The 113,811-nt window shown below is 64.3% G+C and carries 102 protein-coding genes, 1 other RNA gene and 2 pseudogenes (1 of these 105 only partly in view); 46 read left to right on the top strand and 59 right to left on the bottom strand.

Translation table 11 applies throughout. The features are described from left to right. On the top strand, positions 1–1,312 hold the 3' portion of the coding sequence (locus XcodCFBP4690_RS10205) for a glycoside hydrolase family 99-like domain-containing protein (RefSeq protein ID WP_104540842.1). 776 nt of this gene lie to the left of the window's left edge; only the last 1,312 of its 2,088 coding nucleotides appear in the window; its start codon lies beyond the left edge, outside the window; the stop codon is at positions 1,310–1,312. Between the two features lie 37 nt (positions 1,313–1,349). Here the strand turns inward: XcodCFBP4690_RS10205 and XcodCFBP4690_RS10200 are convergent, their stop codons facing one another. Further along, positions 1,350–1,979 carry a CoA transferase subunit B gene (locus XcodCFBP4690_RS10200; RefSeq protein WP_104540841.1) on the bottom strand — a complete coding sequence of 210 codons (630 nt, stop codon included), beginning with the start codon at positions 1,977–1,979 and terminating at the stop codon, positions 1,350–1,352. After that, positions 1,979–2,710 (bottom strand): CoA transferase subunit A, encoded by a 732-nt coding sequence (locus tag XcodCFBP4690_RS10195; protein ID WP_104540840.1) that lies wholly within the window; start codon positions 2,708–2,710, stop codon positions 1,979–1,981. The genes XcodCFBP4690_RS10200 and XcodCFBP4690_RS10195 overlap by 1 nt, the downstream gene beginning before the upstream one ends. Before the next feature lie 134 nt (positions 2,711–2,844). Here XcodCFBP4690_RS10195 and XcodCFBP4690_RS10190 point away from each other — a divergent pair, with 134 nt between their 5' ends. Both XcodCFBP4690_RS10190 and XcodCFBP4690_RS10185 read left to right on the top strand, forming a co-directional pair. After that, positions 2,845–4,191: a phosphohexomutase domain-containing protein gene (locus XcodCFBP4690_RS10190; RefSeq protein WP_104540839.1), complete on the top strand. Its 1,347-nt coding sequence runs from the start codon at positions 2,845–2,847 to the stop codon at positions 4,189–4,191. A gap of 46 nt (positions 4,192–4,237) precedes the next feature. Then, positions 4,238–5,641, top strand: a complete 1,404-nt coding sequence (locus XcodCFBP4690_RS10185) for a mannose-1-phosphate guanylyltransferase/mannose-6-phosphate isomerase (protein ID WP_104540838.1) — start codon at positions 4,238–4,240, stop codon at positions 5,639–5,641. A 288-nt stretch (positions 5,642–5,929) separates the two neighbouring features. Here the strand turns inward: XcodCFBP4690_RS10185 and XcodCFBP4690_RS10180 are convergent, their stop codons facing one another. The 5 genes from XcodCFBP4690_RS10180 to rfbB all read right to left on the bottom strand — a co-directional run bounded on the left by XcodCFBP4690_RS10180 (position 5,930) and on the right by rfbB (position 10,878). Continuing rightward, entirely contained in the window at positions 5,930–7,096 is a 1,167-nt protein-coding gene (locus XcodCFBP4690_RS10180; protein WP_104540837.1) for a nucleotide sugar dehydrogenase, read from the bottom strand. Between the two features lie 333 nt (positions 7,097–7,429). Continuing rightward, the gene (rfbD, locus tag XcodCFBP4690_RS10175) at positions 7,430–8,329 is read right to left on the bottom strand and encodes a dTDP-4-dehydrorhamnose reductase (RefSeq protein WP_104540836.1); all 900 of its coding nucleotides are present in this window, start codon (positions 8,327–8,329) and stop codon (positions 7,430–7,432) included. After that, positions 8,326–8,883: a dTDP-4-dehydrorhamnose 3,5-epimerase gene (rfbC, locus tag XcodCFBP4690_RS10170; protein WP_104540835.1), complete on the bottom strand. Its 558-nt coding sequence runs from the start codon at positions 8,881–8,883 to the stop codon at positions 8,326–8,328. Before rfbC ends, rfbD begins: the two co-directional genes overlap by 4 nt. Continuing rightward, positions 8,880–9,767 carry a glucose-1-phosphate thymidylyltransferase RfbA gene (rfbA, locus tag XcodCFBP4690_RS10165; protein WP_104540834.1) on the bottom strand — a complete coding sequence of 296 codons (888 nt, stop codon included), beginning with the start codon at positions 9,765–9,767 and terminating at the stop codon, positions 8,880–8,882. Before rfbA ends, rfbC begins: the two co-directional genes overlap by 4 nt. A 55-nt stretch (positions 9,768–9,822) precedes the next feature. Next, positions 9,823–10,878 carry a dTDP-glucose 4,6-dehydratase gene (gene rfbB, locus XcodCFBP4690_RS10160; protein WP_104540863.1) on the bottom strand — a complete coding sequence of 352 codons (1,056 nt, stop codon included), beginning with the start codon at positions 10,876–10,878 and terminating at the stop codon, positions 9,823–9,825. A gap of 232 nt (positions 10,879–11,110) precedes the next feature. Here rfbB and XcodCFBP4690_RS10155 point away from each other — a divergent pair, with 232 nt between their 5' ends. The 9 genes from XcodCFBP4690_RS10155 to XcodCFBP4690_RS10115 all read left to right on the top strand — a co-directional run bounded on the left by XcodCFBP4690_RS10155 (position 11,111) and on the right by XcodCFBP4690_RS10115 (position 19,981). After that, complete coding sequence (locus tag XcodCFBP4690_RS10155; RefSeq protein ID WP_104540833.1) at positions 11,111–11,857, top strand: electron transfer flavoprotein subunit beta/FixA family protein; 747 nt, start codon at positions 11,111–11,113, stop codon at positions 11,855–11,857. Continuing rightward, positions 11,857–12,801, top strand: coding sequence for an electron transfer flavoprotein subunit alpha/FixB family protein (locus tag XcodCFBP4690_RS10150; RefSeq protein WP_104540832.1), 945 nt, complete (start codon positions 11,857–11,859; stop codon positions 12,799–12,801). Before XcodCFBP4690_RS10155 ends, XcodCFBP4690_RS10150 begins: the two co-directional genes overlap by 1 nt. Positions 12,802–12,816: 15 nt before the next feature. Further along, complete coding sequence (locus XcodCFBP4690_RS10145) at positions 12,817–13,803, top strand: lysylphosphatidylglycerol synthase transmembrane domain-containing protein (RefSeq protein WP_104540831.1); 987 nt, start codon at positions 12,817–12,819, stop codon at positions 13,801–13,803. Between the two features lie 103 nt (positions 13,804–13,906). After that, entirely contained in the window at positions 13,907–15,295 is a 1,389-nt protein-coding gene (locus tag XcodCFBP4690_RS10140) for a UbiA family prenyltransferase (protein ID WP_104540830.1), read from the top strand. After that, the gene (locus XcodCFBP4690_RS10135; RefSeq protein ID WP_104540829.1) at positions 15,295–16,596 is read left to right on the top strand and encodes an FAD-binding oxidoreductase; all 1,302 of its coding nucleotides are present in this window, start codon (positions 15,295–15,297) and stop codon (positions 16,594–16,596) included. Before XcodCFBP4690_RS10140 ends, XcodCFBP4690_RS10135 begins: the two co-directional genes overlap by 1 nt. A 2-nt stretch (positions 16,597–16,598) precedes the next feature. After that, on the top strand, positions 16,599–17,327 hold the full coding sequence (locus XcodCFBP4690_RS10130) for an SDR family oxidoreductase (RefSeq protein ID WP_104540828.1): 729 nt from the start codon (positions 16,599–16,601) through the stop codon (positions 17,325–17,327). A 1-nt stretch (position 17,328) separates the two neighbouring features. Continuing rightward, on the top strand, positions 17,329–18,273 hold the full coding sequence (locus XcodCFBP4690_RS10125; RefSeq protein WP_104540827.1) for an NAD-dependent epimerase/dehydratase family protein: 945 nt from the start codon (positions 17,329–17,331) through the stop codon (positions 18,271–18,273). Positions 18,274–18,296: 23 nt separating this feature from the next. Next, entirely contained in the window at positions 18,297–19,592 is a 1,296-nt protein-coding gene (locus XcodCFBP4690_RS10120; protein WP_104540826.1) for an NAD(P)/FAD-dependent oxidoreductase, read from the top strand. Further along, positions 19,589–19,981, top strand: coding sequence for a GtrA family protein (locus XcodCFBP4690_RS10115; RefSeq protein WP_104540825.1), 393 nt, complete (start codon positions 19,589–19,591; stop codon positions 19,979–19,981). The genes XcodCFBP4690_RS10120 and XcodCFBP4690_RS10115 overlap by 4 nt, the downstream gene beginning before the upstream one ends. A gap of 69 nt (positions 19,982–20,050) precedes the next feature. Here the strand turns inward: XcodCFBP4690_RS10115 and XcodCFBP4690_RS10110 are convergent, their stop codons facing one another. The 17 genes from XcodCFBP4690_RS10110 to XcodCFBP4690_RS10030 all read right to left on the bottom strand — a co-directional run bounded on the left by XcodCFBP4690_RS10110 (position 20,051) and on the right by XcodCFBP4690_RS10030 (position 39,210). Further along, positions 20,051–22,075 (bottom strand): hypothetical protein, encoded by a 2,025-nt coding sequence (locus tag XcodCFBP4690_RS10110; protein WP_146091873.1) that lies wholly within the window; start codon positions 22,073–22,075, stop codon positions 20,051–20,053. Positions 22,076–22,217: 142 nt separating this feature from the next. Then, positions 22,218–23,117, bottom strand: a complete 900-nt coding sequence (locus tag XcodCFBP4690_RS10105) for an NAD-dependent epimerase/dehydratase family protein (RefSeq protein ID WP_104540823.1) — start codon at positions 23,115–23,117, stop codon at positions 22,218–22,220. Between the two features lie 81 nt (positions 23,118–23,198). Next, a complete protein-coding gene (gene gmd, locus XcodCFBP4690_RS10100) occupies positions 23,199–24,233 on the bottom strand; it encodes a GDP-mannose 4,6-dehydratase (RefSeq protein ID WP_104540822.1) in 1,035 nt (344 codons plus the stop codon). Between the two features lie 45 nt (positions 24,234–24,278). After that, complete coding sequence (locus tag XcodCFBP4690_RS10095) at positions 24,279–25,571, bottom strand: glycosyltransferase (protein ID WP_104540821.1); 1,293 nt, start codon at positions 25,569–25,571, stop codon at positions 24,279–24,281. After that, complete coding sequence (locus XcodCFBP4690_RS10090; RefSeq protein WP_104540820.1) at positions 25,568–26,605, bottom strand: glycosyltransferase family 4 protein; 1,038 nt, start codon at positions 26,603–26,605, stop codon at positions 25,568–25,570. The genes XcodCFBP4690_RS10095 and XcodCFBP4690_RS10090 overlap by 4 nt, the downstream gene beginning before the upstream one ends. Continuing rightward, positions 26,602–27,636: a glycosyltransferase family 4 protein gene (locus XcodCFBP4690_RS10085; RefSeq protein WP_104540819.1), complete on the bottom strand. Its 1,035-nt coding sequence runs from the start codon at positions 27,634–27,636 to the stop codon at positions 26,602–26,604. The genes XcodCFBP4690_RS10090 and XcodCFBP4690_RS10085 overlap by 4 nt, the downstream gene beginning before the upstream one ends. A gap of 3 nt (positions 27,637–27,639) precedes the next feature. Next, positions 27,640–28,764, bottom strand: coding sequence for a DegT/DnrJ/EryC1/StrS family aminotransferase (locus XcodCFBP4690_RS10080; protein WP_104540818.1), 1,125 nt, complete (start codon positions 28,762–28,764; stop codon positions 27,640–27,642). A gap of 5 nt (positions 28,765–28,769) precedes the next feature. Further along, positions 28,770–29,402, bottom strand: a complete 633-nt coding sequence (locus tag XcodCFBP4690_RS10075; RefSeq protein ID WP_104540817.1) for an acetyltransferase — start codon at positions 29,400–29,402, stop codon at positions 28,770–28,772. After that, positions 29,399–31,495, bottom strand: coding sequence for an FkbM family methyltransferase (locus XcodCFBP4690_RS10070; RefSeq protein WP_167394555.1), 2,097 nt, complete (start codon positions 31,493–31,495; stop codon positions 29,399–29,401). Before XcodCFBP4690_RS10070 ends, XcodCFBP4690_RS10075 begins: the two co-directional genes overlap by 4 nt. After that, positions 31,485–32,228: an ABC transporter ATP-binding protein gene (locus XcodCFBP4690_RS10065; RefSeq protein WP_104540815.1), complete on the bottom strand. Its 744-nt coding sequence runs from the start codon at positions 32,226–32,228 to the stop codon at positions 31,485–31,487. The genes XcodCFBP4690_RS10070 and XcodCFBP4690_RS10065 overlap by 11 nt, the downstream gene beginning before the upstream one ends. Positions 32,229–32,230: 2 nt before the next feature. Continuing rightward, entirely contained in the window at positions 32,231–33,019 is a 789-nt protein-coding gene (locus XcodCFBP4690_RS10060) for an ABC transporter permease (RefSeq protein WP_104540814.1), read from the bottom strand. Next, positions 33,012–34,238 carry a glycosyltransferase family 4 protein gene (locus tag XcodCFBP4690_RS10055; RefSeq protein WP_244183617.1) on the bottom strand — a complete coding sequence of 409 codons (1,227 nt, stop codon included), beginning with the start codon at positions 34,236–34,238 and terminating at the stop codon, positions 33,012–33,014. Before XcodCFBP4690_RS10055 ends, XcodCFBP4690_RS10060 begins: the two co-directional genes overlap by 8 nt. Positions 34,239–34,490: 252 nt before the next feature. Then, a complete protein-coding gene (locus tag XcodCFBP4690_RS10050; RefSeq protein ID WP_104540812.1) occupies positions 34,491–35,678 on the bottom strand; it encodes a cystathionine gamma-synthase in 1,188 nt (395 codons plus the stop codon). 88 nt (positions 35,679–35,766) lie between these two features. Continuing rightward, entirely contained in the window at positions 35,767–37,137 is a 1,371-nt protein-coding gene (locus XcodCFBP4690_RS10045) for a pyridoxal-phosphate dependent enzyme (protein WP_104540811.1), read from the bottom strand. 241 nt (positions 37,138–37,378) lie between these two features. Then, a complete protein-coding gene (locus tag XcodCFBP4690_RS10040; RefSeq protein ID WP_019237985.1) occupies positions 37,379–37,597 on the bottom strand; it encodes an HP1242/YdcH family protein in 219 nt (72 codons plus the stop codon). A gap of 342 nt (positions 37,598–37,939) precedes the next feature. Further along, positions 37,940–38,830, bottom strand: coding sequence for a coiled-coil domain-containing protein (locus XcodCFBP4690_RS10035; protein ID WP_104540809.1), 891 nt, complete (start codon positions 38,828–38,830; stop codon positions 37,940–37,942). After that, complete coding sequence (locus tag XcodCFBP4690_RS10030) at positions 38,827–39,210, bottom strand: DUF4398 domain-containing protein (protein ID WP_104540808.1); 384 nt, start codon at positions 39,208–39,210, stop codon at positions 38,827–38,829. The genes XcodCFBP4690_RS10035 and XcodCFBP4690_RS10030 overlap by 4 nt, the downstream gene beginning before the upstream one ends. Positions 39,211–39,308: 98 nt before the next feature. On the opposite strand from XcodCFBP4690_RS10030, the gene XcodCFBP4690_RS10025 reads away from it, so the two are divergent. Continuing rightward, positions 39,309–40,442 (top strand): PilT/PilU family type 4a pilus ATPase, encoded by a 1,134-nt coding sequence (locus XcodCFBP4690_RS10025; protein WP_104540807.1) that lies wholly within the window; start codon positions 39,309–39,311, stop codon positions 40,440–40,442. A gap of 933 nt (positions 40,443–41,375) precedes the next feature. Here the strand turns inward: XcodCFBP4690_RS10025 and maiA are convergent. Both maiA and XcodCFBP4690_RS10015 read right to left on the bottom strand, forming a co-directional pair. Further along, complete coding sequence (gene maiA / locus XcodCFBP4690_RS10020; protein ID WP_104540806.1) at positions 41,376–42,038, bottom strand: maleylacetoacetate isomerase; 663 nt, start codon at positions 42,036–42,038, stop codon at positions 41,376–41,378. Positions 42,039–42,081: 43 nt separating this feature from the next. Beyond that, positions 42,082–43,071: a fumarylacetoacetate hydrolase family protein gene (locus tag XcodCFBP4690_RS10015; protein ID WP_104540805.1), complete on the bottom strand. Its 990-nt coding sequence runs from the start codon at positions 43,069–43,071 to the stop codon at positions 42,082–42,084. Positions 43,072–43,447: 376 nt separating this feature from the next. On the opposite strand from XcodCFBP4690_RS10015, the gene XcodCFBP4690_RS10005 reads away from it, so the two are divergent. The 3 genes from XcodCFBP4690_RS10005 to XcodCFBP4690_RS09995 all read left to right on the top strand — a co-directional run bounded on the left by XcodCFBP4690_RS10005 (position 43,448) and on the right by XcodCFBP4690_RS09995 (position 45,851). Further along, positions 43,448–44,836 carry a DEAD/DEAH box helicase gene (locus XcodCFBP4690_RS10005; RefSeq protein WP_104540804.1) on the top strand — a complete coding sequence of 463 codons (1,389 nt, stop codon included), beginning with the start codon at positions 43,448–43,450 and terminating at the stop codon, positions 44,834–44,836. Positions 44,837–44,970: 134 nt separating this feature from the next. Next, positions 44,971–45,324 carry a 6-carboxytetrahydropterin synthase QueD gene (gene queD / locus XcodCFBP4690_RS10000; protein WP_039529685.1) on the top strand — a complete coding sequence of 118 codons (354 nt, stop codon included), beginning with the start codon at positions 44,971–44,973 and terminating at the stop codon, positions 45,322–45,324. Between the two features lie 191 nt (positions 45,325–45,515). Next, entirely contained in the window at positions 45,516–45,851 is a 336-nt protein-coding gene (locus tag XcodCFBP4690_RS09995; RefSeq protein ID WP_104540803.1) for a phasin family protein, read from the top strand. A 446-nt stretch (positions 45,852–46,297) separates the two neighbouring features. Here the strand turns inward: XcodCFBP4690_RS09995 and bioD are convergent, their stop codons facing one another. Continuing rightward, entirely contained in the window at positions 46,298–46,972 is a 675-nt protein-coding gene (gene bioD / locus XcodCFBP4690_RS09990) for a dethiobiotin synthase (RefSeq protein WP_104540802.1), read from the bottom strand. 304 nt (positions 46,973–47,276) lie between these two features. On the opposite strand from bioD, the gene XcodCFBP4690_RS09980 reads away from it, so the two are divergent. Continuing rightward, a complete protein-coding gene (locus XcodCFBP4690_RS09980) occupies positions 47,277–47,759 on the top strand; it encodes a GAF domain-containing protein (protein ID WP_104540800.1) in 483 nt (160 codons plus the stop codon). Continuing rightward, positions 47,756–48,148, top strand: a complete 393-nt coding sequence (locus tag XcodCFBP4690_RS09975) for a TfoX/Sxy family protein (RefSeq protein ID WP_104540799.1) — start codon at positions 47,756–47,758, stop codon at positions 48,146–48,148. The genes XcodCFBP4690_RS09980 and XcodCFBP4690_RS09975 overlap by 4 nt, the downstream gene beginning before the upstream one ends. A 251-nt stretch (positions 48,149–48,399) precedes the next feature. Here XcodCFBP4690_RS09975 and gph read toward each other — a convergent pair whose 3' ends face one another. Both gph and dinB read right to left on the bottom strand, forming a co-directional pair. Then, positions 48,400–49,059: a phosphoglycolate phosphatase gene (gph, locus tag XcodCFBP4690_RS09970; RefSeq protein ID WP_104540798.1), complete on the bottom strand. Its 660-nt coding sequence runs from the start codon at positions 49,057–49,059 to the stop codon at positions 48,400–48,402. A gap of 129 nt (positions 49,060–49,188) precedes the next feature. Beyond that, positions 49,189–50,265 (bottom strand): DNA polymerase IV, encoded by a 1,077-nt coding sequence (gene dinB, locus XcodCFBP4690_RS09965; protein ID WP_104540797.1) that lies wholly within the window; start codon positions 50,263–50,265, stop codon positions 49,189–49,191. A gap of 308 nt (positions 50,266–50,573) precedes the next feature. Between dinB and fabA the strand changes: the two genes are divergently transcribed. Together fabA and fabB are read left to right on the top strand one after the other, a co-directional pair. Beyond that, positions 50,574–51,089: a 3-hydroxyacyl-[acyl-carrier-protein] dehydratase FabA gene (fabA, locus tag XcodCFBP4690_RS09960; RefSeq protein ID WP_104540796.1), complete on the top strand. Its 516-nt coding sequence runs from the start codon at positions 50,574–50,576 to the stop codon at positions 51,087–51,089. Continuing rightward, the gene (fabB, locus tag XcodCFBP4690_RS09955) at positions 51,089–52,297 is read left to right on the top strand and encodes a beta-ketoacyl-ACP synthase I (RefSeq protein WP_104540795.1); all 1,209 of its coding nucleotides are present in this window, start codon (positions 51,089–51,091) and stop codon (positions 52,295–52,297) included. Before fabA ends, fabB begins: the two co-directional genes overlap by 1 nt. Positions 52,298–52,535: 238 nt before the next feature. Here the strand turns inward: fabB and XcodCFBP4690_RS09950 are convergent, their stop codons facing one another. The 3 genes from XcodCFBP4690_RS09950 to XcodCFBP4690_RS09940 all read right to left on the bottom strand — a co-directional run bounded on the left by XcodCFBP4690_RS09950 (position 52,536) and on the right by XcodCFBP4690_RS09940 (position 56,574). After that, a complete protein-coding gene (locus tag XcodCFBP4690_RS09950; RefSeq protein ID WP_104540862.1) occupies positions 52,536–53,207 on the bottom strand; it encodes an SH3 domain-containing protein in 672 nt (223 codons plus the stop codon). 153 nt (positions 53,208–53,360) lie between these two features. Then, positions 53,361–55,385, bottom strand: coding sequence for a M3 family metallopeptidase (locus XcodCFBP4690_RS09945; RefSeq protein WP_104540794.1), 2,025 nt, complete (start codon positions 55,383–55,385; stop codon positions 53,361–53,363). 85 nt (positions 55,386–55,470) lie between these two features. After that, complete coding sequence (locus XcodCFBP4690_RS09940) at positions 55,471–56,574, bottom strand: PLP-dependent cysteine synthase family protein (RefSeq protein ID WP_104540793.1); 1,104 nt, start codon at positions 56,572–56,574, stop codon at positions 55,471–55,473. 91 nt (positions 56,575–56,665) lie between these two features. Between XcodCFBP4690_RS09940 and XcodCFBP4690_RS09935 the strand changes: the two genes are divergently transcribed. From XcodCFBP4690_RS09935 to XcodCFBP4690_RS09905, 7 genes are all read left to right on the top strand, one after another. Beyond that, positions 56,666–57,115, top strand: coding sequence for a CopL family metal-binding regulatory protein (locus XcodCFBP4690_RS09935; protein WP_167394558.1), 450 nt, complete (start codon positions 56,666–56,668; stop codon positions 57,113–57,115). A gap of 222 nt (positions 57,116–57,337) precedes the next feature. After that, positions 57,338–59,119, top strand: a complete 1,782-nt coding sequence (locus XcodCFBP4690_RS09930; RefSeq protein WP_104540791.1) for a copper resistance system multicopper oxidase — start codon at positions 57,338–57,340, stop codon at positions 59,117–59,119. Positions 59,120–59,325: 206 nt separating this feature from the next. After that, a complete protein-coding gene (locus tag XcodCFBP4690_RS09925) occupies positions 59,326–60,546 on the top strand; it encodes a copper resistance protein B (protein ID WP_410049714.1) in 1,221 nt (406 codons plus the stop codon). A 239-nt stretch (positions 60,547–60,785) separates the two neighbouring features. Further along, positions 60,786–61,310 carry a lactoylglutathione lyase gene (gene gloA, locus XcodCFBP4690_RS09920; protein ID WP_104540790.1) on the top strand — a complete coding sequence of 175 codons (525 nt, stop codon included), beginning with the start codon at positions 60,786–60,788 and terminating at the stop codon, positions 61,308–61,310. 348 nt (positions 61,311–61,658) lie between these two features. Then, positions 61,659–62,417 carry a hypothetical protein gene (locus tag XcodCFBP4690_RS09915; RefSeq protein ID WP_104540789.1) on the top strand — a complete coding sequence of 253 codons (759 nt, stop codon included), beginning with the start codon at positions 61,659–61,661 and terminating at the stop codon, positions 62,415–62,417. Positions 62,418–62,523: 106 nt separating this feature from the next. Then, entirely contained in the window at positions 62,524–64,395 is a 1,872-nt protein-coding gene (locus XcodCFBP4690_RS09910) for an XVIPCD domain-containing protein (RefSeq protein WP_104540788.1), read from the top strand. Between the two features lie 126 nt (positions 64,396–64,521). Then, a non-coding RNA gene (locus XcodCFBP4690_RS09905) (sX9 sRNA) lies at positions 64,522–64,597 on the top strand. Positions 64,598–64,674: 77 nt separating this feature from the next. Here XcodCFBP4690_RS09905 and XcodCFBP4690_RS09900 read toward each other — a convergent pair. The 3 genes from XcodCFBP4690_RS09900 to glmS all read right to left on the bottom strand — a co-directional run bounded on the left by XcodCFBP4690_RS09900 (position 64,675) and on the right by glmS (position 68,773). Continuing rightward, on the bottom strand, positions 64,675–65,820 hold the full coding sequence (locus tag XcodCFBP4690_RS09900; protein ID WP_104540787.1) for a hypothetical protein: 1,146 nt from the start codon (positions 65,818–65,820) through the stop codon (positions 64,675–64,677). A 217-nt stretch (positions 65,821–66,037) separates the two neighbouring features. After that, positions 66,038–66,511 carry a hypothetical protein gene (locus XcodCFBP4690_RS09895; protein ID WP_104540786.1) on the bottom strand — a complete coding sequence of 158 codons (474 nt, stop codon included), beginning with the start codon at positions 66,509–66,511 and terminating at the stop codon, positions 66,038–66,040. A gap of 432 nt (positions 66,512–66,943) precedes the next feature. Next, complete coding sequence (gene glmS / locus XcodCFBP4690_RS09890) at positions 66,944–68,773, bottom strand: glutamine--fructose-6-phosphate transaminase (isomerizing) (protein ID WP_104540785.1); 1,830 nt, start codon at positions 68,771–68,773, stop codon at positions 66,944–66,946. Between the two features lie 206 nt (positions 68,774–68,979). Between glmS and XcodCFBP4690_RS09885 the strand changes: the two genes are divergently transcribed. The 7 genes and pseudogenes from XcodCFBP4690_RS09885 (at position 68,980) to XcodCFBP4690_RS09855 (ending at position 76,999) form a co-directional block, all read left to right on the top strand. Then, positions 68,980–70,251, top strand: a complete 1,272-nt coding sequence (locus tag XcodCFBP4690_RS09885; protein WP_104540784.1) for an efflux RND transporter periplasmic adaptor subunit — start codon at positions 68,980–68,982, stop codon at positions 70,249–70,251. Between the two features lie 37 nt (positions 70,252–70,288). After that, complete coding sequence (locus XcodCFBP4690_RS09880; RefSeq protein ID WP_104540783.1) at positions 70,289–71,008, top strand: ABC transporter ATP-binding protein; 720 nt, start codon at positions 70,289–70,291, stop codon at positions 71,006–71,008. A gap of 11 nt (positions 71,009–71,019) precedes the next feature. Next, positions 71,020–72,321 carry an ABC transporter permease gene (locus XcodCFBP4690_RS09875; RefSeq protein ID WP_104540782.1) on the top strand — a complete coding sequence of 434 codons (1,302 nt, stop codon included), beginning with the start codon at positions 71,020–71,022 and terminating at the stop codon, positions 72,319–72,321. Between the two features lie 55 nt (positions 72,322–72,376). Then, positions 72,377–73,603, top strand: a complete 1,227-nt coding sequence (locus XcodCFBP4690_RS09870; protein ID WP_104540781.1) for an ABC transporter permease — start codon at positions 72,377–72,379, stop codon at positions 73,601–73,603. A gap of 233 nt (positions 73,604–73,836) precedes the next feature. Then, positions 73,837–74,151, top strand: a pseudogene (locus XcodCFBP4690_RS09865) (hypothetical protein); the annotation flags it as partial. A gap of 149 nt (positions 74,152–74,300) precedes the next feature. Next, positions 74,301–75,644 carry a sigma-54-dependent transcriptional regulator gene (locus XcodCFBP4690_RS09860; RefSeq protein WP_104540860.1) on the top strand — a complete coding sequence of 448 codons (1,344 nt, stop codon included), beginning with the start codon at positions 74,301–74,303 and terminating at the stop codon, positions 75,642–75,644. An 8-nt stretch (positions 75,645–75,652) separates the two neighbouring features. Then, entirely contained in the window at positions 75,653–76,999 is a 1,347-nt protein-coding gene (locus XcodCFBP4690_RS09855; protein WP_104540779.1) for a sensor histidine kinase, read from the top strand. Between the two features lie 209 nt (positions 77,000–77,208). Here the strand turns inward: XcodCFBP4690_RS09855 and glmU are convergent, their stop codons facing one another. Next, a complete protein-coding gene (gene glmU / locus XcodCFBP4690_RS09850; RefSeq protein WP_104540778.1) occupies positions 77,209–78,573 on the bottom strand; it encodes a bifunctional UDP-N-acetylglucosamine diphosphorylase/glucosamine-1-phosphate N-acetyltransferase GlmU in 1,365 nt (454 codons plus the stop codon). 146 nt (positions 78,574–78,719) lie between these two features. Here glmU and XcodCFBP4690_RS09845 point away from each other — a divergent pair, with 146 nt between their 5' ends. Continuing rightward, the gene (locus XcodCFBP4690_RS09845; RefSeq protein WP_104540777.1) at positions 78,720–79,103 is read left to right on the top strand and encodes a GtrA family protein; all 384 of its coding nucleotides are present in this window, start codon (positions 78,720–78,722) and stop codon (positions 79,101–79,103) included. 219 nt (positions 79,104–79,322) lie between these two features. On the opposite strand, the gene XcodCFBP4690_RS09840 is transcribed toward XcodCFBP4690_RS09845, so the two are convergent. From XcodCFBP4690_RS09840 to XcodCFBP4690_RS09790, 10 genes are all read right to left on the bottom strand, one after another. Then, complete coding sequence (locus tag XcodCFBP4690_RS09840) at positions 79,323–79,910, bottom strand: chorismate mutase (RefSeq protein WP_104540776.1); 588 nt, start codon at positions 79,908–79,910, stop codon at positions 79,323–79,325. A 226-nt stretch (positions 79,911–80,136) separates the two neighbouring features. Continuing rightward, positions 80,137–80,559, bottom strand: a complete 423-nt coding sequence (locus tag XcodCFBP4690_RS09830; protein ID WP_104540774.1) for a F0F1 ATP synthase subunit epsilon — start codon at positions 80,557–80,559, stop codon at positions 80,137–80,139. Between the two features lie 146 nt (positions 80,560–80,705). Beyond that, positions 80,706–82,112 (bottom strand): F0F1 ATP synthase subunit beta, encoded by a 1,407-nt coding sequence (gene atpD / locus XcodCFBP4690_RS09825; RefSeq protein WP_017155237.1) that lies wholly within the window; start codon positions 82,110–82,112, stop codon positions 80,706–80,708. A gap of 144 nt (positions 82,113–82,256) precedes the next feature. Beyond that, positions 82,257–83,120 carry a F0F1 ATP synthase subunit gamma gene (atpG, locus tag XcodCFBP4690_RS09820; RefSeq protein ID WP_104540773.1) on the bottom strand — a complete coding sequence of 288 codons (864 nt, stop codon included), beginning with the start codon at positions 83,118–83,120 and terminating at the stop codon, positions 82,257–82,259. A gap of 194 nt (positions 83,121–83,314) precedes the next feature. After that, complete coding sequence (gene atpA / locus XcodCFBP4690_RS09815; RefSeq protein WP_104540772.1) at positions 83,315–84,862, bottom strand: F0F1 ATP synthase subunit alpha; 1,548 nt, start codon at positions 84,860–84,862, stop codon at positions 83,315–83,317. Between the two features lie 47 nt (positions 84,863–84,909). Further along, positions 84,910–85,437, bottom strand: a complete 528-nt coding sequence (locus XcodCFBP4690_RS09810) for a F0F1 ATP synthase subunit delta (RefSeq protein ID WP_104540771.1) — start codon at positions 85,435–85,437, stop codon at positions 84,910–84,912. A 3-nt stretch (positions 85,438–85,440) separates the two neighbouring features. After that, on the bottom strand, positions 85,441–85,911 hold the full coding sequence (locus XcodCFBP4690_RS09805; protein ID WP_053502091.1) for a F0F1 ATP synthase subunit B: 471 nt from the start codon (positions 85,909–85,911) through the stop codon (positions 85,441–85,443). Positions 85,912–86,024: 113 nt separating this feature from the next. Further along, a complete protein-coding gene (atpE, locus tag XcodCFBP4690_RS09800; protein ID WP_002814105.1) occupies positions 86,025–86,327 on the bottom strand; it encodes a F0F1 ATP synthase subunit C in 303 nt (100 codons plus the stop codon). Between the two features lie 73 nt (positions 86,328–86,400). Further along, on the bottom strand, positions 86,401–87,201 hold the full coding sequence (atpB, locus tag XcodCFBP4690_RS09795) for a F0F1 ATP synthase subunit A (RefSeq protein ID WP_104540770.1): 801 nt from the start codon (positions 87,199–87,201) through the stop codon (positions 86,401–86,403). Between the two features lie 25 nt (positions 87,202–87,226). After that, positions 87,227–87,592, bottom strand: coding sequence for a hypothetical protein (locus XcodCFBP4690_RS09790; RefSeq protein ID WP_104535274.1), 366 nt, complete (start codon positions 87,590–87,592; stop codon positions 87,227–87,229). A 631-nt stretch (positions 87,593–88,223) separates the two neighbouring features. On the opposite strand from XcodCFBP4690_RS09790, the gene XcodCFBP4690_RS09785 reads away from it, so the two are divergent. Continuing rightward, complete coding sequence (locus tag XcodCFBP4690_RS09785) at positions 88,224–89,036, top strand: hypothetical protein (RefSeq protein ID WP_167394554.1); 813 nt, start codon at positions 88,224–88,226, stop codon at positions 89,034–89,036. A 230-nt stretch (positions 89,037–89,266) separates the two neighbouring features. Here XcodCFBP4690_RS09785 and XcodCFBP4690_RS09780 read toward each other — a convergent pair whose 3' ends face one another. The 6 genes from XcodCFBP4690_RS09780 to XcodCFBP4690_RS09755 all read right to left on the bottom strand — a co-directional run bounded on the left by XcodCFBP4690_RS09780 (position 89,267) and on the right by XcodCFBP4690_RS09755 (position 96,741). Beyond that, positions 89,267–90,544 (bottom strand): Xaa-Pro dipeptidase, encoded by a 1,278-nt coding sequence (locus XcodCFBP4690_RS09780; RefSeq protein ID WP_208622719.1) that lies wholly within the window; start codon positions 90,542–90,544, stop codon positions 89,267–89,269. Positions 90,545–90,989: 445 nt separating this feature from the next. Further along, positions 90,990–92,822 carry a dihydrolipoyl dehydrogenase gene (lpdA, locus tag XcodCFBP4690_RS09775; protein WP_104540769.1) on the bottom strand — a complete coding sequence of 611 codons (1,833 nt, stop codon included), beginning with the start codon at positions 92,820–92,822 and terminating at the stop codon, positions 90,990–90,992. A 16-nt stretch (positions 92,823–92,838) separates the two neighbouring features. Continuing rightward, entirely contained in the window at positions 92,839–93,486 is a 648-nt protein-coding gene (locus XcodCFBP4690_RS09770; protein ID WP_104540768.1) for a hypothetical protein, read from the bottom strand. Continuing rightward, on the bottom strand, positions 93,483–95,219 hold the full coding sequence (aceF, locus tag XcodCFBP4690_RS09765; RefSeq protein WP_104540767.1) for a dihydrolipoyllysine-residue acetyltransferase: 1,737 nt from the start codon (positions 95,217–95,219) through the stop codon (positions 93,483–93,485). The genes XcodCFBP4690_RS09770 and aceF overlap by 4 nt, the downstream gene beginning before the upstream one ends. Before the next feature lie 127 nt (positions 95,220–95,346). Continuing rightward, positions 95,347–96,105, bottom strand: a complete 759-nt coding sequence (locus XcodCFBP4690_RS09760) for a DUF2884 family protein (RefSeq protein WP_244183613.1) — start codon at positions 96,103–96,105, stop codon at positions 95,347–95,349. A 168-nt stretch (positions 96,106–96,273) separates the two neighbouring features. Further along, positions 96,274–96,741, bottom strand: a complete 468-nt coding sequence (locus XcodCFBP4690_RS09755; protein WP_244183611.1) for a DNA-deoxyinosine glycosylase — start codon at positions 96,739–96,741, stop codon at positions 96,274–96,276. Between XcodCFBP4690_RS09755 and XcodCFBP4690_RS23065 the strand changes: the two genes are divergently transcribed. The 4 genes and pseudogenes from XcodCFBP4690_RS23065 (at position 96,679) to XcodCFBP4690_RS09740 (ending at position 98,986) form a co-directional block, all read left to right on the top strand. After that, entirely contained in the window at positions 96,679–96,927 is a 249-nt protein-coding gene (locus XcodCFBP4690_RS23065; RefSeq protein ID WP_244183620.1) for a hypothetical protein, read from the top strand. The genes XcodCFBP4690_RS09755 and XcodCFBP4690_RS23065 overlap by 63 nt on opposite strands. 50 nt (positions 96,928–96,977) lie before the next feature. Next, a complete protein-coding gene (locus XcodCFBP4690_RS09750) occupies positions 96,978–97,652 on the top strand; it encodes an OmpW/AlkL family protein (protein ID WP_104540765.1) in 675 nt (224 codons plus the stop codon). A gap of 160 nt (positions 97,653–97,812) precedes the next feature. Then, positions 97,813–98,418, top strand: a pseudogene (locus XcodCFBP4690_RS23420) (hypothetical protein). Beyond that, the gene (locus XcodCFBP4690_RS09740; protein ID WP_244183609.1) at positions 98,402–98,986 is read left to right on the top strand and encodes a hypothetical protein; all 585 of its coding nucleotides are present in this window, start codon (positions 98,402–98,404) and stop codon (positions 98,984–98,986) included. Before XcodCFBP4690_RS23420 ends, XcodCFBP4690_RS09740 begins: the two are co-directional and overlap by 17 nt. Before the next feature lie 194 nt (positions 98,987–99,180). Here XcodCFBP4690_RS09740 and XcodCFBP4690_RS09735 read toward each other — a convergent pair whose 3' ends face one another. The 5 genes from XcodCFBP4690_RS09735 to XcodCFBP4690_RS09715 all read right to left on the bottom strand — a co-directional run bounded on the left by XcodCFBP4690_RS09735 (position 99,181) and on the right by XcodCFBP4690_RS09715 (position 103,775). Next, positions 99,181–99,738: a CcdC protein domain-containing protein gene (locus tag XcodCFBP4690_RS09735; protein WP_104540856.1), complete on the bottom strand. Its 558-nt coding sequence runs from the start codon at positions 99,736–99,738 to the stop codon at positions 99,181–99,183. Positions 99,739–99,966: 228 nt separating this feature from the next. Then, positions 99,967–100,770 (bottom strand): MetQ/NlpA family ABC transporter substrate-binding protein, encoded by an 804-nt coding sequence (locus XcodCFBP4690_RS09730; protein WP_104540763.1) that lies wholly within the window; start codon positions 100,768–100,770, stop codon positions 99,967–99,969. 205 nt (positions 100,771–100,975) lie between these two features. Beyond that, complete coding sequence (locus tag XcodCFBP4690_RS09725; protein WP_104540762.1) at positions 100,976–101,671, bottom strand: methionine ABC transporter permease; 696 nt, start codon at positions 101,669–101,671, stop codon at positions 100,976–100,978. Next, positions 101,668–102,675, bottom strand: a complete 1,008-nt coding sequence (locus XcodCFBP4690_RS09720; RefSeq protein ID WP_104540761.1) for a methionine ABC transporter ATP-binding protein — start codon at positions 102,673–102,675, stop codon at positions 101,668–101,670. Before XcodCFBP4690_RS09720 ends, XcodCFBP4690_RS09725 begins: the two co-directional genes overlap by 4 nt. 203 nt (positions 102,676–102,878) lie before the next feature. Then, the gene (locus XcodCFBP4690_RS09715) at positions 102,879–103,775 is read right to left on the bottom strand and encodes a DMT family transporter (protein WP_104540760.1); all 897 of its coding nucleotides are present in this window, start codon (positions 103,773–103,775) and stop codon (positions 102,879–102,881) included. Between the two features lie 105 nt (positions 103,776–103,880). Here XcodCFBP4690_RS09715 and XcodCFBP4690_RS09710 point away from each other — a divergent pair, with 105 nt between their 5' ends. The 5 genes from XcodCFBP4690_RS09710 (at position 103,881) to XcodCFBP4690_RS09690 (ending at position 108,232) form a co-directional block, all read left to right on the top strand. Further along, complete coding sequence (locus XcodCFBP4690_RS09710; protein ID WP_104540759.1) at positions 103,881–104,366, top strand: YajQ family cyclic di-GMP-binding protein; 486 nt, start codon at positions 103,881–103,883, stop codon at positions 104,364–104,366. A 154-nt stretch (positions 104,367–104,520) separates the two neighbouring features. Beyond that, complete coding sequence (locus XcodCFBP4690_RS09705) at positions 104,521–104,985, top strand: hypothetical protein (protein ID WP_104540758.1); 465 nt, start codon at positions 104,521–104,523, stop codon at positions 104,983–104,985. Then, positions 104,978–106,708, top strand: a complete 1,731-nt coding sequence (locus XcodCFBP4690_RS09700; RefSeq protein ID WP_104540757.1) for an ATP-binding response regulator — start codon at positions 104,978–104,980, stop codon at positions 106,706–106,708. The genes XcodCFBP4690_RS09705 and XcodCFBP4690_RS09700 overlap by 8 nt, the downstream gene beginning before the upstream one ends. After that, positions 106,692–107,549 carry an alpha/beta hydrolase gene (locus tag XcodCFBP4690_RS09695; RefSeq protein WP_104540756.1) on the top strand — a complete coding sequence of 286 codons (858 nt, stop codon included), beginning with the start codon at positions 106,692–106,694 and terminating at the stop codon, positions 107,547–107,549. The genes XcodCFBP4690_RS09700 and XcodCFBP4690_RS09695 overlap by 17 nt, the downstream gene beginning before the upstream one ends. 122 nt (positions 107,550–107,671) lie before the next feature. Then, positions 107,672–108,232: a DUF1415 domain-containing protein gene (locus tag XcodCFBP4690_RS09690; RefSeq protein WP_104540755.1), complete on the top strand. Its 561-nt coding sequence runs from the start codon at positions 107,672–107,674 to the stop codon at positions 108,230–108,232. Positions 108,233–108,346: 114 nt separating this feature from the next. Here XcodCFBP4690_RS09690 and XcodCFBP4690_RS09685 read toward each other — a convergent pair whose 3' ends face one another. Continuing rightward, positions 108,347–109,756, bottom strand: coding sequence for a CehA/McbA family metallohydrolase domain-containing protein (locus tag XcodCFBP4690_RS09685; RefSeq protein ID WP_104540754.1), 1,410 nt, complete (start codon positions 109,754–109,756; stop codon positions 108,347–108,349). Next, positions 109,756–112,359, bottom strand: coding sequence for a TonB-dependent receptor (locus tag XcodCFBP4690_RS09680; RefSeq protein WP_104540753.1), 2,604 nt, complete (start codon positions 112,357–112,359; stop codon positions 109,756–109,758). The genes XcodCFBP4690_RS09685 and XcodCFBP4690_RS09680 overlap by 1 nt, the downstream gene beginning before the upstream one ends. A 243-nt stretch (positions 112,360–112,602) precedes the next feature. Between XcodCFBP4690_RS09680 and XcodCFBP4690_RS09675 the strand changes: the two genes are divergently transcribed. Beyond that, a complete protein-coding gene (locus XcodCFBP4690_RS09675) occupies positions 112,603–113,409 on the top strand; it encodes an SDR family oxidoreductase (protein WP_104540752.1) in 807 nt (268 codons plus the stop codon). Positions 113,410–113,811: the final 402 nt, after the last annotated feature.

The raw sequence follows: 113,811 nt of genomic DNA, 5'->3' as shown, positions 1-113,811 counted from the left end.
TCCCGAGCCCGCACAGACCGCCGCACGCTGGCGCACCTGGTGTCGCGATAACGGCATTGGCGAGATCCATCTTGCTTACGTGCAGGGTTTCGAACGTCCGGATCCGCGGGATATCGGGTTCGATGCGGCAGTCGAGTTTCCTCCCAACATGAGCACTCCGCCATCGATAACGGCCGGGCAGCGCCTACTGAATCCTGATTTCAGCGGCGACGTACTGGATTGGCGTGCGCTTGCGAGCGATATCGAGCAGCGTCCCTTACGGGAATACACGCTATATCCCGGAGTGAATCCGGGTTGGGACAACGAGCCGCGACGTTCCGGCAAGGGGCGTGTCTATCTGCACGCCTCCCCTCGCCGTTACCGGGACTGGCTGTCGAAGACAGTGCATCGCCGTCTTGCAAATGTACCGTCGGCCAATCGCCTGGTATTCATCAATGCATGGAACGAGTGGGCCGAAGGCGCCGTCCTCGAGCCGGACATGCGCCTGGGGTATGCATGGCTTGAAGCAACGCGCCAGGCAATGACGCGCTCGGCCGATTACGTACCCGCCCCACGCACACACCGCGCCTGCGTGGTCGTGCACGCATGGTATCTGGATGTCCTGGACGAGATCCTCGACGCGCTTGCGCCCTCTGCAGCCACTGTACGGATGATCGTCACTACCGATCTGACACTGGTCGGGCAGGTTCGTGGGCTGCTGCAGCAGCATGGCATCGAGGCGGAGGTGGAAGGCTTCGAGAATCGCGGCCGGGACATCCTGCCGTTCCTGCACGTTGCCAATCGGTTGCTGGACGAGGGCGAGCAGCTGGTGTTGAAACTGCATACGAAGAAATCGACGCATCGTCACGATGGCGATGCGTGGCGGCGCGAGATGCTGGCCGCGTTGCTGGGCGGCGGGCGCATGGATGCAATCGTCAACGCCTTCGTCGCCGACCCAGGGCTCGGGCTTGCCGCACCAGCGCAACATCTATTGGGAGTTACCGACTTCATCGGTGGCAACGCAGATGCGCTGGATTATCTCGCCGTCCGCACCGGCGCCGGCACGGTGACCGAGCATGACCGGTTCGCCTCTGGCAGCATGTTCTGGGCAAAGCTCGACGCACTGCGTCCATTGCTCGACGCGCATCTGCAACCTGGCGATTTCGAGGGCGAGCAAGGGCAGATCGACGGCACGCTGGCACATGCGATCGAACGTTTCCTGGGACATACAGTCCTGCAATCAGGTCACCGCCTCGCCACGATCGAAGGACTCATAGGCCAAGGCGAGCCGGCGGCATCCACACCCTACCGCTATGCACGCAAGGCGCCGTAACGGCGCCTTGCTGCTGGTGGAACACATCGCCTCGCTCTCAGCTCCGAAAATCCGTGCCGGTCTTGCTGCGCAATTCTGAAATCTCCACTCCGTCTGCAGCCTCCACCAGCACCAAGCCGTCGGCAGCGACATCGAACACCGCCAGATCGGTGATGATGCGATCCACCACACCGACGCCGGTCAGCGGCAGGTCGCATTCGCGCAGGATCTTGTGGCTGCCGTCCTTGGCGACGTGCTCCATCAGCACCACCACGCGCTTGACCCCGGCCACTAGGTCCATCGCCCCGCCCATGCCCTTGACCATCTTGCCGGGCACCATCCAGTTGGCCAGATCGCCGCGGTCGGTGACCTGCATCGCACCCAGAATCGCCAGGTCGATATGGCCACCCCGGATCATCGCGAACGAATCATGGCTGCCGAAGTAACTGGCACCGTCGCGCGCGGTCACTGTCTGTTTGCCGGCATTGATCAGGTCCGCATCGACTTCGTCTTCAGTCGGAAACGGGCCGATACCGAGCAGGCCATTTTCCGATTGCAGCCACACATCCACACCCTCGGGGATGTGATTGGCCACCAGCGTGGGAAGACCGATCCCCAGGTTGACGTAGGCGCCATCGGTAAGCTCGCGTGCGGCACGCGCGGCCATCTGATCGCGGGTCCAGGCCATCAGTTGTCTCCCTTGCGCACGGTGCGCTGTTCGATGCGTTTTTCCGGTGCGGGGTTGAGCACCAGCCGATCGACATAGATGCCCGGCAGATGCACCTGATCCGGATCGATCGCGCCCAGCTCCACGATCTGCTCGACCTCGGCAATGCAGATGCGCCCGGCCATCGCGCAGGCCGGGTTGAAATTGCGCGCGGTCTTGCGGAACACCAGGTTGCCGGCGGTGTCGGCACGCCACGCCTTGACCAGGGCGACGTCGGCCTGCAATGCGGTCTCCAGCACGTAGTGCTTGCCGGCGAACTCGCGGGTTTCCTTACCCTGCGCCACGATGGTGCCGTAGCCGGTGGCCGTGTAGAACGCGGGAATTCCCGCACCGCCGGCGCGCAGGCGCTCGGCCAGGGTGCCTTGCGGGTTGAATTCCAGCTCCAGTTCGCCCGCCAGATACTGGCGCTCGAATTCCTTGTTCTCGCCGACATAGGACGAAATCATCTTGCGGATCTGGCGGGTGGCCAATAGCTGGCCCAGCCCGAATCCATCCACTCCGGCGTTGTTGGAGATCACCGTCAACCCACTCACCCCGCTATCGCGTACGGCCGCAATCAGCGCCTCGGGGATTCCGCACAATCCAAAGCCGCCCACCGCCAGGGTCTGGCCATCGGCCAACACCCCGTCCAGCGCCGCCTTGGCATCGGCATGGCGTTTGCCGCCTGCCGCACCACGTCCATCGTCGCGCATCACCGCCCTCACCTCGCTGATGTGAAGCGGCCATTCTAGCCGCTGACTGTTCCCTGTCCCCGGTCGCAATTCCGCCACACCCAAGACACGGCGCACCCGCTAAACTCGGGTGTTCCCCACACCAGGATTTGCCCATGACGCTACCCGCCTTCAAGGCCTACGATATTCGCGGCCGCGTGCCGGATGAACTGAACGAGGACTTGGCCCGCCGCATCGGCGTGGCGCTGGCGGCGCAGCTGGATCAGGGGCCTGTGGTCCTGGGCCACGACGTGCGCCTGGCGAGCCCGGCGTTGCAGGAAGCGCTTTCAGCCGGCCTGCGTGCCAGCGGCCGCGAGGTCATCGACATCGGCCTGTGCGGCACCGAAGAGGTGTATTTCCAGACCGATTACCTCAAGGCCGCCGGTGGCGTGATGGTGACCGCCAGCCACAATCCCATGGACTACAACGGCATGAAGCTGGTGCGCGAGCAGGCGCGTCCGATCAGTTCGGACACCGGCCTGTTCGCGATCCGCGACACGGTCGCGTCCGATACCGCCGCACCCGGCGAGCCCACCGCAAACGAGCACAGCCGCACCGACAAGACCGCGTACCTGGAGCACCTGCTCAGCTATGTGGACCGCAGCGCGCTCAAGCCGCTCAAGCTGGTGGTGAACGCCGGCAACGGTGGCGCCGGCCTGATCGTGGACCTGCTCGCCCCGCACCTGCCGTTCGAGTTCGTGCGCGTTTTCCACGAGCCCGATGGCAATTTCCCCAATGGCATCCCCAACCCGCTGCTGCCGGAGAACCGCGATGCCACCGCCAAGGCGGTCAAGGATCACGGTGCGGACTTCGGCATTGCCTGGGATGGCGACTTCGATCGCTGCTTCTTCTTCGACCATACCGGTCGCTTTATCGAGGGCTATTACCTGGTCGGCCTGCTGGCGCAGGCGATCCTGGCCAAGCAGCCGGGCGGCAAGGTTGTGCACGACCCGCGCCTGACCTGGAACACGGTCGAGCAGGTCGAAGAGGCCGGCGGCATCCCGGTGCTGTGCAAGAGCGGCCACGCCTTCATCAAGGAAAAGATGCGCAGCGAGAACGCCGTGTATGGCGGCGAGATGAGCGCGCACCACTATTTCCGCGAGTTTGCCTACGCCGACTCCGGCATGATCCCGTGGTTGCTGATCGCCGAGCTGGTGTCGCAGTCCGGCCGCTCGCTGGCCGATCTGGTCGAAGCGCGCATGCAGAAATTCCCCTGCAGCGGCGAGATCAACTTCAAGGTCGCCGATGCCAAGGCCTCTGTTGCCCGCGTGATGGCGCATTACGCCGACCTGTCGCCGGAGCTGGATTACACCGACGGCATCAGTGCCGATTTCGGTCAATGGCGTTTCAACCTGCGCAGCTCCAACACCGAGCCGCTGCTGCGTCTGAACGTGGAAACGCGCGGCGATGCCGCACTGCTGGAAAGCCGCACGCGAGAGATTTCCGACTTGCTGCGCGACTGATCTACCATTCTCCCCCACCTTTGACGCACTGGAGTTTCCCCCGCTCATGAGCGACGTCCTTCCGATTATCTTGTCCGGCGGCTCCGGCACGCGCCTGTGGCCGCTGTCCCGCGAGTCCTACCCCAAGCAGTTCCTGCCGCTGGTCGGCGACAAGAGCATGCTGCAGGCCACCTGGCTGCGTGCGGCGCCCGTCGCAGGGCACGCACCCATCGTCGTGGCCAACGAGGAGCATCGCTTCATGGCCGCCGAGCAGCTGCAGCAGTTGGGCGTCAAGCCCTCTGCCATCCTGCTGGAGCCCAAGGGCCGTAATACCGCGCCGGCGATTGCAGTTGCTGCGCTGGAGGCCACGCGCGATGGCGCCGACCCGCTACTGCTGGTGCTGCCGTCGGACCATGTGATCGGTGACGAGGCTGCATTCCAAGCTGGGGTGAAAGTTGCAGCTGAAGCGGCATCACAGGGCAAGCTGGTCACCTTCGGCATCAAGCCAACCGCACCTGAAACCGGCTACGGCTACATCAAGGCCGGCGCTGACAATGGGGTCAGCGCGGTGGAGCGCTTCGTCGAAAAACCCGATCTCGCCACTGCACAGAGCTATCTCGCCAGCGGCGAGTACTACTGGAACAGCGGCATGTTCCTGTTCCGCGCCTCGCGTTACCTGGAAGAACTGCGCAAGTTCCATCCCGCCATCGCCGATGCGTGCCAGACCGCATGGCAGAACGGCAAGCGCGATGCCGACTTCACCCGCCTGGACAAGGACGCGTTCGCGGCCAGCCCGTCGGATTCGATCGACTACGCGGTGATGGAAAAAACCGCCGATGCGGTCGTCGTGCCGCTGGATGCTGGCTGGAACGATGTCGGATCGTGGTCGTCGCTGCTGGATGTGTCCGAGCAGGATGGCCAGGGCAACGCGCATCATGGCGACGTGATCCAGCTGGATTGTCGCAATACCTATGCCTACGGCTCGCGCCTGATCGCCATGGTCGGCCTGGAAGACGTGGTGGTCGTCGAGACGCCGGATGCCGTGCTGGTCGGACACCGCGATCGCATCCAGGAAGTAAAGGAGGTGGTCGGCCGGATCAAGACCGACGGCCGTTCGGAGGCGACCTGGCATCGCAAGGTGTATCGCCCGTGGGGCGCGTACGACTCGATCGACATGGGCCAGCGTCACCAGGTCAAGCGCATCACCGTCAAGCCCGGTGCCGTGCTCAGCCTGCAGATGCATCACCACCGCGCCGAACACTGGATCGTGGTCAGTGGCACTGCAGAAGTGACGCGTGGCGAAGAAGTTCTACTGCTGACCGAAAACCAGAGCACCTACATCCCGCTCGGCGTGACCCATCGCCTGCGCAATCCGGGCAAGCTGCCGCTGGAACTGATCGAAGTGCAGTCCGGCAGCTATCTGGGCGAGGACGACATCGTGCGCTTCGAGGATACCTACGGCCGGGCCTGATCACGCGCTCGACGTAGACGGCAAGATCGACGGCGGCCCATGGCCGCCGTCTTGCGTTATCTGCGATTCACTTTCGATTGCACCGCGCTACGCGTGGCAGATCAAAGGTCGCAGGCTGCATTGCACACCCGTGCGTGCGGGCGACGCAACTGCATCGCCCGCACTTGGGTACCGTCAGGAAAGCCAAGCGGCGCCTGCCTGCGAGGCGGCAAGCAGCGCCGCATCGCGTGAACCTCTTGGACGGCATGGACGAGTGGCGTTTCCAGCAGAACCTGGCGCCTGCCCTGCTCAGTTGTCGCCGAACAGATCGCGCGTGTAGACCTTGTCCTGCACGTCATGCAGCGCGTCGGCCATGCGGTTGCTGATGATGACGTCGGCCTCGCGCTTGAAGGTCTCCAGATCGTTGACCACGCGCGAGCGGAAGAATTCCGGATCGCTCAGCGTCGGTTCGTACACGATGATCTCCACGCCCTTGGCCTTGAGGCGCTTCATCACTCCCTGGATGCTGGACGAACGGAAGTTGTCCGAGCCGGCTTTCATGATCAGGCGATAGATCCCGACCACCTTGGGATTGCGCCGCAGCACGTCGGCGGCAATGAAGTCCTTGCGGGTGGTGTTGGAATCGACGATCGCCCGGATGATGTTCTGCGGAACGCTCTGGTAGTTGGCCAGCAACTGCTTGGTATCCTTGGGCAGGCAATACCCGCCATAGCCGAAGGATGGATTGTTGTAGTGGCTGCCGATGCGCGGATCCAGGCAGATGCCCTCGATGATCTGACGACTGTCCAGCCCATGGGTGAGCGCGTAGGTGTCCAGTTCGTTGAAGTAGGACACCCGCATCGCCAGGTAGGTGTTGGCGAACAGCTTGATCGCCTCGGCCTCGGTAGGCTCGGTGAACAACACCGGCACGTCGGGCTTGAGCGCGCCTTCCTGCAGCAGCCGCGCGAAGGTTTCCGCGCGCGCCGAGCGTTCGCCGACGATGATGCGGGATGGGTACAGGTTGTCGTACAACGCCCGGCCTTCGCGCAGGAACTCGGGCGAGAAGATGATGTTGTCGGTGCCGAACTGCGCGCGCAGCTTGGCCACATAGCCGACCGGAATGGTCGACTTGATCACCATCGTCGCCTGCGGATTGATCTCCAGCACCTTGGCGATCACCACCTCGATCGAGCTGGTGTTGAAGTAATTGGTGTCCGGATCGTAGTCGGTGGGCGTGGCGATGATCACGAACTCGGCGCCGGCAAACGCCTCGTTGGCGTCCAGCGTGGCCTCGAAGTTCAGGCCACCCTCGGCCAACGCGGCCTCGAGTTCCTTGTCGACGATCGGCGAGCGGCCTTCGTTGATCAGCTTGACCTTGGCCTCGACGATGTCCAGCGCCACCACTTCATGGCGCTTGGCGAGCAACACGCCATTGGACAGACCGACATAGCCGGTACCCGCGACAGCGATCTTCATTGGAATTCCTTGCGATTTTGGATGGGGGAGGATGCAGCGCGCTGCACGCAGGCCATGGCGTGATGACGGTGCGGCCGCGCCCGCCTGGGGCCGGCGCGCCCGCTGGGGGACACGCGAAAACCTGCACGGTGCCGACCGATGCGATGCAGCGCGCGCGCGTCAAGCCCGTGCATCGCGCGTCGCACCCGCTCCAGCGGCACATCCACGCCAGCCGCGACCTGCACGGAGCAGCTCGTCGGCATGGCGCGAACCAGTCCCAGATGGTAGCCGAAGCGAGGTGCAAGCTATGAGTCAGTGCTGAAGCCGCACCGGCCAATCACGCACTGAAGAGGCTCAATCGTTGGCGAGCGTGTCCAGCACCCGGCTCAGTCCGTCCTGCCAGGCGGGCAGGTGCACACCGAAGGTGTCCTGCAGGCTGTGGGTATCCAGCCGCGAATAAGCAGGCCGCATGGCCGGCGTTGGATAGTCGGCGGTACTGATCGCTTCCACGTGCGGGGCGCGGGCGAGCAAGCCGCGCGCATGCGCCTGGGCAAAGATGGCTTCGGCGAATCCGTGCCAGGTGGTCTGCCCCGCAGCGGTCAGATGCCACAGGCCGGAGGGTTCACCGGGCTGGCGTAGCGCGTGCGCGGTGATATCGGCGATCAGCGCGGCCGGCGTCGGCGTGCCGATCTGGTCGGCGACCACGCGCAGCACGTCGCGCTCGGCTCCCACGCGCAGCATCGTGCGCAGGAAATTGTGCCCGTGCGCCGCATAGACCCAGGCGGTGCGGAAGATCAGATGACGGCCGCCGGCCGCCTGCACCGCCTGTTCGCCGGCCAGCTTGCTCTGCCCGTACACGCCGAGCGGCGCAGTGGCGTCGTCGGGCCGATAGGGGCGAGCGCCCTGCCCATCGAAGACATAGTCGGTCGAATAATGGACCAGCGGCACGCCGGCACGCGCACACCATTGCGCAATGACCGCCGGCGCCTCGGCGTTTGCGCGGAAAGCCGCATCGCGCTCCTGCTCGGCACGATCGACGGCGGTGTAGGCGGCTGCGTTGACGACGGTCGTGGGCGCAAGCCGGTCCAGCAACGCCGCCAGACTTTGCGGCGCATCGAAGTCGGCCATTTCACATACTGCACCATCGGGCAACCGGCCACTGCGAGTGCTGGCCAGGATCGGGCCATCGCCCGCCAACGCCCGCAGCAATTCCGTACCCACCTGTCCATTGGCCCCCAGGACCAACGTGGTCATGGCGTAAACACCGGCAAACGCTCGCTCGGCACATCGGCCAGGAACGGCGCCGCGGCGTCCTTGGCCGAGAGCACCGGATCGCTGATCGGCCAGTCGATCCCGATTGCCGCATCGTCCCAGCGCACACCTGCGTCAGCTTCCTTGACATACACGTCCGTGCAGAGATAGCTGAAGAGCACGCTCTCGGACAACACAGCGAAGCCATGTGCAAAACCCTCCGGAATCCAGAACTGACGCTTATTCTCTGCGCTCAATAGCGCGGCCACCCATTGCCCGAAATGCGGAGAGCCGCGCCTGATGTCGACGGCGACATCATAGACCTCGCCTTCCAGCACGCTGACTAGCTTCCCTTGTGGACGTGGCCACTGATAATGCAGGCCGCGGAGAACTCCTTTCGATGAACTTGAAACGTTGCTTTGAACGAAACTCGCAGGCAGCCCGTGCTTGGCAAAGCGCTCGGCATTCCAGCTCTCGAAAAAGTATCCGCGCCCATCGTCGAACACCGCCGGCTCGATCAGCATGCAGCCCGGCAACCCTGTATTTATCACTTTCAAGAAACAACTCCGCGTTTAGCGAGTGAATGAAGATATTGCCCGTACCCATTCTTCAACAGCGGCGCAGCAAGACGTTCCAGCTGACCGGCATCGATCCATCCTTGTCCAAAAGCCACTTCCTCTGGGCAGCAGACCTGTAGGCCCTGCCGTGCCTGTATCGTCTCAATGAAATTGGAGGCCTCGTGCAATGATTGGTGCGTTCCCGTATCCAGCCAGGCATAGCCTCGGCCCAATTGTTCCAGGTGCAGATTGCCCGAGTCCAAGTAGCATCGATTGAGATCGGTGATCTCAAGTTCGCCACGCGGTGACGGCTGCAGCGAGGCCGCATAGTCACTGGCCATCCCATCGTAAAAATACAATCCGGTGACTGCGTAGTTGGAACGTGGATTTGCAGGCTTTTCGGCAATGTTGACCACCTTGCCATGCTTGTCGAATTCGGCAACGCCATAGCGCTGCGGATCGTTCACCCAGTAACCGAAGACAGTTGCACCCCGCTCACGCGAATCCGCGCGGCGCAAGGTCTCGGTCAGGCCGTGCCCATGGAAGATATTGTCGCCCAACACCAGGCAACTCGGCTTGCCGTTGACGAACTCGCGACCGATCAGATAGGCCTGCGCCAGGCCGTCAGGATTGGGCTGCACGGCGTACTGGATATTGACACCCCACTGGGAACCATCGCCCAGCAGCGACTGGAACAGCGGCTGCTCGTGCGGAGTATTGATGATCAGAATGTCGCGGATACACGCGAGCATCAGCAAACTCAATGGGTAGTAGATCATCGGCTTGTCGTACACCGGCAATAGCTGCTTACTGACGCCCTTGGTGATCGGGTACAAGCGTGTACCGGATCCGCCTGCCAGGATGATGCCTTTACGTTGCGTCACGAAGTCGTTTCCTTTGCTTGTTACGAATACACGCGCTGAGCGCCAGGGGCGCCCATCAGTTTGTTGCGCCGATGCGCTCCAAGCGATAGCTGCCATCCAGCACGCCCTGCACCCAGGCCTCATGGCTCAAATACCATTCCACCGTCAGTCCGATGCCTTGCTCGAAGGTATAAGCAGGCTCCCACCCCAACTCATCCTTCAGCTTGGACGCATCGATCGCATAGCGGCGATCGTGCCCAGGACGGTCGGTGACATAGGTGATCTGGCTTGAGCGGGGGCGGCCGTCTTCGCGCGGACGCTGCTGGTCGAGCAGCATGCAGATGGTCCGCACCACTTCGATATTCTGGCGTTCGGAGTTGCCGCCGACATTGTAGGTCTCACCAACCCGGCCCTTCGCCAGCACCGTACGGATCGCCTCGCAGTGGTCGCTCACAAACAACCAGTCGCGCACTTGCTTGCCGTCTCCGTAGACAGGCAAAGACTCGCCGGCCAGAGCTCTGGCAATCACCAACGGGATGAGTTTTTCCGGAAAGTGATACGGACCGTAGTTGTTCGAACAGTTGGTGGTGAGTACCGGCAGACTGTAGGTATGATGGAACGCTCTCACGAGATGGTCCGACGCCGCCTTGGATGCCGAGTACGGCGAATTCGGCGCATAGGGCGTGGTTTCGGTGAACTTGCCTGTTTCACCCAGCGAGCCATAGACCTCGTCGGTGGAAACGTGCAGGAACCGGAAGGCGGCACGGAGCCCATCAGGTAGCGCCTTCCAGTAGTCACGCACTGCCTCGAGCAAGGCGAGCGTGCCTACCACGTTGGTCTGGATGAACGCACCGGGACCGTCGATCGAGCGATCCACATGGCTTTCAGCGGCGAAGTTCAGCACCGCGTCGGGACGGTGCTCAGCCAGTATCCTCGTCACCAGCGCGCGGTCGCCGATGTCGCCCCGGATGAAAACATGGTCCGGATTGTTCTCGATCGATGCCAAAGTGTTCAGGTTGCCAGCGTAAGTGAGAGCATCCAGATTAATCACCCGGACACCGCGGGCAACCGCCTCCAGAACGAAATTGCCGCCGATGAAGCCGGCACCGCCGGTTACAAGCCAAGTTGCCACTGCCACATTCTCCTGATTGCGTGCCGCGCTCGGCTCGATAACCACACAGGATATATGCTGGATGCCGCGCAAGCCTTAAGGAACATCCGCGCACGCCAAGCGGAAGGACGTTCAAGTACCCAACCATCCATACGCCATCGCATGGTGAGCTCTCCCCGGGTAGAATGGCCCCACTCCCGAGCCTGCCGCCGCGGCCGGGCCTTCCCGCAATAGCTGAAGGATCTCGTACACGATGAAAATCCTCGTCGCCTACAAGCGCGTGGTGGACTACAACGTCCGCATTCAGGTCAAGCCGGATGGCTCCGGCGTGGTCACCGAGGGCGTCAAGCTCTCGCCCAACCCGTTCGACGAAATCGCCCTGGAAGAAGCGCTGCGCTTGCGCGACGCCGGCATCGCCAGCGAGGTCGTGGTCGCCACGCTAGCCCCGGCCGATGCCGCGGCACATCTGCGCAACGGCCTGGCCATGGGCGCCAACCGCGCCATCCATGTGGTCACCGATGCCGCCATCCAGCCACTGACCGCCGCGCGCACCCTGCTCAAGTTGGTCGAGAAGGAGCAGCCGGATCTGGTCATTCTGGGCAAGCAGGCCATCGACGACGATGCCAACCAGACCGGCCAGATGCTGGCCACGCTGTGGGGCCGGCCGCAGGCGACCTTCGCCGGCAAGCTGGTGGTCGCCGATGGCAAGGCCACCGTCACGCGGGAAGTGGATGCCGGCCTGGAGACGCTGGAAGTCGACCTGCCCGCCGTGATCACCACCGATCTGCGCCTGAACGAGCCACGCTTCATCAAGCTGCCAGACATCATGAAGGCCAAGAGCAAGCCGCTGGAAACGTTGGCATTTGCCGACCTGGGCGTCGATGCGCACGACAGCCTGACCACTACCCACTATGCGGCGCCATCCAAGCGCAGCCGTGGCGTCATGGTCAAGGACGCCGCCGAACTGGTGGCCGCACTCAAGCAGAAGGGGTTGCTGTAATGACCAAGGTTCTAGTCGTCGCCGAACATCTCAACGGCCAGCTCAATGCGGCCACTGCCAAGACCCTGAGCGCCGCGCAGGCGATCTCTGCTGAGTCCATTGATGTGGTCGTACTGGCAGCCGACCCGGCCGCCGTTGCAGCGCAGGCCGCGCAGCTGGCCGGTGTCTCCCGCGTGCTGACCGTGGCCAACGCCGCCAACGAACACGCCATCGCCCAGGTGCTGGGCCCACAGATCGCCCAGCTGGCCGGTCAGGGTTATACCCATGTCTTCGGCCCGTCCACCACCTTCGGCAAGGATCTGATGCCGGTGGTTGCGGCGCTGCTTGGCGTCAACCAGATCTCCGACCTGATGGCAGTCGAGGACGCCCATACCTTCAAGCGCCCGATCTACGCCGGCAACGCCATCATCACCGTCAAGGCACCGGCCGAACAGATCGTGGTCGCTACGGTTCGCAGCGCTTCCTGGCCGGAAGCGGCCAAGGGTGGCAGTGCGACGGTCGAGGCCGTTACGGTCGACGCCGCCCTGCCGACGCATAGCCGCTTCATCGGCCTGGCGGCCGGCAGCTCCGATCGTCCTGACCTGCAGAGCGCCAAGCGCGTGGTCTCCGGCGGCCGCGGCGTCGGCTCGGCAGAGAACTTCAAGCACATCTATAGCCTGGCCGACAAACTCGGCGCCGCCGTGGGCGCCTCGCGTGCTGCCGTCGATGCCGGCTATGTGCCCAACGAGCTGCAGGTGGGCCAGACCGGCAAGATCATCGCCCCTGAACTGTATGTGGCCATCGGCATCAGCGGCGCGATCCAGCATCTGACCGGCATCAAGGACGCGGGGACCATCGTGGCGATCAACAAGGACCCGGAGTCGCCGATCTTCGAGATCGCCGATATCGGGTTGGTGGGGGATTTGTTCGCACTGCTCCCGGAGCTGGAGGCTGCACTGGGCTGAGGCCCGTCTGCTGCAATGGCTTCACCTTCGCCTCCCAGCATCGACGGTGCCGCAAGACTGCGGCACCGCTTGGATTATCTGGCAGCCTTCGTTTTCCTGCTGTGTGCCGGGTACGTCGCCGTATTGGTCTGGGTGGACCACGGAAACGGGACCTTTTCACGGCTGAAGGGCGCCTGGCCTTTGATGTCATTTGCAATTGTGCCGGTCTCCATCACGTATCTGTTCCGGTATTGGCGCTGGCGCTGGCTCCTCCTTCGCAAGGGAAATCACGTACCGGTTTTACCTGGCTTGGCTGGCTATCTGGCGGGCTTTGCACTGACCGCAACGCCCGGCAAGGCCGGCGAACTGATGCGGATTCGCTATTTCGCGCGCATGGGCATCCCGGCCGAGCGCACATTGGGCGTCTTCGTCTTCGAGCGCGCATCCGATCTGCTGGTCATCCTGTCTTTGTCGTTACTGGCTGCGTCGGTGTTCCCGACCTTGGGCGCCCTGGTCGCCGTGGTGCTGGGATTTGTTTGCGTGTTGTTCGGGGCGGCGGCGTGGCCTGCGCTGCTGAATGCTCTGACACGCGTGACCGAGCGCCTTCCCGGTCGCTGGTTGCGATGCATGGTCCGCTTCTGCCTAGCGGCAGCCTTGGAGCTGCGCAGTTGCCTGGATCTGCGCGCATTCGGGCAAAGCATGCTCGCAGGATGCGTCGCATGGGGGCTGACATCGGCGGTCTTTGTAAGCCTGTGCGCTGGCATGGACTTGCAGCTGGACCTCATGGTCGCGCTTGGTATTTATCCGCTCGCGATGCTCATTGGTGCGCTGTCGTTCGTCCCCGGTGGCGTGGGCACGACCGAGCTGGCCATCGTGTTGATGCTCAATCGGCTTGGGATCTCCACCCCGGACGCGATTGCGGTCGCCGTCGCAGCCCGCCTGGTCACGCTCTGGTACGCCATTGTCGTCGGCGCAGCGGCCATGCTGATCGCAGAATTTGCATCACGGGCAGAAGCCGGTTGATCGACTGGGTATAATCGCGACCCCGCAATGGATCGCCAGGCAGTCGATGTCCGCCCCTACCAGCAGCTCCACCCGTCCGGCGGTTTCGGGGCGCGCCCTTTGCGTGGACCTGGATGGCACGCTTTTGAATTCCGACATCCTCTACGAATCGGTGCTGGCTCTGCTGGCGCGAAATCCGCTGTACCTGTTCTTGCTGCCGCTGTGGCTCTTGCGTGGTAAAGCGGCGTTGAAGCGGGAACTTGCCTCCCGCGTCGCCCTGCCTGCGGAGACCCTGCCCTATAACCACCAGGTGCTGGAGCTGCTGCGCACTACGACGCAACGCCCGCGCGTGCTGTGCACGGCGTCCGACGCACTCCTGGTGAAGCCTATTGCAGACCATCTGGGCCTCTTCGAGCAGGTGATCGCCAGTGATGGCAGACGCAACCTGTCTGGTCGCAACAAGGCAGATGTGCTAGTCGACGCGTTTGGTCAGGGCAATTTCGATTACGCAGGCAACGGCAGTGTGGATTTACACGTGTGGGAAAGGGCCGGTGGCGCCTGGGTCGTCAACAATGGCGTCGCACTTGCCAAGGCCGCTGCGCAGCGGACGACCGTGCATGCGCATTGGCCGGCGCCGCCGCGCGCCCGTGCATGGCTGAAGGCGTTACGCCTGCATCAGTGGCTGAAGAATCTGCTGGTGTTCGTTCCCTTGCTGACCGCGCACCGCTTCCTGAATCTGGAATCGGTGGTGCAATCCACAATTGCGCTGGTGGCGTTCGGGCTATGCGCCTCCGGCGTCTATGTGCTCAACGATCTGCTGGACCTGACGCCTGACCGCCAGCACCCCCGCAAGCGCAAGCGCCCGTTCGCGGCAGGTCGACTTCCTCTTTTGCAGGGTCTGCTGGTTGCCCCCGCGCTGACCGTAGCCGGCCTCCTGCTGTCGCTGGCATGCAGCATCGAGTTCACCCTGGTACTGATCGCCTACTACGTCATGACATTGGCGTATTCACTGCGGTTGAAACGCATCGTGATGATCGACGTCGTACTGCTCGCAGCGCTCTACACCGTACGCATCATCGGCGGCGCCATGGCGATCAGCGTCGAACTCTCGTTCTGGCTATTGGCATTTTCGATGTTCATGTTCCTGTCGCTGGCCCTCCTTAAGCGGTACACCGAACTGCATGCCATGTTGAGCAGCGGCAAGACCAAGGCCAGTGGCCGCGCCTATTCGGTCGAGGACCTCTCGTTACTGCAGTCGATGGGTGCAGCGGCTGGCTACATCGCGGTGATGGTGATGGCGCTGTACATCAATAGCCCCGAGAGCGTGGCGCTGTACCGCAATCCCAAGCTGCTATGGCTGGTGTGTCCGGTGCTGCTGTACTGGGTGAGCCGGGTCTGGATCATCGCCCATCGGGGGGAGATGCATGATGACCCTATCGTATTCGCTGCCACCGATCGCGTAAGCCAGATTGTTGTCGTGTTGTGCGGGTTGTTTGCCTTGAGCGCCATCTGATGGCAGCGGGGCAGTCCTGGGGGCGCTATCCCAGAGCACACCAGACGCTGCTACCGGTCCATGATCGCGCGGCAAGCCTGCCGGCATTCGACGGCCATGCCCTGCCTCGTGGCAATGGACGCAGTTATGGCGACAGTTGCCTGAACCCGGATGGTGCACTGCTGTGCGCACGTGGGCTTGATCGATTCATCGCTTTTGATCCAGGTAATGGTGTCTTGCGTTGTGAGGCGGGAGTCACCCTTGCAGAGATCATCGAGCTGGTATTGCCGCAAGGCTGGTTTCTGCCAGTGACGCCCGGCACGCGCTACGTCACCGTCGCCGGTGCGATCGCCAACGACGTGCACGGCAAGAACCATCATCGTACTGGCAATTTTGGCCATCATGTGCGCGCATTCGAGCTGTTGCGCAGCGACGGCGAGCGGCGGCTATGCACCCCGGACGACGCCGATCTCTGGTTTGCGGCCACGGTGGGAGGGCTGGGCCTGACCGGCCTGATCACCTGGGCGGAAATTCAGTTGCGCCGTGTCGGCAGTCCCGCGCTGGAAGCAGAGAACATCCGCTTCGGCTCACTCGATGAATTCTTCGAGTTGTCGGCGTCATCTGCCGAAAGCCACGAGTACAGCGTGGCTTGGATCGATTGTCTGGCAAGTGGCAAGGCGCGCGGACGCGGGCACTTTACTCGCGCTGATCATTGCACCGGACTTGCCCAAGAGCGACCGACAACGCCAGGCGCAGGCTTGTCTATGCCTGTTACGCCACCGGTTTCGTTGGTAAACAAGTTATCTCTGCGGCCTTTCAATGCGCTTTATTACTGGCGCCAGCCCGCTCCGCGCAAACGCTTCGTCAGCCACCTGTTGCCCTTTTTCTACCCGCTGGACGGCATCCGTGACTGGAACCGCATGTACGGCCCGTCCGGCTTTCTGCAATATCAATGTGTATTACCGCCTGCAGCCGCACGGGACGGGGTCGACGCGCTACTTGCCGAGATCGCGCGTAGCGGCAGCGGCTCTTTCCTGGCAGTGCTGAAAGAGTTCGGCAACACGCACTCCATCGGCATGCTGTCTTTCCCGAGGCCGGGAACGACGTTGGCACTGGACTTTCCCAATACCGGTCCTGACGTCTTCCGCCTGCTTGAGCGACTGGACCGCATCGTCGACGAGGCCGGTGGTGCTCTGTACCCTGCCAAGGACGCACGTATGACAGCGCAGTCGTTTCAGCGTGCCTATGGCCGCTGGCGCGAGTTCGGCAGCTATCTCGACCCACGTTTTTCTTCCGGCTTCTGGCGCCGGGTCACGGAGTAGACATGCAACGCGTCCTCATCATCGGGGCCACCTCGGCCATTGCCGAAGCAACCGCCCGACGCTACGCCGCACGCGGGGCGGCCATCCACCTGCTCGGCCGGCAGGCCGCGCGCCTGGAAACAATTGCGGCTGACCTCACCATCCGCGGCGCGCGAAGCAGCATCGGCATGCTGGATGTCAACGACAATGCGCATCATGGCGAAGTTCTGGATGCAGCCTGGGCTGCTTTGGGCGGTGTCGATGTCGTTTTGATCGCACACGGCACGCTGCCGGATCAGGCTGCGTGTGACGCATCGGTCGAACTGTCGCTACGCGAATTCGCCACCAACGGCACCTCCACGATTGCGCTGTGCGCAGCGATTGTGCCGCGACTGACGTCGGGTGCCACGCTGGCCGTCATTTCTTCTGTGGCGGGAGATCGCGGCCGAGCCAGCAACTACCTTTATGGCAGTGCCAAGGCCGCCGTGAGCGCCTACTTGAGCGGCCTGGGACAACGCCTGTGCCCGCAAGGCATCAACGTCCTCACGATCAAGCCGGGCTTCGTCGACACCCCCATGACTGCGGCCTTCAAAAAGGGCGCACTGTGGGCAAAGCCGGACCAGATTGCCAAGGGGATACTCAGCGCAGTGGACAGCCGTCGCGCTGTGGCTTACCTGCCTGGTTTCTGGTGGGGAATCATGCTGGTAATCAAGAATATCCCGGAATTCATTTTTCGCAGGATCAAGCTCTGACATGACGGACAAACACGCCAAGATCGTCATCACCGGCGCCGCGGGCCTGGTCGGCCAGAACCTAATCGTCGAACTCGAACAGCAGGGCTACACCCAGTTGGTAGCGATCGACAAACACGCGCATAACCTGCAGATCCTGCGCGAGCTGCACCCGGCAGTGCGCGTGGTGCAGGCGGACCTTGCCGAGCCCGGCGACTGGGCACGCGAGTTCGAGGGTGCAGCCTGCGTCGCCCAGTTGCACGCGCAGATCACCGGCAAGACCACTGACCTATTCACCCGCAACAATCTGACTGCGACCGCGCACGTACTCGATGCCTGCCGCGCGGCGAAGGTGCCGTATCTGGTGCACATCAGCTCCTCGGTGGTGAACTCGGTGGCCAAGGACGACTACACCAACACCAAGCGCGCACAGGAAGAGATGGTGGTCGCCAGCGGCCTACGCCACTGCGTGCTACGCCCAACCCTGATGTTCGGCTGGTTCGATCCTAAACACCTCGGCTGGCTGTCGCGCTTCATGGCCAGGACGCCGGTGTTCCCGATTCCGGGCGATGGCCGCTTCATGCGCCAGCCGCTGTACGAGCGCGATTTCTGCCGTTGCATCGCCAAGTGCATCGAACGCGAGCCCGACGGCGATGTCTACGATATCGTTGGCGATACGCGCGTGGACTACGTCGACATCATCAAGACGATCAAGCGGGTTAAAAAACTGCATACCCTGATCTTGCATATCCCGATCGGCTTCTTCGCCTTTCTGCTGCGGGTGTATTCGCTTTTCAGTTCTAAGCCACCATTCACCGCCGACCAGCTCAAGGCGCTCAGCGCCGGCGACGACTTCAAGGGCGTCGATACCGAAGCGGTGTTCGGAGTGCGACAAACGCCGTTCGAGGACGCGATCCGCGAAAGCTATACCGACCCGCGCTACAGCCATATTGTGCTCAAGCGCTGAACCGTCATACGAGACTTAAAACTATGAGTACATTCGCGATCGTCGGCAGCGGCCCAATGGGCCTGATGGCCGCCATGGAACTGCTGAAGAAGGGCCACCAGGTCGACGTGTACGAACGCGACGACCGCATCGGCGGCATGTCAGCGGACTTCGATTTCGACGGCCTGCGCATCGAGCGCTACTACCACTTCATCTGCAAGACCGATTTCCCGCTGTTCAAGCTGCTCAAGGACCTGAAGCTGTCCGACCGCCTGCATTGGACCGACACCAAGATGGGTTACTACTATCAGGGCAAGCTGCACAAATGGGGGACGCCGTTCGCTCTGCTGGGTTTCCCGCATCTGGGTCTGGTCGACAAGATCCGCTACGCCCTGCACGTCATGCATACCAAGGGCATCAGCGACTGGACTGCGCTGGACAAGGAGAACGCGCGCGACTGGATCACCCACTGGATCGGCCCCAAAGCCTACAAGGTAATGTGGGAGAAGGCGTTCGCTCTGAAGTTCTTCGAGTACCAGAACGACCTGTCCGCCTCGTGGATCGGCACCCGCATTAAGCGCGTGGCGTTGTCGCGGCGCAATCTTCTTAACGAAAGCATGGGCTATCTTGAGGGCGGCTCGGCCGTTTTGCTGGAACGCATGGCGGCAGAAGTTGCACGTCTCGGCGGCCGAATCCTGCTGTCACGACCGATCGACGAGGTCGCCTCGACCGACGGCAAGGTCACCGGCATCCGCACCCGCGACGGCCACCAAGCCTACGACGGCGTGGTGTCCACCGCGCCGATCCAGTACGTACCCAGGATGGTGCCCGGCCTGCCGAAGGCTTTCGCCGACCAGATCGGCGCAATCGAGAATATTCCGGTTGCCTGCGTGATCCTCAAGCTGTCCCAACCAATCAGCGAAAATTTCTGGATGAACATCAGCGACGACCGGATCGCCATCCCAGGCCTGATCGAGTACAGCAATCTCAACCCCGGCAATGGCCCTGGCGAGCACATAGTGTATGCGCCCTACTACATGCCCAAGACCCACCCGAAGTGGCAGTGGAGCAACCAGCGGTTGATCGACGAAGTCATCAGTTACTTGCCGATGATCAATCCAGACTTCAAGCGGGAGTGGATCCGCGCAACCCATTGCCATCGCTACGAATATGCGCAAACCATCTGTCCGCCCGGATTCCAGGGCATGCTGCCGCCGATGAAGACACCGCTGCGCGGCTTCTACATGGCGGATACGGCCTACTACTATCCGGAAGACCGCTCGATCAACGAGAGCATCGCCACCGCGCAGCAACTCGCGGCCGAGGCGATGAACGGATGAAGCGGCAGGTCGTGTTGTTTCTCGCCGCTGGCGGCATCGCCGCCGCGGCGAATTTCGGTTCGCGTATCGTACTGAGCCATGTGCTGGCTTACGTCCCAGCGATCGTGATCGCCTACATCATCGGCATGATCACCGCTTTCTTACTCAACCGTGCATTTGTTTTCAAAAACCCCACCAATTCAGTGGGTGCGCAAGTGGCGTGGTTCGTGCTGATCAATCTGTTTGCCGTGGCACAGACGGTGGTGATCAGCCTTCTGCTCTCTCGCTGGTTGACCCTCTGGCTGCCAGGCCGCGACACGGCCGAAACCTTGGCGCACGCCATTGGTGTCGTGTTCCCGGTGTTCACCAGCTTCGTCGGTCACAAGTATCTTTCGTTTCGGGCGCAGTGAAGGCACCGATTGCCGGATCCACACATCGCGTCACGCGCTGTTTTTTCTTAAAGCAGAAGGGCGCCGGCCCTACCGAACCAGCACCGCTCCTTCGCACAGGCGCTCGGGCTGATCCTTGCACGTCTGCAATGGACCAATATCCAGCGGCGGCAAACCGTAGTCGTAGGTGAACCAGGCCACGCCTTCCTGCACCAACTCCAGTCGGACCACCGCACCTTTCGCGAAGCGGGACAGCGGCACCGTCAGCGGCATCTCCACCGCGGCTCCCGGTGCTACTCCCGGCAAAGGAATGCGCTGCACTTCAACGCGCGGCATCGCATCAGTACCGCCCCTGCCATTCGGCAACTGCACGACAGCGAGGTTGACAGGATACTGGCCGCGGCCCGCCAATGATGTCCCGCCGCGATTGTCGATGCGTATACGCATCGACACCGTTCCGGTTCCCTTCTCCAAGAGCGGCTCCCCTTGCAGCGTCATCGCGATGGCCACGTCCATCGCGCTCAATTTCAGATCCGACCTCAGTGACTCGTCACCCGCTCTGCCCGATCCAGGCTCCCTGACCAGCGCGTGGCTACCATCGCCGACGTAGTAGCGCGCATTGGTGGTTGCGACGATCTGCTTGCGCTCGGGATAGAATTTGCCGCTAACCAACACCTGAGCGCGCCGACCTGCCTCGGGACACCGGTACTGTGTATGGAACAGGAGATGCCAGGACTCTGGAGCGATACACATCTGCGCCTTGCCATGCCCCACGCGGTTAGCGTATGCCAGTAGCGACACAGTATCCGACCAGCCCACATCCCAGCCGCCCTCTCGATCGATTGACAGTTCGACGACCTTGCCACCTGCGCTGGCGGTGATGGCCTGCAAGGCATTCCGATATGGAGCTTCGCTCACCGACGCGGGATTCTGCAGCAATTCCTCGGACTGGGATCCCAGATACACGACACCACCGATCGCGAAGACGGCGATGACGGCACTGGCAGCGCGATGCGCCCGTTGCGACCACTCGATCATGCAAGCGGCGGTAATCGCCACCAGGATAGCGTAGAACGGCACGAACCAGTATTCCAGATAACGATACTGAAGATCGTCCACGCCTTTGCGTCCATACAACAGTGCCGCGACCAGACCAGCTGCCAGCACCAGCAGCCCGACGAGAACCGCACGCGCGTTCTCCGTACCACGCATCAACCAGGCGCCCAGCGCAACCAGTGGGAGCACGATGCCCCAGAGCGGCATGAAATCGAATACATAGCGCACCACGGCAAATGCTGGATTGGGCGCGCGGTGCCCGGCGAAAGCGAAATACTTGGGAAACTCTCCCGGCCAATAATTGAATGTCTGCAGCGAAACAGGCAACAGGAACAGCACGATCAGCGCCAGGCTGACCACGACCGTCGATGTGGGCGGAATTGTGACAGATGGTCTCGGCAGCCAGCGCAAGCGCATAGCAAGGGCGGCACCCAGGACCGTAACGACGCAGATGACCGGAACCAGCCCGACAAAGCTGGCATGGCCATGTACCATTGCACCGGCGCCGAGAATCAACCATGGCAGCCAGCGCCAGCCTCTGAGCAGCAAACCGCACAATCCAACGCTCAGGACGGTGGATGCTGTCACGTAGAGAAACGGAGGCCACGGCGCGCTCAAACTGTAGGCTTTGGCCAGCAGCAGCACGATTGCGTAAGCGGCCGTACCGACCAGCGCAGTGGACACATGGCCCGTCAGCTTATGCAGCAGTGCAGACACCAACGCGATCGCGCATGCGCAGATGCACAAAGTCGCAAAGACCTGCGCGGCAAACGGTGTGTGGAAGATCGGCAACGTGTCATGAAACGCGATCTCCGACAACGCCATGAGCTGAAAGAAGAACGGACCGGGGTGGTAGAAACCCACCCGACTGTAGTTACCGTGCCACAGTAGCCAGTCCTTGGCCCAGGTCACCAGGATGTCGTTAGACGCGTAGTCGGTGAATGGCAGTACATCGTCGTGAAAGAAGAACGACGCCTTGGCGAACAGAGCAGCAGCAACGATCGCCGCGAAAACGGCGACGGACAGCAGAGCTGTGGTGGAGGGGCGTTTGCGAATCATGGTGCTCCTGGCATTTCCGCCGCGCGCTATCGTTATGATTTCAATGTCTGTTACAGAGTCTGCGCGCTCGCGGCCACCGACCATGTGGCACCGCTGGCCACGAGCGAGTGGCCGATGGCGCCACCCTTCCTTTCGGCTCGGACTACCACCCCGATCGTGGCGTCCGTAGCATCCAGTCCAGCGTTTCCCGAAGCGGCCGGAACGCGAACCCACCAACTTGTGCAATGAAGTGAGCGTTCGAACCGGCCAAGCGATTGACTTCCTTGTCACGCACCAGCTCAGCGTCACTGTGGATGTCGAACGAGATTCCAGCCAGTTCTTCGATAAGCTCGATGACGCTGCGCAGACTGACCGAGCGCCCACTGCACACATTCACCGCCCCGCCACGCAGACCGCTTTCAATAAGCAATCCGTAGCATCGGACCAGATCGCGAACATCAGTGAAATCGCGCTCCACATCCAGATTCCCCAAACGCAGCACGCGTTCTCCGCGGTGCGCATGGTCAACGACCTTGGAGACAAAGAACGACGGCGACTGACCGATACCGATGTAATTGAACGGCCGGGCCAGCACGATGGGCAATCGATCCATGTACAGGCGTGCGACGTACTCGGCCGCCACCTTGCTAACCGCGTAATCGTTGAACGGCGCCATCGGCGACTGCTCAGTCAATAATGCATGCGACGACGGGCCATAGACGTGTGCGCTGCTGGCTATTAGCACGCACGCGGGGGTCTGCTTCAGGTGAGCTAGCGCGTCCAGCAAGTGACGCGTACCGACCACGTTGGCCTGGTATATCGCCGACACGTCGCTGTGCGCGACGTGCGAGATCCCTGCCAGATGAACGACCACCTGCGGCCTGACGCGCTCCACCACGTCACCAAGGCCTCCGCGGTCCAGTAGATCAACCGCGCTGAAATCCTCTCCGGACTCTCCGTGACGGCGCAGGCCATGAACGCGATAGCCCATGGCCTGCAGTTCCTGCGCCATGTAAGGCCCTGTGAAGCCTTCGATTCCGGTGACCAATGCAGTCGGCGTCATCGACTCAATTTCCTCGCATGTGGGGCATTCCTGATTTACCTTCCCACGGCGCCGACGCCACGGGAGAGGACCGCAGGCTCGTCAGAACGAGGTGCCGCTGGCATTACGCCGCAGATCGGCCTGAACCATCATCTCGCACAACTCTTCCAGTGTAGTCTTCGGTTCCCAGCCAAGCTCGCTGCGGGCACGAGCAGCATCGCCGATTAGTAGGTCGACTTCGGCTGGGCGGTGAAACTTCGGGTTGATCTTCACCATCACCTTGCCCGACTTACTGCAAGTTCCGGTCTCATCCAACCCGCTACCTGCCCACAACAACTCTACATCGATTGCCTTAAAAGCCATTGTCACGAAGTCACGCACGGTTTCAGTGCGATTCGTCGCCAACACGTAGGTATCGGGCTTGTCGACCTGCAGCATCCGCCACATGCCTTCCACATACTCCTTGGCAAAGCCCCAGTCACGCTTTGCATCGAGGTTGCCCAGCTCGATCGCGTCGAGCTTGCCCAATTTGATTTTGGCGACCGAGTCGGTGATCTTGCGCGTCACGAACTCCCGGCCACGCAACGGCGATTCGTGATTGAACAAGATGCCGCTGGAACCGAAGATTCCGTAAGACTCACGGTAGTTGACCGTGATCCAGTGCGCGTAGAGCTTTGCTACACCATACGGACTACGCGGATAGAACGGCGTCCGCTCGGTCTGCGGCACTTCTTGTACAAGCCCGAACATCTCCGAGGTCGATGCTTGGTAAAAGCGAATCTTGGGATTGACCGCACGAATGGCTTCCAGCAAGTTCAACGCACCCACTGCGGTGATCTGGGCGGTCAGCACAGGTTGATCGAACGAAACTCCTACGAAACTTTGCGCCGCGAGGTTGTAGACCTCGGTTGCCTCGCTGTTCTGCAAAAGACGAACCGTCGAACCGATGTCCTGCAAGTCGTGCTCGACCAAGTGCAGATTGGGATGGCTCGCAATACCCAGTTCCTCGATGCGCCAGAAGTTGACCGAGCTCGTGCGGCGGTAGGTGCCAAACACCCGATAGCCCTTTTCGAGAAGCAATTGGGCGAGGTAGGCGCCGTCCTGGCCGGAGATACCGGTAATTACTGCAGATTTCATCGTAGTCATCCTGAGAGGTGCAAGGTGGCTTGGCAGCCCGTTCAATTACAGCGAAAACATTGCGTTGAGCGTCCGCGAGAGGCTCTGGACGGCATTACTGTCGCCGGAGAGGTTCATTCTACCCAGCTGGCGCCCCAATACCTGGGCCGTGCGGATGTATGGCTCTGCCTCGATGTAATCGGGAACGATCTGCTCTAGGTCGTCGACGTAACGCCGCGCGGAAAATTCGTTGGCGGCCCATTGTCCAGCGCGGCTAGCGATTTCGCGCGCAGCGTGGCGGTTTTCATGGACGAAACGCAACTGATCGCGCAATGCGGTTCCCTCCGACGTGGCCGGTATCTTGAGCACCATTTCGTCAGGCAACTCTGCATAGAAACCTGCATTACTGACGATGACCGGAGCGCCGGACTGCATGCCCTCAATCGCCGATGCCGACGCGCCTTCCAGCGCAGGGTCGCGTAAGCAAGTCACCACGTCGGCCTCAGCCAATCCTTCGCGCAGACGTTCCTGGGTGACGCGGCCCTCAAGCACGAGGCCATTGAATCCCACCTCACGGCAGATCGCCTCCAGCCTTTCGCGCTCGTCGTCGGGACAGTGGCCGAGCACACGATAGTCTGCAACTCGGGCCAAGACCGTGTCGGAAGCCAGTGCACGGATGACCCAGTCCACGCGCTTGTTGCGGTTGACCATGCCGAACGTGCGTACAGCCAATCGCTGCCTGTCGTCGACGTGCACTGGCGTGCGTTGGATCGGTTCGACAGGATAGGCCAGCGAAAGCTTGTGCACCGGGCCGGGGGACGCGGCACGTACGCGATCGCCGTAGAAGCGCGAATGAATGACGCAACCCAGCGTATTGCCCGACACCCATTCGGTCAGCGGAAATTGACGGACCGCGCTTTCGTATAGATTCTCCGGCTTTGCATTCGCATATTGCTCGCCTGCTTCGCGGCCGTACATGCGCGAGATGATTGCAGTGGCTTCGTTTACACGCTCCGTAGCCTGCAGCCACCCCAAAAACAGACTCAATACGCACCAGTCGTGAAGCACAGCAACATAGGGCCGGATAGAGGCCAACTCGATCAGCCTGCCATGATAGGCGAAATAGTCACCGACGTTACCAAAAACCAGGTCACATTGCGCCAGCCAATCGCGCTCTTCGCGCGACCCCGGTTCCAACACACCCACTACGTCGCGCGGCGGCAGTTCGCTTTCGGCTCCGACTTCTGTCCGGTACACCGCCACATGATGGCCGCGCGCGCGAAGCTCGACGATCACCGCTTGGCTGTAGCGCGCGATGGCGGACGCTTCACAGTAAGGAGTTGCCCAGACGATCTTCATCGCGTCAACGCCTCCACGGTCGAGGTCCAGTTGATACCCATGCCGATCCAGCGCGCATGCGCCGCCTGCCCAAGTACACGTGTGCGTCCGCGATCGGCGAATACGGCAGAGATCGCCGCGGCGAGTTGCTCGGTGTCATCTTCGCAGACCCAACCCTGCTGACCATCATGAATCAATTCGGTGAGATCGCCTGAATCGTTGACCGTGATGACCGCTTTGCGCGCCTGGCACGCTTCCATGGTCACGTAACCATACGAGTCTTCGTTGAACGGCAAGTACGCGCAGGCCAAGGCACCATTCACATAGTCGGCAATTGTCTGCCGAGGCAGGAAGCCGATGTCGAGCTTCACACGCTGCTCCAGCCCATGGCGTTCCACCAACTCGCGCAACCGCTGCGCATCGGCGGGACTATCGGCAGGACCGGCGATGACCAGACGCGCATTGCCAGGCACGTGCGCCAGGGCCTCCACCAAGCGATGTTGGCGCTTGCTTGCGTTGATGCGGCCGCCAGCGAAAATATAGTCCCCGTAATTGCCGCCCGTGAACAGGTCTTCGTCGTTCAAGGGAGCGCGCAGGATTTCCGAATGGAGGTCATTGTAATGCAGCAGACGTTGCTGCACCGTGCGCCCAACCGCGTAGATATTCTTTACCGTTTCCAGGCCCTGATTGTCAGCCTCCTTGATCGCGAGACGGATCTGCCTGCCCTCTGGGGTGTCCGGGATATTGGACTGGCCCGCGTCCCACAAGTCGTAGGCCTGCCGATATTGGTGCGCCAGCCACATGACCTTCTCGTCAAAAGGCACCAGATAGGCCGGAAATTTCATGGCAATCACGCGATCAACGTTGAAAATCCGGAAATTCTTGCACATCAGCATTTCACCGATCAGACGCTCCGGGGGATCCCACGTAAAGGGGATCCGCATCAACTCCGACTCATGCCCGTGACGGCGCAGGTTGGACACCAGCTGATCGGCCAGCTCTTCAGCGCCGCCGCGGATCCCCGGCACCATGTTGTTGACAACAAGAATCTTCACGACAGTACCCGCGCAATGACGTGGTCCCAGTCGATACGCAACTCGCGCACCCGCTCGCGCGATGCCGCGCCCATGCGCCTGGCTAACGTACGATCGCTCCACAGTCGATCGATGGCTTCTGCCAATGCGACCGGATCGGGCTCTGTGATAAAACCGTTGCGGCCATCCTCGACGAACTCGACGACGCCGCCGGAATCGTTGGTGGTCAAGACCGCCTTGCACGCATGCGCAGCCTCAAGCGAAGGATAACCGTAGGAATCCTCGTCTTCTGGCAGATAAGCAGCTGCTAACGCGGTCGACAGCCATTCGACCTTCTCTTCCTCGCTGATCCAGCGATCTACCAGCACCACACGGTCGCCGATACCGTACTCGCCGATTTGCGCTTTTAACTGGGCGGCGTAGTGCAGGCTACCAGAGCCGCACAAGCGCAGTTTTACCGGAGTGCGCACATGTTTAAACGCTTCAAGCAACAGATGCTGACGTTTGTGTGGCTCAGTACGACAGATATAGACGATCTCATCGCCATAACCCGCATCGTGGAAGCGCGATACATCCTGCAACGGCGGGTACAGCACCTCGGCATCGATGCCGTTAAAGCGCTGCAACCGATCGGCAACCACCTTCGAGTTGGCGAATACGTACCGCGCCTCCTTAAGCGCAGTGGTGTCGGCACGCACAAGCGCGTTACGGAGCGCGCGGTGCCGCGCGTCGTCGGGGAAGCCGCGGTACGGTGAGTCCCACATGTCGTAGAACAGCCGGAAATGATGGATGAACCACACGATCTTGTTGGGGTGCTGGATCAGATGCGACGGCGGGCGCGTCGTGATGATGCGATCCACGGACTGGCTTAGATCCATCAGGCGATAGCTTGCCAACTGCGGGAGAATCGCATCGGGAGCCTCCCACATCGGCAGGTACACGACCTCGACGGTATGGCCGTGCTCGCGCAAACGCTCGCCCAGCCATTCGACGATGAAACGTGCGCCGCCGTTGATAAACGGAACGAAAGAAGAACAGATCGCGATGCGCAAGACTCAGCGCCCCAACTGACGCAGTGCGGAGACGAGTGAATGAACGATGCGCTCCACGTCCGTGGCGTCGAGCTGAGCATGCGTGGGCAGATTCATGCCACGCGCGGCCTGATCGTTTGCTACCGGAAATTCCGCGCCATCTTGCAGATAAGGCGGCAGCACATGCATCGGATAGAACAGCGGCCGGGTCTCAATGCCGTCCTTGTCCATCAGCGCCATGACCTGGTCGCGCTGGCTTTCGCTAACGCCTTTCAACAGCACCGTGTACATCCAGTAGACATGCTTGGCATATGGCGCAACGAACGGACGCTCGACCAGATCGTCATGCGCGGCGAAAGCTGCTTCGTACCAGCTCGCCACGCGCTGCCGCGCCGCCAGCGCCTCGTCCACGCGCTCCATCTGCGCCAGGCCGATTGCCGCCGCCACGTTTGTCATACGGTAATTGAAACCGACGACGGGAAACCAATAGCGACGCTTCGGGTCCATGCCCTGCCCACGATACAGACGCAGGCGCGCGGCGAGTTCATCGTCGTTCGTGGTGACCATGCCCCCCTCTCCGGTAGTCACGATCTTGTTGCCGAAGAAACTGAAAGTGGCGCAATCACCCAGGCCACCGACTCGCACGCCTTTGTACTCGGCGCCATGCGCCTCGGCGGCATCCTCGATCACCTTGAGATTATGTCTACGCGCGATTGCGAGGATGGGATCCATGTCGACCGGGTGACCGTACAGGTGCACCACGATGATCGCCCTGGTGCGCGGCGTGATCTTCGCCTCGAGCCGTGCCGCGTCAAGATTCATCGTGCCCGGCTCAGATTCGACCAAGATGGGGGTCGCGTTGCAGTACGCCACAGCGTTGGCCGTGGCAATATAGGTCAAGGTGGGGATCAGCACCTCATCGCCAGCACCGATACCCAACGCGACCAGAGCCAGATGAATGGCCGTTGTTCCGTTGTTGATCGCGACTGCGTGGCGAACCCCGCAGAATTCCGCGAAGTTGGCCTCGAACTTCCCGATGAATTCGCCTGCCGACGATATCCAGGTCGAATCCAAGCACTGATTGACGTAGGTTTTTTCATTGCCCGCCAGGCTCGGCACCGCCACGGGGATGCGCTTGTTCGCCAACATTTGCTTCAATCCTTTTTTTTAATTTGTCGCACAGGCACCCCGACCCACACCCCGGCTTCGTCGATGTCTCTGACGACCGCGGCGCCTGCGCCCACGATGACGTCGGAAGCGATATCGATGCCGGGGATGACTCGGGCTCCCGCCCCCAGAAACACACCTTCGCCCAATCGCACGCAGCCGGCGAGCACGCTGCCCGGCGCTATGTGGCAGAAACTTCCCACCACGCAGTCGTGATCTACCGATGCATTTGTGTTAATTATAGCAAAATCGCCGATAAACGCGTCGGCATTGACGATGGCGCCTTCCATGACCGCGCAGCCGGCGCCGATCTTCGCGGACGGGGAAAGTACCGCAGATCCACCGATCGCGGAGACGAAGCTCATGCCTAGATGCTGAATGCGTGCGACCACCTTGCGGCGCAGCCGATTCTCGCCAAGTGCCACGAATACATCATTGATGCCGTCGGCCTGCAATCTGGGCAGGTACTCGTCTTCACCACCCAGTACCGGCACGCCGCTGACCTGCTGTCCGGTCAGGGCCGCATCCAGACATGCCACCACCTCATGCCCGCCGGCACGCAGCAAGTCGATCACCACCTTGGCGTGACCACCACCACCCACCACCGCCACTCGACTCATGCCAGTACCTCTCTGTGTAGTGCCGCGAGTACCGGACTATCGGCACGGCACATCAGAATATTGGAACTTGGCCGTGCCTCGATGGCGGCAAGGCCTTCTATCGGATTGCATTGGCCGGTCAGATCGTCGACCACATGTAGCACGAAAGCATTGTCCTGGCACATGCGCTCCCACTGCGCGCGATCGGTACCCACCCGCTGCAGGTGCGACGCTGCGTATTCGGCGACGATCGCGATACCTGGATTGCGTGCGATCAACTGCTTCATGCCAGCAATGACCTCAAGCTCGGCGCCTTCAACATCGATCTTCACCAACGCGACCCGCTCAACATCGATCAATGCATCCAGCGGCCGGATATCGACCGGAACGCTGGCCACTTCTTCTGGCAGCGCGTACAGCGAGCTATGGCCGGACACGACACCAATATGGAACACGCGGCCATCCTCAACCTGTGCGCCCGCAGCCACGGGGAATATCGTGACGCTCTCTTCAACCATACTCAGCCGCACGCTGGCGCGCAGGTGTTCGAGCGTCCGCGGCATTGCCTCGATCGCGAATACCCGTCCCTCCGGACCGACTGCACGAGCGCCGACGACGGTGTGCAAGCCAATGTTGGCGCCGGCATCGACGAACACGTCGCCGGGCTGCAGGACACGCTCTAGAAATAACCGCAAACCCCGCTCTACGTCGCCGTATTCGGCAAGGCACACGGCAAGCAAATCGTCACGCTCGTCGCAGGAGAAGTGTCCGAAACCAGTGTTGATGATCCATCCGCTGGAGGTGCGCAATACGCGGCGCGAGGCGCCTTGCATCAACGCCTGCACATCGCCAAGTACTGCCTGCAGATGCGCCAGCAACTCGGGATGCGTTACCGAGTCGCGCCGCGCCTGCGCGGCGATGGCCAAGCCAACCTGATCGAGCTTCCCGTGAGCAGAGGTGATCAGGTCCTCCAGGTGCTGGAAACGCGCGACTTCCTGCTCGCCACCTGCCGAGCTCCGTATGACATCCAGCATGGCAGCGCTCTCACCACGCAGCTGGATTACATCACGCGCAGAATCACGGAGCGCAGCGTAGATCTCCTCCTGAGTTGAGCGGATCGTTTCAAACGCGTTGCGCATTTCACTTTGTAGCTCACGCTGCATGCGGCGCACTGCGACTTCAACCTCATCCAATGGCGGCCGCGTATCGGCGCGCAGCAATTCATGCTCGGCTGCACCCAGTCCAGTCTCGGAAGCCCGCGAACGCTGACTATCCACTGCGTGAAATTCGGTCTCTGACTGATCTATCAGCCGCGAGAGTTCGTAAGCCTGACGCGCAGAATCCAGCCGGATCAAATCTAGCTGCTCTTGCATGGAGACCATGCCGCGCGAGACACGCCGCATCCAACGCACGACACGCACCAGCGGATTTTTGTCAAGCAACAACTTACGCAACAGCGGGCCACGATTGACTAGCTGATGAATCAATTGATAAGGCTTTGGCAGCGTATCGAGGCCCGAAGACGCTGCAGGCACATTGGCATCAGAATCGATCGGAACAGCGACCACCTCTTCCACGGCTTCCGTGGCACCGTCAACTTCCTCGATGCGTAACATGCCGAGCTTCAAACCCAGCGCGCGATCATCGTTGCCGATGCTCAACGCGCTGGGCGACATCGGATTGGCAATCTGAAATTCAATCAGCAGCGAGCCCTTCGCTCCCTTTGCCTTGATCGGGCAATCCGCCTTTAACCTCTGCCAACCCTGCCCCTGGCGCAGAATATGATGCGAAGGACCACCGTTGATACTCATGCCGATTAGGGCGCGATGCCCTTCGGCTTCAAACGGGAGCACGTTCAATATCAATCGGTGGCGCGCCCCCAGGGCCACGCCACGCAACCGTACCTCCACTTGCGCCGCGGCGCCAACGGTCCAGACCCCGTCCGATTCGAACGCGCCAAAACCTCGCAAAGTCAACGCCGAAGTGCCGGGGTCCGCTAAACTAGACAGCATCACCTGTTCTCCAGGCAGGAGCGTACCGTCGCTTCCCCGGTCCTGCGCGGCGGTGTCCGCCGCTGCACGCACCGCATTGTCCAGCCTGAGCTTAAGAGCCATAGCCTTCCGATTTGAGTTGGGACACCGAAATTTCGCGAAGCGTGCCATGACTCAGCACGAACACTCGGTTGCAATACTCAGCGATGGCGTCCATGGAGTGCGACGCCAGACAAAAGATTTGCGAAGACTTGATGAAATCGCGCATGCGAATCGCCGCGCGCTCCTTGAAGGCTTCGTCACCCACGTCGAATACCTCGTCCACGAGCAGAATTTCCGGTTTGGTACACGTGGCCACAGCGAACATCAGACGCATTGTCATGCCTGCAGAATAGGTTCGCACTGCCAGTTGCAGGAAATCGCCCAAGTCGGTGAATTCCTCGATCTCGGGAATCCGGGACTGGATCTCCTGCCGCGATAATCCGAGCATCATGCCCATGCGAGTGATGTTCTCGTAACCGGACAATTCGGGGTCCATGCCGGCGCCGACCTCGAACATCGTCGCCACCCTGCCAATGCGCTCTATACGGCCTTCCAATGGAGTATAGATGCCCGCCATTGTACGCAAGAGCGAACTTTTGCCTGCGCCATTGTGCCCTACGATGCCGATCGCATCGCCCTGCTTGAGCGCGAACGAGACCTTTTCCAGCGCGGTGACCTGGGTTACCTGGCCAGAGTTCGCCAATAGTTTCCCGCCAGTGGCAATCCCCACAAGGTTGCGGCGTAGCGAAAGACTGTGGTTGTTGTAGATAGGGTAGCGCAACGTGACATCATGGAATTCGAGCTTGGCTGTCATCGTTAGATCCAGAAGGGAAGGCGCAGCTTGGCCTTGTGAAGAAACCAGAACGCCGAGATCCAACCCAGCACCGCCATCGCCGTCAATACCACATATGTTTCCATGCTGGGCGCATGGCCCAGCATTGGTGCACGAATCCCCTCAATGAGATAGGTGAACGGATTGAATTCCAGGATCACCGAAGAAAATGGCAGCGCTTCCAGTCGGTACATCACCGGACTGACCAGGAAGAGCATCGGCATCACCGACGACACGCCGTACTCCAGATCGCGATAGCGTGCTCCAAGCACACCAAACACAAAACAGATCCACAGCAGATTGAGCGTTACCAGCAAAAGACCCGGAATGAAAAGCAACGTATACCAGGTTACCGGGATATGAAAGAACACTGCCACGATCAGGAACACGATCAAGCTATGGACGAAGTTGACCAGGTAACGAGTGACGACGCTCGTCGGATGGACCGAAAGCGGCATCACGACGTTGCGGATGAGGGACGCCTGTCGGACGAACAGCCCGCAACTCTCGACCAGAACGCCGGACAGCATTTGCCAGATGATCAAACCCGCAGTCAGTGTCGGAATGAATGTCTGACGATCGATGTTGAGCAACTGGCTCCATAGCAAGCCAAGGCCGAGTACACCGACTGCAGTAGCCAGGGACTGCCAAAAGGGTCCCAGCACACTACGCCGGTAGCGTGCGCGGATATCGCCCTGCGCTATGTAGAAAGAGACTCGCGCAGCCTTCATGCCTTCGACCAGGTCACTGAAGGTGGATGAATAACTATGCATTGAAATTGTCGACCTGCGAAGAAGAAGAAAAAGAAGGGACAGTGGATACGGAGAAAGGAACGGCGACCGCTCGCTGGCGGCGCTGCATATGGATACGCTCGAACCAGTCAATGAGCGCGCTGGCCGCGCGTTCGGCAGATAGGGTTTCCAGAACGGATGTCTGCGCCCGCGCACCCAGCTGCTGCGCAAGCACCGGATCATCCGCCAACCGGCGCATCCACGCGGCGGCATCGTCGATATCTGCGCGCGCCCAGCGCTGGCCTTCGTGGTGGGCGTACTCACCCTCCTGCACAGGTACGATTGTGTAATTCACCAACGCACTGTTGTGGGAATCCATGAAGGCGAGATTGCCTGACCAGCCGGTACCTATCACAGGCTTTCCTTGTGCCATGCACTCGGCAAGTCCAAGACCGAACCCCTCGGCATGATGCAGAGAAACATAGACGTCGGCGCACCGTTGCAGGGCATGGACATCCGCACGACCCAGTATTTGATCGCGCACGACGATGCGCGGGTCGGCGCTGGCTTTTTCCAGCAATTCGCGAAGACTTTGCGGATTGCGATGACCATTGCTCGTCTTGACCAGCAGCAACACATCCTTCCTCGTCTCGGGAAACGCTTGCGCGAAGGCCTCGATGACTGCGAAGGGATTCTTGCGATAGACATACGAATTGAAATCGAAACTGGTCAAAAACACGAAGGATTTGGCGTCAATATCGAAATCGACACGCTGCAGGCCGCTGTCTCCCACCTCGCTCAGTGGAAGAGGAACGCACACCACCGGCTTGTCGGTTACGCGCGCGAAAGCTTCGCGCACGAACTCGGATGCAACGAGAATCTCATCGACCGATTCGATCGCGGGCAGCCAACTTTCCGGGATGATCTCCAGTTCCCAGAACCAGCAGGCAATAATGTGTTTCCCACGGAGACGCGCCTCGCCAATGCTCTCGAACGCGGGCACCAGATAATCCGGATTAATGAAGACTAGGTGGATGTCGTAAGGCGCTTCGTCACGAATGTAGCTATCCAGACTCCGGTCATCCAGACCGTGCGGGAGATTCAAGTCGATATCCACCAGCGCAGTGGGATATCCCGCCCCCAGCAGAGCACGCGCATACAGGCGGGCACATTCGGCCAATCCGAACTGGCCGCGCAGATAAGCAAATATGTTGACTCCCCGCCCATTCTCGACACTTTGCGGCAATGCAAAAAAGCGCACAGGCGCGTCCGTCACTGGGTACCTTTTCGCAGCCCAACTCTCTCGACGTGGGAACATGATCACCGGAGCGGGCGGCTCGGCCATCATTCGTTTAGCCACTCGCGTGCGCAATGACGCAGGAATCCAAGCATAGAACGTCCGCAACCAGCGGTTGCGCAAGATCCATTGCGCCAATCGGCGCTGGATCGGAAGACTGCTAGCGGAATCTTGCAATGCCTTGTTCCTCAAATGAACGTCTACACCCACGGCGATTCAGCACTCCAGCGCTGCCGCCAGATCCACCCGTAAGTCTCCAGCATCCTCAACCCCCACACTCAACCGCACCAGCGCATCGCTGATACCAAGCTGGTCGCGGCGGGCCACCGGGATGGAGGCGTGGGTCATGACGGCGGGATGGTTGAGCAGGCTCTCCACGCCGCCGAGCGATTCGGCCAGGGTGAACAGTTCGGTCCTTTCGCAGAACCGCTTGGCTGCCTCGAAGCCGCCCTTGAGGACGATCGAGACGATGCCGCCGAAGCCGGACATCTGGCGCTGGGCCAGTGCGTGTTGCGGGTGCGAGGCCAGGCCGGGGTAGATCACCTTTTCGATTGCGGGGTGGGTTTCCAGCCACTGCGCCAGCGCCAGGGCGTTGTCGCAATGGGCGCGCATGCGTAGCGGCAAGGTCTTGAGACCGCGCAAGGCGAGGAAACTGTCGAACGGGCCCTGGACGCCGCCTATGGAGTTCTGCAGAAACGCCAGTTGTTCGGCCAGTTCGGCGTTGTCGCCAACCACAGCGATGCCGCCGACCATGTCCGAGTGGCCGTTGAGGTACTTGGTGGCCGAATGCACGACGATGTCGGCGCCTAGGCTCAGCGGGCGCTGCAGCATCGGCGAGGCGAAGGTGTTGTCGACCACGATCAGCAAGCCATGCTTGCGCGCGATCGTCGCAAGGGCGGCGATGTCGACCAGCTTGAGCATCGGGTTGGTCGGGGTTTCGATCCACACCATCTTGGTGTCGGGGCGGATCGCCGCTTCGAACGCGGCCGGGTCGGTCAGGTCGACGAAGCTGAAATCCAGGCCGGCGGTGCGGCGGCGCACGCGTTCAAACAGGCGGAAGGTGCCGCCGTACAGGTCGTCCATCGCCACCACGTGGCTACCGGCATCCAGCAGTTCCATCACGGTGGAGGTGGCGGCCATGCCGGAGGCGAAGGCGAATGCACGCGTGCCGCCTTCCAGCGCGGCCACGCAGCGCTCATAGGCGAACCGCGTCGGGTTGTGCGTGCGCGAATACTCAAAGCCCTGGTGTTCGCCGGGGCTGGATTGCGCATACGTGGACGTGGCGTAGATCGGTGGCATCACCGCACCGGTACTGGGATCTGGCGACTGGCCTCCATGGATCGCCAGCGTCGCAAGCGACAGCGCGCGCTCGCCATCATGGCTATTGGTGGTGCGATTGGACATGGAGGTTCCCGGAAAAAGTGGGCGATTGTAACAAGCGGGTCTGAATGGCCCGTGCCGCACGTCTCATCGAACGCGCGGCGTCACGGGGTCACTGCACGCGGCGGCGCAGGTAGTTGAGCAGGTCGATGCGGGTGATCAGGCCCAGGAACTGCTTGCCGTCCATGACGATGGCGACCTGGCCGCGGTCGAATACCGGCAGCAGCGCCTCGATCGGCGAGGCCACATCCAGGCGATCGAGCTTGCTGACCATGGCGGTGGAGATCGGGTCGCGAAAGCGCGCCTCGTCGCCATACACATGCAGCAGCACGTCGCTCTCGTCGACGATGCCCACCAGCTCGCCGTCATCGATGACCGGCAGCTGCGAGACGTCGTACAGCTTCATGCGCTGGTACGCGGTAGTCAGCAGGTCCTTAGGGCCCACCACCACGGTGTCGCGCTTGTTGTACGGGCGCAGGATCAGGTCGCGCAGGTCCCCGTGTTGCGGGCGCTCCAGGAAGCCGTTGTCGAGCATCCAGTAGTCGTTGTACATCTTGGACAGGTACTTGTTGCCGGTATCGCAGACGAACACCAGCACGCGCTTGGGCGTGGTCTGCTCGCGGCAATACTTCAGCGCCGCGGCCAGCAAGGTGCCGGTGGACGAGCCGCCGAGGATGCCCTCCTTGGCCAGCAGCTCGCGGGCGGTGTGGAAGCTCTCCGCGTCGCTGATGGAATACGCCTTCTTGACGCGGGTGAAGTCGGAGATATCCGGCAGGAAATCCTCGCCGATGCCTTCGACCAGCCAGCTGCCGGACTTTTCGCTGACCGTGCCCTCCTCGATGTACTGAGTGAGGATCGAGCCGACCGGGTCGGCCAGCACCAGTTCGGTGTGCGGCGAAGCGCTGGCGAAGGCGCGCGACAGGCCGGTCATGGTGCCGGAGCTGCCGCAGCCGAACACGATGGCGTCCAGCTGGCCGTCCATCTGGGCCAGGATCTCCGGACCGGTGCCGAATTCGTGCGCGGCCGGGTTGTCCGGGTTGCCGAACTGGTTGATGAAGTAGGCCCCAGGCGTTTCCGCAGCGATCCTGGCGGCCAGGTCCTGGTAGTACTCCGGGTGGCCCTTGGCCACGTCCGAGCGGGTCAGCACCACGTTGGCGCCCATGGCCTTGAGATTGAAGATCTTCTCGCGGCTCATCTTGTCCGGCACCACCAGGATCAGCTGGTAGCCCTTCTGCTGCGCCACCAGGGCCAGGCCCAGGCCGGTATTGCCGGCGGTGCCCTCCACCAGGGTGGCACCGGGCTTCAGGTCGCCGCGCTGCTCGGCCGCTTCGATCATCGACAGGCCGATGCGGTCCTTGATCGATCCGCCAGGATTGTTCGCCTCCAGCTTGAGGAACAGCTCGCAGACGCCGGTGTCCAGGCGCTGGGCCTTGACGATCGGCGTGTTGCCAATCAGTTCGAGTACGGAGGAATGGATCGCCATCGGGATATCGTCGCTGCGCCACGCGGGCTAGACCGGGCATTATCCGACGAACGGCCGGGGAATGCTCATTCAGGCGTGAAGCGGTGTGGTGCACCGATGAACAAGCGTGCTCAACCGCCCTGACTGGAGCCGCGCGCCCGCCAGGCAGCCGCCGCTACAACGAAAGACGCGGACGGTGGCAAGCCGACGAGGAGGCCGCCACCGCCCGCGACGGTGAACTTGTTCTAACGATGGGGAAGGATCAGTGCGTCAGCTGGTCGTACATCCGGGTGAGCTTTTCTTTGGCCTGCAACTTCTCGCGCTTCATCTGGCCCAAGGTCACGTCGTCGATCGGGAGCACCCCGAGTTCGGCATCCATGCATTTCTTGTTCAATAGCTTGTGGCGTTGGTAGAGCTGCTTGAACTCGGGATCGGACTTCATCAATGCGTCGATTTCGGTCTGCGGTTGCCCTTCGAACATGGCGTTACCTCCTTCACTTAAAACAAGAACGCCCCGGCCAGCAACGGCACGGGGCGCAGCTTGGGGATGGAAGACCAACGCGTTGCACAGGCCGACACACGGGCGAAACCACCACCAACCCTGCGACCCATTTGCGTCGTTGCGTGCCTCTGCGTCACTGGCCCGGCCCTCCGTACTTCCCGGGCGGCGGAGTTGCTGCCCGGAGGTACGACCCTACGCCGGTCGCGGAGGGGGTTCAAGGCCGAAACGACCGCTTTGGGCGTTCCCCGCATCAATCAGTGACCGCGGTTCAACCGGGCGTCATGCCCGGGTTAAAAGACCTTAACTTCCAACCACTTGCCATCAGGGCGCGACAACGACCTCAGCCGCACGTGCCTTGCTGGCAGCGCCCTTGGTGCCGGTGACCTGCAGCCGCGAGGCCGCCACGCCGCCCGCCACCAGGGCGTCGCGCAGCGCTTCGGCACGCTTCTTGGCGGTGGCCGCATCGCTGTCGAAGCCGACGATGCTGACCCGGCCCTTCTTGCCGATGTTCAGGTACTCGGCCAGCGCCTTAGCCTGCCCGGCCGCATCGCCGGACAACGCCGCCTTGCCACCGAAGGCAGCACTGCCCAGCGAGAAGACCTCGCCCCGGGCGTCGAACTTGGCGGGCGGCAGCTTGGCCCCGGCGACCAGTTCGGCCTCCTCGTGCGCCAGCTGCACGGCTTTCTGTTGGGCGGCGTTGAGCTTGGCGGTCTGCTTGCCGGCCACGCTGGTCAGGGCCAGCTCGGCATCCTGGCGGGCCAGCGCTTCCTGTTCCGCCGCCAGGCGGGCCTGCTCGGCGGCCTCGGCCTGGATCTGCGCCTGCACGCGCAGGCGCTCGGCTTCCTGGCGCGCGCGCGAGGCGTCGCGGCGGCTGGCTTCGATCAGCAGATCGTTGCGGGTGCCTTCCAGCCGGTCCAGCTCGCGCCGGGCCAGCGCGGTGCGCGCGGTGAGCTCGGCGATCTCGACCCGGCGGTCGGCCAGGAACAGCAGTTCGTCGCGGTCGCGGCGCTTGGCCTCGGCCAGCGCGGCCACGGTCTGCTGCGCCTGCAGGCGTTCGTAGCGGGCCAGATCGCTGGTCTGCGGATCGCTCTGCAGCACGGCCAGGCGCCGGTTCAGCGCGTCGGCCTGCGGGTCGTCCTTGGCCGCGAAGGCCAGCGGCGGCAGCGTCGCCAGGCTCAACACACCCAGGTACAGCAAGGGGCGCAGGTTCATCGGGCACCCTCCCCGGTGTTGAGGGTGGTCTGCAGTTGCGCCACTTCCTTGCGGCGTTGCTCCAGCTGGGCACTGACCACGGCCTCCTCGCTGCGGGCCTTGGCCAGGTCGGCATCGGCGGCGGCGCGCAGGGCCAGCTGCGGCACCTGCTTGCGCTGGCGCTTGTCCAGTTGCGCCTGCTGGGCCTGCATCAGCTCCTGGCGGGCCAGGTTGACCAGATCGGGTGCGTACTGGTCGGCATCGGCCTGGGTGGCGCGTTGCACGGCCTGTTCGGCGGCGGTGAGCTCCGGTGCCACTTGGGCGGCGGCCGGAGAGGAAAGAACCATGAAACAGGCGATGCCATACAGGGATCGCCGCAAGTATGCGAAGCTAGCCGTCATTAGGGGAGCCGTAGCGAGAAGTCTCGAGCACGGTCATTGTCGGAAGCCTGCGGCGGACTTGCAACGAGACGCTGCTGTTTGTTGGGGAACCATTGCGCATGGATATCGGCTACTTCCTGAAGCTGATGACCGAAAAGAATGCCTCGGACATGTTCTTGACCACCGGCGCACCGGTGTACATCAAGATCGAAGGCAAGCTCTACCCGCTCGGCAATACGGGGTTGCCGCCGGGAATGGTCAAGAAAATCGCTTACTCATTGATGGACGAAGGCCAGGTGCCGCAGTTCGAGCGCGAGCTCGAGCTCAACATGGCCATCGCCCTGCCCGACGCCGGCCGCTTCCGCGTGAACGTGTTCAAACAGCGCGGCGAAGTGGGCATGGTGATCCGCGCCATTCGCAGCCGGATCCCGAGCATCGAGGAGCTGAACCTGCCGCAGGTGCTCAAGGACGTCATCATGACCCCGCGCGGGCTGGTGCTGGTAGTGGGCTCGACCGGCTCGGGCAAGTCGACCTCGCTGGCCTCGATGATCGACCACCGCAACAGCACCACCACCGGGCACATCCTCACCATCGAGGACCCGATCGAATACCTGCACAAGCACAAGATGTCGATCGTGAACCAGCGCGAGGTGGGCCTGGACACGCATGCCTTCCAGAGCGCGCTGAAGAACGCGATGCGCGAGGCGCCGGACGTGATCCTGATCGGCGAGATCCTGGATGCCGAGACCATGGAGGCCGCCATCGCCTTCGCCGAGACCGGCCATCTGTGCCTGGCGACGCTGCACTCCAACAACGCCGACCAGACCATCGAGCGCATCCTCAACTTCTTCCCGGAAAGCGCGCACAAGAACGTACTGATGAACCTGGCGCTGAACCTGCGCGCGGTGATCTCCCAGCGCCTGGTCAAGGGAATGGACGGGCGCCGCCGGCCGGCGACCGAAGTGCTGCTCAACACGCCGATGATCCGCGACCTGCTGCGCCGCGGCCAGGTACACGAGGTTAAGGCAGCGATGGAAGAGTCGCTGGAAGAAGGCATGCAGACCTTCGATCAATGCCTGTTCCGGATGGTCAAGACCGGCGAGATCGAGCAGGAAGAAGCGCTGCGTGCTGCCGATTCGCGCGACGGCCTGGCGCTGAAGTTCCGGCTGTCCGAAGGCGGTTCCGGCGAACACGACCCCTATGCCGACTATGAGGCGGCATCGGCACCGAAGATCAGCCACGGGTTTATCTGAGCGGTCTGGATGGCGACGAGCGGCCATCTTGTGGTGCTCAGGGCTGCTGACTCCTGAGCACTTTGGCGGCGCGGGCCGCTGCGGAAAGACTTTCATCGCGACGTCATTGCGGCAAGCCCCCTCATCCGGCGCTGCGCGCCACCTTCTCCCGCTTGCGGGAGAAGGGACGGCGGTGTGTGGCGCTTTGGGCTGCCTCCTGAGTGGCTGGCTGCGGGGCTCTGTGGCAACAGCCTCATCGCGAGGCCGTTGCGGCAAGCCCCCTCATCCGGCGCTGCGCGCCACCTTCTCCCGCTTGCGGGAGAAGGGACGGCGGTGTGCGACGCTTGGGGCTGCCTCCTGGGTGCCTGGCTGCGGGGGCTCTGTGGCAACAGCCTCATCGCGAGGCCGTTGCGGCAAGCTCCCTCATCCGGCGCTGCGCGCCACCTTCTCCCGCTTGCGGGAGAAGGGACGGCGGTGTGCGTCGCTTTGGGGCTGCCTCCTGAAAGCCTAGCTACTGGGCTCTGTGGCAAGACCCTCGGCGCGACGCCGTTGCGGCAAGCCCCCTCATCCGGCGCTGCGCGCCACCTTCTCCCGCTTGCGGGAGAAGGGACAGCAGTGAGCGGGCGGTGGCTTGGGGATGGTGCCTTCGAAACGTCCGGCGTTGCATCGCAGCATCAGCCAGCACCGCAACGGCCCGGATCGGGTCAGATGCCTGGCTTGCCCTTCTCCCGTGCTAGGGGAGAAGGTGCCCGCAGGGCGGATGAGGGCCGAAGCTCCGCGCACATACACCATGCCTCGCCTGCGGGGAAGGCAATTGCGGCCATGCATAGCTTGGGGCAGCGTGCCCTTTCCGCACGGGGACTGGCTTGCCAGGCAGACCCGGTTCCATTTTTCCCTTCTCCCGCTCCGCGGGAGAAGGTGCCCGAAGGGCGGATGAGGGCCACAGCACCGTCCTCACACCACCGCATCCACCTGCATTTCGGGCCGGGCCGCATCGAAGGCCGGCAGTGCCAGACAAGCCTGCTCGATACGTTGCAAGGTGGGATACGGCTCCAGGTCGACGTCGAAGCGGTGCGCGTTGTAGAGCTGCGGAACCAGCACGCAATCGGCCAGGCCCGGTGTATCGCCGTGGCAGAAGCGCCCGGTATGCGCGTCGCGCGCCAGCTGAGTCTCTAACGCAGCGAACCCGCGCTGCATCCAGTGCCGGGTCCACTGCAGGCGTTGCGCAGCGTCCAGCGCGAACTCGCGCTCCAGCAGCTGGGTGACACGCAGGTTATTGAGCGGATGCACGTCGCAGGCGACGAGCTGGGCCAGCGCGCGCACGCGAGCCCGCTCGGCGGGCGCAGATGGCAGTAGGGCGGCAGTGTCTGCGAACGCTTCTTCCAGATACTCCAGAATCGCCAGCGATTGCGCGATCACCACGCTGCCATGGCGCAACGTGGGCACCAGCTCCTGCGGATTGAGCTGCGCATAGGCCGGCGCATGCTGCTCGCCGCCATCGCGCACCAGATGCACCGGATGGATGACATGATCCAGCGCCTTCAGCTGCAGGCCGATGCGCACGCGGTAGGCCGCGCTGGAGCGCCAGTACGAAAACAGCTCCAGTCCGGCGCTCATGCGGCACCGCCGCCAGTGCAGCCCGGGAGGGCGGTGCCTCTCATCACGGCAGCGGCTGCCGTTCGACGCGCTGTTCGATCGCGCCGAAGATGCTGCTGCCGTCGGCGGCGAACATCTCGATGCGCACCTCGTCGCCGAAGGACATGAACGGCGTGCTCGGCGCGCCGTCGCGCAAGGTCTCCACCACGCGCTGCTCGGCAAAACACGAAGCGCCCAGCGTGATGTCCTGGTTGGCGATGGTGCCCGAGCCCACGATGGTGCCGGCCGACAGCGGCCGGGTCTTGGCCGCATGCGCCACCAGCTGGGCGAAGTCGAACTGCATGTCGTTGCCGGCTTCCGGCGCACCGAACCAGGCGCCGTTGACGTGCGTCACCAGCGGCAGGTGCACCTTGTTGCCGCGCCAGGCATCGCCCAGCTCGTCGGGGGTGACGAACACCGGCGACAACGCCGAGCGCGGCTTGGACTGCACAAAGCCGAAGCCCTTGGCGAGCTCGGCAGGGATCAGGTTGCGCAGCGAGACATCGTTGACCAGGCCGATCAGCTGGATGTGCGCGGCCGCCTGCTCGGCCGAGGCGCCCATCGGCACGTCGTCGGTGATGACCACCAGCTCGGCCTCTAGATCGATGCCGTAGTCTTCGCTGATGACCTTGATGGCATCGCGCGGGCCGTAGAATCCGGCACTGGTGGCCTGGTACATCAGTGGGTCGGTGTAGAAGCTTTCCGGCACCTCGGCATTGCGGGCGCGGCGCACGCGCTCCACATGCGGCAGGTAGGCGCTGCCGTCGACGAATTCGTAGGCGCGCGGCAGCGGTGCGGCCAGCGCCTGCATGTCGAGATCGAATACGCCATCGGCACTGCCATCTTCCAGCGCGTCGGCCAGCGCGTTCAGACGCGGCGCGCTATTGCTCCAGTCCTCCAGCGCGCGCTGCAGGGTGGGCGCGATGCCGGTGGCACGGACAGCCTTGCCCAGGTCGCGGGAGACCACGATCAGGCTGCCGTCGCGGCCGCCTTCCTTCAGGGAACCTAGCTTCATGACCTTCCTGCGCAGTGACGAATCGGTCGATTGTACGACCTGCCGCAACATCCGTTACACCTGAAACAACTGACCCGCCCCCCAACTGCTGGCAGGAACTTTTGTGCAGCGCGCCAATCGCGCGTACACTTGCCCGGTCTGCATGCGGCCGTCCGTTTCCCTTTGGGACCGCCGGCGAGGCCAGGATCGATCGATCCGCTCGCCCGCCCCACCCGACGCCTTTCGTGGTGCCGACAAACCCATCGCGTCTTGATTGGGTTGATCCACCATCTCGCAGCGCGGTTCACGGGAACGCTCCGAGCCTCACCTTCTGCATCTGCAATGCGTTTGCGCTCCGGGCCCAGCCTGGTGGCGGCGCTTTACTTGGAGCTTCCTGATGTCTTTCGAATCCCTGGGCCTGGCGCCCTTCCTGCTGCGCGCGTTGGCCGAGCAGGGCTATGAAACCCCCACTCCGATCCAGCAGCAGGCGATCCCGCTGGTGCTGGAAGGCCACGACCTGCTGGCCGGCGCACAGACCGGCACCGGCAAGACCGCCGCGTTCGGCCTGCCGCTGCTGCAGCACCTGGGCACCTCGCCGCAGCCGGTCAATGGCCCGCGCAAGCCGCGCGCGCTGATCCTGACCCCCACCCGCGAGCTGGCCACCCAGGTCCACGACAGTCTGCGCGGCTACAGCAAGTACCTGCGCATTCCCAGCGCGGTGATCTACGGCGGCGTGGGCATGGGCAACCAGCTCGATGCGCTGCGCCGTGGCGTTGATCTGCTGATCGCCTGCCCGGGCCGGCTGATCGACCATATCGAGCGCCGCAGCGTGGACCTGTCCGGTATCGAGGTGCTGGTCCTGGACGAAGCCGACCGCATGCTCGACATGGGCTTTCTGCCGTCGATCAAGCGCATCCTGACCAAGCTGCCGCGCCAGAACCGCCAGACCCTGCTGTTCTCGGCGACCTTCGAGGAGAACATCAAGCAGTTGGCTCTGGAGTTCATGCGCAACCCGATGCAGATCCAGGTTACCCCGAGCAACACCGTGGCCGAGAGCATCACCCACCGCGTGCACCCGGTCGATGGCGCGCGCAAGCGCGACCTGCTGCTGCACCTGCTGGCGCAGGACAGCCGCGAGCAGACCCTGGTGTTTGCGCGCACCAAGCACGGCAGCGACAAGCTGGCGCTGTTCCTGGAGAAGTCCGGCATCAAGACCGCCGCGATCCACGGCAACAAGAGCCAGGGCCAGCGCATGCGCGCCCTGAGCGACTTCAAGGCCGGCCGCGTGACCGTGCTGGTGGCCACCGACATCGCCGCGCGCGGTATCGATATCGACCAGCTGCCCAAGGTCATCAACTACGACCTGCCGATGGTGGCCGAGGACTACGTGCACCGCATCGGCCGCACCGGCCGTAACGGTTCCACCGGCGAGGCGATCTCGCTGGTGGCACAGGACGAAGCCAAGCTGCTGCGCCAGATCGTGCGCATGCTGGGCCGCGACGTGGAAATCCGCGACGTGCCGGGCTACGAGCCGCAGACCCCGATCCGCTGGGGCAACAGCGCCCCGGGTCGTGCCGAGCAGCCGGGTGGCGATCGCGCGCCGCGCAAGAGCCACGCACGTCGTCCGCACGGCGATGCACCGCGCCAGGCGCACGCACATGCCGGCCCGAAGAAGCCGGGTGGCCAGCGCAGCAACGGGCCGCGTCAGGCCAATGCCGGTGCGGGCGCCGGCCGTCGCGATGGTGGACGTGGCGGCAACGGTCGCCCGGCCAACCGCGGCGCCTGAGCGATGAGCCTTGGTTGAGCACAGGGGCCGCGATGCGGCCCTTGTGCTGTCCGCCACGGCCCGCCCGCGCCTTTGCGTGATCGGCCTCGCGCCGGCACGCGCCCTTCCTTCCCACTGCTTGCCGAATCATCGTCATGGACATCTTCAAGGTCTTCACCCTGGAAGCCGCGCACCGGCTTCCCAACGTGCCGCCCGGCCACAAATGCGCCCGCCTGCATGGACATTCGTTCCGGGTCGAGCTGCATGTCAGCGGCGAACCGGGCGCCGAGACCGGCTGGATCATGGACTTCGGCGATATCAAGGCCGCCTTCCAGCCGATCTACGACCGCCTAGACCATCACTACCTCAACGACATCGAGGGGCTGGAGAACCCGACCAGCGAGCGGCTGGCGATCTGGATCTGGAACCAGCTCAAGCCGGCCCTGCCGCAGCTGAGCGAGATCGTCGTGCACGAGACCTGCACCTCCGGCTGCCGCTACCGCGGTTGATCCCTGCGCACTGATACGACCCGAAGCCGCCTTCCAGGCGGCTTCGGCGTTTCTGGATTCTCTCCAAATCATTGAATCAGAGGGATTCCGACAGGCGTTTGGAAAAACTTCAGGAAACGTGTTGCATCGCAGCAATATCGGCGTATGCTGCAACGCAACAAACGGTCACGGCTTTCCCCAAGGGGTTCGCAATGTCGGCGCAGTTCGAAAACAGCTTCACCAGCCAGTTCGCCTCTGCTGCAGCACGTGCCAACCAGTTGGCATTGGACACGCTGGAACAGAACGTCAGCGCGACCACCAGCTTCTTCGGTGAGTGCGCGCAGGCCCGCGACCTGGGTGCCTACCAGACGCTCTGGCCCAAGGGCCTGCAGCTGGCCCGCGACAACCTGGAACGGCTGGCATCGGTCAACCAGGAAGTGGTCGGGATGGGATTGAAGATGTCCAGCGAGCTTGGGCAGTTTGCCAAGCAGCAGTTCGACGCCGGCAGTGATTCGACCGGCGCAACAGGCAAGACCCGGCGCAAGTAACGGCCACCAAAAATTCAGCGTCTTTGCATGGGTCCCTCCCCCCGTGCAATCCGGCCCGACAGATCCCTCCCTCTGTCGGGCTTTTTTATTGTCGCCTTGCCAAGCGTTTCTCGGCGTGGCCAATGCCACGGCGATGCACCTCCTGCCCACATGGGCCGCCGGGACGATGACCCCAGCCTGGCGCACAGAAGCGGCGGCGCACACGCTCGCTGCATGCGTAGTGCAGCGGCGACGTGACGTTGGCCGCGATGCCAGCATGCCGAGCGCAGACGACCCGGAGAGAACCGCCCCCCTGGGAGCAGCGGGCTGCACGCCATCCCGGCCCTGACCCGGAGCGGTCGACACAACCTGGCGACTGTGGACGGCGCAGAGCAGCCGCAGTGTACGAAGGGGGACATGCCCGGCCGCGCCCGTGTGGCGGCTGCGCGGCAGTCTTGTGAGCTGCCCTAGCCCGGCAGCTGCAGCCCGTGCGCCTGACTGGCGGCATCGGCGCCCGGCCGCCAGGGGATTCGTCCCCAGCACGGCATCGCCAGCCGCTGGCCCAGCATGGCGATGTTCTCTTCGACCCGCTTCATCTGCGGATCCACCTCGTTGGCGATCCAGCCCACGCACTCCAGCCCGTCGGCCGCGATAGCCGCCGCGGTCAGACGCGCGTGGTTGATGCAGCCCAGCCGCACCCCCACCACCAGCACCACCGGCAGCTGCAGCGTGCGCACCAGATCGGCCTGATCCAGCTCGGCGCTCAGCGGCGCGGCCCAGCCGCCGACGCCTTCGACCACCACCGCCTGCGCCTGCGCGCGCAACTGCGCGAATGCGCGAACGATCGGCTCCAGCGATAAGGTCACGCCCACATCGGCGGCGGCCAGTTCCGGCGCCAGTGGCGCGGGCAAGGCATAGGGATTGAGCGTGGCGTAGTCCGGCTGCGGATCGCTGGCGGCCTGCAATGCCAGCGCGTCTTCGTTGCGCCAGCCCTGCGGCGTGTTCTCGCAGCCGCTGGCGACCGGCTTCATTCCCACTGCGGTATGGCCGCGTACGCGCAGGGCATGCAGCAGGGCGGTGCTGCCCATGGTCTTGCCGATGCCGGTATCGGTGCCGGTGACGTAGAACGCCGGGTACTGCATGTGCCTGGTCCTGCGGCCGCGCCGCGTTGCCGTGAGGGCGCGCAGGATAGCGCGGGCGGCTGATTGGGGATTGGGGATTGGGGATTGGGGATTGGGGAGTGGGGAGTGGGGAGTGGGGAGTGGGGAGTGGGGAGTGGGGAGTGGGGAGTGGGGAGTGGGGAGTCGGGAGTAGGATCTGGATCATCGGCCTGCGACAGGCATGTTCGGGTGGCGATGTTGCTGGAAAACAGTGTCCGCCGCTGCCGCGCAGAGCCGCCGTACCTGTCGCAATGCCGCGGCAGACCGCCGCTGCTAAACTTCGCGCATGTTCGCCACCTCATCGCTGACCGGCAGCAAGCCGGAACAATATGCCCAGCTCACTGCCCAGGCCCAGGCCCTGGTGCACGGCGAGCCGGACCGGATCGCCAATGCCGCCAACCTGGCAGCGCTGATCTTCCACGCGCTGCCGTCGCTGAACTGGGCCGGCTTCTATTTCTACGACGGACGCGAGCTTGTGGTGGGGCCGTTCCAGGGTTTGCCGGCATGCGTGCGCATCCCGCTGGACAAGGGCGTGTGCGGCGCGGCCGCCAGCACCCGGCAGACCCAGCGCATTGCCGACGTGGACGCGTTCCCCGGGCATATCGCCTGCGATTCGGCCTCGCGTTCGGAGCTGGTGATTCCGCTGGTCAAGGGCGATGCGCTGATCGGCGTGCTGGATCTGGACAGCCCGGAGCTGGACCGCTTCGATGCGGACGACCAGCGCGGCCTGGAAGCGATTGCGCAGGTCTTCGTCGGCGCATTGAGGTGACCACCGAGCGACTGCGCAATATCGGCCCCAAGAGCGCCGCCTGGCTGCGCCAGGTCGGTTTGCGCACGCAGCAGGATCTGCAGGCGGTCGGTGCGGTGGCTGCCTTCGTCAAGGTGCGCCGCGCCGGCTTCAAGCCCAGCCTCAACCTGCTCTATTCGCTGGAGGGCGCCTTGGCGGATTGTCATTGGCAAGAGGTCCCGGAAGCGCGCCGGCATGCCTTGCTGGCCGAATACGAAGCGGCCAGCGCGCTGTTGCCGGTGCGCGGACGCGCCGTCGGTGGGCCGGTGGAAACCGTGCACTACACGCGCGCCGACAACGGCGCGTCGCACGCCGATGCCGACGACACGCCCGATGACGATGCGCGCATGGACGCAACGCACGAGGAGTGAGTTGCCGGCATGTGGCGCCCGGCGAGGGACATACCGTCACGCACCGCCTGCCAGCTGCAGAACGTAGCCGGGTGACGCTGCTCTCAGGGTCTGGCCGTCCGCCCCTGATGTCGAGCTGATACCGTCACTGACGTCGCTAGGGATTCGATGCACGGGTACTGATGCAGGCACGGCACGGCGACAGCGCGTTGGAGCAGTCAGTACTTGCCCAAGAGCGCCCGCCTCCTGCGGCACGGGATTGCGCAGTGACGTCAGCCCGCACTGCGCAATGCAAGCAGTTCGCGCATATCGTCGATCAGGACAACCGCACCGGACGTCTGCGGATCGAAGCCGCGCAGGTAGCCGTAACGCACCATCGCCAGCGGCATGCCGGCGGCGTTTGCCGCTGCCGCGTCGGTACCAGAATCGCCGACCATCAGGCAGTGCTGCGGGGTGAGCTGGAACTGCCTGGCCAGATGCAGCAAGGGTGCCGGATCGGGCTTGCGCTGCGGCAAGGAATCGCCGCCGAGCACGGCACCGAACAGCGTGGCGATGTCCAGGTGCTCCAGCAGGGGCGCGATGAAGCGCGAGGGCTTGTTGGTGCACAGCGCCAATGTTGCACCGGCATCGCGCAGGCCATGCAATGCCTCGGCAACACCGGGATACAGCTGCGGATCGTGCAGCAGGCTGGCGGCGTAGTGCCGCATCATCACCGGCATTTCCGTCTCGGCATCGTGGGTTCCGCCGGCTTCGCGCAGTGCGGTGGCGAGCAGCACCTGCACGCCCTCGCCGATCCAGCTGCGAATGGTGGATTCACTGAACTGTTGCAATCCCAGTTCCTGCAAGGTGGCGTTGAGCGCCTCGGCGATGTTGGGCGCACTGTCCACCAGGGTGCCGTCCAGATCGAAAATCACCAGCGGGTACGCAAACATGCAGAAGGCCTCGTGCGGGGAGCGTGTCAGTGTACGCAGTGCAGGATTTAGGCCACGTAAGTGCAGGGGTGGCTGTGCTGGCCGAACAAAAAGCATGAGCCTGATGCAACGTCCACACGTTCCATCGGCCTATGCCTGCGGCACCTCGCCAAACAACTGGCCCTGTACCGCGCCTTCCTGGACATCGCTGAAACCGCTCAATCCCACGCCGACCAGGCGGAAACGCGTCTCGGCCGGCAGTTCCACGCGCCGCGTCAGCGCCAAGGCGATCTGCGCCAACGCATCGAGTGAAGCAGGTGGTTGCTCCGGTGTGTGCGAGCGCGTGAGGATGCGAAAGTTCGAAGTCTTCAACTTCAACACCACCGTGCGGCCGATGCGTTCGGTGCGACGCGTCGCCAGCCAGGTTTTCTCGGCCAGCCGCAGGATGTGCGGATCCAGCGCCTCCAACGCCAGGTCTTCGCTGAAGGTGTCTTCCGAAGACACCGACTGCACTTCCTGGTCCGGCTCTACCGGACGTTCGTCGATGCCGCGCGCGCGGCGATACAGGCTGTGCCCGAAGCTGCCGAAATGCGCCTGCAATTCCTCCAGCGGCCGCAGGCGCAGATCGGCGACGGTCACGATGCCCAGTGCCGCCAGCTTGGCATCCATCACCTTGCCCACGCCGGGAATGCGGTTGACCTTGAGCGGCAGCAGGAAGGCATCCACCCGGCTAGGCGCGATGACGAACTGGCCATCGGGCTTGCGCCAGTCCGATGCGATCTTGGCCAGGAACTTGTTGGGCGCGATGCCGGCCGACGCGGTGAGCTGGGTTTCCTCGCGGATCTGGCTGCGGATCAGCTGCGCGATCTCGGTGGCCAGCTGCATGCCGGTCTTGGCTTCGGTGACGTCCAGATACGCCTCGTCCAATGACAGTGGTTCGACCAGATCGGTATGCCGATGGAAGATCTCGCGCACCTGTCGCGACACCGCCTTGTAGCGCGCAAAATCCGGCGGCACGAACACCGCATCCGGGCAGAGACGCTCGGCGCGCAGGGCCGGCATGGCCGAGCGGATGCCGAAGATGCGCGCTTCGTAGGACGCTGCGCACACCACCGAACGCGCGCCGCGCCAGGCCACCACCACCGGCTTGCCACGCAGGCCCGGATCGTCACGCTGCTCCACGGACGCGTAGAACGCATCCATGTCCACGTGCACGATCTTGCGCATCAAGCTGGCGTCTCTCCACAGGTAGTGGCCCATGATAGATCAGCTGCGTCTCACGCCTTGCGCATGCGCAGGCTGCGGCTGCGCTTGCGAAACGAACGCTACCGCCAACGATCGGGCAGGTTTGGGCCGCGCGAGTCCCTTGCGACGCTGGCCGATCGTGACTTTCCGGTCAGTCCTTTGCGGCGCGCCGCGCGGCGCAATCGCCTGAAAACAGCACGCATGCGTACGGATAAAACGTTTGATTGAACCGTATGGCCTCATGCACCCTTGCCGCCCTTGCCTTTCGCTTCTTGCAGGAAACGTTCGTCATGACTCGTCAAAGTGCGTACTCGCGCGACCAATTGTTGGCCAGCGCGCGTGGGGAATTGTTTGGACCCGACAGCGGCCGGTTGCCGAACGACCCGATGCTGATGTTCGACCGCATCACCGAGATCAGCGACACCGGCGGCGCGCATGGCAAGGGCGTGATCCGCGCAGAACTCGACGTACGCCCGGACCTGTGGTTCTTCGGCTGCCACTTCATCGGCGACCCGGTGATGCCCGGCTGCCTGGGGCTGGATGCGATGTGGCAGCTGACCGGCTTCTTCCTGACCTGGATCGGTGCGCCCGGCCGTGGCCGCGCCCTGGGCTGCGGAGAGGTCAAGTTCACCGGCCAGGTGCTGCCCAGCGCCAAACTGGTGAGCTACGAGATCGATGTCAGCCGCGTGATCAACCGCAAGCTGGTGATGGCGCAGACCGATGCACGCATGCTGGTGGATGGGCGCGAGATCTACACCGCCAAGGATCTGCGCGTAGGCATGTTCACTTCGACGGAGAGCTTCTGATGCGCCGCGTTGTCGTCACCGGAATGGGCATCAATTCGTGCCTGGGCAATGACCTGGACACCGTTTCCACCGCACTGCGCGAGAGCCGCTCCGGCATCACCGCCCTGCCCGATCATGCCGAGGCGGGTCTGCGCAGCCAGGTTGGCGGCGCGGTGGCGCTGGATCTGGAGGCATTGATCGACCGCAAGCTCAAACGCTTCATGGGCGACGCCTCTGCGTATGCGTATCTGGCCATGCGCGATGCGATCGCCGATGCCGGCCTGAGCGCCGAACAGGTCAGCGACCTGCGCACCGGCGTGATCGCCGGTTCCGGCGGCGGGTCCAGCCAATGGCAGGTGGAAACGGCAGATCTGCTGCGCGCGCGCGGCGTGCGCAAGGTCGGCCCGTATATGGTGCCGCGCACGATGTGCTCTGCGGTGTCTGCCTCGCTGGCCACTGCATTCAAGATCCGTGGCCTGAGCTACTCGTTGTCGGCCGCCTGCGCGACCTCGGCGCATTGCATCGGCGCGGCCGCCGACCTGATCCGCCACGGCGCGCAGGATGTGATGTTCGCCGGTGCCGGCGAAGAACTGCACTGGACCATGAGCGTGATGTTCGACGCGATGGGCGCGCTGTCCACCGGCTTCAATGACCGCCCGGCGGTAGCCTCGCGCCCGTATGACGCGCAGCGCGATGGGTTCGTGATCGGCAGCGGCGGCGGCATGCTGGTGCTGGAGGAGTACGACCATGCCATCGCGCGCGGCGCGCGCATCCATGCCGAGTTGCTAGGTTACGGCGTGACATCCGATGGCGCGGACATGGTCGCGCCCAGTGGCGAAGGCGCGGTGCGCTGCATGCGCATGGCCATGCAGGGTCTGGATCGCCCGATCGATTACCTCAACACCCACGGCACCTCCACGCCGCTGGGCGATGTCACCGAACTGGGCGCAGTGCGCGAGGTATTCGGCGACACCGTGCCGCCGCTGTCCTCGACCAAGGCGCTGTCGGGCCATTCGCTGGGATCGGCCAGCGTGCACGAGGCGATCTTCTGCCTGCTGATGCTGCGCGACGGCTTCATGGCCGGCTCGGCGCATATCGACGAACTCGACCCGCGCGCCGAAGGCTTCCCCATCCTGCGACAGACGCAGCAAGCGAACTTGAACACGGTGATGTCCAACAGCTTCGGCTTCGGCGGCACCAACGGCACGTTGGTGTTCGGGCGGGTGTGATGGCTGCATGCGAACGCGTGTGATCGCGTTGTGCTGCGCGCAGCCCCGGATGCGACCCGTGTCGGCGCCACGCAAGAGATCGCCCGAATTCCACCATTGAACGACGGGCGGTGCAGGTTCAAACAACTGCGATGCGACAGAACAGCGTTGCCAGCCCCATACTGACGACACAAGGACGTGTGAGCAGCGAGATGCAATCACTCTTTACCGCCCTGCGCCAGGGCGCAGGAACGGTGCCTCATTCGTCCTGCAAGCGGTCACAATCCTCCATCGAGGTCCCAGTGCTGGCAGGCTGGCTATTCCCCTCCCTGCCGGCTCTCTGCTCTTCCGCGCGCTGCCTGCTGCGGCACGCCGTCCGAGCCTGATCGCGCTTGAACTGCAAGCTCCTGGCCGCATCGATCTCGGCCCGCTCGCGGTTGGTCCGTTCGGTGTTTGCGCGTGTCTCCTGCTTGACGCGTCTTGCGATGGAAGGGGCGCTGGTTGGCGGCACGCCCTCCCCGGGCGCAAGCACTTCCAGGTCCGGCGCGCTCTCCGGTGCATGGTCACGCCACAGCGCGCGTTCGCTCTCCACGGTCCATTCGCGGCCGCGGTAATGCGCGTCCCAATAGGGATCCAGCGAAAACGCGATCTTCGGGACCACGCGCGCAAGATCGCCGCGCTCCAGCGTGATCGCTTGCGCAGGCATCCAGCCGCGCGCATCGGGCGCACGCACATCGCACCATCTGCCGTTCTTCAGGCACCCGTAAACGCTGAGCGTGTTGCCGGCGCTGACTTCGCCCACGCGCCGGTATTCCTCGCCGGGGCCTGCGCGCAGGCCGGCCAGGCGACTGGCGTGACCGGTGTGCTGCGCAGCGGCCGGTACCGCCGCTGCAATCAACAGCCCCAAACTCCAAGACAAGCGTCGCTGCATTGCACTCTCCTTGATGTGCTTACCCATTCGCGCATCGGTCACCGGCGTGACCATGCCGCTGCGCTTGCAAGGCAGCTCACCTCACCGCAGTGCGCACACATGCGATGGGGAGTGCAGCGCCTGCCAGCGACGGCAGCTGCTCTGCAGATGGGCTCAGCCCGCCATGCCGTTATGCCGCAACAGCGCATCGATGGTCGGCGCGCGGCCGCGGAAGGCTCGGAAGTTGTCTGCGGCGCTACGGCTGCCGCCCCGCGACAGCACCTCGGCGCGGAAACGGGCACCGGTCTCGGCCACCTGCTCGGGCGCCTCTTCGAACGCGGCGTAGGCATCGGCACTGAGCACTTCGGCCCATTTGTAGCTGTAGTAACCGGCCGCGTAGCCGCCGGCGAAGATGTGGCTGAACTGATGCGGGAAGCGATTCCATGCCGGCGGGCGATTGACCGCCACCTCGTCGCGCACGCGCTCGATCAGCTGCAGCACGCTGTCCTGCATCGGGTCGAAGCGGCTGTGCAGTTGCATGTCGAACAACGCAAATTCCAACTGACGCACGGTGAACATGCCGCTCTGGAAATTGCGCGCAGCCAGCAGACGGTCGAACAGGTTGCGCGGCAACGGCTCGCCGGTCTGCACATGCGCGGTCATCGCCTGCACGCGCTCCCATTCCCAGCAGAAGTTCTCCATGAACTGGCTGGGCAGCTCCACCGCGTCCCACTCCACGCCGTTGATGCCGGCCACGCCCAGCTCGCCGATACGGGTGAGCAACTGGTGCAGGCCGTGGCCCATTTCATGGAACAGCGTGGTGACTTCGCCATGCCGGAACGTGGCCGGTGCATCGCCGTTGCCGCGGCCGAAATTGCACACCAGATACACCAGCGGCGTCTGCACGCCGCTAGCGGTGTCGCGGCGATTGCGGCAGTCGTCCATCCAGGCACCGCCGCGCTTGCCTTCGCGCGCGTACAAATCGAGATAGAACTGGCCCACCAGCGCGCCTTGCGCATCTTCCAGACGATAGAAGCGCACATCCGGATGCCACACCGGCGCGCTGTCCGGCTTGACCGTAAGCCCGTACAGGCTGTGGATCACCTCGAACAGGCCGGCCAGCACCTTGGGCTCGGTGAAGTATTGCTTCACTTCCTGCTCGGAGAAGCTGTAGCGCGCCTGCTTGAGCTTTTCGCTGGCGTAGGCCAGGTCCCAGGCCTGCAGTTCGTCCAGGCCCAGTTCGTCGCGGGCGAAGGCTTCCAGTTCGGCGCGATCGCGTTGCGCGTATGGCTTGGCACGCACCGCCAAGTCGCGCAGGAATCCCATCACTTCATCCGGGCTCTGCGCCATCTTGGTGGCGATGGAATAGTCCGCGTAGCTGGCAAAACCGAGCAGCTGCGCCAGCTCGGCGCGCAGCGCAAGAATACGGTCGATGTTGGCGCTGTTGTCCAGCGCCGCATCGCCGAATTCGGACGCGCGCTCGGCGTTGGCGCGATACAGCAGCGCGCGCAGTTCGCGGCTGTCGGCATCGGTCTGCACCGGCAGGTAGCACGGCATCTGCAGGGTGAACTTCCAGCCTGGTACGCCATCCTTTTCTGCAGCGGCGCGCGCGGCGGCGATCACTTCGGCCGGCAGACCCGACAGCTGGGTGTCGTCTTCGGTCACATACGACCAGGCATCGGTGGCATCGAGCACGTTCTGCGAGAACTTCGCCGCCAGTGCCGACAATTCTTCCTGGATCTGCGCAAAGCGCGCCTTGGCGGCGTCGTCCAGTTCGGCACCGCCGAGCCGGAAATCGCGCAGCGCGTTGTCCAGCACCTTGCGCCGGGCGTCATCGTAGTGGGAGACCTCCGGCGACTGCGCCAGCGCCTTGTACTGCGCGTACAGCGCCAGGTTCTGGCCCAGCGCGCTGCCGAAGCGGCTCACCTTGGGCAGGTTGCTGTTGTAGGCCTCGCGCAGCTCGGGGGTGTTCATCACTGCCTGCAGATGGCCCACCTGCCCCCAGGCGCGCCAGAGCCGCTCGGTGGCATCGTCCAGCGGCACCACGAAGCTGCCCCAGCTGACCGGGCTGACCTGTTCGGCGGCCTTCACTGCCGCCTCGGCCTGCGCCAGCAGCTGGTCGATCGCCGGGCTCACATGCTCGGGGCCGATCGCATCGAAGGACGGCAGTCCGGAGAGGTCGAGCAAGGGATTGGTCATGGAGCGCTCCGGCGGTGGACGGGATCAGGGGGAGTGGACGAGCGGCACGCGGGCGCGGGCGCCCTCTGATGCCACGATATGGCGGTCATTCCAGCGCAGCACAAGGCAGCGGCGGCAACGCGCCGCCGTTGACTGCGCTGGCAATGGCCGCGTCGCTGTCGGCGGTGTCGATGGCGCGCGCCACATACCAGGCCGGGTCGTAGTAGCTGTGCGCGTAGCGCTCGCCGGCATCGCACAGGATGGTGACGATGGAGCCCTGGCGGCCTTCCTCGCGCATGCGCTGGGCGGCCTGCAGCACGCCGACGAAGTTGGTGCCGGTGGAACCGCCCACGCGGCGGCCCAGCGTGGCACTGACGTGGCGCATCGCCGCCAGGCTCAGCGCGTCGGGCACTTTCACCATCGCATCCACGCAGGTGGCGATGAAGCTGGACTCCACCCGCGGCCGGCCAATGCCTTCGATGCGCGAGCCACCGGTGATGTCCAGCTCCTTGGGGCACTGCCCGTCCACCGCGCGGCAGTAGCCGTCGAAGAACACCGACACTTCCGGGTCGGCGCACAGGATGCGGGTGGCATGGCGCCGGTAGCGCACATAGCGCCCCAGGGTAGCACTGGTGCCGCCGGTGCCCGGGCTGCAGACGATCCATTCGGGAATCGGGTGCGGCTCTTCGGCCAACTGCTTGAAGATCGATTCGGCGATGTTGTTGTTGGCGCGCCAGTCGGTGGCGCGCTCGGCGTAGGTGAACTGGTCCATGAAGTGCCCGCCGGTCTCGCGTGCGAGCTGGTGCGAGGCGCTGTCCAGGTCGCAGGCGCGCTCCACCAGGTGGCAGCGCCCGCCCTGGAATTCGATCGCGGCGATCTTTTCCGGCGAGGTGGAGGCCGGCATCACCGCGATGAAGGGCACCCCCAGCAGGCGCGCGAAATACGCCTCCGACACCGCGGTGGAACCGCTGGAGGCCTCGATCACCGGACGGCCTTCGCGTAGCCAGCCATTGGTCAGCGCGTACAGGAACAGCGAGCGCGCCAGCCGGTGCTTGAGGCTGCCGGTGGGGTGGCTGGACTCGTCCTTGAAGTACAGGTCGATGCCCGGATAGCCCGGCAGGTCCATGGGAATCAGATGGGTATCGGCCGAACGATTGAAATCGGCCTCGATCTTCTGGATGGCGGCGGCCACCCACTGGCGCTGCGACATGGCAGGACTGTGCGACGAAGGAGGCGCCAATTCTACCGCCGCCGGGCGCATACCCGCGGCGGGCGGTCATCGGGCGGACAGTCGGGAGCCGATGGTATGCTGGCTGCACCTGTTTCCGCCAAGAGCGCCCGTGCTGCATTGCCTGCTCCGCCTGCTGCTGTGCCTGTGCCTGGTCGCCAACACGGCTACCGGCGCGTGGGCGTCGGTGGGCATGGCCATGCCGGAAATGGCCATGCCGCAGCCGACTGCGGGGATGGCCGCGCATGCGGCGGGGCACGCGACAGGCACCGAGGCCATGCCCTGTCATGAGGACATGGCGCCGCCGGCACCGACCCAGCCGGACGATACCTCCAGCCACGCGCACGCAGCCGACTGCTGCAAGCTGGGCAGCTGCGACTGCCTGCAGCACTGCAGCCTGGCCTTGCCGACCCTGCTGGCGATCCCTGCCGGCCTGCCCGGTCGCCCGGCACTGCCGGCAATTCCGGGCGACGGACGCGGCAGCCCGCTGCCCGAACAGCCGGTTCGACCTCCCATCGGCTGAGCGCAGCCGACACCACGGCGACGCTCGGCGTCGGGTATGTGCAACGGTCGCGGTGATTTCCCGCCCGGCGTGCTCACGCCCGCTCCCCACCTCGTCGATGCCTCCTGCTGTTCCGCGCGGATGTGTTGGCTGTCCTGATCGCGCTTGGCCCTGCATCGATGGATGCGGGATTTCTCAGCGATGCGTTGCGTCTGCCGGCCCGGTGGACGCACCGGAGGTGTCATGTCGTCCGAAACTCCTGTCTTCACCCCAACCGCCAACCACGGAATCAGCCGGCGCCGTTTCGTACAGGGCCTGGCCCTGTGCGGCGTTGCCGCCAGCAGCCTGTGGCGCGGCGATGCCCGTGCTGCCGGCGCGATGGCCACGCCGGTGCTGCGCGGCGGCAACCAGTCGCTGCAGATCGGCCAGCGGCCGGTCAATTTCACCGGGCGCACGCGCCCGGCCATCACCGTCAACCAGAGCCTGCCGGCACCGATCCTGCGCTGGCGCGAGGGCGACACGGTCAGCGTGCGCGTACGCAACGCCCTGCCCGATCAGCCCACCTCGGTGCATTGGCACGGGCTGCTGCTGCCGGCCAACATGGACGGCGTGCCGGGCATGAGCTTCGACGGCATCGCGCCGGGCCAGGAGTACCACTACCGCTTCGCGCTGCGTCAATCCGGCACCTACTGGTACCACAGCCATTCCATGTTCCAGGAGCAGGCGGGCCTGTATGGCGCCATCGTGATCGACCCGCTGGTACCGCCGCCGTATCGCTATGATCGCGAGCATGTGGTGCTGCTGTCGGACTGGACCGACCTGGACCCGGCCGCACTGTTCCGCCGGCTCAAGCAGATGCCCAGCCACGACAACTACGCCCAGCGCACGGTGGGCGACTTCCTGCGCGATGCGCGCGAGGACGGTCTGCGGGCAACGCTGGCCGACCGCGGCATGTGGGGGCGCATGCGCATGACCCCGACCGACCTGTCCGACGTCAACGCCAACACCTACACCTACCTGCTCAACGGCGTGGCGCCAGCGGGCAACTGGACCGGGTTGTTCGCGCCGGGCGAGAAGGTGTTGCTGCGTTTCATCAACGGCTCGTCGATGACCTACTTCGACCTCCGTATTCCCGGCCTGCGCATGACCGTGGTGGCCGCCGATGGCCAATACGTGCACCCGGTCAGTGTGGACGAGCTGCGCATTGCTGCGGCCGAAACCTTCGACGTGCTCGTCGAGCCCACCGGCCAGGATGCCTTTACCCTATTCGCGCAGGACATGGGTCGCACCGGCTTCGCCTGCGGCACGCTCGCGGTACGCCACGGCCTGCAGGCACCGATCCCGGCGCTGGACCCACGCGCGATCCTGACCATGCAGGACATGGGCCATGGCGATGGCATGCAGCACGCTCTTCCGGCAATGCATGGCGCACCCGGCATGCAGGCCGCGCACGGGATGCACACCATGCACTCGCATGATCACGCCCAGGCGCACGACACCGCACCGCGCCACGCCGCCAGCGAAGACGGCAACCCGCTGATCGACATGCGCAGCAATGCCACCGCACCGCGTCTGGACGACCCGGGTATCGGCCTGCGCGACAACGGTCGCCGCGTGCTGCGCTACGGCGATCTGCACAGCCTGTTCGAGGACCCGGATGGCCGCGAACCCGGGCGTGAGATCGAACTGCATCTGACCGGGCATATGGAAAAATTCGCCTGGTCGTTCGACGGCGTGGCGTTCGCCTCGGCCGAGCCCTTGCGGCTGCGCTACGGTGAGCGGCTACGCATCGTGCTGGTCAACGACACCATGATGCAGCACCCCATCCACCTGCACGGCATGTGGAGCGACCTGGAAGATGCCGATGGCAATTTCCAGGTGCGCAAGCACACCATCGACATGCCGCCGGGCACGCGCCGCAGCTATCGCGTCCGCGCCGATGCACTGGGCCGCTGGGCCTATCACTGCCATCTGCTGTACCACATGGAAGCGGGCATGATGCGCGAAGTGCGGGTGGAGGCATGAACGTGCGCGCGCTACGCCCGCTGGTGCTGGGCACCTGGTTGTTCAGCGCAACGCTGGCCGCGCAGGACCACACGCATCATGCGATGAACGCCGCTGCGCATGGCGAGCCTGCAGCAGCGCTGCAGACCGACGGCACGGCAGGCGCGCCTGCAGCACAAGACTCGCAGGCAGCGACGGCTGCTGCGTTACCCTCCTCACAGGCAACCATGCCTGCGATGACGCCTGTGCATGGCCAGCATCCTGGTGGAACGCAGGCGGTGCCGGAGACCTCGGGCAGTCCTGCGAACGATGCTGCTGCGCCTGCGGCGGCGCCGCCAGCGACGGGGCCTGCACAACCCCGGCATCAGCACAGTCAGCCGATAGACCAGAACGCTGTAGCGCCGATGGATCATTCGCAGATGTCGCATGCCGGCATGGACCATGGCGCCATGCATCACGCCGGGATGGACCACGGTGCGATGGAGGCGATGGGCCACGATTCCGCCGACCAGGCCGCTGTGAATCCGCAGGCACTGGAGCACGGCGCGGCGACACAGGGCTCGATGAAGAGCGAGGTGCATCACGAGGTGACGGATCACCGCGCAACGCAGCCTGCTCCGATGACCCGCCACGCGATGCAGCATGGATCGAGCACGCATGACGGCATGCAGCATCATTCGATGGACCATCGTGCACACGCCGCACCCACGCCTGTATCGCCGGTTGGCATGGTGCTGCCACGCGAACCGATTCCAGCACCGACCGCCGAAGAGATCGCCGCGGCCTTTGCGCCACTGCAGGCACACACGATGCACGGCGCAGGCATCAACCACTACGTCCTGCTCGATCGCCTGGAAGCGGTCGATACAGATCGCGGCACCGGCCAGGACTGGGAGGCGCGTGCCTGGATCGGCGGCGACATCGACCGCCTGTGGCTGCGCAGCGAGGGCGAGCGGGACAGCGGCCGCACCCGATCCGCGTCGCTGGAGGCCTTCTACGGCCACGCCATCTCGCCGTGGTGGGACCTGCTGGTCGGCGCACGCCAGGACCTTGCCCCGGGTGATCGCCGCAGCTGGGCCGCCGTCGGCCTACAGGGCCTGGCGCCCTACAAGTTCGAAACCGAAGCCACGCTGTACCTGGGCAGCGCCGGCCGCGTCGCGCTGCGCCTGGAAGGCGAGTACGACATTCTGCTCACCAATCGGTTGATCCTGCAGCCGCGCGTGGAAGCGGACATCGCCCTCACCGACGATGATCGCCGTGACATCTCCAGCGGTCTGGAACAGGTGGAAGCCGGCCTGCGACTGAGGTACGAGTTTACCCGCCGCTTCGCGCCTTACATCGGCTGGGTGCATAACCGCAGCTTCGGCGATGCCGCCAGACGCGCCGCGCTGGAAGGCGAGCGCCCACGCGAGGGCCAGTTGGTTGCCGGCATCCGTCTCTGGTTCTGACCCGCGATGCACGGCTGCGTCATCGCGGTGGCACCACGCTGCCTCACGCTCGTTTGTGCAGGCAGGGGTGGGCCGCAATCGTTCCAGCGAACTGGCAATCTGCCGTGCAACCGCATGTCCGGCACGCCGCACATCCACACACGCCATGGCGCACCGCAGACATGGCGCCCACCCGCACCCCGCTAAACTCCCCGTCCTGCGCGCATGCCCGCGCACCCGTTCCACCTGAGGAGACCATCATGCCTTTGAGCGACCTGCAACAGGTACCCGGCGCCGGCGCCGCCCCCGCCGACACGCGTGGCTTCGTGTTCAACCACACCATGCTGCGCGTCAAGGACGCCCAGCGTTCGCTGGATTTCTACACCCGCGTGCTCGGCTTCCGCCTGCTCGATGCCCGCCACTTCGCCGATGCGAAATTCAGCCTGTATTTTCTGGCCCTGGTGCCCGACACCACCGCCATTCCCGATCAGGACGACCAGCGGCGGTTGTGGATGGCCGGCATTCCCGGCGTGCTGGAGCTCACCCACAACCACGGCACCGAAACCCAGGACGGGCCGGTCTATCACGACGGCAACAGCGACCCGCGCGGCTTCGGTCATATCTGCGTCTCGGTGCCGGACATCCACGCCGCCTGCGCACGCTTCGACCGCCTGGAGGTGCCCTATCAGAAGCGCCTGGAAGATGGCCGCATGAAGCACCTGGCCTTCATCAAGGACCCGGACGGCTATTGGGTGGAGATCATTTCCAATACCCCGCTGACGTAATCACGCAAGCCACACCCGCCAACCCTCACCGTGCAGCGGGCAGGCAATTCAACCGCCGCAGCGCCGCGCTGAAAACCTCGCGCGGCCCTGACAGGATGCCACTCGCCCGACCGGCGCCCCGGTTGCGCGATGCCTGGCGCGACGACTGGACACCACGCCGCGCTGGAGTAGACTTTCGCCGCCCTCCGCAATGGATGCACCCGCATGCTCGTCAGGAAGATTCCACTGATCCTTGCGCTAGCAACGATCGCCGCCTGCAAGCCGGCGCCACCGGATCCCGCTGCTTCAAAGGCGACTCCCCCCGCGGCCAGTACTGCCGCACGACCTTCAGACAAGGATGCCTCTCCCATGCAGGACGCGACCCAGGGTTCAACCCAACAGCTGCAGCCGCCCCGCCCGGACAGCGTGCTGTACTTCATCAGCAACGTCGATGGCGACGGCGCAACCTCCTACGAAGTCGCCAATGGCAGCTGGATCAATTACTGGTACGGCTTTCAATTCGAACTCGGCGGTACGCGTTATTACACCGGCTTCGCCTGGGAAACGCCCGAGCTTTATGGCGCCGAGCGCGAGAATCATTACCCCGCGCCAGGCACCAAGGTGACCTTGGCCCACGCCACCTTCGTGACCAGCGAACCGGGAAGCAAGACGCCCTGGAAGCTGCTTGGGGCAGAACCCTACATTGGCGAGTTCGGCGGTATGGAACAGGCCAACACGGTCGACACGACGCGTAAACCACAGACCTTCGTCACCGACGATAGCCGGTTAGTGCTGGCCGTGCCGACCTGGAGCCTGCAGTCGGGCGTACGGATCCTTTCCTACGACGCACTCGTGTTCAACCCGAAGGAAACCGAGGACGTCAACGACACGCATTGGACCTACATCGGCAATATCCCGGCCGGTGAAGACAATGGCGCCAGTTGTGGCGAGGACGCGCCCGGCAAGATCCCCTGCATCAAGAACACCAGCACGCTTGAGTTTGTTCCGCAGGCCGGCCTGCCCGCGTTGCGGGTAACGGTTTCGGCCATCCCGCCGACGAACGGGGGTGACGAAACCGTTGTATACCGTTACGATGCGGCCCAGAAATCGTATTTGCCGACCCCTTAATACAGAGCCAAAGGAATTGGTTCGGGCGGCGTACCGCTGCAGCCACGTGGCTGCAGCACTCAATCAAGGACCTTGAGCGATGCCGACGAATTACTCACGAGCCCAAGTGCTCGACATCATCGAACGCGAAGCGGCCGAGCGGAATATCCCGCGTGACGACTTCCTGCGTTTTGCCCACGTAGAGACCGGCGGCGCCTTCGACGAGTTGGCCAGCCGCGGAGCCGGTGGTGCAAAGGGGCTATTTCAGTTCACGCCTCCGACCGCCGCACAATACGGTATCGCCGGACGCGAGTTGGATGCGGTGGCCAACACCGATGCAGCCGCGCGGCTGTATCTGGATAACCGGACGAGCCTGGTTGACCGGCACGAACGCGATGGCCGGCCCTACCTGTCGGGCAAACCTGCGCCTGATGGCCTGGACATGTATCTGGCGCATCAGCAGGGCGCCGGTGGTTACCGCTCTCTCCAGACCGCAATCGCCACGGGATCTTTTGGCCTCGAAAGCACGCGCGCCAACATCCTCAACAATGTGGGCGAAAAAGAACTGAAGTCCCTGACGGGTGTCGATTCGGCAACGTTCCGGCGCATGTCCGATAAGGACATGGCGCAGACGTTCGTGCAGTACTGGGATACGAAGATGGACCGTATCCGTATTCCTGAAAAAGGAATCGAGCCCGTCTCGGACAGACAGCAGTCAGCGCCGCAACCTGCGCCAACGCAGTCCGCACCTGCCCAGCCGGAAAAAGCCGCAGCACACGGCATTGCGCTCCACGCCGCCTACGACTTGACCCATAAGTACGATCACGTCAAATACGGTCTGGGCGCAAAAGACCCTGACCAAGGCAGAGTCGATTGTTCTGGCTGGGTGGTCGAGATGCAGAACGCGACCATGGACGAGATCAACAAGGGCGCCGGCAAGGCCATTTTCAGCAAGAACGAAAAGTTCAGCCCTGGTTTCGACAGTGCCTCCGAACTGCTGCGCAAGGCCGAACAACGCTCGGGCGTGCTGATCGAAGGCAAGAATGTCACTGCCCAGAACCTCAAAGAAGGCATGATCATCGGCGAGGACAATGGCCCGCAGAGTTGGGACAAAGGACGCTACAAGGGTATCGACCATATCACCATGGTGGTACGCGATCCCAAGGATGGCGAACTCAAGATCAGCCAGTCGCGCGGCGGTGAGGGGGTCGAGCTCAGCTCGCTGGATGCCTACCTTGAGCGCAAGCATGCCAGGGGCGTGAAGCTCTATGCCAGCGACCCGCTTTCCGAGGCGCGCGAGTTGCTGCAGGACCGCAGTCAGAGCAGGCAGCAGTCTCACGACGGCAACGCGCAAAAGCCCGTGCATGCGCAGGCGACGGCAGAGGCCTCCGGGGTGCTACGCGAAAAAGCGCATGGCGCAGAGGTCCAGAAACTGCAGCAGACCTTGCAGCAGCTGGGCTACAAAGACGCCAATGGCAACGAACTCAAGGCCGACAGTGCCTATGGTCAGCGGACAGGTGAAGCGGTCAAGGCATTCCAGCGCGCGCACGGACTGCAGGATGACGGCGTAGTGGGCAGCGATACGCTCAAGGCCTTGAAGCAGGCCGAGAAGACGCCCCTGCTGTCGGAAAAGACCAACCCCGACAATCTGCTGTACAACCAGGCCGTGAGCAAGCTGGAACAGCTGGGTCCGACTGCATTCGCCAACCGTCGGGCACTGGAGAATGCAGCGGGTTCATTGGCGTTCGAAGCCAAGGTCGGCGGTCTGCAGCGCATCGATGCGGTGATGCAGAGCAAGGACGGCACCGGATTGTTCGCGGTACAGGGTCAGCCAAGCGACCCCGCGCACCAGCGGATCTATACGGACAAGGCATCGGCTGCAGAACGCCCGTTGGAGCAAAGCAGCAATGCCGTCCGGCAGGATGCGCAGTCGCAAACGCACACACAGGTCCAGGATCAGCAAGAGCAACAACGCAGCCAGGCACGCAGCATCGCCTGATACATCCGCAGACCAAAACAGACGGGCACCGATCGATGGATCGATCGGTGCCCGTTTTGGTTTAAGAGCAGCTAGCAAAACGACTGCGCTCACCGCCAGGCGGGCGCGGTCGGTGCTCGGTGCGACATGTACCACGCGTACACTGCGGTTCCTCCGCGCCGTCCGCACCCACCTGACGAGCGCTCGCTACGTTTTGCTAGCCGCTCCAAGCATGCGCGGGGAGCGAGAGTTTTCAGTTCGCCACAGGAATCGGATGTCTGTCGTTGACCGATCCGGCGCTCAATTGGAGGCCGCAACAGCCTCCCTGTCCGGGAACCATTGCGGCAAGCGTTCGGCGAATTTCGCTGCACATTCGTCGCTATAGGCTTGTGCGGCTTCTTTGACCAGCGCGTAGTCGTTCGCTTCCCACTCTTCCAGCGAGGCAGTGCGCGGTGTCGGCGCGCAATCCAGCGAGACCGGGTTTGCCTTGCGCTTCAGAAAGCCACTGCGCTCGCCGCCGATCGTCGTTGCATAGCGCAGTTCGTAAGGCGACTTGGCGTCGGCCAGGCTCTGGTACACCAGCAGCCAATCTGAAATCAGCACATGCAGCGGAAACGGATCCACCGGAAGCGCTGTTGGATGCCCGGTAAAGTAGGTTTTCAGGTATGCGTTGACTGCATCGCGCTGCAATTGATAACCAGGATTGCCCACGCCTTCCATCTTCTCGCCTTTCAACTGCCCTTTGTTGAAGGTCGACACAGCGATGCCGCGAGCGAACAAGCTGGTCGCGATCTGCAATCCTACGACCGCTCCGGTATGCCCGCGACGTACCACGCGCAGCATTTCATCGCCATTGGGCAGACCGTTGGAACCCACACGCATGACGGCATGCAACGGCAACCGTAACGCCCAATCTGCCGACGGTGCAATGACGGCGCCTGCATCGGCGTGCGCCTGTGAGGATGGCTGCCCTTCTGCTGCAGCAAGCGAAACCGTCCCCGCCTCGGCCGCCGCCGCATAGGCGGTTGCCGTGGAAAAATCTCCGCCCGCAAACGCAGGCACCACCGCAGTGGCCTCTGCGCTACGCGTCGGCGTGCAGAACGTGCTGGCGGCGCGCATCTGCGCTTCATGGAAGCCGATCCCGTTGATCTGATGCACCACCGCATCCTTGCCGTACTGCTCCACCAGCTTGGCGATCAGTGCATCGGAAGGCGACTGCTGCGCACAGACCTTGGCCGCAGCGATGCGCGACCAGGCAAATTGCAGTGCGGGGTCCCAACCCATCGCATCCTCGCCCACGAAGCCGTGGTCGTAGTGATACGCATAGATGGCAGGATCGATCTCCTGCAGCGTCATTCCACCCTGGCCGGCATAGCCCGGTGGCACGTCCTGTGCAACAACAAGCCCGGGCAGTGCCAACAGCACCGCCGCGATATACGTCTTCATGTGTTCCCGTCCATATGGATGATGGCGATGCGCTGCATGTCCCCCATGCAGCGCATCGACGCGATGGTCATCAACTGCGCAGTGCCGTCATCGGCTGGGTAATGGCACACCACCCGGCAGATCGGCCTGCCGGGATAGTGTGCGCGAGGACATCGGCGATCGCAGTCGGGACGGACCCGACGCGTATGTGGGGACCTCCCTTGCCTGACCTCAAGAATCAGGCATGCAGGATCCCTCCGGCACCGGGCTGCCAGCAGCGCGGCGTGCGCAACGCAGCCAGGATGCGGACCAGTTCGCGATAACTGCCGGCCAGTTGGGCAAACAGACCGGCGTCGCTGCAGCGTGTATCGGCCACCTCGGAATACGCACCGCGTCCCAGATCGATGAAGTAGTCCACGCTGAGGCGACGGCGCTGCGCGACACCGGGAAACAGGCCGGCGATCAGCAGACACCCGTCACCGACATCACGCAGGAGATCAGCACGCAGGCTGCCCACCTGCTCCTGCGCATGCAGCCAGGCCAGCGCCTGGGTACGCGAGAGCAGATGCGCATCGCGCTGGAAGCGCAGCAACACGAAGACCAGATAGTGTTCGCGCGATTCGTCCAGCGGACGTGCAGTCCGCTCGCCTGCCTCGCGCACCAACGCCTGCCACAGCTCGGCCGGCGCCCCCTGTTTGAAAGACTCGTGCATACGTCCTCCTGCGTGGTGGTGACCCTCGCAGAAAGCGTATGCATAAGCTGGGCCAAACTGCTGGCAGCCTATGGGCCGGTCTGCTAACGCGACGCAATTCGCTGCCAGGCGGGTAGCGGCCTTTCGCCAAGACCCATGCACTGCGCGACGAAAATCCGGTGCACTTGCGCGGCACCCTTGGCGCGGTGCCACGCCGTTGAGCCTGGACCTCGACGATGCCTCAAGCCAGGCAAGACACTCGCCACGCCCCGTTCGCTGGCTACAACGCGCGCGCGCTCAGGCATTGGCCGGCGGGATGCTCCCGCTGCCCGATCCGCTGGCATATCGGGCAATGCCCCCTGGCTCCACCGCCGCACGACGGTTCGGCGCCCGACCGCCGCATGCTTCGCCATGTGTGCGGTCGATCCCTGGCTGCGCTCTCGGGGCACCTTGCTATTCCACCGTCACCGACTTGGCCAGGTTACGCGGCTTGTCCACGTCGGTGCCGCGTGCCAGGGCGGTGTGGTAGGCCAGCAGCTGCACCGGGATGGTGTGGATCACCGGCGACAGCACGCCGGCATGGCGTGGCGTACGGATCACGTGTACGCCTTCGGACTCGCTGAAGTGGCTGTCCTGGTCGGCGAAGACGAACAATTCGCCGCCGCGCGCGCGCACTTCCTGCATGTTGGATTTGACCTTCTCCAGCAAGCGGTCGTTCGGTGCGATCACCACTACCGGCATGGCCGCATCCACCAGCGCCAGCGGGCCGTGCTTCAACTCGCCGGCTGGATACGCCTCGGCGTGGATGTAGGAGATTTCCTTGAGCTTGAGCGCGCCTTCCAGGGCGATCGGGTAATGCAGGCCACGCCCCAGGAACAAGGCGTTCTCCTTCGGCGAGAACCGCTCGGCCCAGGCCATGATTTGCGGCTCCAGGTTCAAGGCGTGCTGCACGCTGCCGGGCAAAAAGCGCAGCTGTTCCAGATAGTCGGCTTCTTCTGCGTCGCTGACGCGCCCGTGCAACTTGCCCAGCACCACGGTCAGCTGGAACAGCACCGCCAGCTGCGTGGTGAAGGCCTTGGTCGATGCCACGCCGATCTCGGCACCGGCGCGCGTGTAGCACACCAGCTCGCTGGCACGCGGGATGGCGCTCTCGGGCACGTTGCAGATCGATAGCGTGTGCAGATGCCCCAGCGATTTGGCGTACTTCAGCGCTTCCATCGTGTCCAGCGTTTCGCCGGACTGGGAGATCGTCACGATCAGGTGCTTGGGATTGGCATGGGCGGCGCGGTAGCGGTATTCGCTGGCGATCTCCACGTTGCACGGCAGCCCGGCGATGGCTTCGATCCAGTAGCGCGCGGTCATGCCGGCGTAGTAACTGGTGCCGCAAGCCAGGATCTGCACGCCTTCGATGTCGCGCAACACCGCTTCTGCATCGGCACCGAACAGCGAGGCCGGGAAGCCCTTGGCATCGATCGCCGCCTCGATGGTATCGGCCAGCGCGCGCGGCTGTTCGTGGATTTCCTTCTGCATGAAGTGGCGGAACGGGCCCAGTTCCAGCGAGGCCAGCGACACGTCCGACAGATGCAGCGGGCGCTCGACCGCTGCATTGTCGCCATCGAAGATGCGCACGCCATCGCGGCGCAGCTCGGCGGTGTCGCCCTCTTCCAGGAAGATCACCTGGCGGGTAGCCTGCACGATGGCCGAGACATCGGAAGCGACGAAGGTCTCGCCCTCGCCCACGCCGATCAGCAGCGGGCAACCCATGCGCGCGCAGACGAAGCGTTCCGGCTCGGCCTGGCTCATCACCGCCAGCGCGTAGGCGCCGGTCAGTTCCTTGACCGTGCGCTGCAGCGCGCCGAGCAGATCGCCGGCGTCGGCCAGATGGTGATGGATCAGGTGCGCGATGACTTCGGTGTCGGTCTGCGACTCGAAGGCATAGCCGAGCGCGCGCAGCTTCTCGCGCTGTTCTTCGTGGTTTTCGATGATGCCGTTGTGCACCAGTGCGATGCCATCACTGATGTGCGGGTGCGCATTGGCTTCGGTCACGCCGCCATGCGTGGCCCAGCGGGTATGGCCGATGCCCAGCGTGGCGCCGAAGCGTTCGGCCTGTGCGGCCTGGGCCATTTCAGCCACCCGCCCGGTACGACGCACCCGGCGCACCTGGTCGCCATCGAGCACCGCAATGCCGGAAGAGTCGTAGCCGCGATATTCCAGCCGCTTGAGTCCTTCGATCAGGACCGGGACCACGTCGCGCCCGGCGATCGCGCCGACAATGCCGCACATAGGGACAACTCATTAGGAAAGAAGAGCGGCATTTTAGCGTGTCCGCTGTTGTCCACTGCATGACCGCGGCCGGACAGCGTGTCCGCCCGGGTGTCCGCGGACACTGCGGACACTCCCGGATTCGCCACAAATTCCAGTCATTTCAGTTGCTTGCAAGTTGGCACGGCGCCTGCTTTGTCACCGTGACGCCACCGAGCACGCCCGCCATGATTCGTGACACCTCCGCCCAGGACCAGCTCATCCGCACGCCCGCTCACACCGCACCATGGCGTCGCTGGCTGTGGCCCGGCGTCGGTGCGGTGGCCGTACTGGCCGGCATCGGCTGGGCGATCACTGCGTGGAGCGCCGGCAGCCGGTCGTTCGATGCCAGCCGGGTGCGCATTGCCACCGTCACCCAGGGCGACCTGGTCCGCGACATCGCCGCCGATGGCCGGGTGATCGCCGCCAACAGCCCGGTGCTGTACGCCATCTCCGCCGGCACGGTGACGCTGAGCGTTGTGGCCGGCGACGTGGTCAAGCAGGGCCAGGAACTGGCGCGCGTCGACAGCCCGGAACTGCGCAGCAAGCTGGCACAGGAGCAGGCCACCCTGGCCGGCCTGGAAGCCGAATCCAGCCGCGCTGCCCTGGATGCCACCCTGGCGCGCGCCAACGCCAGCAAGCTCACCGACCAGGCCAAGATCGACCGGCAGGCCGCCGTGCGCGACCTGGAGCGTTACCAGCGTGGCTTCGATGGTGGTGCGGTGCCGCAGGTGGAACTGGCCAAGGCCCAGGACACCTTGAAGAAGACCGATATCGACCTGCAGCACGCCCAGCGCGATGCTGCGTTGAAGAGCCAGGGCGCGGATCTGGATTCGCGCAACAAGCGCCTGCTGGCCGATCGCCAGCGCGCGGTGGTGGCCGAAGTGCAGCGCCAGGTGGACGCGCTCACGCTGCTGGCGCCGTTCGATGGCCAGGTCGGCCAGGTGCAGGCGGTGCAGCACACCCAGGTGGCGGCCAATGCCCCGATCCTGGGCGTGGTGGATCTGTCCAAGTTCGAGGTCGAGATCAAGGTGCCGGAAAGCTTCGCGCGCGACCTGGCCATCGGCATGCCGGCCCAGCTCACCAGCGGCAGCGGCGAACCATTTACCGGCGCCATCTCGGCAGTGTCGCCGGAGGTGGTCAATGGCGAAGTCACCGCACGCATCCGCTTCACCGACAAGCAACCGCCCGGCCTGCGCCAGAGCCAGCGCATGAGCGCGCGCGTGCTGATGGATACGCGCCGCAATGTGCTCAAGGTCGAGCGCGGGCCCTTCGTCGAGCAGTCCGGCGGCAGCTATGCCTACGTGATGGACGGCAACACCGCAGCGCGCCGCCCGGTCAAGCTCGGTGTCAGTAGCCTCGGCGAAGTGCAGGTGCTGTCCGGCCTGCAGGCAGGCGACCGCGTGGTGGTGTCCGGCGCAGACAACTTTGGCGACGCACCGCGCGTCACCGTCCACTAATCCTGTTCACATCTCATTTTTCGCAAAGGAATCGGCAATGCTCAAGATGCAAGCGGTCTCCAAGGTCTTCCGCACCGAACAGGTGGAAACCCACGCGCTGCGGTCGCTGGACCTACACGTGCGCGAAGGCGAGTTCGTCGCGGTGACCGGGCCGTCGGGCTCGGGCAAGACCACCTTCCTCAACATCGCCGGACTGCTGGAAACCTTCACCAGCGGGCAGTACCTGCTCGATGGCGAAGACGTCAGCCACCTGTCCGACGACGCGCGTTCGCGGCTGCGCAACCAGAAGATCGGCTTCATCTTCCAGGGCTTCAACCTGATCCCCGACCTCAACCTGTTCGACAACGTCGATGTGCCGCTGCGCTATCGCGGCATGCCAGCCGCCGAGCGCAAGCAGCGCATCGAAGAGGCGCTGACCAAGGTGGGGCTGGGGTCGCGCCTGAAGCATTACCCCACCGAACTGTCCGGCGGCCAGCAGCAGCGCGCGGCCATCGCGCGCGCATTGGCCGGCAGTCCGCGCCTGCTGCTGGCCGACGAACCCACCGGCAACCTCGACTCGCAGATGGCGCGCGGGGTCATGGAGTTGCTGGAGGAGATCAACAGCCAGGGCACCACCATCGTCATGGTCACCCACGACCCGGAACTGGCCGCACGCGCGCAGCGAAACGTGCATATCGTCGATGGCCAGGCCACCGATCTGGAACGCAATCCCAGCCTGATGCGCGCGCCCAGCGCCGCTGCAAGCCTGGCCGACTGAGGAACCTGCCCATGTTCGGCTACTACTTCACTCTCGCGCTGCGCAGTTTCCGCCGCAACAAGGTCCTCACCGCATTGATGGTGCTGGCCATCGCGCTGGGCATCGGCGCCAGCATGACGACGTTGACGGTGCTCTATGTGTTGTCGGGCGATCCGATCCCGCACAAGAGCGACCGGTTGTTCTACGTGCAGGTCGATGCAGAACCGAAGTCCGGCTATCAGCCGGGAGACGAGCCCGATTACCAGTCCACCCGCTTCGACGCCGAAGCGCTGCTGCGTGAGAAGCGCGCCATGCGTCAGGCGATGATGTCAGGCGGAAGTGTCGCGATCGAGCCGCAGCGCAGTGGATTGAGCCCTTTCAAGTTGAACGCTCGTTTCACTTCGGCCGATTTCTTTGCGATGTTCGACGTGCCCTTGCTCTACGGCCAAGCGTGGTCCAGCACAAGCGACGAGCGGCACGAACGTGTCGCGGTGATCAGCAAGTCGCTGAACGAAAAACTGTTCGACGGTGGCAACAGCGTCGGGCGCGAGGTGCGCGTCGACAAGAACACCTTCCGTATCGTCGGCGTCCTGGATACCTGGAAGATCGACCCACGCTTCTACGACATCACCGAAACCTACGGCTCGAACGAACAGCTGTACGTGCCGTTCAGTACGGCGATGGATCTGAAGTTGAGCCACTCCGGTGGGACCAACTGCTACGGCAAGGTCGAAGCTGGCGACTTCAGCGCGCTCAATGCACCCTGCAGCTGGGTGCAGTATTGGGTGGAGCTGGAGAACGCCAAGCAGGCGAGCGACTACAAGGCCTACCTCGAGAACTATTCCGATCAGCAACGTGCCGCCGGGCGCTTTACCCGACCCAACAATGTGCGCCTGCGCAACGTGATGCAGTGGCTGGACCATAACAAGGTGGTTCCCAGCGACGTCCGCCTGCAGCTGTGGCTGGCCATGGGCTTTCTGCTGGTGTGCCTGCTCAACACGGTAGGCCTGTTGCTGGCGAAATTCCTGCGCCGCAGCGGGGAGATCGGCGTGCGGCGTGCGCTTGGAGCATCGCGCGGCGCAATCTTTGCGCAGTGTCTGGTGGAGGCAGGAACCATCGGCCTGGCCGGCGGCATCGGCGGACTTGTGCTGGCGTGGCTGGGGCTGTGGGCCGTGCGTCAGCAACCGGTGGATTACGCCGCGCTGGCGCACCTGGATATCACGATGCTGCTGCTGACGTTCGCCATTGCGATCGCCGCGAGCCTGCTCGCCGGCATTCTGCCGTCCTGGCGCGCCATCCAGGTCGCACCGGCGCTGCAGTTGAAGTCGTCCTGACTCTCCTGCCCGCCGCGCCGCGGCGGGCCACGCTCCCCAAATTCAAGGTCAGCCCATGGACATCCGCCCCATCATCTCCACCTTGCGCCGCCACAAGACTGCGGCCGCATTGATCGTGCTGGAGATCGCACTGGCTTGCGCCATCATCTGCAATTCGCTGTTCCTGATCGGCAATCGCCTGGAGACGCTGCAGACTCCCAGTGGCATCGCCGAAGCGGAGCTGCTCAGCATCCAGCTGGACGGCATCGGTCCGCAGGCCAATGCCGATGCCCGTACCCGGGAGGATCTGGCGGCGCTGCGCGCGGTGCCCGGCGTGCGCAATGCGGTCATCACCAATCAGATTCCCTTCGTCAATTACTCTTCCAATACCTCATTGACACTAACGCCAGAGCAGGAACGCCCCACGCTCAATGCCGCGCAGTATCTGGTCAGCGAAGGCAGCCTGGATACACTCGGAGTGCGGTTGAATGCCGGTCGCGACTTCAGCCCCGAGGAATACATCAGCCAGGAAAAGGCCGATAACGACGATGAAGTCCGCAAGAAGGGCGCGGCGGTCATTCTGACGCAGGGAGCGGCGGACAAGATGTTCCCCGACCACAGTGCGCTCGGCAAGACCATCTACTCCGGCGATGTCCCGTTGCGTATCGTCGGAATCGTGCGCACCCTGGCGCGGCCGAACAATATCAATGGGCTGGCAGCAAAGGACTATGCGATGCTGCTGCCTATCCGTCCACCGTATACCGGTGGGCAATACATGGTACGTGTCACCGATCCTTTGCGTCGGGCGGAAGTGCTGAAGGCGGCAGTAGCGGCCTTGATGAAAGTGGACAACAGCCGGCTGGTGCTCAAGCAAGAGACCTATACCGAAATACGCGACAAGTACTTCCGCAATGATCGCGCCATGATCTGGCTGCTTGGAGCGGTGTGCATCGCCCTGCTGATCGTGACCGCCCTGGGCATCGTCGGCCTGGCGAGTTTCTGGGTGCAGCAACGCACCAAGCAGATCGGCATCCGCCGTGCACTGGGTGCAACGCGCAGCCAGATCCTGCGCTATTTCCAGATCGAGAATTTCCTGCTCGCCTCGGTCGGCATCGTGCTCGGCATGCTGATGGCCTACTCGATCAACGTCTGGCTGATGGCACGCTATGAATTGCCGCGACTGCCGGCGATCTACCTGCCGATCGGTGCGCTGCTGCTATGGATGCTCGGCCAGCTGGCGGTGTTCTGGCCGGCCCGCCGCGCGGCCGCGGTGCCACCGGCCGTTGCCACGCGCAGTGCATGAGGGCCTGCGCCCCTTCCCGTGCCCTGGTGGCCGGGAAGGGGCGGGGTTTGCCACTATCGGCATCTTGCAGCCACCGTTACGGACCGGATATCCACATGGCCACCTTTTTTGCGACACCGGCACTGATCGTCCTGGCAGCCCTGTGTGTGATCCCGGCCAGCCACGCCAAGGCCGCAACACAGGCGCAAGCGGCGACCTCCACGCCTGGCGGCTCGACCCACGACGTCCTCGTCGTCGAGGACACCAGGCTCAACTGGCGCCACAACGATCAGGTTCTTGAGCTCGTCACCACCGGCGATGGCTTGCTGGTCACCCAGGCCAGCACGGCGCTGGACCTGCAGTTGCAGCGCGGTGACCGCGTGCGCACGGCAGGGCGGACCCAGATCACCGCGGTGGCGCACTTGCTGGACGCGCTGCGTGCCGCTGCCGGCAACCCCATCACCGTAGAGGTCCTGCGCGATGGCGTCCAGCTGCGCCTGACATGGACAGCGGCAAGCTATGCGCCCTTGCTGCCGCCCACCACGCCACTGCCGCCCGCGCCACGCTAGCCTGGCCCAGGGGCCGCTGCAGCGGCCCCTGGAGTCCGCCCGCGATGTCGGCTGGCAACGTACCGCCACGCTGGCCGGCGACGCATTGCAGCTCCGCTCTGCACAGTATTCTGTGCCGATCCCCCTTCCGTGCCTTCTTGAGCAACGCGATGCCGCAGATCCTGATCATCGACGACAACACAGCGGTCGCCACCGCGCTGGACGTGCTGTTCTCGCTGCATGACATCGAATCGATGCATGCGTCATCGCCGCAGGCCGGATTGTCGCTACTGGATGCGCAGGCCTTCGATCTGGTGATCCAGGACATGAACTTCACCGCCGACACCACCTCCGGCGAAGAAGGCGAAGCCTTGTTCACCCAGATCCGCCAGCGCCACCCGGACCTGCCGGTCATCCTGCTCACGGCCTGGACGCATCTGGGCAGCGCCGTCGGCCTGGTCAAGGCCGGTGCGGCCGACTACATCGCCAAGCCCTGGGACGACACCAAGCTGTTGACCACGGTCAACAACCTGCTGGAACTGTCCGAGGCACGGCGCGAGCTGCAGCGTCGCCGCGAACGCGAGCATCGCGGCCGCGAGCAACTTACCCAGCGCTACGACCTGCGCGGCGCGGTGTTCGCCGATCCTGCCAGCGAGCGCGCGATTGCGTTGGCCTGCCAGGTGGCACGCTCGGAATTGCCAGTGCTGATCACCGGACCCAACGGCAGCGGCAAGGAGAAGATCGCCGAAATCATCCAGGCCAATTCCGCCGTCAGGCACGGCCCGTTCATCGCGCTCAACTGCGGCGCGCTGCCCGGGGAGTTGATCGAGGCGGAACTGTTTGGCGCCGAGGCCGGTGCCTATACCGGTGCCAACAAGGCGCGCGAAGGCAAGTTCGAAGCCGCCGATGGCGGCACGCTGTTCCTGGACGAGATCGGCAACCTGCCGCTGGCGGGCCAGATGAAACTGCTGCGCGTGCTGGAAACCGGCCGCTACGAGCGGCTGGGTTCCAACCGCGAGCGCCATGCCAAGGTGCGCGTCATCAGCGCCACCAACGCCGATCTGCCAGCGATGATCCGCGACGGCAGCTTTCGCGAGGATCTGTACTACCGCCTCAACACCGTGGAAATCGCCCTGCCCGCACTGGCCGAGCGCCCGGGCGACATCGTTCCCCTGGCCGAGCATTTCCTGGCCGGCGGCAAACCGCTGTCGGCGCAGGCGCGCGATGCGCTGGAGCGGCACGCGTGGCCTGGCAACGTGCGCGAGCTGCGTAATGCGCTGCAACGCGCCGCGCTGCTGGCGCAGGGCGCACGCATCGAAGCTGCGGACCTGAACCTGCCACGCACCGCAGCGCCGCGGCCGTTGGCGCCTGCGGCGGGCGAGCCGGATCGTGCACGCATCGAGCAGGCGCTGGCGCGCGCGCAAGGCGTCATCGCACAGGCCGCGGCCGACCTGGGACTGAGCCGACAGGCGCTGTACCGGCGCATGGACCGTTACGGCATCAAGTCGGAATGAGTGTGCATATGTGGCATCGCTCCTTCACGCTCGCGCTATTTTTCCGGCTATTGCCGGTGCTGGCACTGGCTGCCGCCCTGCCCTGGTTCATGGCGTACTGGCTGGATCACGGCTGGCAGGTAGCTGCCATTTCGGTCGTCGTGCTGCTGGCCGCGATGTGGTTCAGTCTCACCCGCGCCACCGCGCCGATGCGCTCGCTGTTCCGCGCCCTGGCCGGCACCACCAGCAGTTATCGCGACGGCGAGTACAACTTCGGCGTGTATTGGCGCGGCAACGACGAGCTGGCACAGCTGGTGCAGGCGCATGCAGAACTCGGTGACGTCTTGCGGGCGCAGCGGCGCGACCTGGTACAGCGCGAATTGATGCTGGACACCATGCTGCAGAACACGCCGGTGGCGATGCTGCTCGTCATTGCCGGCGGCGACGGCCTGCGCCGGATCGGCTTTTCCAACAACGCCGCGCGCAAGCTGCTGCACGACGGGCGCAAGCTCGAAGGCCAGCATCTGGACGATGTGCTCCAACGCATGCCCGGCGAATTGCGCGATGCCCTGGCGCGCGGCGGCGATTGCCTGTTTGCGGTGCGCGAAGACGGCGATGACGAGGACGACGAACAGATCTACCACCTGTCACGGCGCAGCTTCCACCTCAACGGCCGCGGCCACGAGTTGCTGCTGATCCGCACCCTCACCACCGAGTTGCGCCGCCAGGAAGTGCAGACCTGGAAGAAGGTCATCCGGGTGATCAGCCACGAGTTGAACAATTCGCTGGCGCCGATCGCCTCGCTGGCGCACTCGGGCGCGGAGTTGTTGCGGCGCGAACGCACCGATCGCCTGGGCACCGTCTTTGAAACCATCGAAGAACGCGCGCGCCACCTGGAAGGCTTCATCCGCGGCTATGCGCGATTTGCCAAGTTGCCGCAGCCGCAATTGCAGACCATCGCGTGGGCGCCCTTCCTGGAGCGCCTGCGGCAGCAGATCCCATTCCAGTTGCAGGGCGAGCTGAGCGATGTCGCCAGCCGCATCGATGCCGCGCAGATCGAGCAGGCGCTGCTCAATCTTCTCAAGAATGCGCACGAAGCCTGCAGCGAGGCCAAGCCGCCCAACAGCGACGTCGCGGTGCGGGTCACGCGCGTGCCGCAGTGGTTGCGCATCGAAGTGCTCGACCGCGGCAATGGCATGAACGAAGCGGTGCTGCACAACGCACTGATGCCGTTCTACTCGACCAAGCGCAACGGCACCGGCTTAGGGCTGGCACTCACCCGCGAAATTGCCGAAGCGCACGGCGGACGCATTTCGCTACACAACCGTGAGCACGGCGGCCTGTGCGTGACCTTGCTGTTGCCATCGGCCGCATGAAAGCAGCACCCCACACGCGCCTGAAGAGCGGGTGGGATCGACACGCGTCATTGGTCGCAGCAGGCCTTGCACAGCAAACGCCGCCATGCATCCGGTAGGGGACGGCTCCGGGCGCGGCGGGCTTTCCCGACAACGTCAGTGACGCCCGAATGCACGCCTTCGCCATCGATGGGGCTGCAGCGCACTGTATCGTCCGCCGCCAGCGCAGCCTACTTCTTGGTGGGCCGCTCCCAGCCTTCGATGACGGTCTGGCGCGCGCGCGTCACGCTGAGCTGGCCTGCGGGTGCGTCGCGGGTGATGACCGAGCCGGCGCCGATGGTGGACATGGCGCCGATCTCGACCGGCGCCACCAACGCGCTGTTGGAGCCGACAAAGGCGCCATCGCCGATGGTGGTCTGCGACTTGTTCACGCCATCGTAGTTGCAGGTGATGGTGCCGGCACCGATGTTGACCTTGCTGCCGATCACCGCATCGCCCAGGTAGGTCAGGTGATTGGCCTTGCTGCCCACGCCCATGGTGACTTTCTTGGTCTCGACGAAATTACCGATATGCACGCCGTCGGCCAGCGCCGTGCCCGGGCGCAGGCGTGCGAACGGCCCGACCAGCGCCGCGCCTTCGGTCACTACGCCCTCCAGATCGCAATGCGCACGCACCTGCGTGCCGGGGCCGAGGTTGACGTCGCGCAGGCGCACGAACGGGCCGATCACCACGCCGTCGCCCAGCGTCACATCGCCTTCCAGGATCACATCGATATCCAGCTGCACATCCCGGCCCACCTTGACGCTGCCGCGCTGCTCCACGCGCGCCGGGTCTGCCATGCGAACGCCCTCCAGGCACAGCGCGCGCGCCGCGCGTAGCTGCCAGGCGCGCTCGAGCTGGGCAAGCTGCCACGGGTCGTTGGCGCCTTCGACCTCCTGCGGATCGGCCACATGCACCATCTCGGCCGGGGTGAAATCGATAGCGGCGCTGGCGAAGATGTCGGTCAGATAGAACTCGCCCTGCGCATTGTCGTTGGACAGGCCGCTCAACCAGCGGCGCAGCGCGGTGGATTCGGCGGTCACGATGCCGGTATTGATGGTGCGGATGCGCCGCTGCTCGTCGTTGGCATCCTTCTGCTCGACGATCGCGGCCACCTTGCCCTCGGCATCGCGCAGGATGCGTCCGTAGCCGGTGGGGTTCGCCAGTTCGGCGACCAACACCGCCATGCGGCCAGGCGCATGCAGCAACTGCAGCAGGCTTTCGCTGCGAATCAGTGGCACGTCGCCGTACAACACCAGCACCGTGGCCGCGTCGGGTACCGCATCCATTGCCTGCTGGACCGCGTGGCCGGTGCCCAGTTGCTGCCGCTGCTCGGCCCAGCGCAGATCCTCCTGAGCGGCGAAGGCCGCACGTACCTGATCGCCGCCGTGCCCATACACGATATGGATGGCCGCCGGCTGCAATTGCCGTGCAGTGGCGATCACGTGCGCCAACATCGGCTGGCCCGCCAGCGGCTGCAGCACCTTGGGCAGCGCCGAGCGCATGCGCTTGCCCTCGCCCGCGGCCAGGATCACAACGTGCAGGGGCAAAGTCATCACTACGTTCCAATTGCAAGAAAGACCCGAATTCTAGTCGCAGTGCCGCAACGCGGCGTGGTCGCTGCATGCCATCAACACGCCACGACACGTTTTTAAGCGTCGCGCCCGCTAGGATGGGCGCCCTTTCCTCTTGTCCGGCACGCATGAGCCTGTTCCGCCAAGGCAGCCAGTTCACCCTGATCGGCGCGCTGCAGCTGGCCGTGGATTGCGGCATTTTCATTGCCGCCACTGCCGCCGGCATGCCTGCGGTGCCTGCCAACCTGCTCGGACGTGTCAGCGGTGCAGTGCTCGGATTCTGGCTCAACGGCCGCTACACCTTTGCCCACCAGGATGGCGCACGTCTTGGCTGGCAGCGCTTCCGCCGCTTTGCGGTGATGTGGCTGACCTTGACCATCATCAGCACCTGGTTGCTGTCGGCCACGGTCGATCTGCTCGGCCTGCGTCAGGCCTGGCTGGCCAAACCGCTGGTGGAGGGCGGGCTGGCGATTGTGTCGTTCTTTCTGGGCCGGCATGTGGTGTATCGCTGAGGCCAGGCCAGCGATCACGGCGACCGGCCGCAGGGCACACCCGGCGCGCACTGACCTTTCGGCAGTGCGGGAAGGAGATGGCACCACGAACGGAAGGGCCAGGCGGCCGTGACCGGAGACTGGTCGACCACCCCAGGCCAACCGGCCGCATGCAGACCGGTACGCGTCACTGCATCACCGGCCCGGGCACATCGCCCACAGCCGGTCGATCGCCGTCGGTTAGATCTTGTTACCCGCCTGCTGGCAGAAGTCGCCGAGGCTGCGCACCAGTGCTGCGCGATGCAGCGCGTCCAGTTGCCATTGCACGGCGTAGCGCGCAGCCGCACGCGCGGTGCTGGTCGGGCACTCGGGGGCCGCCCGTGCAGGACCTGCGGCGGCCAGTGCATCGAGCAGCTCGCCTTGCAGTTGATCCAGCCGCGTGCGCAAGGTGGCCAGATCCGGCCGCGCGGTCTCCGGAGCGCGGCCGCGCTCGTGCCAGTGATTCAGCAGTGCGTATTGCACCGCCTTGTTGGCCTCGATCTGCGCGGCAAAGAAGCGCACCGCGTCATCGGGTTCCAGCCCATGCGCGGAGGCCTGATCGCGCACGCTCAGCAATACCGCCGCCTCGCGCGTCTGATCCAGTACCGGCTTGCCGCTGTCCCATTTGCTCAATGCCACCGCATCGCCGATGGCATTGCGCTGCACGATGCGGTCCAGCAGCGGATCCAATGACGGCTGGCTGCGTGCCGGCAACGCGCAGCCCAGCAGCGTCACGGCAAGCGTGGCGGTGATTGCGTAACCGCGAAGGCCTTCGGTCAACCGGGTCATGCAGTTCTCCTCGACTCACAGATGTTGTTTGCCATGGCGCGCCCGATGCGCGGCACGGCGCGGTGGCAGGCAGTGTGCGCGCTCCCGGCCGGCCGATGCGGCCGGCCGCGCAACGGACTCCCCAAAAACGAAAACGCCGGCACGAAGGCCGACGTTTCGGATCCACACCTGGGTGTGGCAGTACCGCTCAATCGCATCGCATGCCCGGCAGCGGGCATGCGCTCGATCAGTGCTTGAGCGTGCGGCGCAGGCGCTCCAGCGCCTGCAGCTGCACCGTCGCCTCGGCCAGCTGACGCTGCGCCTGGGCCACGTCCACGGTCTCGCCACGGTTGGCCAGCAGGCGCTCGGCCTCTTCCTTGACCTTGCGCACGGCGGCTTCGTCGATGTCCTGCGCGCGCACCGCGGTGTCGACCAGCACGGTCACCACCTGCGGCTGCACTTCCAGGATGCCGCCGGAGATGGCGAAGTCCAGCTGTTCGCCACTGGCGGTGGTCACCACCACCTTGCCCGGCTTCAGGCGGGTGATCAGCGGTGCGTGCTTGGGCGCAATGCCCAGCTCGCCCAACTCGCCGGTGGCCACGACCAGCGTCGCCTCACCGTGGAAGATTTCCTTCTCGGCGCTGACGATGTCGCAACGGATAGTGCTCATGGTGGATGCCTCACGTTGTGAGGCGGGGATTGGGGATTAGGGATTCGGGATTGGCAACCGCGGCTTTCACCATGGTCACTCATCTCGTTTCCGCACCCGCTCACCGCCTTACCTAATCCCGAATCCCGAATGCCAAATCCCGGCTGTTACGCCTTGGCGCTCATCTTGTTGGCTTTCTCGACGGCTTCTTCGATGCTGCCGACCATGTAGAACGCCTGCTCCGGCAGGTGGTCGTACTCGCCGTCGCAGATCGCCTTGAAGCCGCGGATGGTGTCCTTCAGCGAGACGTACTTGCCCGGCGAGCCGGTGAACACTTCGGCCACGTGGAAGGGCTGGCTGAAGAAGCGCTCGATCTTGCGGGCGCGCGACACCGACTGCTTGTCTTCTTCGCTCAGCTCGTCCATGCCCAGGATCGCGATGATGTCCTTGAGTTCCTTGTACTTCTGCAAGGTCTGCTGGACGCGCTGGGCGGTGTCGTAATGCTCGTGGCCGATCACCAGCGGGTCCATCTGGCGGCTGGTGGAGTCCAGCGGATCCACCGCCGGGTAGATACCCAGCGAGGCGATGTTACGGCTCAGCGTCACCGTCGAGTCCAGGTGGGCGAAGGTAGTCGCCGGCGACGGGTCGGTCAGGTCGTCCGCAGGCACGTACACCGCCTGGATCGAGGTGATCGAGCCGCTCTTGGTCGAGGTGATGCGTTCCTGCAGCACGCCCATTTCTTCGGCCAGGGTCGGCTGGTAGCCCACTGCCGAGGGCATACGGCCGAGCAGCGCGGACACTTCGGTACCGGCCAGCGTGTAGCGGTAGATGTTGTCCACGAACAGCAGCACGTCCTTGCCCTTGCCGCTGGCGTCCTTCTCGTCGCGGAAGTACTCGGCCATGGTCAGGCCGGTCAGCGCCACGCGCAGACGGTTGCCCGGCGGCTCGTTCATCTGGCCGTACACCATCGCGACCTTGTCCAGGACGTTGGAGTCCTTCATCTCGTGGTAGAAGTCGTTGCCCTCGCGGGTACGCTCGCCCACGCCGGCGAACACGGACAAGCCGCTGTGTGCCTTGGCGATGTTGTTGATCAATTCCATCATGTTGACGGTCTTGCCGACGCCGGCGCCGCCGAACAGGCCGACCTTGCCGCCCTTGGCGAACGGGCACATCAGGTCGATCACCTTGATGCCGGTTTCCAGCAGCTCGGTGCTGGAGGACTGGTCTTCATACGACGGCGCGCCGCGGTGGATTTCCCAATGATCCGATGCCTGCACGTCGCCGGCTTCGTCGATCGGGCGGCCCAGCACGTCCATGATGCGGCCCAGCGTGCCGGCGCCGACCGGCACCGAGATGGCGCGTTCGGTGTTGGTGGCGACCAGGTTGCGCTTCAGGCCGTCGGTGGAGCCCAGCGCGATCGTGCGCACGACGCCGTCGCCCAGCTGCTGCTGCACTTCCAGGGTGATGTCGGTGCCATCGACCTTGAGCGCGTGATACACCTTCGGCACTTCATTGCGCGGGAATTCGACGTCGACGACCGCGCCGATGATCTGAACGATCTTGCCCTGACTCATTTTGCTGCTCCGGTTAGCTTTGTTCTGTCCGAGTGGCCGATGCCATCTCGTTGAATTTTGTGATTTGGGATTCGTGATTGGGGATTCGCCAAGGCGCAACTCGCTGCGCTCCAACCAATCCCGAATCCCCAATCCCGGCCGTGCTTACACCGCGGCCGCGCCGCTGACGATTTCCGAAATTTCCTGGGTGATCGCCGCCTGGCGCGCCTTGTTGTAGACCAGTTGCAAGGTGCCGATCATCTTGTTGGCATTGTCGCTGGCGGCCTTCATCGCCACCATGCGCGCAGCGTGTTCGGAGGCCACGTTTTCCAGCACCGCCTGGTACACCAGCGACTCGATGTAGCGCGTCATCACGTGCTCCAGCACGGTCGCGGCATCGGGTTCGTACAGGTAGTCCCAATCGTGGTGCGCCATCTTGTGCTCGGCGGCCGGCAGCGGCAGCAGCTGGTCGAAGCTGGCCTTCTGGGTCATGGTGTTCACGAAGCGGTTGTAGACCAGATACACGCGGTCCACCTTGCCCTCGATGTAGGCATCGATCATCACCTTGATCACGCCGATCAGCTGCTCGACCTGCGGGCTGTCGCCCAGGTGGGTCACGCTGCCGACCATATTGACCTTGACGCGACGGAAGAACGCCGAGGCCTTCTGCCCGATAGTCACCACGTCGATCTCGGCGCCCTTGTCCTGCCACGGACGCACTTCGCCCAGCATCCTGCGGAACAGGTTGTTGTTCAGACCGCCGGCCAGGCCGCGGTCGGACGAGATCACGATGTAGCCGACCCGCTTGACCTGCTCGCGCTCGACCAGGAACGGGTGCTGGAAATCGGTGCTGGCCTGCGCCAGATGTCCGATCACCTGCTTCATCGCCTGCGCATACGGACGCGAGGTCTTCATGCGGTCCTGCGCCTTGCGGATCTTGGAGGCCGAGACCATTTCGAGCGCGCGCGTCACCTTGCGGGTGTTCTGCACGCTCTTGATCTTGGTTTTGATTTCGCGTCCGCCTGCCATACTCGCTCGCTTCGCTCGCTTAGTGGGAATCGGGAATCGGGATTCGGGATTGGCTAACGCCTCCCTACCTCACCGCTTCCGAGAACCCCGGATGCCTAACTTCTGGGAATGAAAGGCGAGGATTCGGTATCAGCCAACGCCCCGAACCACCGCTCCTACAAATCCCGAATGCCCAATCCCAAATCCCGGCGCCCTTACCAGCTGCCCGTGGTCTTGAACTCTGCGATGCCCTTCTTGAACGCCGCTTCGATGTCGTTGTCCCAACCGCCGGTGCTGTTGATCTTGCTGACCAACTCGCCCTGGGTGTTGGCGAAGTGCGCGTGCAGGCCTTCTTCGAACGCCAGCAGCTTGTTGACCGGCACGTCGTCGAGGTAGCCCTCGTTGACGGCGTAGATCGACAGCGCCTGGTTGGCGATGGACATCGGCGCGTACTGCTTCTGCTTCATCAACTCGGTGACGCGCTGACCGCGCTCGAGCTGCTTGCGGGTGGCTTCGTCCAGGTCCGAGGCGAACTGCGCGAATGCCGCCAGCTCGCGGTACTGCGCCAGCGAGATACGGATGCCGCCGGACAGCTTCTTGATGATCTTGGTCTGGGCCGCACCACCGACGCGCGAGACCGAGATACCGGCGTTCACGGCAGGACGGATACCGGCGTTGAACAGGTCGGTTTCCAGGAAGATCTGGCCGTCGGTGATCGAGATCACGTTGGTCGGCACGAACGCGGACACGTCGCCAGCCTGCGTTTCGATGATCGGCAGCGCGGTCAGCGAGCCGGTCTTGCCGGTCACCGCACCGTTGGTGAACTTCTCCACGTACTCCTCGGACACGCGCGCGGCGCGCTCCAGCAGGCGGGAGTGCAGGTAGAACACGTCGCCCGGATAGGCTTCGCGGCCCGGCGGACGCTTGAGCAGCAGCGAGATCTGACGATAGGCCACGGCCTGCTTGGACAGATCGTCGTACACGATCAGCGCGTCTTCGCCGCGGTCCATGAAGTATTCGCCCATGGTGCAGCCGGCGTACGGGCTGATGTACTGCATCGCAGCCGATTCGGACGCGGTCGCGGCCACCACCACGGTGTGCGCCAGCGCGCCGTTCTCTTCGAGCTTGCGCACGATGTTGGCGACGGTCGAGGCCTTCTGCCCGATCGCCACGTACACGCACTTGATGCCGGTGCCCTTCTGGTTGATCACCGCATCGATCGCCAGCGCGGTCTTGCCGGTCTGGCGGTCACCGATGACCAGCTCGCGCTGGCCACGGCCGATCGGGATCATCGCATCGACCGACTTGTAGCCGGTCTGCACCGGCTGGTCGACCGACTTGCGCCAGATCACGCCCGGCGCAACACGCTCCACCGGCGCGGTCTGGGTCGCGCCCAGCGGGCCCTTGCCGTCGATCGGCTCGCCCAGTGCGTTGACCACGCGCCCCAGCAGCTCCGGACCCACCGGCACTTCCAGGATGCGACCGGTGGTCTTGGCCACGTCGCCTTCGCGCAGGTTCTCGTAGTCGCCCAGCACCACCGCGCCAACCGAATCGCGCTCCAGGTTCAACGCCAGGGCGAAGGTGTTGTTGGGCAGTTCGATCATTTCGCCCTGCATCACGTCGGCCAGGCCGAAGATGCGCACGATGCCGTCGGACACGCTGGTCACGGAGCCTTCGTTGCGCGACTCCGCGGACAGCTTCACCGTCTCGATGCGGGTCTTGATCAGGTCGCTGATTTCGGAGGGGTTGAGCGTGGTTGCCATCGTTCAGTCCTAGGTGCCGGCCGCGAGGGCCGTGCGTTTATGTGAATTCAGTGGGCGAGCGAGCTTTGCAGACGCGCAAGCTTGCCCTTCAGCGAGCCGTCGATGACCACGTCGCCGGTGTCGATCACCGCGCCGCCGATCAGCGAAGCATCCACCGCGGTGGTGATGTCCACCTCGCGGCCAAAGCGTTTGTTCAGTGCTACTGCAATCGTGTCCAGCTCGGCCGGGCTCATCTCGCTGGCCGAGGTCACCGTGGCCTTGACCACGTGTTCGGCTTCGGCGCGCAGCTGTTCGTACAGCCCAGCCACTTCCGGCAGCAGCGACAGCCGCTGCGCATCGGCCAGCAGGCGGAGGAAACGCAGATAGTCTTCGCCGGCCTGCGGCGGCGCCAGCAACGTCACCGCCTGGTCCGGGCGCAGCGCCGGGTTGAGCAGCAGCGCGGCCACGCGCGGGTCGCCGGCCACCTGCGCCGAGAACGCCAGCGCATCGGACCAGGGCGCGAAGCTGCCGCCCTCACGCGCGATCGCAAACGCGGCACGGCCGTAGGGACGGGCAAGTGTGAGGGCCTGACTCATCGCTTAAATCTCCGCCGCCAGCTCGTCGAGCAGCGCCTTGTGGGCGTTGGCGTCGATTTCGCGCTTGAGCAGCTTCTCGGCGCCGCTCACCGCCAGTACCGAGACCTGCTTGCGCAGTTCTTCGCGGGCACGGGTGGCAGAGGCGTCGATTTCGGTCTGGGCCAGCTCCTTCTGACGGTTGGCTTCGGCAATTGCCTCCAGCTTGGCCGCTTCGATGATCTGGTTGGCGCGCGCGTGGGCCTGATCGATGATCTCGTTGGCCTTGGTGCGTGCGTCCTTCAATGCTTCGTTGACCTTTTCCTGCGCCTGCGCCAGATCCTTCTGACTACGATCGGCAGCAGCCAGACCTTCGGCGATCTTTTGCTGACGCTCTTCGATCGCCTGCAGCAGCGGCGGCCAGATCTTGGTCGCGACGATCCAGATCAGACCGGCGAAGGCCAGCGCCTGGGCAAAGATGGTAAGGGTGATATCCATGGGTCGCTCAATCGCTGTTTAGGGGTGAAAGCGCCGCCGCACAGGCAACGCTTTCCGACCTTCATCCGCAGAGGCAACCGCAACGGCTGCCTCCACATCCTGCAACCGCTGGATCAGCCGGCAGCCTGCGACAGACGCTCGATGAACACCTGGGCCAGCGGGTTGGCGAAGGCGAACAGCAGGCCGACGGCGACGCTGATGATGAACGCGGCGTCGATCAGGCCGGCGGTGATGAACATGCGCACCTGCAGCACCGGGATCAGTTCCGGCTGGCGCGCAGCCGATTCCAGGAACTTGCCAGCCATGATGGCCAGACCGAGGCCGGCACCCAGCGCGGCCAGGCCGATCATGATGCCGACGGCGAGGACGGTGGAGCTCTGGACTTGAGCGAGGTTGGTCAGGACGGCGAGGTACATGGTGATCTCCGAACGAAAGTTTCTAAGGGTGATGGATGAACCGGGATGAAGCGTATGAAGGGTGCAACGAAACTCAGTGACTGTCTTCCGACAGGCTCAGGTACACGATCGACAGCATCATGAAAATGAAGGCCTGCAGCGGAATCACCAACAGGTGGAACAGCATCCAGCCGAGGCCGAATACGCCGCCAGCGACCATGCCGGCGATGCCCGCACCGCCCAGCACCCAGATCAGCAGGAAGACGATCTCGCCGCCGAACATGTTGCCGAACAGTCGCATCGCCAACGAAATCGGCTTGCTCAGCCATTCGACGATGTTCAGGAGCAGGTTGAACGGCATCATCCACTTGCCGAACGGCGCCGTCAGGAATTCCTTGGTCATGCCGCCCACGCCCTTGGAGCGCAGCGAGAAGAAGATCATCAGGAAGAACACGCTGATCGACATGCCCAAGGTGGCATTGACGTCGGCGGTCGGCACCGGCTTCCAGGCGTGGATGCCTGCCCAGCCCAGCGGAATGGCGATGAAGTCGGCCGGGATCATCTTGATGAGGTTCATCAACAGGATCCAGAAGAAGATGGTGATCGCGATGGGGGTCACCAGCTTGCTGGTGCCATGGTAGGTGTCCTTGGCCTGCCGGTCGACGAACTCCAGGCAGATCTCCACGAACGCCTGCCACTTGCCCGGAACACCGGCGGTGGCCTTGCGGGTCGCGGTCCAGAACGCCAGCACCATGACCAGGCCCATCAGCACAGCCATGATCAACGTATCGAGGTGGATGGTCCAGAACGTACCGCCACCCTCGCGAACCGGATAGATCAGGTTCTGCAGGTGGTGCTGGATATAGGAGGTAGGTGTTGCTGCCTCGCCCGCCATGTGTACGTAGCCCTTTTAGTTCGGATCAACGCCTGGCCAGAGCCAGAACCTGAAAAATCAGCCCGATGGCGATACCTGCCAACAGAGCCAGAGGGGGCAGCCGCCACAGGCCGAAGCCAAGCGCCAGCGCCACGAAAACCAACACCCACTTCAACACCATCGCCAGGATCAGCCGGACCATGGCAATGCCGGCCGCCTGGATACCGCCCCCGAGCGCGGTACGTGCCGCAACCCAACCACCCAGTACCGTCGCAAACCCGGTCAGTGCCAGACCGGCAGAGTAACCGGGACCGACCAGCAGCAACCCCAGACTGGTTATAGCTACGGCGGCAAGCGGATATACCGCAGCGCGCAGCATCAACCGCCGACCCGCGTCAACGGAGTTCAGCACTACGGTTACCTTAGGTGTGAATGAGTGGGAAGCGCAGTTGCGCCTCGTCGAGCCGCGAAAGTATAGCAATGGGACAAATTGCGAGACAACCGGGGGAAGTCATAACTTGCTGCGGCGCACCAAGTGGACGTCGCAGCAACCGGCGGGAACTTTGCCACAAACCGGCGGTCGTAACCCGCGAGGCCTGCACATCCTCGTCGAAAGGTGGCACCGCAGGCCGCGTCTGGGAGCCCTGGGAGACCGGGGCTCCTGCTTTTTACGCAATGTCGCGCGCCGCGACCTTCCCACCGACGGGCCAATCCGCTGCAGCGCACGATCGTTTGCGCTCCGCAGGTGCCGTGAGCCCGTTCTGGCCGCGCGCATTCAGCCAACCGGGTTGCGCAATTTGCAGGATTGACCGTACTGCGCGGTATGCGCTGACGCACACTTTGCAGGTGCCAGACGGCGCGTCAGCAACAGGGTCATCGGTGTGCGATGCCCATGCCTGTTGACGATGCGGACCGTTTTGTCCGATTGCTATGTCTGCCTTCACGGGTGTGCGACGAGGCCTTCACTTTTGGAAGACGCCGGCTTATCGATAGTGCGCGCCACTGGCTCAACGGCCTGACCATTCCAAGAATTCGGAGCTCCCATGAAACACCTCCTCGCACTGGCGATCCCGTGCGTGCTGGCCGCCGCCTATGTCGCGCCCGCACACGCCGAAGACACCGATGACCGCTTCCAGCTCCGTCTCGGTGCAATGAATGTCGACAACGACAACACCATCCGCGGCAACACGCTGCTGGCCGGCAACAACGTTTCGGTCAACGAAGACTTCAAGCTGGGCGGCAAGGAATGGGAGCCGCGCGTGGATGGCGTGTTCCGCATCAGCACCCGTCAGCGCCTGATCTTCGACTACTTCAAGTACGACAAGGATCGCCGCGAGACGCTGACCCAGGACCTGAGCGCCGGTGGCGTCACCGTGCCGTCCGGCAGCTTCATCAAGGGCGAGCTGAAGTATCAGGTGGCCACCCTGGTGTACGACTACTCGGTGATCGATTCGCCGGAATTCAGCCTGGGCCTGCAGATCGGCGCCGAATACGCCAAGGTCGAGGCCAATGCCTACGCCGACCTGGGCAGCGTGTTCAGCGGCGACGTGGTGGACGAAAGCGAAGACGGCGCTGCGCCGGTGGTGGGCATCCGCTTCACCGCGCGTCCGAGCGAGCACTGGCTGTTCAATGTGCAGGGCCAGTACCTCAACACCAGCTGGGGCGATTTCGGCGATTACGAAGGCGATCTGAGCCGTGCCAACGCGATGGCCGAATACCGCTTCACCAAGAACTTCGGCATCTTCGCCGGCTACGACTGGTTCAAGCTCGACGTCGACCAGCGCGGCAGCGACGGCCTGATCGGCCTGAAGCAGGAATTCAAGGGCCCGGTGGCAGGCGTGACCTTCGCGTTCTGATCCACGCGTCCACGTTGTACCAACGACGCCCCGCCTCGCGCGGGGCGTTGTCGTTTGAGCGCTGCAGGCATCACGTCAGGGGCAGGTGCAGCGCCTGACGCCAGCAGCCGTTGCATGCCGGGACACCGAGGCAGGCGCCGCTTCCGCAATGGCCGAAGCATTTCCCGCCGAATGTGTCGCTGCGCGGGTGCCAACGGCGGTGGCGTGCTGCAGCGTGGGAGCCAGCGGCCTCACTTCGCCACGCGCTGGCCCCCCTTGATCACGTCCTGCACGCGCGTCAACACGCTCACATCCTGCAGTGGATCGCCATCGACCGCGATCAGGTCCGCGTAGCGTCCCGGCACCACGGCGCCGACATCGGCGCTGCGTCCCAGCGCGTCGGCAGCGTCCACCGTGGCGGCGCGAATCGCCTCCAGCGGGGTCATGCCGCACTCCACCATCTTGGCGAACTGGCGTGCGTTGTCGCCATTGGGGTACACCCCGCCATCGCTGCCGAACACCAGCTTGACGCCGGCCGCATGCGCGGCGCGAAAGGTCTCGCGTTGCTTGCGGCCGACCTGCCGTTCCTTCTCCAGCGACTCGGCGAACAATCCGTTCTTCTCGCCTTCGGCCAGGATGTAGTCGTCGTTGTAGATGTCCATCGAGAACCAGGTGCCATGCGCCTTGGCGAGCTTGAACGACTCGGCGTCGGCCAGGCTGGCGTGTTCGATGGTGTCGGCACCGGCACGGATCGCATCGTTGATGCCGGACGTGCCATGCGCATGCACGGCGACCTTCAGGCCCAGCCGGTGCGCCTCGTCCACCAGCGCACGCATTTCCTCCAGGCTGTATTGCTGCCCGCCCACGCTGTCGGTCTTGGACAACACGCCACCGGTGCCGCAGAACTTGATCACTTCGGCGCCGTACTTGCGCAGCGTGCGTACCGCGGCGCGGATCGCGTCCGGCCCGTCGGCAACGCCGGGGCCGGTGACGGTAACCGACGGCGGAAACTCGGTGGCGTCGCAATGCCCACCGGTCGCACCTATGCCGTAGGTGGCCGGCACGATGCGCGGGCCGGGCACGGTGCCGCGCTCGATCGCCTGCTTGAGCGCGACATCGTCGTAGTGGAGCGAGCCGACGTTGCGCACGGTGGTGAAGCCGGCGCGCAGCGTCTCTGCCGCATTGGCCACGCCGACCACGGTCCAGAAGTTGTCGGTGAATTCCAGGCCCTTGTAGCCGCCCAGGGTGGGATCCACGGTGAGATGCACATGCATGTCGATCAGGCCCGGCAACAGCGTGCGCGTGCCCAGATCGATGCGCTGCGCCTGCGCCGGCAACGGATCGCCTTGCCGACCGACGCGGGTGATGCGGCCGGCGACCACTTCGATCTGCGGCGCCTGCACATAGCGGCCGGCCTGCACGTCCAGCAGGCGCGCGGCGGTGATCACGGTGGTCTGTGCCTGCGCAGCCCACGACGCACACAGGCAGCTGGCAACGGCGAGCAACGCCGGCAAACGCATCTTCGACATCTGGGTCGTCCCTGAGGTGCGAACGGGGTGTCCGCGCACCGATGGTGCAAGCGCGCTGCGGGCTGCGCAAGCGCCAGATGCGCGATCTCGCACGAGGGCATCGCCTTGCGTGGTGGCGGCGCCCCTGTCGAAGGCGCGAGCGATGCGACGTCGCCACGCACCAGACTAGCCCGCCTGCCAGATGCGCTGCGGAATCGGCCTGCAGCGGATCGCCCTGTCGACGCATGCCATCGAGCGCAGCCGCCAGGCCACATGGCAGTGCGTACCGCGCAGCAGTACCGAAAAAAAATCCGCGCACGCAGACACACCGCGTGCGCCCAGGCGTCGCCCACGGCGCGAACCGCATTGCGCTGTCCATGGCCGCGGCGATGACGCGCCCCTGCGCCCATAACGACCACGCCCCGCACAAGGCGGGGCGTGGTTGGCAGCGCCGCGTGTGCAGTGCCTACTTCTTCTTCGGAATGTACAGGTCGGTGATGGTGCCGTCGTAGACCTCGGCCGCCATGCCGACCGACTCGCTCAGGGTCGGGTGCGCATGGATGGTGTGGCCAATGTCTTCGGCCTCGGCGCCCATCTCGATGGCAAGACCAATTTCGGCCAGCAGGTCACCGGCATGGACGCCGACGATGGCACCACCGATGACGCGGTGGGTATCCTCGTCGAAGATCAGCTTGGTGAAGCCTTCGGTGCGGCCGATGCCGATCGCGCGGCCGCTGGCGGCCCACGGGAACTTGGCCACGCCGACCTTCAGGCCCTTGGCCTTGGCTTCGGTCTCGGTGACGCCGACCCAGGCGATTTCCGGGTTGGTGTACGCCACCGACGGGATCACCCGCGCCACCCATTCCTTCTTCTCGCCGGCAGCCACTTCGGCGGCCAGCTTGCCTTCGTGGGTGGCCTTGTGCGCCAGCATCGGGTTACCGACGATGTCGCCGATGGCGAAGATGTGCGGCACGTTGGTGCGCATCTGCCGATCCACCGGAATGAAGCCACGTTCGGTGACGGTGACACCGGCCTTGTCGGCACCGATCTTCTTGCCGTTGGGCGAACGGCCCACGGCAACCAGCACACGATCATAGGTGGTCGCATCCAACGCCGGCTTCTCGCCCTCGGCGGCTGCTTCGAAACCAACGGTGATGCCCTTCTTGTCGGCCTTGACGTCGGTGGCCTTGGTCTTGAGATAGACCTCGACGCCCTGCTTCTTCAAACGATCGGCCAACGGCTTGACCAGGTCCTTGTCGGCGCCCGGCATCAGCTGGTCCATGAACTCGACCACGGTGACCTTGCTGCCCAGCGCGCTGTACACCGTGGCCATTTCCAGGCCGATGATGCCACCGCCGACCACCAGCAGAGTCTTGGGGATGTCGTGCAGTTCTAGCGCGTCGGTGGAGTCCATCACGCGCTTGTCGTCCCACGGGAAGTTGGGCAACTTCACCGCCTGCGAGCCGGCGGCGATGATGCAGTGCTCGAAGCGCAGCAACTGAGTCTTGCCGTCGTCGCCGACGATCTCCAGCTCGTTGGGCGAGACGAACGTTGCCACGCCGGTGACGGTGCGCACCTTGCGCTGCTTGGCCATGCTGGCCAGCCCGCCGGTCAGCTTGCCGACCACTTTCTCCTTGTATTCGCGCAACTTGTCCAGGGTGATCTTGGGCTGGCCGAAGTCCACGCCGAAGTCGCCGGCATGGGCCACTTCATCGATCACCGCAGCGGCATGCAGCAGCGCCTTGGACGGGATGCAGCCGACGTTGAGGCAGACCCCGCCCAGGCTGGCGTAGCGCTCGATCAGCACCGTGTCCAGGCCCAGGTCGGCGGCGCGGAAGGCAGCGGTGTAGCCGCCGGGGCCGGCGCCGAGCACCACCATCTTGCATTCGATATCGGCGGCCTTGCCGCTGGCCAGCGCCGGCTTGGGCGCGGCCGGTTCGGCCGGGGCGCGGTGCGACGGCGTCACTGGCGGCTTGCTGCCGGGTGCGGCGGCCGCAGGGGCCGCAGCAGGCGCAGCGGCCTTGGTCTCGGCCTTGGCCGGCGCAGGCGCAGCGGCCTCGCCTTCGGTTTCCAGCAGCAGCACCACCGCCCCTTCGGACAGGGTGTCGCCAATCTTGACCTTGAGTTCCTTGACCACGCCGGCAGCCGAGGATGGCACCTCCAGCGTGGCCTTGTCCGACTCCAGCGTCACCAGGCCCTGGTCCTTGGCCACGCTGTCGCCGACGGCGACCAGCACTTCGATGACGGGGACATCGCTGTAATCGCCGATGTCGGGAACCTTGATTTCAATGACCGCCATTTGCTTCTCCTGTAGCTCAACCGGCCGTGCCGGCAAGCGTCTGCTGGAGTTCATCCAGCGACGATTCGATTTGGGTCCAGCGCTTGTCGCGCTTCTTTTCCTTGCCTTCGCTGGCCTCGATCAGCAGCGCGGCCTGCTGCAACAGCAGCTCGCCGGCACCGCAGCTCGGGCGGGCGCCGCTGTAGCGCACGCCTTCGACCTGGAACGAGATCACCTCGCCTTCGGTGACCGGTGCGGTGCGGCCAGTGGGAGCCAGCTGGGTCAAGGCAGTGGTCCAGTTGCTGACCAGGCGCCTGGCCAGGGCGGCCGGAATGGGGATCTCGACCGTTTCCGGGGTCTGTTCAGTGCGGAACTGCACGCTGCCGCGGCCAGCCTCGCTGAGCCAGCTGTAGACGCGCTCGTCGGCGCGGCTATGCCGCAGGGTCCAATCGGCGCCTTCCTTGCCCGGTACCAGCGACACGCCGCTTTCCACGCCGCGCACGGGCAGCGTCAACAGCGCAAGCGCCGGCTTGCTGCCGCCATCGAGCAGGGTGGTGACGGCGGTGCCGTAATTGCCCACCGCCGGCGGCCAGCCGCGCCCCAGGGTGCTGTCGCACTCGCGTGCGACCGCGCCGGTCCATGGCAGCACGCCGAGCACGGCGATCGTCAGCGATGCGCGCCTCACAGCAGGACGCGACGCATGTCGGCCAGCACCTGGCTGAGGTAGGTGGTGAAGCGGGCCGCCAGCGCGCCGTCGATGACGCGGTGGTCGTAGCTCAGCGACAGCGGCAGCATCAGCTTGGGCGCGAATTCCTTGCCGTTCCACACCGGCTGGATCGCCGACTTGGACACGCCCAGGATCGCCACTTCCGGCGCATTGATGATCGGGGTGAACGCAGTGCCGCCGATGCCGCCCAGCGAGCTGATCGAGAAGCAGCCGCCGCTCATGTCGGCCGGGCCCAGCTTGCCGTCGCGCGCCTTCTTGGCCAGCTCGCCGCTTTCCTGGGCGATCTGCAGCACGCCCTTCTTGTCGACGTCGCGGATCACCGGCACGACCAGGCCGTTCGGGGTGTCGGCGGCGAAGCCGATGTGGAAGTACTTCTTCAGGGTGAGGTTCTCGCCAGCCGCATCCAGCGAGGCGTTGAACTCGGGGAACTTTTTGAGCGCTGCGGCGCTGGCCTTGACCAGGAAGGCGAGCATGGTGAGCTTGATGCCGGCCTTCTCGTTCTCCTTGTTCAGCGCCACGCGCAGCGCTTCCAACTCGGTGATGTCGGCCGATTCGAACTGGGTGACGTGCGGAATCATCGCCCAGTTGCGCGCCAGGTTGGCGCCGGAAATCTTCTTGATGCGCGACAGCGGCTGGGTTTCGGTCTCGCCGAACTTGCTGAAGTCCACCTTCGGCCAGGCCAGCAGGTTCAGGCCATTGCCGCCGCCAGCCGCTGCGCCGCCCGCTGCAGCCGGCGCGCCACCGCTGAGGGCGGCCTTCACAAAGCGCTGCACGTCTTCGCGGGTGATGCGGCCGCCCTTTTCGCTGCCCTTGAGCTGGTTCAGGTCCACGCCCAGCTCGCGCGCGAACACGCGCACCACCGGGCTGGCGTAGGGCACCTTGGACGGCAGCACGCTGTCGGCATCGAAGGTCACCGGCGGGCTGGACGGGCTGCCGGCCGACGGCTGGCCGCCCTGCACCTGCGCGATCTCGCGCTGGGCAAGCTTGTCCGGCTCGGCCGGCACGGCGACCGGCTCCACCTTGCCGGCGGTTTCGGCGGTCTCGGTGCTGGCCTTGGCCGGCGCTTGCGCCGCGCCGGCACCGCCATCGCTGGCGGCGATGATCGCCACCACGTTGCCCTGCGAGAGGGTGTCGCCAACCTTGACCTTGAGTTCCTTGACCACGCCGGCAGCCGAGGACGGCACTTCCATCGTGGCCTTGTCCGATTCCAGCGTGACCAGGCTCTGGTCCTTGGCGACGGTATCGCCCACGGCCACCAGCACTTCGATCACCGGGATGTCGGTGTAGTCGCCGATATCGGGCACGCGCGCCTCGACCAGGCCACCGTCGGATGCGGCGGGCTTGGCGGCGGCCGGTTCGGCCTTGGCGGCCGGCGCCGGGGCGGCAGCAGGGGCGGCCTTGGCCGGAGCAGCGGCAGGCGCTGGCTTGGCGGCAGTGTCGGCGCCGGCATCGGCCACTTCGATCAATGCCACCAGGGCGCCCTGCGACAGCGAATCGCCGACCTTGACCTTGAGTTCCTTGACCACGCCGGCTACCGACGAAGGCACTTCCATGGTGGCCTTGTCCGATTCCAGCGTGACCAGGCTCTGGTCCTTGCTGACCGTATCGCCGACCGACACCAGCACCTCGATTACCGGGACGTCGCTGTAGTCACCGATATCGGGGACAAGTGCTTCCTTGATTTCGGCCATACGGGGAACTCCGGCAACAGATGGGGAAACCCCTATTGTGGCCGGCCACGGGCCGCAGCGCCAACCATTGCCGATGAAAAGATCGCTTGCCGGGCGGAATGCAGTGTCTGCGCACGCCATTGCAGGATCATTTCGACGCGCGTCGATCCACCTGCAACAGCTGCAATGGCGCGCCCGATGGCAAACGATACGCCAGCGCATTGTCCAGCGCGTCGAGGGCTTGGAGCTGGGTGCACAGCTGCTGCGCGCGCGGCCGTAGTGCGCGTGCCTGCGGCTCGACCAGGCGCTCGATGCGCTGTTCCAGGCCATCGAGCGAGCGCAGCCGCGCAGCGTTGCCGGTCAGTGCCGATTGCACTGCGCCGGCAATCACATCGCCGATCAGCTGCGGCAAGAGCTCGGCGACCAGTGCACCGATGTCGTCATCGACGTCGACGGCAGTGAGCTGACTGTTGGCAAAGCTCTGCTGCAAACGCAGATCGATCTTCTCGCGCACTCCGGTCAGCTGCACACGCGTGGCATGCGGATCACGGCTGAAGCCGGCGGCCACCTCGCCCAGTGCGGTGATCGCGATATCGGCAGCCTCGCGCCCGACCTGCTGCGCCAACGGCACCACCTCGCGGGTCTGCCGTTCGAAACGGATCAGCCGATCGCGATCGTCCGCGCTCAGCGCCACCCAGGCATCGTCGACGAACAAGGCGCCCTGGCGCAGGACCAGCCGCCGCGGCGCATCCGCGTCGCGGATGAAAATGACGCTGCGCGCAGACAGGGTGAGGTCGTAGTCGCTGCTGACATTGCAGTGCAACTCGTCGGCCAGTGCCGCCGGCAGTGCACCGGCCATGCCCAGCAACACGGCCGTTGCTCCCGCCAGCGTACGCCCGATCGTCATGTCGCCACTCCCTTGGATGCCGGGTGCAGCATGGGCGCGGGCGCCGCACATCACCATGTGCCGGAGGCTGGCATGACTTCTGGCGGCCGGAGCATCGCAGATGAGATGGCGATAGGCGCGGGTGCAGGCCCTGCCTGGCCGATGATGTGCCCGCAGGCGCGCGCCGCATCAGTCCTGTACGGCATCGCGTAGCGGCTGCCACGCCTGGGACAGGCGAGGCAGGGACCAGGCGGCATTGGCCGGGCTGGTGGACGGCAAGGCCATCATCGCCACCGCGCGCGCGTCGGCCGACAGCAGCGGGTGCACATGCCGGCGCCAGGCCTGCGCGGCCGCGGCGCCATTGCAGGCCACAAGGCGCAGCTGCGGGAGCGTGGCCAGCACGGCGGGCAACGGGTTGATCACGATGCTGTCCGCGACGATGGACGCATCCAGGCTGCCGCGTCGTTCGCACTGGCCGATCACGTCCCACACGCCAACACCGCACGCATTCAATTCCTGCAGGCGGGCCGGATAGCTTGCTGCTGCATCAATGCCCAACAGGGCATGCATCAAGGGCCAGAAACGATTGCGTGGATGCGCGTAGTACTGGCCTGCATGCAGCGAGGCGACGCCTGGCATCGAACCGACTACCAGCACACGACAATCGCGGCGAATGTGCGCTGGCAAGCCTTCGCATGCGTCGTTTTTCGTCACGGCGATCGCATCTGCGTGAATGTGTTTTTCAGCCTGCATCGCGCAACCACGGCCTTCTCCGGAGCGTTCCTGAACAAACGGAATTTTAGCGGGCCGCAGGTAGGCGTGGATTCAGATTTTTGGGAATAGTTTTGGCGCGGCCCACTCCACGGGCCCAACAACAAGACGAGGAGACCCTCATGCGTTCCATTTCCATCCTGAGCCTGGCTGCTGTATCCGCACTTGCGATTGCACCGTCCGCGTTCGCGCAGGACACCACCTATACCGGTGATACCTCCTCGACTTCTTCCAGCAGCGGCGACACCGCGTCCGGCAAGCATTGGGCCGTGGTCGGTGGCGTGGCACTGCTGGATCCCAAAAACGATCCGGCTCCGGGCCTGGACGTCGATGGCGGCCCGGCACCGACGCTGAGCGCAAGCTACTACATCAATGACAACTGGGCCGTCGAAGTGTGGGGCGCAGCCGACAAGTTCAACCACCGCGTCAACGCCGATGGCGTGGGCAAGGTGGGGACCGTCGAGCAGCAGCCGATCGCCATCAGCGGCCAGTACCACTTCGGCCAGGCCGACAACGTGTTCCGCCCGTTCGTGGGCGTGGGTTACTACGAATCGAACTTCAGCAACGAGAAGATCGACGCGGCCTCGCCGAACGGCCAGCACGTTGGCCTGGATACCGCCAAGGGCGTGATCGGCACCGTTGGCGTGGACATGAACATCAACTCCACCTGGTTCGCACGCGCCGACGCCCGCTACATGCGTTCGCGTCCGGAACTGCGCGTCGGCGGCCAGGGCATCGGCAGCGAGCTGGAACTGGATCCGTGGACTGTCGGCTTCGGTATCGGCGCCCGCTTCTAAGCACACCAATTAACTAAGCACCTCACCAAACAGGCCCGCAAGGGCCTGTTTTTTTGATTAAAATCTCAGTTCGATGGGAATTTTACGTTTAGGATTTCGTTGCGGGGGGATGGATCGCGTAGAAATCAGCGCGAATTCTTCAATTAAATATGGAGATACCATGAGCACAAGATGCCATGCAGCAGCGATATTTCTTCTTGCACTCGTTTCCTTTGGAGCTCAGGCTCAGACAACCGTCCCTACCACAGGACTTGGAACGTGCATTGACTTTATAACCTCCCAATCAACGACACTTACTGGACAAATAAACAGCAGTACCACTTTCAAGATCGCTTACGGCTCGGCCAGCTATACAGACATGCCAAATAAAGTTGTATATATCCGAAATTATAGCTGCGCAATTTAAGATATGCCGGGCATGTATTTTACAGTCTCAGCCCTAGCCCATGAATTTGGTCACGTGAAATTCAACTATTCGTTTGCCAAAACGACTCGGCAGGCATATATAGACGAAGCATGCAAAATGGAAGGACTTGCCGTAACAAATAACATAGTTGCAAGGAATGAAATATGGAGTTCCACTCAAAATAGCATAGACATTAAGCTTGCAGCATCAAATCTCGATCAGCTTTTCGGATTTTACTATGCTGGAGGACCTAATGTGGCATCAAACGTTGGAAAATCCTTCTGCGCGAACAACGTAACCTCAACCACAGGACAGAACTATAACGTATATTATGGAGAGCAATATGACAAACTTCCTTAACAGACCATCATATTCCCGCCTTGCAATAATGCTGCTTGGTGCTCTGATTGCACCCTCAGTATATGCAACTAAAATTTCAGCAGCGACAGTAGCGACAGCAGCGGATGCTGCTCGTACGTTTGAACTAGCCGAAGAAATTTCGAGAAATATCAAAAAATCACCCACTGAATTTATTAGCTCATGGCCTGGAGCCAGAATTTCGACGCCGAACCTGAAAAGCGAAGGAATGTATAACGTTAGCGGGGGAACATTAAAAATAGGCGATCACCTGACTGCCAAGGACTCTTCCATATCAATATCAGCCGATAAAAAAAATATCGAATCAGTCTTACTGAGTCTGGAAGGTTCCTGCATCTCTCGCCAGGACTTCAAGAGCCGATACTCGAATTATCTGATTTCAAATATTCCGAGAGGACAGAGTAGTTCAGAAACATTGACTTTGGCCGTCGTTAAAAATCAGGAGAAGATGGAGTTTTCGTTCCCGGAAGCGTCCCCAGATTGCCTAAGTGCCATTCGCATAGCACCAGCAGATGCGCAGACGCTCAAAGCTGCGGAAGCATTTAATTGATTGGGCATATTTTAAATTGTTACTGCCAGCACCAAGAGGGCTGGCAGTAACAGGGGGTGACACCTTAATACCACTCATCCTGACCGGATAAATGGTGCCTAGTGAGACACAATCTGAGCACGTGTTGAGATTCGAGGTTTGTAAAAATGCCAGTTACTTCGGGATTGTGCGTTGGTAAGGCTTCAATTTAAGGATCACCGCCAGTAGACGCTGCCGCGCAGGCGTGCGCTGCGCCAGCGCCACCACAGCAAGGTGGCGTAGGCGAGTGCATAGCCGAGCAGCACGCCGGCCGCGCCCAGCAGGCTGGCATGGCTCAGCCAGCCCTCGACAGGCCACGCCACGCCCTGCCATGTACTGCGCCAGCCCTGCACCATGCCGGCGATCACCCGCACCACCACCAGCACCGTCAGTGCCAGCACCAGCCACAGGTTGGGGCGGTAGAACAGGCCCTGCGCGGTGCGCTCGAAGCGGGTCAGGCGCACAGCGACGACCCCCAGCACCAGCCCGCAGGCCCAGCCGGAGGCGGCATGGCTGATCGCACCTGGCCAGAACGCCGCGGCAATCAGGGTGAAGACGACAAACAACACACTGGACACCACCGCCGACGACAGGTTGATCATCAGCAACCAGCCACGCGCCTGGCGACGCGCGGTGCCGACCCGAAAGCGCTGCAGCAACGACAACGGAAACAGCACCGCTAACACCGCAAGGGCAATGATCACGGCCAGCGGGATGGCAAGCAGCAGAGGCATGGGACGCAGGTCGCCGGAATGGATGACCGGCAACGCTACTACGCGCGCGTCAGCGGGGCGTGTCCGTCATGCCGCGCAGCGTTCTGGCCTGCGGCTGTGCCGTCCTATAGGCAGGTGCAGGGTCTGCAGCGCACTGCCTACGCTGTGGCATGTGCAGCCCGTCGATGCCACATGCGGCAGGGGCTATCTTCCGGTTCGGCCCAGCGGCCGGGCGCGGTGTTGCCGCACTCAGAACGCCGGCAACACCGCGCCCTTGTACTTCTGCTCGATAAAGGCCTTCACTTCCGGGCTGGTCAATGCCTTGGCGAGCTTCTGCACGCGCGCATCGTCCTTGTTGTCCGCACGGGCCACCAGGAAGTTCACGTACGGCGAGTCCTTGCTTTCGATCGCCAGTGCGTCGCGGGTGGGATTGAGCCCGGCATCGAGCGCATAGTTGGTGTTGATCAAGGCAAGGTCGACCTGGTCCAGCACGCGCGGCAGCATCGCCGAGTCGAGCTCGCGGAATTTCAGCTGCCTGGGGTTGTCGACGATATCGCGCTGGGTGGACAGCGCATTGCCGGGGTCCTTGAGCTTGATGACTCCGGCCTTGTCGAGCAGGATCAGCGCGCGGCTGTTGTTGCTCGGATCATTGGGAATGACCACATCGGCGCCCGTGGGCAGATCGGCCAGCGCCTTGAAACGGCGCGAATACGCGCCGAACGGCTCGATATGCACGCCGACCACGGTCACCAGCTGGCTCTTGCGGTCGCGGTTGTACGCGTCCAGGTAGGGCTCGGTCTGGAAATAATTGACGTCGATCTGCTTCTGCACGACCTGGTCGTTGGGCTGCACGTAGTCGTTGAACACGCGCACGTCCAGCTTCACGCCCTGCTTGGCCAGCAGCGGTTCGACCACTTCCAGGATCTCGGCATGCGGCACCGCCGTGGCGGCGACGGTGAGGGTGTCGCCACCACTGCCGCCAGCGCTGCCGCCGCAGGACGCCAGCGCCAGCGTGGCGGCAGCCAGAAGGGAACGAAACGCAAAAGTGCTCATGTGGGGATCCGTGGGAGGAGGAGTGCGGGAAGGCCGCAGACGTCAAACCTAGCAGACCGCGGCGGCGGCGGCGATGCAGCGCCGCGGCAACCCACGGCGCGTGGCGCCATGCGGACAGGCGTTCGGGATGCGCCAGCACGGCCAGCACGGCTGGTACCAAGGCGCACGCTCCGCGTCCGCCGGCGCGCCCCTGCCCTGCGCCGGCTCAACGCCGGCTATAGTGCGCCACCAGCCGGTCGCCCAGCATCTGCAGCAGCTGCACCAGTACCAGCAGGGCGATGACGGTGATCAGCGCGACATCGGCATGCGAGCGCATGTAACCCTCGCGGTAGGCCACATCGCCCAGCCCGCCGGAACCGATCGCCCCGCCCATCGCGGTGAAGCCGATCAGCGCGATGGTGGTGACGGTGGCGCCGGCGATCAGGCCCGGCCGCGCTTCGGGCAGCAGCACCCGCAGCACCAGCTGCCGGGTGGTGGCGCCCATCGCCTGGCTGGCTTCGATGATGCCGCGATCGACTTCGCGCAACGCGGTTTCCACCAGGCGCGCGTAGAACGGTGCGGCACCCACCACCAACGGCAGGATCGCCCCGCGCACGCCGAGCGAGGTGCCCATCAGCATCAGCGTGAGCGGAATCATCGCGATCATCAGGATGATGAAGGGCACCGAACGCAGCAGGTTGATCACCAGCGCCAGCGCGCCATACAGCAGCGGGCGGCGACGCAGCTGCGGCGTGCCGCACAGGAACAGCGCCACGCCCAGCGGCAGGCCGATCAGCAGGGTCAGCGGCAGCGCCCCGGCCAGCATCAGCAAGGTATCCAGGGTGGCCTGGCCGATATCGCCCCATTTGGCGGCATCGAGATTGCGGAAGAAGCCGCCGGCGGCGGCAGTGATCGGAGTCATACGCGCAGATCCTCCACCTGCACGCCCGCCGCCAAGAAGCCGGCAAGCGCGGCGTTCTGGTCGCCGCCGGTCAGGGCGACGATCAGCTGGCCGTACGGGGTGTCCTTGATGCGGTCCACGCGCCCGGACAGGATGTTGTAGTCCACGCCGGTCTCGCGGGCGATGCGGCCCAGCACCGGCTCGTAGGTGCCGTTGCCCAGAAAGGTCAGCCGCACGATGCGCCCGCCGACGGCGGCGAAATCGCGGTGCAGTTCGGCTTCGTCCACGTGCTCGGCTTCGAAGACGAAGCGCCGCGTGGTGGCGTGCTTGGGATGCAGGAAGACCTCGGTGACCGGGCCGGTTTCCACCAGCTTGCCGGCATCCAGCACTGCCACGCGGTCGCAGACACGGCGGATCACGTCCATCTCGTGGGTGATCAGCACGATGGTCAGGCCCAGCTCGCGGTTGATCTGCGCCAGCAGCTGCAGCACCGAGGCGGTGGTCTGCGGATCCAGCGCGCTGGTGGCCTCGTCGCACAGCAGGATCTGCGGCCGGGTGGCCAGCGCGCGCGCAATGCCCACGCGCTGCTTCTGCCCACCGGACAGTTGCGCCGGATACTTGTTGGCGTGCTCCTGCAGCCCGACCCGGGCCAGCAGCTCGGCCACCCGCGCATCGATTTCGGCGCGCGCGGTGCCGGCCAGTTCCAGCGGGAAGGCCACATTGCCGGCCACGGTGCGCGAAGACAGCAGGTTGAAGTGCTGGAAGATCATGCCGATGCGCCGGCGCAGGGCGCGCAGGCCCTGGCTGTCCAGCGCGGTCACGTCTTCCTCGCCGATCAGCAGGCGCCCGCCACTGGGCTCTTCGAGCCGGTTGATCAGCCGGATCAACGTGGACTTGCCGGCCCCGGAATGGCCAATGATGCCGAACACCTCGCCGGGGCCGATCCGCAGATCGAGCGGGTGCAGCGCCACGATCTGACGACCGTCAACGGAGTAGGACTTGTGCAGGCGCTGAAACTGGATCACCGCGCGTGGCCGGTTGGGGGGTCGTGAAGCCTACCACCGGGAGTCGGGATTCGGGATTCGGGATTGGCAAAGGCCACGGCGACTCTGCTGTTGCCAATCCCGAATCCCGAATCACGGCCGCTGGGGATTGGGGATTCGCAAAAGCAACCGGCACCCCGCTGTTGCCAATCCCGAATCCCGAATCCCGAATGCCGAATCCCCAATCACGGCCTGTCCAACGGCGGCAGCCTGTCAGCCCGCCGTATCCGCTCCCGGCGCAACAAATACAGGCCGCTGGCGACGATGATGCCGGCGCCGGTCCAGGTCCAGCTATCGGGCAGGGTCTGCCACAGCAGCCAGTCCCAGCCGATCACCCAGACCAGGCCGCTGTATTCCAGCGGGGCGATCATCGAGGCCTCGCCGCGCAGGAAGGCTTGGGTCAGCGCAATCTGGCCCAGCGCGCCGGCCAGGCCCATGCCGGCGATCAGCCAGGCGTGGCGGCCCTGCAGCGGCACCCAGCCGGGGATGGCCAGCACGCCGGCACCGATCGCCATGAACAGCAGGAACCACACCACCATCGCCTGCGGGGTGTCGGTGCGGGTCAACAGGCTCACCGTGACCGCGGCCACCGCATAGGCCGTGGCCGCCAGCAGCACCATCAGGCCGGGCAGCGAGATCAGCCCGTCCACGCCGGGGCGCAGCACCACGATGACCCCGACCAGGCCAATGCCTATCGCGGTCCAGCGGCGCGGCCCGACGTGCTCGCCCAGCAGCGGCACCGACAGGGCCGCCACCAGCAACGGCGCCACGAAGTACAGCGTGTAGGCGGTCGATAGCGGCATCCGCTTCAGGCCGTAGACGAAGCAGCCGATCATCGCCATGCCCAACGCCCCGCGCAGCAGATGCAGGCCCCAGCGCACCGGCACGATGGAGCGCGGCCCGGCCGTGGCCAGCACCCACACCAGCACGAACGGCAGCGATGCCGCACCGCGCAGCAAGGTCACCTGCAGCGGCGGGTAATGCGCCGACAGCAGCTTCATTCCCGCATCCATCAGCGAGAAGCAGGCCACGGCGGCCACCATCCAGGCGATGGCAGGGAACGGAGATCGGGTGCTGGGCATGGCGCATTATCGCTGCCGCGCCCCATCGATCGCCACGCGCCGGTGACGGGTAGCCCGGCGCGATGCCATAGAATGACCGCTGTATTCAGACAGCAGGAGCCTTGCATGCCTTCCTTCGACGTGGTGTCCGAAGTCGACAAGCACGAATTGACCAATGCGGTGGACCAGGCCAACCGTGAACTGGACACGCGTTTCGACTTCAAGGGTGTGGAGGCGAAGTTCGAGCTGGAAGACGGCAAGGTGATCCACCAGTCCGCTCCCAGCGACTTCCAGCTCAAGCAGATGACCGACATCCTGCGCGCGCGGCTGCTGGCGCGCGGCATCGATGTGCGCTGCCTGGAGTTCGGCGAGGTGGAGACCAACCTGGCCGGCGCGCGACAAAAGGTCACCGTCAAGCAGGGCATCGAGCAGAAGCAGGCCAAGCAGCTGGTGGCCAAGCTCAAGGAAGCCAAGCTCAAGGTGGAAGCGCAGATCAACGGCGACAAGCTGCGCGTGACCGGCAAGAAGCGCGACGACCTGCAGGATGCGATCGCGCTGCTGAAAAAGGCCGACTTCGAGTTGCCGCTGCAGTTCGACAACTTCCGCGATTGAGCGCAACCCAACGATGGCGGTGTGGGCGGTGATCGATCCGGCGATGCAGCACTCAGCCGCATGCCGTGGGGATGCGCACTGCAGCGGCTTGCGCTGGCGGTATGCAGCCGCCAGCGCCGATCGTCGTACCGGGCAGCGGGTGTAGCGGGCCGCGATGCGTGCGCTGTTCGCCAGCCTGTTGCATCGCCTGCATGCGTTCCGGCGGGCAGGCACGCGTGCTGCGGGCGCCATGCCTGCCGCGCGGGCGTATGCACAGCCGCGGATCGAAGCCGGATCGACGCTGCACACCATGGCGTGCCTGGACCCGATCGAGGCGGCCGCCTTCGCCGATGCCTTTGCCGCGGAAATCGACCGCGCCATTGCGCAATGCACGCTGGGCGGTGCTGACAGCAGCCAGGCGCAGGCGCTGGAACAGATCCATTCGCTGAAGAACACCGTCTCGCTGACCGGATCGCAGGAGTTGCTCAGGGCCTGCGACCAGCTGCGCAGCGAGGTGGAGCGCAACGCCGTCAGCGACACGCTTGCGCACCGCTTCACCGCAGTAGCCACCGCCGCTGGTCTACTGGTCAGGCAGTACCGGCGCACCCTTCATCAGGACAACGCAGAGCCTCATGCCTAGCCCTTCCCAACGCGCAACGCCCGGCCTGATTCCGGCGGCCAGGCAGTTGCGCAACGACAGACTGGTGCGGCTGCTCGAGTCGTTTCTGGAATACCGCGCTTGCGTCGGCCGCGTGGTGGTGCAGACCATCGTGATGCTGTGGTGCCTTGGCTGGCTGTACGGGCCGCAACCGGTGCTGGTCAAGGATGCGCATGCGGTGTTTCCGACTGCGGTGACCTTGTGGGTCGTCTCGGTGGTCTGGATGGTGCTGGTGCGGCGCAAGACCATCGCGCAGAGGGAATGGCTGGATGCGGTGGGCTTTGCGATGAGTCTGCTGTTCATCGGTATCCAGACCTCCCTGGCCTTCATCCTGCTGATGTCGTTGAACGCGTTCCTGCCGTTCATCACCATCGCCGCGGTGGCGCGCTATGGGCAACGCGCCACCGTGCCGGTGCTGTTGAGCACCTTCGTGCTGATGCTGGTGACCGCACCGGCCGGCTACTGGCTGTCGCGGCCGGCGTATTTCGTCTACGCGGTGGCGTTGAGCGTGGTATTGCCGCTGCTGGTGTCGCGCATCGTGATCGCGATGCAGGAAGTGGCGCTGCAGGCGCTTGCCTCGCGCGATGCGCAAAGCCGCTTCATCAGCACCATGAACCACGAATTGCGCACACCGTTGAATGCCGTCATCAACTGCGCGCAGCTGATCGATACCGACGCCATGCCGACGCAACAGCGCGACCTGATCCAGGCGGTGACGGTCAACGCCACCGCCCTGCGCCACCGCGTCAACGAGGTGCTGGACGTGGCCAGCATCGACGGCGGGCGCCTGCAATTGCACAGCAAGCCCTTGAGCATGCTGGACGTGCTAACCACCGTCAAAGCAGTCTGCGCGACCGCCGCATCCACCAAGGGCGTGTCGCTGGGCGTGCGCATGGAAGCGGCACAGACGCCCTACCTGCTTGGCGACGAAGGCCGCATCGAGCAGGTGATCACCAACCTGGTCATCAATGCGATCAAGTTCACCCCGGCCGGCGGCGCAGTGGAGTTGTTGATCGAGGCCACCCAGGCCGATGGGCGATGGACGCTGGAGGCGACCGTCACCGATACCGGCATCGGCGTGCCCGACGACAGCAAGGCCTACATCTTCACCCCCTTCACCCAGCTCAGCACCGGTTTCGGCCGTGCCGAAGGCGGTGTCGGCCTGGGCCTGTACATCGCCTTGTCGGTCTCCGATGCGATGGGCGGCAGCCTGACGGTGAGCGACAACCCTGCCGGCGGCAGCATCTTCCGCTGGATCTTCGAGTTGCCGGCCGCCGCCAACAGCAGCCGCACGGGCGATGTGCGCGATGCGCTGGCCGAGCACGCACGGACGGTGCCGCCACTGCACTGCCTGGTGTTCGAGGACATGGATACCAATCGCCTGGTGATCGGCAACCTGCTGACCCGTGCCGGGCACCGGGTGAGCTTCCATGCCGACGGCACCGACGCGGTGCAGCGCATCGCCCAGGCCGGCCCGGACATCGTCTTTCTCGATCTGCACATGCCCGGCACCTCCGGCTGGGACGCGCTGGGACAGGCGCGCGATGCGATCGACCGGTTGCCGCCGATCATCGTGCTGACCGCCGACACGCGCACCGATTCGATGCGCGAGGCCGCCGCTGCCGGCGTGGCCGGCTATCTGTCCAAGCCGATCAACGCGCACGAACTGCTTGCGCTGCTTGCCCAGCATGCCGCACAGCGATAGCCCCGACCTGAAACCGGGCAACGCGGCGCGCTGGCACTGGCGTACCGCAACGCCGGCACGCCGCGAGCTGGCGTTGCTGTACCTGCATGGGTTCTCCGCAAGCCCGGGCGAGGCCGGCGCGCTGCCCGAACAGATGGCCGATGCGCTGGACGCCAATGGCTACGTACACCGATGGCCGGGCCATGGGCAGCGCGCAGCCGATGCCATGGCCGGGCTCACCCCGGCCGCGATGCAGGCCTCGGCACTTCAGGCGCTGGACCAGGCGCAGCGCATGGGCGAGCGCGTGGCCATTGTCGGTTCCTCGCTGGGCGGCACCTTGGCGCTATGGCTGGCCGCACAGCGCCCCGAGCAGGTCGCCGCGGTGGTGGCGTGGTCGCCCGGCATCCGGCCCGTCAACGCCGGTCTGCTTGATCGGCTCTGCCAGCCGCAGCTGCCGGTCACCGACCCATACCCGCGCACCGAGGCAGTCCGGGCCTGCTGGTCGGACACCATCCATCCCGATGGCTTTCGCACCCTGCGTGGCCTGTTCAAGCTGTTTGCGGCCTCCCCGCCGTGGCCGCAGGTGCGCTGCCCGGTCATGTTGGGCTACTACCGCGCGCCCAATGGCGAGCAGGACCCGATCTCCTCGGTGCCGGCGATGCTGGCCATGTTCCAGGCGCTGGGCACAGCGCCAGCGCGCAGGCAGGCGATCGCCTTTGCCAGCGGCGCGCATGCCATCGGCTCGCCGCACAAGTCCCCGATCGCCGAGCAGGTGGCGCAAACGTCGGTGCAGTTCCTGCGTCAACAGCTTGGCAGTGACGGCTACGCCGACCAGGCTGGCAGTGCCGATAGCCGCGACTGATCTGACACCCTGCGCCTGCGCCACCGCGCAGGCGTAGTTGCGGCGATGCGCGTTGCCAGTGGCATCGGCCACCCTGCCGACAGCGATCGCATACACTGGCGCGCCATCACGCCGCCGCCACGATGACCACCACGCCCACCCTGCCCGCTCCCCTGGCCGCCACCCGCACCTGGATCGAGCGCGCGGTGATCGGGCTGAACCTGTGCCCGTTCGCCAAGGCGGTGTACGTCAAGGACCAGGTGCGCCTGGTGCTCAGCGATGCCAGCACGCCGGAGGCGCTGCTGGAGCAACTGGCCGAAGAACTCGTCCTGTTGCGCGACACCCCGGCCGAGCAGATCGATACCACGCTGATCGTGCACCCGGACGTGCTGACCGATTTCCTGGACTACAACGACTTTCTCGACAACGCCGATGCCGCGGTGGAAGCGCTGGATCTGCAGGGCGTGCTGCAGGTGGCCAGCTTCCATCCCGATTACCAGTTCGCCGGCGCCGCGCCGGAGGATGTGGCCAACTTCACCAACCGCTCGCCCTTCCCCACCCTGCACCTGCTGCGCGAAGACAGCGTGGAGCGTGCGGTGGCCGCGTTCCCGGATCCGGATGTGATCGTCGAACGCAATATCGCCACGCTGCAACGGCTGGGCCAGGCCGGCTGGGAGCGGGTGTTGAACGGGGCCGAGCACTGAGGGCGGCGCACGCAGCGCAGCACCTGCCGCAGCCCTAGCCGCCTGCTCCACGCCAGAACCGGCACACCGGCAGCACGTACCACCACGCGCTGCGCGTTGTGAGCCAGCCGCCTGTCAACGCGCCGGCGCCACGAACACCGGGTTGGAATAAAACCACAGGTCCTGCCACGGATCCTCGCCGGCGGTATCCGCTAATGGCGCCTGCTGATCGGTGTTGCTGCCGCGCACGCGCACGAAGCCGCCGCGCGACAGATCCGGCAAGAGCAGCGATGCGACCAGCCAGCCATCGCGTCGCTGCAACGCGTTGCGCTCGATGCGTTGCACCTGCATCTGCAGCGCGCCGTCATGAGCGGTGGTGCCGACGATGACATCGACATGCTGCAGCTGCGGGCGTTGCCCGTGGCGGTTGACCTGCGGCGGCTCGTGCAGACGCAAGACAATCTGCGCCGATGCAGCGGTTGCCATGCGCAAGGTCTCGCCCAGGCTGGCGGTGCCGACAATGCGGCCATCGGCGGTGGTGGACTGCAGTTGCAGGTCCATCGCATCGATCAGATCGCCGGTCACCGCAAAGCTCTTGCCGGCACGCAGCGCACGCAGGATATCGGCCGGATCGCGCCGGGCCAGGACATAGGTCTTGCTGTATTCGCCCGGATCGAACTCGGCACCGCCATCGCGCCAGTTGCGGTGCGAATCGGAGGTGGCGGTGATCCAGAAATGCCGGCCCTCGGCCAGCATGCCGTCCCACACGCCACCCACCTGCGCGGTCATCTGGTCGAAGCCGCCCAGCGTCGGCGCGGCCGCGTTGCGATACAGGCCGCGGTGCCGGGTGTCGGCCTGGTGGCCGGGTGCGCCTTCCATGCCGATCACCACCTGCGGCGCGGCATCCTGCCAGGCACGCAGTTCGACGGGACTCACCTTGCCCCAGCTCCCCAGCGCGGCGGCGGTGCGCGAGGGGTGGTTGACGATCAGCACCGGCTGCGGGCGCAGCGCCTGCATCGCACGCACTGCGTCCAGCATCGCCTGCTCGGTATCGCGCGTGCTGCCATCGAGCAGTTCGGCACGGTTGTAGTCGCGTTCCAGCCCTTGCAGTTGCGCCTGTTCGTGCGGCCCGGGCGCGATGATCAACGAGGCGTGTTCGGCCGCCGGCACATCGAATTCCATGCCGTGGAACTGGATCAACTGCGGCACCGCACGCCGGGCACGCTGCAATGCCGGCCAGGCCTGCTCGCGCGTCACCACCGAATGGCCCGGCCCGCCGTGATCGGTGTGCACGATCCAGCTCAGGCCATTGGCCAGCGCCTGCTGCGCATTGCGCTCACGCGTATACGGCGAATCGCCGCCACGGATCGGCGTGGGCGGCGTGGTGGAGCGGTCCCAGGTCACGCTCCATTCGCTGTGCACGTGGTGATCGCCTGCCAGCCAGTGCGGTTGATCGTCGCTGCCGGCCGATTGCGCTGCATGTGCGCCGCCGGCACAGGCGAACGCAATCGCGAGCGCCGCCATCGGTGTGCCAAGTGCGCGCATCAGAAGCTCGCCTGCAGGCCCAGCGAATAGGTGCGCCCGTAGTCGGTGTAGCCGGAAAACAGATGCTCGCCCACATACATGTGCTGGACCTGCCCGGTGAGGTTGATGGCGTTGACGAACACCGCCACGGTGGGATTGATCTGCCAGGAGAGGTTGCCATCCAGGGTGCCGAAGGCGCGCGTGTTGTTGGTCGCCACGTCGGCGGTGCCCACCGAGTTGACGATGTCGTCGCGCCAGCTGTAGCTCAACCGCATCGACAACGGCCCCTTCTCGTAGAAGCCGACCAGGTTGTAGCTGTTCTTGGCCACACCTTCCAGCGCATCCTGGAAGTGCTGCGTGCCATCGACATAGTTGGCCTGGCTATCGGTCCAGGTGTAGTTGGCCTGCATGCCCAGCCCGTCGAACGGCGCCGGCAGGCCGCTGAACACCTGCTGCCAGGCCAGCTCCACGCCCTGCACCCTGGCCTTGCCGCCATTGACCTTGGACGAGAGCAGATAGCTGCGCCCCTGGTAGTCCAGGTTGGAGAATTGGGTCTGCACGAACCGGCTGATGTCCTTGTAGAACACCCCGGCCACCAGAGCCGAGGAGGGCGAGGTATACCACTCGAAGGTGAGGTCGTACTGCAGCGCTTCGAATGGCTCCAGATTCGGATTGCCGCCGCTGGCGGTAAGCGTTTCGCCGCTGGAATTGAAGGTGAGCTTGGACGACAGATCGGTGAGGTCCGGGCGCGTGATCACCTTGGCGGCCGCACCACGCAGCACCACGCTCTGGCTCAGGTCCAGCGCCACGTTCAACGACGGCAGCACGTCGTTGTAGCTGCGTTCGAACACCACCGGCTGCGCGCTGCCATCCAGGTTGGCGTGGCCTTCGGTGCGCTGCTGGGTGTGCACGCCGCGCACGCCGAGATTGCCGCGCAGCTCGTGGCCGGCCAGCGGCGTGGCGAATTCGCCCATCACGTACGCCGAGCTGATGTCCTCGAGCACGCGGTAGGAATTTTGCAGGTCATCGCTGCTGGGGCTGTTGGCCAGATCCGCGCTGGTGGGCCAGTCGCCCCAGAACGGCGCTTCGCGTGGTGCCAGCCATTGCCGCGGCAGCTGGCCATTGCCGCCTGCCAGCATGTCGCTCACCGGCAGCGAGGGAGAAAAATAGCTGGCATCGAAGCGCCTGCCGGCGATGCTGTTGTTGATCAGGTCGGTACGCTCGTAGCGGCGTTCGCGGCTGCGGTACTTGGCGCCAAGCTTGAGCGCACTGAAGAAGCCGCTGTCCAGCATGCGGTCTGCGTCGAACTGCAGGGCACGTTCGCGGTCCACCGCATCGATGATGCGCCACTCCAGGCGGCGGCCGGGCGTCTGCGCCGGATCGGTGGGGTCGTAGCCGTCGGTGAAGGCCCAGTTCGGCACGTTGTCGCCAGAGGCGCGCGGAAACGAGACACGCTGATCGACCGTGGCGCCGGTGCGCAGGCGGGTGCGGCGAATCGGGTCGTCGTTCCAGCTATGCGCACGCGACAGAAAGCCGGTGCCCTGCACCTTCCATGCATCGCCCTGCCAGGCGCCGCTGAGCCGCAGGCTGCGGTTTTCGTCGGTCATGCCCGAGGTTTCGCGCGAGAGCTGCACCTGGCCGTTGCGGTAGTCGAACGCGGTGAGCGTATCGCCTGCGATGGTGAGGTTGCGCATGTTGCCCGGCTCCCAGCCGGTGCCGATCGCCAATTCGTCGTAGTCCACCTGCTGGCGTGCGTAGAACAGATCCAGGTTGAACTCCAGCGCGTCGCTGGGTGTGAACTGCACCGAGCTGGCCACGCCGATGCGCTTGCGATGCTCCAGTTCCAGTGTCGGACGGATCGCCGAAGGCGCCCAGATCGCACCGGTGTCGGCGCGGCCGTCGCCGTTGCTGTCGATGCCCTCGGCGTAGCGCTCCCAATAGGTCTCGTTGACGCGGTCCTGGCGCAGGCTGCGCTCGGCATAGGCGGCGGCGAACAACACGCCCAGGGTCTTGTCGGCGTTGACCCAGTTGTACAGGCCCGAAACGCGCGGGTCGTTTTCATCGGCCAGTTGCGGGTGGCTGAGCTCGGCCGACAGATGCGTCTCGGCATTGCCCAGCTGCAGCGGGCGAAACGTCTTGACGTTGACCACGCCGCCAATGGCGCCTTCATCCAGCGCAGCGGTGGGGCTCTTGATCACCTCCAGCCCGGATACCAGTTCGGCGGGCAGCGTATCGAAGCGGAACTGACGGCCGGTCTGGCCGGAATTGCGCACGTTCTCGTTGACCGCCATGGTCTGGCCATTGAGCGTGGTGACCTGGAAACTCGGCCCCAGCCCGCGCACGCGCACATACACGCCTTCGCCGCGATCGCGCTCGATTGTCACGCCCGGCAGGCGCTGCAAGGCTTCGGCCACGTTCTGCGCAGGCAGCTTGCCGATGTCCTCGGCTTCGATCGAGTCGATCACGCTCGGCGCATAGCGCTTGTCGTTGAGCGCGCGTTCCAGGCTGGAGGCGTAGCTGCCGAGCACCTGCACGCTGTCCAACTCGGTAGGTTGCGTGGCGGCGGCAGGTGCCTGCTGTGCCTGCGCGGCGACGGAAATGAGCGCGGCAGTGACGGCGAGCATCAGCGCGGCATGGCGAGGGCAACGCGCAAGATGCACGGGAAAAGAGGTCATGAGGTTTCCGGGTAGTGGGGGAGCCGGACTGCGCAGCTGCTGTCGTGTCGGCGCGCGACATGAAAGGAAATTCGTATGAAATGTTGATGACATCCGCGCAGCGCGATAACGGCCGCTAGCGCACGCGCCTTGCTGCGACAACGACAGACAGCGCGCTACAGTGCTGGCGACTTCATTGCCGGTAATGCCCAGATGCCGCTGATTCCCGCCGTTTCCGCATGGAACCCGTCACCGCTGCAGGACCGCGTGGTGATCATCACCGGCGGCGCGCAAGGCATCGGCCGCGGCATTGCGCAGGCGGTGCTGGGGGCCGGCGGCAGCGTGGTGATCGGCGATCTGGACGCGGCCGCCGGCAAGGCCTGCCTGCAGGAATGGGCGCTGCCGCGTCGCAGCGCCTTCGTGCGTTGCGATGCGGCGCGCGAAGCCCACGCCGCGCGCCTGATCGCCACCGCGCTCAAACGCTTCGGCCGCATCGATGGCCTGGTCAACAATGCCGGCGTGCCCGATCCGCATATCGCCGCGCTGCCGCAGCTGGAATGGGATGCATGGAATCGCCGGCTGTCCAGCCTGCACGGCGCCTTCCTGTGCAGCAAGCACGCCTTGCCTGCGCTGACCCAGGCGCCCGGCGGTGGCGCCATCATCAACATCGCCTCCACCCGCGCCTGGCAATCGGAGCCGCACAGCGAAGCCTATGCGGCCGCCAAGGGCGGTCTGGTCGCCTTCACCCATGCGCTGGCGGTGAGCGAAGGCCCGCAGATCCGCGTCAACAGCATCAGTCCGGGCTGGATCAGCACCGATGCCTGGCGCGCCCCGCAACGTCGGCGTGCACCCAGACTCTCGCGGCGCGATCATGCGCAGCATCCGGCCGGGCGGGTGGGCACCCCGGAAGACATCGCGCAATTGGCGGTCTATCTGCTGGCACCACAGCTGTCGGGGTTCGTTACCGGGCAGGACTTCGTTGTCGATGGCGGCATGTCGCGCAGGATGCAGTACGCGTGAGGGCATGCTGCTGATGCGGGTGGTGTTGGTGTTGGTGTGATGCGCAGCGTGCTGATGCGCGGCAGAGACACGCACTCTTGGCGATCTGTGGTGCTTGCCATGCACTGCATCGGTGAGGCGGAAACCGGGATGTTGGCGGCGTGTCCTGCAGCCATGTCGGTATCGCTACGCTTTCTGCGTTGTGCAGGCGTTGGTTGCGTCGGTTTGCTCGTACCCTCACCCCAACCCCCGCTCCGCGCCCCGGCCCGCGCTTGCGGCGAGGGCGCTCAAAGGCACGCGCGCCAGTGGCGCGCAAGCTGTGCCTTCTCGCCCCGAGGGGAGAGCAACTGTCTTGATCAACCGGCGGCGTCAGCCGCCAGTTGATCTCGCATCTTGGCGTTGAGGATGACCAGCAGCTTGCGC

Origin of the sequence: Xanthomonas codiaei (genome assembly GCF_002939785.1) — a bacterium.
Taxonomy (GTDB): Bacteria; Pseudomonadota; Gammaproteobacteria; order Xanthomonadales; family Xanthomonadaceae; genus Xanthomonas; species Xanthomonas codiaei.
This window is presented reverse-complemented; position numbering and strand designations above follow the sequence as displayed.

Excerpts from the sequence above, each read along its gene's own strand:
- XcodCFBP4690_RS10200 (WP_104540841.1), bottom strand. The coding sequence starts at position 1,979 with ATGGCCTGGACCCGCGATCAGATGGCCGCGCGTGCCGCACGCGAGCTT.
- XcodCFBP4690_RS10195 (WP_104540840.1), bottom strand. The coding sequence starts at position 2,710 with ATGCGCGACGATGGACGTGGTGCGGCAGGCGGCAAACGCCATGCCGAT.
- XcodCFBP4690_RS10190 (WP_104540839.1), top strand. The coding sequence starts at position 2,845 with ATGACGCTACCCGCCTTCAAGGCCTACGATATTCGCGGCCGCGTGCCG.
- XcodCFBP4690_RS10185 (WP_104540838.1), top strand. The coding sequence starts at position 4,238 with ATGAGCGACGTCCTTCCGATTATCTTGTCCGGCGGCTCCGGCACGCGC.
- XcodCFBP4690_RS10180 (WP_104540837.1), bottom strand. The coding sequence starts at position 7,096 with ATGAAGATCGCTGTCGCGGGTACCGGCTATGTCGGTCTGTCCAATGGC.
- rfbD (WP_104540836.1), bottom strand. The coding sequence starts at position 8,329 with ATGACCACGTTGGTCCTGGGGGCCAATGGACAGGTGGGTACGGAATTG.
- XcodCFBP4690_RS10155 (WP_104540833.1), top strand. The coding sequence starts at position 11,111 with ATGAAAATCCTCGTCGCCTACAAGCGCGTGGTGGACTACAACGTCCGC.
- XcodCFBP4690_RS10150 (WP_104540832.1), top strand. The coding sequence starts at position 11,857 with ATGACCAAGGTTCTAGTCGTCGCCGAACATCTCAACGGCCAGCTCAAT.
- XcodCFBP4690_RS10145 (WP_104540831.1), top strand. The coding sequence starts at position 12,817 with ATGGCTTCACCTTCGCCTCCCAGCATCGACGGTGCCGCAAGACTGCGG.
- XcodCFBP4690_RS10135 (WP_104540829.1), top strand. The coding sequence starts at position 15,295 with ATGGCAGCGGGGCAGTCCTGGGGGCGCTATCCCAGAGCACACCAGACG.
- XcodCFBP4690_RS10130 (WP_104540828.1), top strand. The coding sequence starts at position 16,599 with ATGCAACGCGTCCTCATCATCGGGGCCACCTCGGCCATTGCCGAAGCA.
- XcodCFBP4690_RS10125 (WP_104540827.1), top strand. The coding sequence starts at position 17,329 with ATGACGGACAAACACGCCAAGATCGTCATCACCGGCGCCGCGGGCCTG.
- XcodCFBP4690_RS10120 (WP_104540826.1), top strand. The coding sequence starts at position 18,297 with ATGAGTACATTCGCGATCGTCGGCAGCGGCCCAATGGGCCTGATGGCC.
- XcodCFBP4690_RS10115 (WP_104540825.1), top strand. The coding sequence starts at position 19,589 with ATGAAGCGGCAGGTCGTGTTGTTTCTCGCCGCTGGCGGCATCGCCGCC.
- XcodCFBP4690_RS10110 (WP_146091873.1), bottom strand. The coding sequence starts at position 22,075 with ATGATTCGCAAACGCCCCTCCACCACAGCTCTGCTGTCCGTCGCCGTT.
- XcodCFBP4690_RS10105 (WP_104540823.1), bottom strand. The coding sequence starts at position 23,117 with ATGACGCCGACTGCATTGGTCACCGGAATCGAAGGCTTCACAGGGCCT.
- gmd (WP_104540822.1), bottom strand. The coding sequence starts at position 24,233 with ATGAAATCTGCAGTAATTACCGGTATCTCCGGCCAGGACGGCGCCTAC.
- XcodCFBP4690_RS10095 (WP_104540821.1), bottom strand. The coding sequence starts at position 25,571 with ATGAAGATCGTCTGGGCAACTCCTTACTGTGAAGCGTCCGCCATCGCG.
- XcodCFBP4690_RS10080 (WP_104540818.1), bottom strand. The coding sequence starts at position 28,764 with ATGTTGGCGAACAAGCGCATCCCCGTGGCGGTGCCGAGCCTGGCGGGC.
- XcodCFBP4690_RS10075 (WP_104540817.1), bottom strand. The coding sequence starts at position 29,402 with ATGAGTCGAGTGGCGGTGGTGGGTGGTGGTGGTCACGCCAAGGTGGTG.
- XcodCFBP4690_RS10070 (WP_167394555.1), bottom strand. The coding sequence starts at position 31,495 with ATGGCTCTTAAGCTCAGGCTGGACAATGCGGTGCGTGCAGCGGCGGAC.
- XcodCFBP4690_RS10065 (WP_104540815.1), bottom strand. The coding sequence starts at position 32,228 with ATGACAGCCAAGCTCGAATTCCATGATGTCACGTTGCGCTACCCTATC.
- XcodCFBP4690_RS10060 (WP_104540814.1), bottom strand. The coding sequence starts at position 33,019 with ATGCATAGTTATTCATCCACCTTCAGTGACCTGGTCGAAGGCATGAAG.
- XcodCFBP4690_RS10050 (WP_104540812.1), bottom strand. The coding sequence starts at position 35,678 with ATGTCCAATCGCACCACCAATAGCCATGATGGCGAGCGCGCGCTGTCG.
- XcodCFBP4690_RS10045 (WP_104540811.1), bottom strand. The coding sequence starts at position 37,137 with ATGGCGATCCATTCCTCCGTACTCGAACTGATTGGCAACACGCCGATC.
- XcodCFBP4690_RS10040 (WP_019237985.1), bottom strand. The coding sequence starts at position 37,597 with ATGTTCGAAGGGCAACCGCAGACCGAAATCGACGCATTGATGAAGTCC.
- XcodCFBP4690_RS10035 (WP_104540809.1), bottom strand. The coding sequence starts at position 38,830 with ATGAACCTGCGCCCCTTGCTGTACCTGGGTGTGTTGAGCCTGGCGACG.
- XcodCFBP4690_RS10030 (WP_104540808.1), bottom strand. The coding sequence starts at position 39,210 with ATGACGGCTAGCTTCGCATACTTGCGGCGATCCCTGTATGGCATCGCC.
- XcodCFBP4690_RS10025 (WP_104540807.1), top strand. The coding sequence starts at position 39,309 with ATGGATATCGGCTACTTCCTGAAGCTGATGACCGAAAAGAATGCCTCG.
- maiA (WP_104540806.1), bottom strand. The coding sequence starts at position 42,038 with ATGAGCGCCGGACTGGAGCTGTTTTCGTACTGGCGCTCCAGCGCGGCC.
- XcodCFBP4690_RS10015 (WP_104540805.1), bottom strand. The coding sequence starts at position 43,071 with ATGAAGCTAGGTTCCCTGAAGGAAGGCGGCCGCGACGGCAGCCTGATC.
- XcodCFBP4690_RS10005 (WP_104540804.1), top strand. The coding sequence starts at position 43,448 with ATGTCTTTCGAATCCCTGGGCCTGGCGCCCTTCCTGCTGCGCGCGTTG.
- queD (WP_039529685.1), top strand. The coding sequence starts at position 44,971 with ATGGACATCTTCAAGGTCTTCACCCTGGAAGCCGCGCACCGGCTTCCC.
- XcodCFBP4690_RS09995 (WP_104540803.1), top strand. The coding sequence starts at position 45,516 with ATGTCGGCGCAGTTCGAAAACAGCTTCACCAGCCAGTTCGCCTCTGCT.
- bioD (WP_104540802.1), bottom strand. The coding sequence starts at position 46,972 with ATGCAGTACCCGGCGTTCTACGTCACCGGCACCGATACCGGCATCGGC.
- XcodCFBP4690_RS09980 (WP_104540800.1), top strand. The coding sequence starts at position 47,277 with ATGTTCGCCACCTCATCGCTGACCGGCAGCAAGCCGGAACAATATGCC.
- gph (WP_104540798.1), bottom strand. The coding sequence starts at position 49,059 with ATGTTTGCGTACCCGCTGGTGATTTTCGATCTGGACGGCACCCTGGTG.
- dinB (WP_104540797.1), bottom strand. The coding sequence starts at position 50,265 with ATGCGCAAGATCGTGCACGTGGACATGGATGCGTTCTACGCGTCCGTG.
- fabA (WP_104540796.1), top strand. The coding sequence starts at position 50,574 with ATGACTCGTCAAAGTGCGTACTCGCGCGACCAATTGTTGGCCAGCGCG.
- fabB (WP_104540795.1), top strand. The coding sequence starts at position 51,089 with ATGCGCCGCGTTGTCGTCACCGGAATGGGCATCAATTCGTGCCTGGGC.
- XcodCFBP4690_RS09950 (WP_104540862.1), bottom strand. The coding sequence starts at position 53,207 with ATGCAGCGACGCTTGTCTTGGAGTTTGGGGCTGTTGATTGCAGCGGCG.
- XcodCFBP4690_RS09945 (WP_104540794.1), bottom strand. The coding sequence starts at position 55,385 with ATGACCAATCCCTTGCTCGACCTCTCCGGACTGCCGTCCTTCGATGCG.
- XcodCFBP4690_RS09940 (WP_104540793.1), bottom strand. The coding sequence starts at position 56,574 with ATGTCGCAGCGCCAGTGGGTGGCCGCCGCCATCCAGAAGATCGAGGCC.
- XcodCFBP4690_RS09935 (WP_167394558.1), top strand. The coding sequence starts at position 56,666 with ATGGTATGCTGGCTGCACCTGTTTCCGCCAAGAGCGCCCGTGCTGCAT.
- XcodCFBP4690_RS09930 (WP_104540791.1), top strand. The coding sequence starts at position 57,338 with ATGTCGTCCGAAACTCCTGTCTTCACCCCAACCGCCAACCACGGAATC.
- XcodCFBP4690_RS09925 (WP_410049714.1), top strand. The coding sequence starts at position 59,326 with ATGCCTGCGATGACGCCTGTGCATGGCCAGCATCCTGGTGGAACGCAG.
- gloA (WP_104540790.1), top strand. The coding sequence starts at position 60,786 with ATGCCTTTGAGCGACCTGCAACAGGTACCCGGCGCCGGCGCCGCCCCC.
- XcodCFBP4690_RS09915 (WP_104540789.1), top strand. The coding sequence starts at position 61,659 with ATGCAGGACGCGACCCAGGGTTCAACCCAACAGCTGCAGCCGCCCCGC.
- XcodCFBP4690_RS09900 (WP_104540787.1), bottom strand. The coding sequence starts at position 65,820 with ATGAAGACGTATATCGCGGCGGTGCTGTTGGCACTGCCCGGGCTTGTT.
- XcodCFBP4690_RS09895 (WP_104540786.1), bottom strand. The coding sequence starts at position 66,511 with ATGCACGAGTCTTTCAAACAGGGGGCGCCGGCCGAGCTGTGGCAGGCG.
- glmS (WP_104540785.1), bottom strand. The coding sequence starts at position 68,773 with ATGTGCGGCATTGTCGGCGCGATCGCCGGGCGCGACGTGGTCCCGGTC.
- XcodCFBP4690_RS09885 (WP_104540784.1), top strand. The coding sequence starts at position 68,980 with ATGATTCGTGACACCTCCGCCCAGGACCAGCTCATCCGCACGCCCGCT.
- XcodCFBP4690_RS09880 (WP_104540783.1), top strand. The coding sequence starts at position 70,289 with ATGCTCAAGATGCAAGCGGTCTCCAAGGTCTTCCGCACCGAACAGGTG.
- XcodCFBP4690_RS09875 (WP_104540782.1), top strand. The coding sequence starts at position 71,020 with ATGTTCGGCTACTACTTCACTCTCGCGCTGCGCAGTTTCCGCCGCAAC.
- XcodCFBP4690_RS09870 (WP_104540781.1), top strand. The coding sequence starts at position 72,377 with ATGGACATCCGCCCCATCATCTCCACCTTGCGCCGCCACAAGACTGCG.
- XcodCFBP4690_RS09860 (WP_104540860.1), top strand. The coding sequence starts at position 74,301 with ATGCCGCAGATCCTGATCATCGACGACAACACAGCGGTCGCCACCGCG.
- XcodCFBP4690_RS09855 (WP_104540779.1), top strand. The coding sequence starts at position 75,653 with ATGTGGCATCGCTCCTTCACGCTCGCGCTATTTTTCCGGCTATTGCCG.
- glmU (WP_104540778.1), bottom strand. The coding sequence starts at position 78,573 with ATGACTTTGCCCCTGCACGTTGTGATCCTGGCCGCGGGCGAGGGCAAG.
- XcodCFBP4690_RS09845 (WP_104540777.1), top strand. The coding sequence starts at position 78,720 with ATGAGCCTGTTCCGCCAAGGCAGCCAGTTCACCCTGATCGGCGCGCTG.
- XcodCFBP4690_RS09840 (WP_104540776.1), bottom strand. The coding sequence starts at position 79,910 with ATGACCCGGTTGACCGAAGGCCTTCGCGGTTACGCAATCACCGCCACG.
- XcodCFBP4690_RS09830 (WP_104540774.1), bottom strand. The coding sequence starts at position 80,559 with ATGAGCACTATCCGTTGCGACATCGTCAGCGCCGAGAAGGAAATCTTC.
- atpD (WP_017155237.1), bottom strand. The coding sequence starts at position 82,112 with ATGAGTCAGGGCAAGATCGTTCAGATCATCGGCGCGGTCGTCGACGTC.
- atpG (WP_104540773.1), bottom strand. The coding sequence starts at position 83,120 with ATGGCAGGCGGACGCGAAATCAAAACCAAGATCAAGAGCGTGCAGAAC.
- atpA (WP_104540772.1), bottom strand. The coding sequence starts at position 84,862 with ATGGCAACCACGCTCAACCCCTCCGAAATCAGCGACCTGATCAAGACC.
- XcodCFBP4690_RS09810 (WP_104540771.1), bottom strand. The coding sequence starts at position 85,437 with ATGAGTCAGGCCCTCACACTTGCCCGTCCCTACGGCCGTGCCGCGTTT.
- XcodCFBP4690_RS09805 (WP_053502091.1), bottom strand. The coding sequence starts at position 85,911 with ATGGATATCACCCTTACCATCTTTGCCCAGGCGCTGGCCTTCGCCGGT.
- atpE (WP_002814105.1), bottom strand. The coding sequence starts at position 86,327 with ATGTACCTCGCCGTCCTGACCAACCTCGCTCAAGTCCAGAGCTCCACC.
- atpB (WP_104540770.1), bottom strand. The coding sequence starts at position 87,201 with ATGGCGGGCGAGGCAGCAACACCTACCTCCTATATCCAGCACCACCTG.
- XcodCFBP4690_RS09785 (WP_167394554.1), top strand. The coding sequence starts at position 88,224 with ATGAAACACCTCCTCGCACTGGCGATCCCGTGCGTGCTGGCCGCCGCC.
- XcodCFBP4690_RS09780 (WP_208622719.1), bottom strand. The coding sequence starts at position 90,544 with ATGTCGAAGATGCGTTTGCCGGCGTTGCTCGCCGTTGCCAGCTGCCTG.
- lpdA (WP_104540769.1), bottom strand. The coding sequence starts at position 92,822 with ATGGCGGTCATTGAAATCAAGGTTCCCGACATCGGCGATTACAGCGAT.
- aceF (WP_104540767.1), bottom strand. The coding sequence starts at position 95,219 with ATGGCCGAAATCAAGGAAGCACTTGTCCCCGATATCGGTGACTACAGC.
- XcodCFBP4690_RS09760 (WP_244183613.1), bottom strand. The coding sequence starts at position 96,105 with ATGACGATCGGGCGTACGCTGGCGGGAGCAACGGCCGTGTTGCTGGGC.
- XcodCFBP4690_RS23065 (WP_244183620.1), top strand. The coding sequence starts at position 96,679 with ATGCGCGTAGTACTGGCCTGCATGCAGCGAGGCGACGCCTGGCATCGA.
- XcodCFBP4690_RS09750 (WP_104540765.1), top strand. The coding sequence starts at position 96,978 with ATGCGTTCCATTTCCATCCTGAGCCTGGCTGCTGTATCCGCACTTGCG.
- XcodCFBP4690_RS09740 (WP_244183609.1), top strand. The coding sequence starts at position 98,402 with ATGACAAACTTCCTTAACAGACCATCATATTCCCGCCTTGCAATAATG.
- XcodCFBP4690_RS09735 (WP_104540856.1), bottom strand. The coding sequence starts at position 99,738 with ATGCCTCTGCTGCTTGCCATCCCGCTGGCCGTGATCATTGCCCTTGCG.
- XcodCFBP4690_RS09730 (WP_104540763.1), bottom strand. The coding sequence starts at position 100,770 with ATGAGCACTTTTGCGTTTCGTTCCCTTCTGGCTGCCGCCACGCTGGCG.
- XcodCFBP4690_RS09725 (WP_104540762.1), bottom strand. The coding sequence starts at position 101,671 with ATGACTCCGATCACTGCCGCCGCCGGCGGCTTCTTCCGCAATCTCGAT.
- XcodCFBP4690_RS09715 (WP_104540760.1), bottom strand. The coding sequence starts at position 103,775 with ATGCCCAGCACCCGATCTCCGTTCCCTGCCATCGCCTGGATGGTGGCC.
- XcodCFBP4690_RS09710 (WP_104540759.1), top strand. The coding sequence starts at position 103,881 with ATGCCTTCCTTCGACGTGGTGTCCGAAGTCGACAAGCACGAATTGACC.
- XcodCFBP4690_RS09705 (WP_104540758.1), top strand. The coding sequence starts at position 104,521 with ATGCGTGCGCTGTTCGCCAGCCTGTTGCATCGCCTGCATGCGTTCCGG.
- XcodCFBP4690_RS09700 (WP_104540757.1), top strand. The coding sequence starts at position 104,978 with ATGCCTAGCCCTTCCCAACGCGCAACGCCCGGCCTGATTCCGGCGGCC.
- XcodCFBP4690_RS09695 (WP_104540756.1), top strand. The coding sequence starts at position 106,692 with ATGCCGCACAGCGATAGCCCCGACCTGAAACCGGGCAACGCGGCGCGC.
- XcodCFBP4690_RS09690 (WP_104540755.1), top strand. The coding sequence starts at position 107,672 with ATGACCACCACGCCCACCCTGCCCGCTCCCCTGGCCGCCACCCGCACC.
- XcodCFBP4690_RS09685 (WP_104540754.1), bottom strand. The coding sequence starts at position 109,756 with ATGCGCGCACTTGGCACACCGATGGCGGCGCTCGCGATTGCGTTCGCC.
- XcodCFBP4690_RS09680 (WP_104540753.1), bottom strand. The coding sequence starts at position 112,359 with ATGCTCGCCGTCACTGCCGCGCTCATTTCCGTCGCCGCGCAGGCACAG.
- XcodCFBP4690_RS09675 (WP_104540752.1), top strand. The coding sequence starts at position 112,603 with ATGCCGCTGATTCCCGCCGTTTCCGCATGGAACCCGTCACCGCTGCAG.